The 110,383-nt window shown below is 59.8% G+C and carries 118 protein-coding genes, 3 tRNA genes and 4 pseudogenes (2 of these 125 running past the window's edge); 62 read left to right on the top strand and 63 right to left on the bottom strand.

The window, feature by feature from the left end:
* The 6 genes from AAEZ08_RS06590 to AAEZ08_RS06565 all read right to left on the bottom strand — a co-directional run.
* Positions 1-293 carry the beginning of a patatin-like phospholipase family protein gene (locus AAEZ08_RS06590; RefSeq protein ID WP_196636953.1) on the bottom strand. The gene continues 1,162 nt to the left of window position 1, outside the view, so the window shows 293 of its 1,455 coding nt (coding positions 1-293); its start codon is at positions 291-293; the stop codon falls past the left edge of the window.
* Between the two features lie 155 nt (positions 294-448).
* Positions 449-1,066 (bottom strand): DUF3313 family protein, encoded by a 618-nt coding sequence (locus tag AAEZ08_RS06585; RefSeq protein ID WP_004883071.1) that lies wholly within the window; start codon positions 1,064-1,066, stop codon positions 449-451.
* Between the two features lie 12 nt (positions 1,067-1,078).
* Positions 1,079-1,414 carry a DMT family transporter gene (locus AAEZ08_RS06580; RefSeq protein WP_004883073.1) on the bottom strand — a complete coding sequence of 112 codons (336 nt, stop codon included), beginning with the start codon at positions 1,412-1,414 and terminating at the stop codon, positions 1,079-1,081.
* A gap of 190 nt (positions 1,415-1,604) precedes the next feature.
* A complete protein-coding gene (locus tag AAEZ08_RS06575; protein ID WP_004883075.1) occupies positions 1,605-4,721 on the bottom strand; it encodes an efflux RND transporter permease subunit in 3,117 nt (1,038 codons plus the stop codon).
* Between the two features lie 22 nt (positions 4,722-4,743).
* Entirely contained in the window at positions 4,744-5,910 is a 1,167-nt protein-coding gene (locus AAEZ08_RS06570) for an efflux RND transporter periplasmic adaptor subunit (RefSeq protein ID WP_023123862.1), read from the bottom strand.
* Positions 5,910-6,545, bottom strand: a complete 636-nt coding sequence (locus AAEZ08_RS06565; RefSeq protein ID WP_022652140.1) for a TetR/AcrR family transcriptional regulator — start codon at positions 6,543-6,545, stop codon at positions 5,910-5,912. Before AAEZ08_RS06565 ends, AAEZ08_RS06570 begins: the two co-directional genes overlap by 1 nt.
* Before the next feature lie 109 nt (positions 6,546-6,654).
* Between AAEZ08_RS06565 and AAEZ08_RS06560 the strand changes: the two genes are divergently transcribed.
* The 17 genes and pseudogenes from AAEZ08_RS06560 to AAEZ08_RS06480 form a co-directional block, all read left to right on the top strand.
* Complete coding sequence (locus AAEZ08_RS06560) at positions 6,655-8,079, top strand: efflux transporter outer membrane subunit (RefSeq protein WP_028699135.1); 1,425 nt, start codon at positions 6,655-6,657, stop codon at positions 8,077-8,079.
* 74 nt (positions 8,080-8,153) lie between these two features.
* Positions 8,154-9,098 carry a LysR family transcriptional regulator gene (locus AAEZ08_RS06555; protein WP_004883081.1) on the top strand — a complete coding sequence of 315 codons (945 nt, stop codon included), beginning with the start codon at positions 8,154-8,156 and terminating at the stop codon, positions 9,096-9,098.
* On the top strand, positions 9,095-9,370 hold the full coding sequence (locus AAEZ08_RS06550) for an EexN family lipoprotein (RefSeq protein WP_004883082.1): 276 nt from the start codon (positions 9,095-9,097) through the stop codon (positions 9,368-9,370). The genes AAEZ08_RS06555 and AAEZ08_RS06550 overlap by 4 nt, the downstream gene beginning before the upstream one ends.
* 274 nt (positions 9,371-9,644) lie before the next feature.
* Entirely contained in the window at positions 9,645-11,660 is a 2,016-nt protein-coding gene (locus AAEZ08_RS06545) for a conjugal transfer protein TraG (RefSeq protein WP_004883083.1), read from the top strand.
* On the top strand, positions 11,657-12,121 hold the full coding sequence (locus AAEZ08_RS06540) for a ribbon-helix-helix protein, CopG family (RefSeq protein ID WP_004883086.1): 465 nt from the start codon (positions 11,657-11,659) through the stop codon (positions 12,119-12,121). The genes AAEZ08_RS06545 and AAEZ08_RS06540 overlap by 4 nt, the downstream gene beginning before the upstream one ends.
* On the top strand, positions 12,118-13,185 hold the full coding sequence (gene trbB, locus AAEZ08_RS06535) for a P-type conjugative transfer ATPase TrbB (RefSeq protein ID WP_004883088.1): 1,068 nt from the start codon (positions 12,118-12,120) through the stop codon (positions 13,183-13,185). Before AAEZ08_RS06540 ends, trbB begins: the two co-directional genes overlap by 4 nt.
* Positions 13,182-13,565, top strand: a complete 384-nt coding sequence (locus tag AAEZ08_RS06530) for a TrbC/VirB2 family type IV secretion system protein (protein WP_004883090.1) — start codon at positions 13,182-13,184, stop codon at positions 13,563-13,565. The genes trbB and AAEZ08_RS06530 overlap by 4 nt, the downstream gene beginning before the upstream one ends.
* Entirely contained in the window at positions 13,562-13,834 is a 273-nt protein-coding gene (locus AAEZ08_RS06525) for a VirB3 family type IV secretion system protein (protein ID WP_004883097.1), read from the top strand. The genes AAEZ08_RS06530 and AAEZ08_RS06525 overlap by 4 nt, the downstream gene beginning before the upstream one ends.
* An 11-nt stretch (positions 13,835-13,845) precedes the next feature.
* Complete coding sequence (trbE, locus tag AAEZ08_RS06520) at positions 13,846-16,296, top strand: conjugal transfer protein TrbE (RefSeq protein ID WP_004883099.1); 2,451 nt, start codon at positions 13,846-13,848, stop codon at positions 16,294-16,296.
* Positions 16,293-17,030: a P-type conjugative transfer protein TrbJ gene (gene trbJ, locus AAEZ08_RS06515; protein WP_004883101.1), complete on the top strand. Its 738-nt coding sequence runs from the start codon at positions 16,293-16,295 to the stop codon at positions 17,028-17,030. The genes trbE and trbJ overlap by 4 nt, the downstream gene beginning before the upstream one ends.
* A gap of 12 nt (positions 17,031-17,042) precedes the next feature.
* The gene (locus AAEZ08_RS06510) at positions 17,043-17,369 is read left to right on the top strand and encodes a hypothetical protein (RefSeq protein WP_004883103.1); all 327 of its coding nucleotides are present in this window, start codon (positions 17,043-17,045) and stop codon (positions 17,367-17,369) included.
* Positions 17,366-18,730, top strand: coding sequence for a P-type conjugative transfer protein TrbL (gene trbL, locus AAEZ08_RS06505; RefSeq protein ID WP_004883106.1), 1,365 nt, complete (start codon positions 17,366-17,368; stop codon positions 18,728-18,730). The genes AAEZ08_RS06510 and trbL overlap by 4 nt, the downstream gene beginning before the upstream one ends.
* 29 nt (positions 18,731-18,759) lie before the next feature.
* Complete coding sequence (gene trbF, locus AAEZ08_RS06500) at positions 18,760-19,464, top strand: conjugal transfer protein TrbF (RefSeq protein ID WP_004883108.1); 705 nt, start codon at positions 18,760-18,762, stop codon at positions 19,462-19,464.
* Positions 19,461-20,453: a P-type conjugative transfer protein TrbG gene (trbG, locus tag AAEZ08_RS06495; protein ID WP_004883112.1), complete on the top strand. Its 993-nt coding sequence runs from the start codon at positions 19,461-19,463 to the stop codon at positions 20,451-20,453. The genes trbF and trbG overlap by 4 nt, the downstream gene beginning before the upstream one ends.
* A 2-nt stretch (positions 20,454-20,455) precedes the next feature.
* Entirely contained in the window at positions 20,456-21,736 is a 1,281-nt protein-coding gene (locus AAEZ08_RS06490) for a TraB/TrbI/VirB10 family type IV secretion system protein (protein ID WP_004883119.1), read from the top strand.
* Positions 21,733-21,975, top strand: a complete 243-nt coding sequence (locus tag AAEZ08_RS06485) for a DUF2274 domain-containing protein (protein WP_004883121.1) — start codon at positions 21,733-21,735, stop codon at positions 21,973-21,975. The genes AAEZ08_RS06490 and AAEZ08_RS06485 overlap by 4 nt, the downstream gene beginning before the upstream one ends.
* Before the next feature lie 287 nt (positions 21,976-22,262).
* A pseudogene (locus AAEZ08_RS06480) lies at positions 22,263-22,670 on the top strand (DUF4010 domain-containing protein); the annotation flags it as partial.
* Between the two features lie 6 nt (positions 22,671-22,676).
* On the opposite strand, the gene AAEZ08_RS06475 reads toward AAEZ08_RS06480, so the two are convergent.
* Together AAEZ08_RS06475 and AAEZ08_RS06470 are read right to left on the bottom strand one after the other, a co-directional pair.
* Positions 22,677-24,149, bottom strand: coding sequence for a DNA recombination protein RmuC (locus AAEZ08_RS06475; protein ID WP_500123935.1), 1,473 nt, complete (start codon positions 24,147-24,149; stop codon positions 22,677-22,679).
* A 63-nt stretch (positions 24,150-24,212) separates the two neighbouring features.
* Positions 24,213-24,560, bottom strand: a complete 348-nt coding sequence (locus AAEZ08_RS06470) for a tetratricopeptide repeat protein (RefSeq protein ID WP_500123974.1) — start codon at positions 24,558-24,560, stop codon at positions 24,213-24,215.
* 547 nt (positions 24,561-25,107) lie between these two features.
* On the opposite strand from AAEZ08_RS06470, the gene AAEZ08_RS06465 reads away from it, so the two are divergent.
* The 3 genes from AAEZ08_RS06465 to AAEZ08_RS06455 are packed head-to-tail and all read left to right on the top strand — an operon-like array spanning position 25,108 to position 28,254.
* A complete protein-coding gene (locus tag AAEZ08_RS06465) occupies positions 25,108-27,672 on the top strand; it encodes an intermembrane phospholipid transport YdbH family protein (RefSeq protein WP_500123934.1) in 2,565 nt (854 codons plus the stop codon).
* Positions 27,673-27,709: 37 nt separating this feature from the next.
* Positions 27,710-27,901 carry a YnbE family lipoprotein gene (locus AAEZ08_RS06460; RefSeq protein ID WP_003282484.1) on the top strand — a complete coding sequence of 64 codons (192 nt, stop codon included), beginning with the start codon at positions 27,710-27,712 and terminating at the stop codon, positions 27,899-27,901.
* Between the two features lie 8 nt (positions 27,902-27,909).
* On the top strand, positions 27,910-28,254 hold the full coding sequence (locus AAEZ08_RS06455) for a YdbL family probable chaperone protein (RefSeq protein ID WP_500123933.1): 345 nt from the start codon (positions 27,910-27,912) through the stop codon (positions 28,252-28,254).
* A 48-nt stretch (positions 28,255-28,302) separates the two neighbouring features.
* Here AAEZ08_RS06455 and AAEZ08_RS06450 read toward each other — a convergent pair whose 3' ends face one another.
* The 12 genes from AAEZ08_RS06450 to AAEZ08_RS06395 all read right to left on the bottom strand — a co-directional run bounded on the left by AAEZ08_RS06450 (position 28,303) and on the right by AAEZ08_RS06395 (position 40,622).
* Positions 28,303-28,611 carry a hypothetical protein gene (locus AAEZ08_RS06450; RefSeq protein ID WP_046618772.1) on the bottom strand — a complete coding sequence of 103 codons (309 nt, stop codon included), beginning with the start codon at positions 28,609-28,611 and terminating at the stop codon, positions 28,303-28,305.
* Between the two features lie 72 nt (positions 28,612-28,683).
* Entirely contained in the window at positions 28,684-31,047 is a 2,364-nt protein-coding gene (locus AAEZ08_RS06445) for a DNA polymerase II (RefSeq protein ID WP_500123932.1), read from the bottom strand.
* Between the two features lie 1,043 nt (positions 31,048-32,090).
* Positions 32,091-32,699, bottom strand: a complete 609-nt coding sequence (locus tag AAEZ08_RS06440) for an NADPH-dependent FMN reductase (protein ID WP_500123931.1) — start codon at positions 32,697-32,699, stop codon at positions 32,091-32,093.
* A gap of 63 nt (positions 32,700-32,762) precedes the next feature.
* A complete protein-coding gene (locus AAEZ08_RS06435) occupies positions 32,763-33,674 on the bottom strand; it encodes a 2OG-Fe(II) oxygenase family protein (RefSeq protein WP_313552538.1) in 912 nt (303 codons plus the stop codon).
* 18 nt (positions 33,675-33,692) lie between these two features.
* Positions 33,693-34,838, bottom strand: coding sequence for an MFS transporter (locus AAEZ08_RS06430; RefSeq protein WP_313552536.1), 1,146 nt, complete (start codon positions 34,836-34,838; stop codon positions 33,693-33,695).
* Between the two features lie 16 nt (positions 34,839-34,854).
* The gene (locus AAEZ08_RS06425; RefSeq protein WP_313552534.1) at positions 34,855-35,247 is read right to left on the bottom strand and encodes a VOC family protein; all 393 of its coding nucleotides are present in this window, start codon (positions 35,245-35,247) and stop codon (positions 34,855-34,857) included.
* A gap of 189 nt (positions 35,248-35,436) precedes the next feature.
* Positions 35,437-37,194: a WD40 repeat domain-containing protein gene (locus AAEZ08_RS06420; protein WP_313552532.1), complete on the bottom strand. Its 1,758-nt coding sequence runs from the start codon at positions 37,192-37,194 to the stop codon at positions 35,437-35,439.
* 21 nt (positions 37,195-37,215) lie between these two features.
* Positions 37,216-38,232 (bottom strand): methyltransferase, encoded by a 1,017-nt coding sequence (locus AAEZ08_RS06415; RefSeq protein WP_313552530.1) that lies wholly within the window; start codon positions 38,230-38,232, stop codon positions 37,216-37,218.
* Positions 38,233-38,258: 26 nt separating this feature from the next.
* A complete protein-coding gene (ribA, locus tag AAEZ08_RS06410) occupies positions 38,259-38,909 on the bottom strand; it encodes a GTP cyclohydrolase II RibA (RefSeq protein WP_500123930.1) in 651 nt (216 codons plus the stop codon).
* A gap of 30 nt (positions 38,910-38,939) precedes the next feature.
* On the bottom strand, positions 38,940-39,917 hold the full coding sequence (locus AAEZ08_RS06405; RefSeq protein WP_500123973.1) for a DUF6687 family protein: 978 nt from the start codon (positions 39,915-39,917) through the stop codon (positions 38,940-38,942).
* 6 nt (positions 39,918-39,923) lie between these two features.
* Entirely contained in the window at positions 39,924-40,211 is a 288-nt protein-coding gene (locus AAEZ08_RS06400) for a hypothetical protein (protein WP_313552525.1), read from the bottom strand.
* 3 nt (positions 40,212-40,214) lie between these two features.
* Positions 40,215-40,622, bottom strand: a complete 408-nt coding sequence (locus tag AAEZ08_RS06395; RefSeq protein WP_313552523.1) for a VOC family protein — start codon at positions 40,620-40,622, stop codon at positions 40,215-40,217.
* A 523-nt stretch (positions 40,623-41,145) separates the two neighbouring features.
* On the opposite strand from AAEZ08_RS06395, the pseudogene AAEZ08_RS06390 reads away from it, so the two are divergent.
* The 4 genes and pseudogenes from AAEZ08_RS06390 to AAEZ08_RS06375 form a co-directional block, all read left to right on the top strand.
* Positions 41,146-41,370, top strand: a pseudogene (locus tag AAEZ08_RS06390) (transposase); the annotation flags it as partial.
* Positions 41,371-41,427 (top strand): annotated as a pseudogene (locus AAEZ08_RS06385) (hypothetical protein); the annotation flags it as partial.
* A gap of 14 nt (positions 41,428-41,441) precedes the next feature.
* Positions 41,442-42,656, top strand: a complete 1,215-nt coding sequence (locus AAEZ08_RS06380) for an Arm DNA-binding domain-containing protein (protein WP_500123929.1) — start codon at positions 41,442-41,444, stop codon at positions 42,654-42,656.
* Positions 42,657-42,729: 73 nt separating this feature from the next.
* Positions 42,730-42,831: transfer RNA gene (locus AAEZ08_RS06375), tRNA-Gln, on the top strand.
* Here AAEZ08_RS06375 and AAEZ08_RS06370 read toward each other — a convergent pair.
* The 4 genes from AAEZ08_RS06370 to dapA form a co-directional block, all read right to left on the bottom strand.
* Positions 42,757-42,846 (bottom strand) — tRNA-Ser (locus tag AAEZ08_RS06370). The genes AAEZ08_RS06375 and AAEZ08_RS06370 overlap by 75 nt on opposite strands.
* A 110-nt stretch (positions 42,847-42,956) precedes the next feature.
* Positions 42,957-43,826 (bottom strand): phosphoribosylaminoimidazolesuccinocarboxamide synthase, encoded by an 870-nt coding sequence (locus tag AAEZ08_RS06365; RefSeq protein ID WP_500123928.1) that lies wholly within the window; start codon positions 43,824-43,826, stop codon positions 42,957-42,959.
* A gap of 93 nt (positions 43,827-43,919) precedes the next feature.
* The gene (gene bamC, locus AAEZ08_RS06360) at positions 43,920-45,020 is read right to left on the bottom strand and encodes an NlpB/DapX family lipoprotein (RefSeq protein WP_500123927.1); all 1,101 of its coding nucleotides are present in this window, start codon (positions 45,018-45,020) and stop codon (positions 43,920-43,922) included.
* A 16-nt stretch (positions 45,021-45,036) separates the two neighbouring features.
* Positions 45,037-45,915 carry a 4-hydroxy-tetrahydrodipicolinate synthase gene (dapA, locus tag AAEZ08_RS06355; RefSeq protein ID WP_500123926.1) on the bottom strand — a complete coding sequence of 293 codons (879 nt, stop codon included), beginning with the start codon at positions 45,913-45,915 and terminating at the stop codon, positions 45,037-45,039.
* A 226-nt stretch (positions 45,916-46,141) separates the two neighbouring features.
* On the opposite strand from dapA, the gene AAEZ08_RS06350 reads away from it, so the two are divergent.
* Both AAEZ08_RS06350 and AAEZ08_RS06345 read left to right on the top strand, forming a co-directional pair.
* Complete coding sequence (locus AAEZ08_RS06350) at positions 46,142-46,702, top strand: glycine cleavage system transcriptional repressor (protein WP_041014606.1); 561 nt, start codon at positions 46,142-46,144, stop codon at positions 46,700-46,702.
* Between the two features lie 20 nt (positions 46,703-46,722).
* Positions 46,723-47,196: a peroxiredoxin gene (locus tag AAEZ08_RS06345; protein WP_181066061.1), complete on the top strand. Its 474-nt coding sequence runs from the start codon at positions 46,723-46,725 to the stop codon at positions 47,194-47,196.
* A 31-nt stretch (positions 47,197-47,227) separates the two neighbouring features.
* Here the strand turns inward: AAEZ08_RS06345 and AAEZ08_RS06340 are convergent, their stop codons facing one another.
* Both AAEZ08_RS06340 and AAEZ08_RS06335 read right to left on the bottom strand, forming a co-directional pair.
* Positions 47,228-48,304: an AI-2E family transporter gene (locus AAEZ08_RS06340; protein ID WP_003280327.1), complete on the bottom strand. Its 1,077-nt coding sequence runs from the start codon at positions 48,302-48,304 to the stop codon at positions 47,228-47,230.
* A gap of 22 nt (positions 48,305-48,326) precedes the next feature.
* A complete protein-coding gene (locus AAEZ08_RS06335) occupies positions 48,327-48,578 on the bottom strand; it encodes a sulfurtransferase TusA family protein (RefSeq protein ID WP_003280326.1) in 252 nt (83 codons plus the stop codon).
* Positions 48,579-48,688: 110 nt separating this feature from the next.
* Between AAEZ08_RS06335 and AAEZ08_RS06330 the strand changes: the two genes are divergently transcribed.
* Positions 48,689-50,119 (top strand): M48 family metalloprotease, encoded by a 1,431-nt coding sequence (locus tag AAEZ08_RS06330; RefSeq protein ID WP_003280324.1) that lies wholly within the window; start codon positions 48,689-48,691, stop codon positions 50,117-50,119.
* Positions 50,120-50,158: 39 nt separating this feature from the next.
* On the opposite strand, the gene nadA is transcribed toward AAEZ08_RS06330, so the two are convergent.
* From nadA to aspS, 17 genes are all read right to left on the bottom strand, one after another.
* Positions 50,159-51,217 carry a quinolinate synthase NadA gene (gene nadA, locus AAEZ08_RS06325; protein ID WP_003280323.1) on the bottom strand — a complete coding sequence of 353 codons (1,059 nt, stop codon included), beginning with the start codon at positions 51,215-51,217 and terminating at the stop codon, positions 50,159-50,161.
* Between the two features lie 239 nt (positions 51,218-51,456).
* The gene (gene scpC / locus AAEZ08_RS06320) at positions 51,457-52,953 is read right to left on the bottom strand and encodes a succinyl-CoA:acetate CoA-transferase ScpC (protein WP_003280321.1); all 1,497 of its coding nucleotides are present in this window, start codon (positions 52,951-52,953) and stop codon (positions 51,457-51,459) included.
* A gap of 203 nt (positions 52,954-53,156) precedes the next feature.
* Positions 53,157-53,232: transfer RNA gene (locus AAEZ08_RS06315), tRNA-Lys, on the bottom strand.
* A 106-nt stretch (positions 53,233-53,338) separates the two neighbouring features.
* Positions 53,339-54,013, bottom strand: coding sequence for a 7-cyano-7-deazaguanine synthase QueC (gene queC / locus AAEZ08_RS06310; RefSeq protein ID WP_500123925.1), 675 nt, complete (start codon positions 54,011-54,013; stop codon positions 53,339-53,341).
* Positions 54,014-54,070: 57 nt separating this feature from the next.
* Positions 54,071-54,712 (bottom strand): 7-carboxy-7-deazaguanine synthase QueE, encoded by a 642-nt coding sequence (queE, locus tag AAEZ08_RS06305; RefSeq protein ID WP_036990868.1) that lies wholly within the window; start codon positions 54,710-54,712, stop codon positions 54,071-54,073.
* Between the two features lie 121 nt (positions 54,713-54,833).
* Entirely contained in the window at positions 54,834-55,646 is an 813-nt protein-coding gene (gene ybgF / locus AAEZ08_RS06300) for a tol-pal system protein YbgF (protein ID WP_482695825.1), read from the bottom strand.
* A 6-nt stretch (positions 55,647-55,652) separates the two neighbouring features.
* Positions 55,653-56,156, bottom strand: a complete 504-nt coding sequence (gene pal / locus AAEZ08_RS06295; RefSeq protein WP_003280313.1) for a peptidoglycan-associated lipoprotein Pal — start codon at positions 56,154-56,156, stop codon at positions 55,653-55,655.
* A gap of 48 nt (positions 56,157-56,204) precedes the next feature.
* Positions 56,205-57,506, bottom strand: a complete 1,302-nt coding sequence (tolB, locus tag AAEZ08_RS06290; RefSeq protein WP_003280309.1) for a Tol-Pal system beta propeller repeat protein TolB — start codon at positions 57,504-57,506, stop codon at positions 56,205-56,207.
* Entirely contained in the window at positions 57,503-58,501 is a 999-nt protein-coding gene (gene tolA / locus AAEZ08_RS06285; protein ID WP_003280308.1) for a cell envelope integrity protein TolA, read from the bottom strand. The genes tolB and tolA overlap by 4 nt, the downstream gene beginning before the upstream one ends.
* Positions 58,501-58,941: a protein TolR gene (gene tolR / locus AAEZ08_RS06280; protein WP_003280307.1), complete on the bottom strand. Its 441-nt coding sequence runs from the start codon at positions 58,939-58,941 to the stop codon at positions 58,501-58,503. Before tolR ends, tolA begins: the two co-directional genes overlap by 1 nt.
* Positions 58,942-58,952: 11 nt before the next feature.
* Entirely contained in the window at positions 58,953-59,645 is a 693-nt protein-coding gene (gene tolQ / locus AAEZ08_RS06275; protein WP_003280305.1) for a protein TolQ, read from the bottom strand.
* Positions 59,646-59,647: 2 nt separating this feature from the next.
* Positions 59,648-60,091 carry a tol-pal system-associated acyl-CoA thioesterase gene (gene ybgC, locus AAEZ08_RS06270; protein ID WP_003280304.1) on the bottom strand — a complete coding sequence of 148 codons (444 nt, stop codon included), beginning with the start codon at positions 60,089-60,091 and terminating at the stop codon, positions 59,648-59,650.
* A 51-nt stretch (positions 60,092-60,142) separates the two neighbouring features.
* On the bottom strand, positions 60,143-61,195 hold the full coding sequence (gene ruvB / locus AAEZ08_RS06265; protein ID WP_500123924.1) for a Holliday junction branch migration DNA helicase RuvB: 1,053 nt from the start codon (positions 61,193-61,195) through the stop codon (positions 60,143-60,145).
* A gap of 3 nt (positions 61,196-61,198) precedes the next feature.
* Positions 61,199-61,804 (bottom strand): Holliday junction branch migration protein RuvA, encoded by a 606-nt coding sequence (ruvA, locus tag AAEZ08_RS06260; protein ID WP_003280300.1) that lies wholly within the window; start codon positions 61,802-61,804, stop codon positions 61,199-61,201.
* A gap of 74 nt (positions 61,805-61,878) precedes the next feature.
* Positions 61,879-62,403, bottom strand: coding sequence for a crossover junction endodeoxyribonuclease RuvC (gene ruvC / locus AAEZ08_RS06255; RefSeq protein ID WP_102821489.1), 525 nt, complete (start codon positions 62,401-62,403; stop codon positions 61,879-61,881).
* A 164-nt stretch (positions 62,404-62,567) separates the two neighbouring features.
* A complete protein-coding gene (locus tag AAEZ08_RS06250; RefSeq protein WP_003280297.1) occupies positions 62,568-63,317 on the bottom strand; it encodes a YebC/PmpR family DNA-binding transcriptional regulator in 750 nt (249 codons plus the stop codon).
* A 152-nt stretch (positions 63,318-63,469) separates the two neighbouring features.
* Positions 63,470-65,245: an aspartate--tRNA ligase gene (aspS, locus tag AAEZ08_RS06245; RefSeq protein WP_058064049.1), complete on the bottom strand. Its 1,776-nt coding sequence runs from the start codon at positions 65,243-65,245 to the stop codon at positions 63,470-63,472.
* Positions 65,246-65,594: 349 nt separating this feature from the next.
* On the opposite strand from aspS, the gene AAEZ08_RS06240 reads away from it, so the two are divergent.
* The 3 genes and pseudogenes from AAEZ08_RS06240 to AAEZ08_RS06230 all read left to right on the top strand — a co-directional run bounded on the left by AAEZ08_RS06240 (position 65,595) and on the right by AAEZ08_RS06230 (position 66,950).
* Entirely contained in the window at positions 65,595-66,065 is a 471-nt protein-coding gene (locus tag AAEZ08_RS06240; protein ID WP_003280294.1) for a Dps family protein, read from the top strand.
* Between the two features lie 276 nt (positions 66,066-66,341).
* Positions 66,342-66,656: pseudogene (locus AAEZ08_RS06235) on the top strand (cold shock domain-containing protein membrane protein); the annotation flags it as partial.
* Between the two features lie 99 nt (positions 66,657-66,755).
* The gene (locus tag AAEZ08_RS06230; protein WP_177333350.1) at positions 66,756-66,950 is read left to right on the top strand and encodes a cold-shock protein; all 195 of its coding nucleotides are present in this window, start codon (positions 66,756-66,758) and stop codon (positions 66,948-66,950) included.
* Positions 66,951-67,006: 56 nt separating this feature from the next.
* Here the strand turns inward: AAEZ08_RS06230 and AAEZ08_RS06225 are convergent, their stop codons facing one another.
* Positions 67,007-67,213, bottom strand: a complete 207-nt coding sequence (locus AAEZ08_RS06225; protein WP_003280291.1) for a SlyX family protein — start codon at positions 67,211-67,213, stop codon at positions 67,007-67,009.
* 2 nt (positions 67,214-67,215) lie between these two features.
* A complete protein-coding gene (locus AAEZ08_RS06220) occupies positions 67,216-67,638 on the bottom strand; it encodes an HIT family protein (protein WP_003280289.1) in 423 nt (140 codons plus the stop codon).
* A gap of 424 nt (positions 67,639-68,062) precedes the next feature.
* Here AAEZ08_RS06220 and AAEZ08_RS06215 point away from each other — a divergent pair, with 424 nt between their 5' ends.
* The 4 genes from AAEZ08_RS06215 to AAEZ08_RS06200 all read left to right on the top strand — a co-directional run bounded on the left by AAEZ08_RS06215 (position 68,063) and on the right by AAEZ08_RS06200 (position 72,704).
* The gene (locus tag AAEZ08_RS06215; protein ID WP_500123923.1) at positions 68,063-69,304 is read left to right on the top strand and encodes an OprD family porin; all 1,242 of its coding nucleotides are present in this window, start codon (positions 68,063-68,065) and stop codon (positions 69,302-69,304) included.
* A gap of 160 nt (positions 69,305-69,464) precedes the next feature.
* Positions 69,465-71,180 carry a proline--tRNA ligase gene (locus tag AAEZ08_RS06210; RefSeq protein ID WP_102821492.1) on the top strand — a complete coding sequence of 572 codons (1,716 nt, stop codon included), beginning with the start codon at positions 69,465-69,467 and terminating at the stop codon, positions 71,178-71,180.
* A gap of 9 nt (positions 71,181-71,189) precedes the next feature.
* The gene (locus AAEZ08_RS06205; protein ID WP_003280283.1) at positions 71,190-72,125 is read left to right on the top strand and encodes a hypothetical protein; all 936 of its coding nucleotides are present in this window, start codon (positions 71,190-71,192) and stop codon (positions 72,123-72,125) included.
* A 6-nt stretch (positions 72,126-72,131) separates the two neighbouring features.
* On the top strand, positions 72,132-72,704 hold the full coding sequence (locus tag AAEZ08_RS06200) for a transglycosylase SLT domain-containing protein (RefSeq protein ID WP_003280281.1): 573 nt from the start codon (positions 72,132-72,134) through the stop codon (positions 72,702-72,704).
* A gap of 19 nt (positions 72,705-72,723) precedes the next feature.
* Here the strand turns inward: AAEZ08_RS06200 and AAEZ08_RS06195 are convergent, their stop codons facing one another.
* Complete coding sequence (locus AAEZ08_RS06195) at positions 72,724-73,182, bottom strand: TlpA family protein disulfide reductase (protein ID WP_003280279.1); 459 nt, start codon at positions 73,180-73,182, stop codon at positions 72,724-72,726.
* Positions 73,183-73,407: 225 nt separating this feature from the next.
* Between AAEZ08_RS06195 and AAEZ08_RS06190 the strand changes: the two genes are divergently transcribed.
* A complete protein-coding gene (locus tag AAEZ08_RS06190) occupies positions 73,408-73,800 on the top strand; it encodes a hypothetical protein (protein WP_500123922.1) in 393 nt (130 codons plus the stop codon).
* Between the two features lies 1 nt (position 73,801).
* Here the strand turns inward: AAEZ08_RS06190 and AAEZ08_RS06185 are convergent, their stop codons facing one another.
* Both AAEZ08_RS06185 and AAEZ08_RS06180 read right to left on the bottom strand, forming a co-directional pair.
* Positions 73,802-73,999, bottom strand: a complete 198-nt coding sequence (locus AAEZ08_RS06185) for a hypothetical protein (protein WP_500123972.1) — start codon at positions 73,997-73,999, stop codon at positions 73,802-73,804.
* 147 nt (positions 74,000-74,146) lie between these two features.
* Positions 74,147-75,379, bottom strand: coding sequence for a virulence factor BrkB family protein (locus AAEZ08_RS06180; protein ID WP_003280273.1), 1,233 nt, complete (start codon positions 75,377-75,379; stop codon positions 74,147-74,149).
* A gap of 166 nt (positions 75,380-75,545) precedes the next feature.
* Here AAEZ08_RS06180 and arsC point away from each other — a divergent pair, with 166 nt between their 5' ends.
* From arsC to AAEZ08_RS06165, 3 genes are read left to right on the top strand one after another with little or no spacing between them, the layout of a single operon-like run.
* Entirely contained in the window at positions 75,546-75,899 is a 354-nt protein-coding gene (gene arsC, locus AAEZ08_RS06175; RefSeq protein ID WP_181066248.1) for an arsenate reductase (glutaredoxin), read from the top strand.
* On the top strand, positions 75,896-76,501 hold the full coding sequence (gene wrbA, locus AAEZ08_RS06170) for an NAD(P)H:quinone oxidoreductase (RefSeq protein ID WP_058064043.1): 606 nt from the start codon (positions 75,896-75,898) through the stop codon (positions 76,499-76,501). Before arsC ends, wrbA begins: the two co-directional genes overlap by 4 nt.
* On the top strand, positions 76,494-76,904 hold the full coding sequence (locus AAEZ08_RS06165) for a DUF2069 domain-containing protein (RefSeq protein ID WP_102821494.1): 411 nt from the start codon (positions 76,494-76,496) through the stop codon (positions 76,902-76,904). The genes wrbA and AAEZ08_RS06165 overlap by 8 nt, the downstream gene beginning before the upstream one ends.
* Positions 76,905-76,936: 32 nt before the next feature.
* Here the strand turns inward: AAEZ08_RS06165 and hda are convergent, their stop codons facing one another.
* The 3 genes from hda to AAEZ08_RS06150 form a co-directional block, all read right to left on the bottom strand.
* Positions 76,937-77,641 (bottom strand): DnaA regulatory inactivator Hda, encoded by a 705-nt coding sequence (gene hda / locus AAEZ08_RS06160; protein ID WP_003280268.1) that lies wholly within the window; start codon positions 77,639-77,641, stop codon positions 76,937-76,939.
* Entirely contained in the window at positions 77,638-78,735 is a 1,098-nt protein-coding gene (locus AAEZ08_RS06155; RefSeq protein WP_500123921.1) for an AI-2E family transporter, read from the bottom strand. Before AAEZ08_RS06155 ends, hda begins: the two co-directional genes overlap by 4 nt.
* Before the next feature lie 62 nt (positions 78,736-78,797).
* On the bottom strand, positions 78,798-79,856 hold the full coding sequence (locus tag AAEZ08_RS06150; RefSeq protein WP_500123920.1) for a DUF2066 domain-containing protein: 1,059 nt from the start codon (positions 79,854-79,856) through the stop codon (positions 78,798-78,800).
* Between the two features lie 384 nt (positions 79,857-80,240).
* On the opposite strand from AAEZ08_RS06150, the gene purM reads away from it, so the two are divergent.
* From purM to dapC, 5 genes are read left to right on the top strand one after another with little or no spacing between them, the layout of a single operon-like run.
* Complete coding sequence (purM, locus tag AAEZ08_RS06145; RefSeq protein WP_003280263.1) at positions 80,241-81,299, top strand: phosphoribosylformylglycinamidine cyclo-ligase; 1,059 nt, start codon at positions 80,241-80,243, stop codon at positions 81,297-81,299.
* Positions 81,299-81,943 carry a phosphoribosylglycinamide formyltransferase gene (gene purN, locus AAEZ08_RS06140; protein WP_500123919.1) on the top strand — a complete coding sequence of 215 codons (645 nt, stop codon included), beginning with the start codon at positions 81,299-81,301 and terminating at the stop codon, positions 81,941-81,943. The genes purM and purN overlap by 1 nt, the downstream gene beginning before the upstream one ends.
* 8 nt (positions 81,944-81,951) lie before the next feature.
* Entirely contained in the window at positions 81,952-82,662 is a 711-nt protein-coding gene (locus tag AAEZ08_RS06135) for a DUF3108 domain-containing protein (protein WP_003280258.1), read from the top strand.
* Between the two features lie 55 nt (positions 82,663-82,717).
* Complete coding sequence (locus tag AAEZ08_RS06130; protein WP_102821496.1) at positions 82,718-83,383, top strand: COG3650 family protein; 666 nt, start codon at positions 82,718-82,720, stop codon at positions 83,381-83,383.
* A 50-nt stretch (positions 83,384-83,433) separates the two neighbouring features.
* A complete protein-coding gene (gene dapC / locus AAEZ08_RS06125; protein ID WP_500123918.1) occupies positions 83,434-84,630 on the top strand; it encodes a succinyldiaminopimelate transaminase in 1,197 nt (398 codons plus the stop codon).
* A gap of 39 nt (positions 84,631-84,669) precedes the next feature.
* Here the strand turns inward: dapC and AAEZ08_RS06120 are convergent, their stop codons facing one another.
* Complete coding sequence (locus AAEZ08_RS06120; RefSeq protein WP_003280254.1) at positions 84,670-84,831, bottom strand: hypothetical protein; 162 nt, start codon at positions 84,829-84,831, stop codon at positions 84,670-84,672.
* A 13-nt stretch (positions 84,832-84,844) separates the two neighbouring features.
* A complete protein-coding gene (locus tag AAEZ08_RS06115) occupies positions 84,845-85,090 on the bottom strand; it encodes a hypothetical protein (RefSeq protein WP_003280253.1) in 246 nt (81 codons plus the stop codon).
* A 129-nt stretch (positions 85,091-85,219) separates the two neighbouring features.
* On the opposite strand from AAEZ08_RS06115, the gene AAEZ08_RS06110 reads away from it, so the two are divergent.
* From AAEZ08_RS06110 to AAEZ08_RS06090, 5 genes are all read left to right on the top strand, one after another.
* Positions 85,220-85,549 carry a thioredoxin family protein gene (locus AAEZ08_RS06110; protein ID WP_058064038.1) on the top strand — a complete coding sequence of 110 codons (330 nt, stop codon included), beginning with the start codon at positions 85,220-85,222 and terminating at the stop codon, positions 85,547-85,549.
* A 126-nt stretch (positions 85,550-85,675) separates the two neighbouring features.
* A complete protein-coding gene (locus AAEZ08_RS06105; RefSeq protein ID WP_193384583.1) occupies positions 85,676-86,032 on the top strand; it encodes an ArsC family reductase in 357 nt (118 codons plus the stop codon).
* 42 nt (positions 86,033-86,074) lie between these two features.
* The gene (gene dapD, locus AAEZ08_RS06100) at positions 86,075-87,109 is read left to right on the top strand and encodes a 2,3,4,5-tetrahydropyridine-2,6-dicarboxylate N-succinyltransferase (RefSeq protein WP_014821069.1); all 1,035 of its coding nucleotides are present in this window, start codon (positions 86,075-86,077) and stop codon (positions 87,107-87,109) included.
* A gap of 74 nt (positions 87,110-87,183) precedes the next feature.
* On the top strand, positions 87,184-88,389 hold the full coding sequence (locus tag AAEZ08_RS06095) for an aminotransferase class V-fold PLP-dependent enzyme (protein WP_500123917.1): 1,206 nt from the start codon (positions 87,184-87,186) through the stop codon (positions 88,387-88,389).
* On the top strand, positions 88,386-88,793 hold the full coding sequence (locus AAEZ08_RS06090; protein WP_102821501.1) for a SufE family protein: 408 nt from the start codon (positions 88,386-88,388) through the stop codon (positions 88,791-88,793). The genes AAEZ08_RS06095 and AAEZ08_RS06090 overlap by 4 nt, the downstream gene beginning before the upstream one ends.
* Before the next feature lie 74 nt (positions 88,794-88,867).
* Here the strand turns inward: AAEZ08_RS06090 and AAEZ08_RS06085 are convergent, their stop codons facing one another.
* From AAEZ08_RS06085 to AAEZ08_RS06075, 3 genes are all read right to left on the bottom strand, one after another.
* Positions 88,868-89,989: a beta-ketoacyl-ACP synthase III gene (locus AAEZ08_RS06085; RefSeq protein WP_102821502.1), complete on the bottom strand. Its 1,122-nt coding sequence runs from the start codon at positions 89,987-89,989 to the stop codon at positions 88,868-88,870.
* Positions 89,990-90,255: 266 nt separating this feature from the next.
* Positions 90,256-91,179: a c-type cytochrome gene (locus AAEZ08_RS06080; protein ID WP_102821503.1), complete on the bottom strand. Its 924-nt coding sequence runs from the start codon at positions 91,177-91,179 to the stop codon at positions 90,256-90,258.
* Positions 91,176-91,826 carry a c-type cytochrome gene (locus AAEZ08_RS06075; protein WP_003280240.1) on the bottom strand — a complete coding sequence of 217 codons (651 nt, stop codon included), beginning with the start codon at positions 91,824-91,826 and terminating at the stop codon, positions 91,176-91,178. The genes AAEZ08_RS06080 and AAEZ08_RS06075 overlap by 4 nt, the downstream gene beginning before the upstream one ends.
* Positions 91,827-92,063: 237 nt before the next feature.
* Between AAEZ08_RS06075 and AAEZ08_RS06070 the strand changes: the two genes are divergently transcribed.
* Positions 92,064-92,597, top strand: a complete 534-nt coding sequence (locus AAEZ08_RS06070) for a hypothetical protein (protein WP_003280239.1) — start codon at positions 92,064-92,066, stop codon at positions 92,595-92,597.
* 19 nt (positions 92,598-92,616) lie between these two features.
* On the opposite strand, the gene AAEZ08_RS06065 is transcribed toward AAEZ08_RS06070, so the two are convergent.
* On the bottom strand, positions 92,617-92,844 hold the full coding sequence (locus AAEZ08_RS06065; protein WP_003280237.1) for a DUF3820 family protein: 228 nt from the start codon (positions 92,842-92,844) through the stop codon (positions 92,617-92,619).
* 246 nt (positions 92,845-93,090) lie between these two features.
* Here AAEZ08_RS06065 and AAEZ08_RS06060 point away from each other — a divergent pair, with 246 nt between their 5' ends.
* Positions 93,091-93,615, top strand: a complete 525-nt coding sequence (locus AAEZ08_RS06060) for an ankyrin repeat domain-containing protein (RefSeq protein ID WP_003280234.1) — start codon at positions 93,091-93,093, stop codon at positions 93,613-93,615.
* A 117-nt stretch (positions 93,616-93,732) separates the two neighbouring features.
* Here AAEZ08_RS06060 and AAEZ08_RS06055 read toward each other — a convergent pair whose 3' ends face one another.
* Positions 93,733-94,791 carry a diguanylate cyclase gene (locus AAEZ08_RS06055; protein ID WP_003280233.1) on the bottom strand — a complete coding sequence of 353 codons (1,059 nt, stop codon included), beginning with the start codon at positions 94,789-94,791 and terminating at the stop codon, positions 93,733-93,735.
* Positions 94,792-94,918: 127 nt separating this feature from the next.
* Complete coding sequence (ybaK, locus tag AAEZ08_RS06050; protein WP_102821507.1) at positions 94,919-95,389, bottom strand: Cys-tRNA(Pro) deacylase; 471 nt, start codon at positions 95,387-95,389, stop codon at positions 94,919-94,921.
* A gap of 72 nt (positions 95,390-95,461) precedes the next feature.
* Here ybaK and glpD point away from each other — a divergent pair, with 72 nt between their 5' ends.
* Positions 95,462-97,006, top strand: a complete 1,545-nt coding sequence (glpD, locus tag AAEZ08_RS06045) for a glycerol-3-phosphate dehydrogenase (RefSeq protein ID WP_500123916.1) — start codon at positions 95,462-95,464, stop codon at positions 97,004-97,006.
* Positions 97,007-97,054: 48 nt separating this feature from the next.
* On the opposite strand, the gene metE is transcribed toward glpD, so the two are convergent.
* Positions 97,055-99,364 carry a 5-methyltetrahydropteroyltriglutamate--homocysteine S-methyltransferase gene (metE, locus tag AAEZ08_RS06040; RefSeq protein ID WP_500123915.1) on the bottom strand — a complete coding sequence of 770 codons (2,310 nt, stop codon included), beginning with the start codon at positions 99,362-99,364 and terminating at the stop codon, positions 97,055-97,057.
* 160 nt (positions 99,365-99,524) lie between these two features.
* Here metE and AAEZ08_RS06035 point away from each other — a divergent pair, with 160 nt between their 5' ends.
* Complete coding sequence (locus tag AAEZ08_RS06035; protein WP_058064026.1) at positions 99,525-100,115, top strand: exopolysaccharide biosynthesis protein; 591 nt, start codon at positions 99,525-99,527, stop codon at positions 100,113-100,115.
* Between the two features lie 156 nt (positions 100,116-100,271).
* Positions 100,272-101,198, top strand: a complete 927-nt coding sequence (gene metR, locus AAEZ08_RS06030; protein ID WP_106158079.1) for a transcriptional regulator MetR — start codon at positions 100,272-100,274, stop codon at positions 101,196-101,198.
* Between the two features lie 7 nt (positions 101,199-101,205).
* Here metR and AAEZ08_RS06025 read toward each other — a convergent pair whose 3' ends face one another.
* The 3 genes from AAEZ08_RS06025 to AAEZ08_RS06015 form a co-directional block, all read right to left on the bottom strand.
* Entirely contained in the window at positions 101,206-102,180 is a 975-nt protein-coding gene (locus AAEZ08_RS06025; RefSeq protein WP_500123914.1) for an SDR family oxidoreductase, read from the bottom strand.
* A gap of 80 nt (positions 102,181-102,260) precedes the next feature.
* On the bottom strand, positions 102,261-102,716 hold the full coding sequence (locus AAEZ08_RS06020) for a VOC family protein (protein WP_102821511.1): 456 nt from the start codon (positions 102,714-102,716) through the stop codon (positions 102,261-102,263).
* A 75-nt stretch (positions 102,717-102,791) separates the two neighbouring features.
* On the bottom strand, positions 102,792-103,427 hold the full coding sequence (locus AAEZ08_RS06015; RefSeq protein WP_003280220.1) for a LysE family translocator: 636 nt from the start codon (positions 103,425-103,427) through the stop codon (positions 102,792-102,794).
* 246 nt (positions 103,428-103,673) lie between these two features.
* Between AAEZ08_RS06015 and AAEZ08_RS06010 the strand changes: the two genes are divergently transcribed.
* The 9 genes from AAEZ08_RS06010 to AAEZ08_RS05970 all read left to right on the top strand — a co-directional run.
* Positions 103,674-104,324, top strand: a complete 651-nt coding sequence (locus tag AAEZ08_RS06010; protein WP_003280218.1) for a helix-turn-helix transcriptional regulator — start codon at positions 103,674-103,676, stop codon at positions 104,322-104,324.
* On the top strand, positions 104,321-104,704 hold the full coding sequence (gene csgE, locus AAEZ08_RS06005; RefSeq protein WP_058064023.1) for a curli production assembly/transport protein CsgE: 384 nt from the start codon (positions 104,321-104,323) through the stop codon (positions 104,702-104,704). The genes AAEZ08_RS06010 and csgE overlap by 4 nt, the downstream gene beginning before the upstream one ends.
* Complete coding sequence (locus AAEZ08_RS06000) at positions 104,701-105,117, top strand: curli assembly protein CsgF (RefSeq protein ID WP_003280214.1); 417 nt, start codon at positions 104,701-104,703, stop codon at positions 105,115-105,117. The genes csgE and AAEZ08_RS06000 overlap by 4 nt, the downstream gene beginning before the upstream one ends.
* Before the next feature lie 20 nt (positions 105,118-105,137).
* Positions 105,138-105,968, top strand: coding sequence for a CsgG/HfaB family protein (locus AAEZ08_RS05995; RefSeq protein ID WP_036990855.1), 831 nt, complete (start codon positions 105,138-105,140; stop codon positions 105,966-105,968).
* 265 nt (positions 105,969-106,233) lie between these two features.
* Positions 106,234-106,725: a curli production assembly protein CsgB gene (locus AAEZ08_RS05990; RefSeq protein WP_003280211.1), complete on the top strand. Its 492-nt coding sequence runs from the start codon at positions 106,234-106,236 to the stop codon at positions 106,723-106,725.
* Between the two features lie 47 nt (positions 106,726-106,772).
* Positions 106,773-108,059 carry a hypothetical protein gene (locus AAEZ08_RS05985; RefSeq protein ID WP_058064021.1) on the top strand — a complete coding sequence of 429 codons (1,287 nt, stop codon included), beginning with the start codon at positions 106,773-106,775 and terminating at the stop codon, positions 108,057-108,059.
* 389 nt (positions 108,060-108,448) lie between these two features.
* On the top strand, positions 108,449-109,264 hold the full coding sequence (locus tag AAEZ08_RS05980) for an outer membrane protein OmpK (protein ID WP_003280206.1): 816 nt from the start codon (positions 108,449-108,451) through the stop codon (positions 109,262-109,264).
* Positions 109,265-109,516: 252 nt separating this feature from the next.
* Positions 109,517-110,191: a TetR/AcrR family transcriptional regulator gene (locus AAEZ08_RS05975; RefSeq protein ID WP_003280204.1), complete on the top strand. Its 675-nt coding sequence runs from the start codon at positions 109,517-109,519 to the stop codon at positions 110,189-110,191.
* Positions 110,192-110,197: 6 nt separating this feature from the next.
* Positions 110,198-110,383 carry the 5' end (the start) of a LysR family transcriptional regulator gene (locus AAEZ08_RS05970; protein WP_058064020.1) on the top strand. It continues 771 nt past the right edge of the window, so the window shows 186 of its 957 coding nt (coding positions 1-186); its start codon is at positions 110,198-110,200; the stop codon falls past the right edge of the window.

Below are 110,383 nucleotides of genomic sequence, written 5' to 3'. Positions count from 1 at the left end.
AGCGCGAAGCGTGTGGCCTTGAGTTCGCGCAGCACGCCCAGGCCGAAGGCCGCCGCCCGAGCGCCCCCGCCTGACAGTGTCACCGCTACAACCACCGGTTGGTTGACCTCCGACGGCCTGATGCGTTGGTCGTTCTCGGCGAGAGACATTAAGGCGGCGTCGGAAAGTGTCGGGTTGATCCAAGGACGGTAAGTGGAACACCCTGTCAGAACTACCGTTGCCAGCACACCGGCCAAACTCCATCGTGTGAATTTACACACCTCCAGGCGCTTTACCTCTGCAAGCAGCACCACGCAGCGTTTCGAATAGACAAGAACGAGAAACGCCGGCAATTTTGCGACGAAGCAGAGCCACTCCAGAATGCTGCAGACGTTACAAGAACGGCACCCTACGAATCCCCTTGATGAGGCTCCTCGCGATCCGCGCGAAGTTATGGAATAGCAGCTATTCACGAGCCAGCACTTCTCCAAGCGCTATTGATCCGTTCAAGGCAGGTGGTGATTGCAGACTTTGCATGCCCGAGCAGTGTGTAGGAGCCTTTGAAATCCGCGAGAGCGTTGCCGTGCTCGAAGCAGCTAGCAGCAGCCACCCGACGATCTGTTTGTTCATCTACTGCCTCAAACTCCAAACTAGCTCCCCCAGTTGTCACTGGTCCAACAAGCAACGTCGTTAGGGTGTTGACTGCTCTATTGGGCGTCTCAATGGTCGTAATTGCCACACGCACACGTATGCGGCCTGACGATGCGGGAGCTTCGGACTTAGTTTGGAGATGTCGCAGTTCACTGTTGACGTGATCGAGAAGCTCTCGCACTTGCTCAGCTTCAAGCCCACCTATGCGTCCAGTTGCCGTCACTACCTGAGCATCCTCGACTAATATTTCCCGGTAACGACTGGGTTCAAAGCCTGGCGCCTTGAAGAGCAGAACATTTTCGTACTTCGTTTTTCCCAATACATCGTAATCACCAAGAAACCCTGATCGAGTCATTCCGTTTGAAGCACAGCCAGATAAGGTTGCCGTGAGGCCTGCCAGCAGCACAAAATGGATTAATGAAATAGGGCGTTTCATATATATTTTCATTTATCCCATTTTCAGACAGACGATGCCAGCAACAACCAGCGCAATTCCAACCCAACGTATCAAGGAGGCGGTATCGCCGAACACATACACGCCCACGAAAAACGCGCCCAGCGAACCGATGCCGGTCCAGACCGCATAAGCTGTTCCTATGGGGATCTGTTTAAGAGATAACCATAGGAAAAAGCCGCTGGCTGCCATACAGGCAACTGCAATCGCCGGCCCCACGTAGCGCATCGCTGCATTGGCCGCACCCATCTTGAGGCCTAGTGGCCAACCGATTTCGAACAGGCCGGCAATCAGTAGAACCAACCATGGATTCCATGACAACGGGTTCATATATTTCTCCAAATCTATTCAGTGAAAATTGATTATCAAAGCATCAAAGCATCAAAGAATAGGCAGTAGGCGGTCAATTCGCTCTGCTTCTGATTTCTTCTTAAACTCTCTGATGGCGAGAATCTGTCTCCCCGATCTCTCCGGCCACGAGAGAGATCGGGGGAAGCGTGTGGACAGTTACGCTGAGGGATCAGACCGGTTGCACTGGTTGTTGTACCGCCTCGTGACTCCGTTTGCTGCCCGGCCACTTCATTCCGAACAGCACCTCGTAGAGCAACGGAATCAGGCCAAGCGTCACGAGCGTGCCAAGTGCGAGACCACCGATCATGCCGATGGCCATGCCCTTCCACAGCGGCCCCGCAAACAACATCAGGGGCACGAGACCCGCGATACAGGTCACCTTGGTCATCACGATTGGACGCAGCCGCTGCATCGCAGCTCCCACCAGGGCTTCATGTCGGGCGAGACCTTCCGAGAGGCCGTGTTCAATTTGTTCGAGCAGAAGAACGGCGTTGTTGACGATGATTCCGAACAGCGCAAGCACCCCGAATGTCGCCATGAAGCTGAAAGGAGTGCCTGTTGCCTTCAGTGCAATCACGACCCCAATCAACGTGAAGGGAATCGTTGCGAGAATCACGATCAGCTTGCGGAAGGAGTTGAACTGCCAGATGAATAGCAGCAACATCGCCAGAAGAGCGAACGGCATGTAGTGCGTGAGCGATGCATTCGATTCAGCCGATTCCTCAATTTCTCCACCAAGCTCTATGGCATAGCCTGCAGGTAGTTCAATTGCGGCGATCCGAGGTGCGAGGTGATCCACGATCTCTTGCGCGGTGTATGCGGTGTTCTGCCCCTGAACTGTGACTGTACGAATGAGATTGCGGCGCTGGATCACAGACGGCTCGCTAGCGAGCGTGACATCGGCCACTTGCGCCAGGGAAACCGGCTGGCCACCCGACGCTGGATAGATGGTCGTCGAACCAACGTCCGCAGTGCTGCGCCGATCATTGGACGTCCCGCGCATCACGATTGGCACGCTGGTATCGCCATCTCGGATCACAGAGATCGACTGGCCGATGTAGCGGGTGCCAAGCCAGGCAGCTATGTCGTCGGTGGTGACGCCAGCACGTCGCGCACGATCTTGATCGACCCGAACATCGAGACGGCCGACACGGGTATCCCAGTTGTTCTTGATGTTGGCCGTACCTGGCAGCTCCCGTAGCGCGGACTCAATTTTCGCCGCCGCATTCATCAGCACCTCATGATCCGGCCCACTGACCCGGTAGACGGCTGTGCCGGCTTCGGTAGTGCCTAGCGAGAACCGCTGAGGCTCTGCGCGTACATCTCCATGATGCTGCGCGAAGTAAGCCCGAGTTCGGGCAATCACGACGTCAATGTTGGTGCCTGCCTTGACCGTCACGACAAAGTACGCGATGTTCGATGCTGGCAATGGGGGATTGAGCCCAAGGATGAAGCGCGGCCCACCGTCAGCGACGTAGCCAATGTGATCCGTGATTTCGGGGTTGATTTCTTGATCACCGAGCCAGCCGCTCACTTCCTTCACTTTGGCAAGAGTGAGCCGTGAATCCGTTCCAGGGGCGAGCTGCACCGGTATTTGGAATTGAACTCGGTCGGACTTCGGCAAGAAGTCGTATGGCAGTGTCGTGAATCCGTACAGAGCTACGGCCAATGCACCCGTCATCACACCAACGTAGATCGCCTTGTGGTCAAGCACCCACTCAAGCAACTTGCGATAGCCGCGATAGAAGCGTGTGTTGTAGGTTTGCGCGTCATTCGCCGGTTGATGATGCACTTTGGTGAAGTGGTAGCACAGCAGTGGAGTGACGGTCAGACACAACAGCCAAGATCCGAGTAACGTGAGCGCGAGGACAATGACGAGAGAGCGCAGATACTCACTCGTCGCACTCTGGCCGAAGAAGAACGGGGAGAAGGCGATGACGATAACCAATGAGGACGTCAGCAGCGGCAGTGCGAGGGTACGACCCGCTTCGAGACAAGCCTGTTTGCGGTCTTCACCGGCTGCCAAGCGCCGTTCAATGTCTTCGGCAATCACGATGCCGTTGTCTACCAAGAGCCCCAAAGCGATGATGATGGCTGCCATCGAAACACTTTGCAGCTCGATGTTCAGCGCGCGCATCACGATCAGTGCCCCCAGAATGGTAAGCGGCACGATCATCCCGACGATGAATCCTGTGCGCCATCCCAGGAAAAGGACGACGACGCCGAGCACGATGACAATCGTTTCGATCATCACCTGGTTCATCTTGCCCATTTCACGTTTGACGACGTCTGCCTGGAATGTCACATAGGAGAGCTCGAAACCTGCGGGCAGAAGTTTCTCAAGCTCGGCCACACGGGATTTGAGGGCTACGCCGAATTGCTCCACGTTCTGGCCCGAGGTCATGGACACTGCCATCACTACGGCAGGCTGGCCCTTATAGACTGCAGCAGACTCGGGAGGATCTGCAGGTTGTACCTGCACGCGCGCAAGCTCTCCCAGTGAGATTGAAGGAGCAGGCGAAGCACCGCGCGCACCCTGAGCTTGCGCCATCATGATCGGCAACGCGCGCAGCGAGGCGGCGTCGCGAACCTCTCCACTAACAGCCAGCGAAGCGTTGATGCCACCGATGGCGATTTGCCCGCCTGAAAGCACGACGTTTTGTTTAACGAGTTGATCGATCACCCCTTGTGGGGTCAATCCAAGCTGGGCTAGTTTTGGTCGATCAAATTCGAGATAGACGCGCTCTTCCTGCAAGCCGTAGAAGCTGATGCGATCAACGCCGGGAAGCGCGTATAGGCGATCGCGCATCTCTTTCAACGACACACGCATTTCGCCCATGGAGTAGCCCGGCGCGGTCACCGCAATGGAGGCCACGGCAACACGGCCGAAGTCGTCGTTGACAAATGGCCCCAACGTACCCTGTGGAAGCAGAGGCTGAGCATCGGCAACCTTCGCGCGAACGCGCTGCCATATGGGGGCTAGGTCGGTGTACCGCTCCCAGATCGTGACCTGTATGACGGCCCCGCCCGCGCGAACGGTTGTGGTTACACGCTTGACCTCGGCCAGCTCCCGCAAACGCTCCTCGATCGGACGCGCGATCAACTGCTCAACACGTTCGGCTGGCATGCCAGGGTTCAGAACGGCAACAACCGCATCTCGAATCGTGACCGATGGCTCTTCCTGCGAAGGGAAATTGAGAAACGTGGCAATGCCGGCAACAAGAATGATGACCGCGGCAAGGTAGGTGAGTCTGCTGGCGCGCAGCGCCATTTCTGTGATCTTCATAGCGAAGTCTTCCTGTAGCGGGTCAGCGTCCGGCCAATTGGGTCGTGGCCTTGAGTGGGGTGACTTGTTGCTCGTTCGTCAGCCAACTCGCGCCAGCCGCGACTACCATCTCGCCGCGCTTCAGGCCGCCCACAACGCGAACGTTGTCGCCGCCTGGCTCGCTCTGGAATTGCACTTCCCGGCGGTGCACCTTCTTTCCGGTCACGTCATATACAAACACTGCGGCTTGTCCTGCTTTCTCACTGAGCACCAGTGCCGAATAGGGAAGCATCAGACGATCTGGTGAGGCATCCTTCGCTTCCGGTGCCTTCAGCAATACTTGAACGGCAGACCCGGGTCGAAGACTGCGCGCAAGAGTAGCATCTTGAGGAACGAGCACGACAGGTAAAAGTGAGCCATTTTCAGCACGCAAGCCGATGCGTTGTACCGAAGCACGAACGGGACTTGCTGACTCGCTCAGGCGCAGTTCGGCGACCTGCCCAATTTTGATATTTGCCGCCTGGGTCGTCGATGCAGTCGCAAGGACTTCTACGCCGCTGCGTAGTCCATCCACTTGAAGCACCGGCGCTCCGGCTGCAATATCTGTGAACGGCAGAGCGAGTTTCTCCGCGACGACGCCGTCGAATGGCGCATGAATGGCGGCCCCCCTTCGCGCACGCTCGGCAAGGCCGAATGCGGCCTTTGCATTGCGCACCTGGCCTTCAGCTGCAACCAACTGTGCTTTCACACTCTCGAATGCAGCCGGGGAGATTACGTTGCCCTCAAGCAGCCCCCTTTGCTGCGTTGTCTGCACGATTCTGTCTGCCAATGCGGCTTCCGCAGCAGCGAGTGTCGCCCGAGCCTGTTCTAGGCGGAGTTGCTCGGGCTGAACATCCAACTCAGCCAGAAGCTGTCCGCGAGAGAAGCGATCTCCCACGTCCACATGAAGCTTGCTGATACGCCCGCCAGTCTCGAACCCCAAGGTACTCCGCTCACTGGAGCGAGCTAGACCACTCAATTCAATGCGATTGGCCACAGAACCTACATCCCCCACCGTGAGCAGCTTGACCGCTCGCGGTGGATCGGAAGCAGGCTCCTTCTGACTACCACAGCCGGCAAGCGATGCGAGCAGAACAAACGCGAGGCCGACTTTCTGCATTTGCCAGGACTGGGATTTAAAGGGAGTGCAAGACACGGGAAGGCCTTTCATCAGCGTTTATCAATAGGGGTGAGTTCCAGTTCGCCGCGGGCGAGCGCCTGGAGGGTGTGCATGAGTCGAGAAAGGTCTTCGGCAGCAAACGTCGGAAAACCCATCATTTCGGCGAGGAAGACTCCGTCCAAGGCAAATAGAACGATTCCGGCGATATCGGTGCCGCGTGGAGATTTGCTCGCGTTCTCGTACTGCCTGCGGTACCAGCCGCGCACAGGCTCAAGCAGCGTGGGGTCTTCAGCCACGGCCGCCAGCAATGCAGCGCTCATCTTTTGCATCCCGCCGTCAGGCATAGCCGAGACCTGGCTGGATAGCCAAGGGTCTGGATCGCCGACGAATGGCAGCTCTCGCTCTTCCTGCCCGCCATCAAACGCCGAGACCTGGTCATCAATCATCGTGAGGAGCAGATCGCGCTTGGTCTTGAAGTGGTACAGGAACGCACCTTTGCTCATTCCTGCCCGTGCAACGACCGCGTCAAGCGTTAGGTGCCCGGCACCTCCCTCCATGACTACGTCACGCGCAGCTTGAAGGATGCGCTCCCGTGTTTGTTGCGCTTTCTTAGAGATGGAGGGGGCTTCAGCGCCGTTGTCCGCCGAATGCGACTCCTCTGGGCTTGATTTCATACGAGTTGCCATGGTGAAACTCCAAAGATGCTTGATTTTTGAACCGTCTGGACGGTATAGTACACGCCATGAACTATGCCCGTCAAGACGGCCTCCTCAATTCACAACCTAGTGGCTCAACATGTCCGATCCCTACGCCCGCCGCGGCCTTACTGCTGTTGCATTCCTATCGATCACGCTTCTCGCCGCGTGCAGCCACTCGCCTCACAGGGTGGAGACATCACGCGTTGAGGTTCCGGCCAAATTCATGAACGAAGCGGGTCTGGCTGTGCAGCAGGTGCCAGCACAAGCACTCCCGGCCGAGTGGTGGACGGCGTACGGTGATCCGCTGATTGACGCGCTGGTGCGCAACGCGCTGGAGCACAACACCGATCTCGCTATTGCAAGAGCGCGGATTGATGAAGCTGTGGCGATCACCCGACGTACACGCGCTTCAATGTTCCCTAGCTTGGCGCTCACGCCCCAAGCAACGCGCGCGCGCGACTTTTCTTTGGCACCGACCATCAGCAGCGATGCCAGGCTTCCGCTGTCGGCTTCATGGGAAGTTGATCTAGCGGGCCGCCTCTCGCATGCCGCTGATGGCGCACGGATGGACGCAGTTGCTGTCGAACAGAACTGGTTCGCGACACGTTGGCAGATCGCCTTTGAGACAGTGTCCGCTGCACTGCAGCAGCGGCAGGCGGCAGAGCTGGAAGATCTGGCAAAAGAGCGACTTCAAGTCGCCGAGCGCCTTGAGCGTCTGACAGAGCAGAAGTTCAAGGCAGGTCAAGCTACGGGCTTTGACATTGAACGCACGCGTTCCGAGGTCATCGCCCTCCGGGTGGAGCAAGAGCAGTTGCGACGCGTACGCGGCGAAGCAACGCATGCCTTGGATGTGCTCGTTGGCCGGATTCCGGGGGCGCTTGGCAGCGGTCCTGCGCTTGCCTCTCTCACCATGCCCGATTGGACTCCCAGAAGCGTGCCAGGCGAATTGCTGCAGCAGCGCCCCGACGTCAGAGCCGCGCAGGCGCGTCTTGCAGCGGCGACGGCGCGATGGAACGCAGCAGAAGGCGAGCGGTTCCCCAAACTTGTGCTCGATTTGAGTGGTGGGCGCCAACGCTTCGAGAACAACGGAACACGTGTGGCAGGGAACATTTTCTCTCTGGGCTTGGGTGTGACGCTTCCGATCTTTGACGGTGGAGCAATACAAGCGGGAATCGACGAGGGCTCAGCACGCAGTCGCGGCGCACAGGCTGACCTGGAACGCACGGTTTTGCTTGCGCTTCAGGATGTGGAGAACGCTTATCTGGGCTGGCAGACCCAGCGGACTTCTCTGCAGCATCAGGTCGATGGTCTTGTCGTCGCTGATCGACTCCTTGACCGCAGTCGACGCCTCTTTGAGGCGGGACAGGTGGATGCGACCGTTGTTGCAGAAGCGGAGCGTGGCACCTTGTCCCAGCGAGCGGCTCTGGTCCGTGCTCGCGCCGACGCAGCCGTGCAATGGGGTGTTCTCGCTAAAGCGCTTTCTGGTTCGCCAGAGCATGTGAATCTGCAATCTTCACCCTGAGTCCTTGAGTTGGAAGAACGCAGCATGGCAGCGAGTTTTAAATACTGAATAGATCGACGATTAGTAGGGGACGCATGGAAATTCGACATCTACGTTGTTTTATGGCGCTCGCCGAGGAACTTCACTTCGCTCGCGCCGCTGCGAAACTGCATATTGAGCAGTCCCCACTGTCTCGCACGATCAAAGAACTCGAAGAGGAGTTAGGAGCACAGCTCTTTATTCGGAACACGAGAAGCACGCGTTTGACACGAGCTGGGTTGATGCTCATGGAGCACGCACCTCGGGTGTTCGCATCCTTGCAACAGGCGCGGGACTGCGTGAAGGCAGCAAAAAATGGCTTTCATGGACAACTCCGCGTCGCCTTGTCAGACGGCGCAACACTACTGTGCTTACCAGCCCTATTGGCGTTGTGTCGCGAGGAGGAGCCCGAGGTTGAGATTCGCTTTTTTGAGGTGCCACTATCCCAACAAATCAAAGGATTGCACGACGACCTGTATGACGTCGGCTTTGCACAGTCCGACGACGTAGGTGATGGAATCGTCGCACTTCCCGCGTGGACTGACACGCTTATGGTGGCGCTGCCAGCTCGGCATCCGTTGCTGGCTCTTAAGCGAATTCCATTGGATGAACTGCTGCGCTACCCGCTAGTGCTATCTGATCCTCAAGTGTGCGAGGGCCACGCCAAGCACATTGAGCGAGTACTTAGCCGGGCTGAAATGCAGCCTCTAGTTGCCGAGCGGGTTACCACTTTCGACCTGATGATGGCGTTGGTATCTGCCGGTTTTGCACTCGGACTTACAGGGGCTGCACACATTGCAGCCTCCCGAGAGCCAGGAGTCGTGGCGAGGCCGCTTTCGACACGCGTACCACCTTTGACGACCTATCTACTCAGACTTGAAGGCGATCCGTTTGACGAGCTTGCGCGCTTCATTCAGCGAGTACAGGCCATCGAATTGCCAGAGTTTCTCAGGTCAACAAAAAGCCGAAATCCCGATCTTCCGGAGGAATTGATGCCATGAGACTCGCCATCACGCTCGTCGCTGCAATGCTAGTCGCATGCGGTCAATCTGATAAACCGCACAAAGCCACTAGTGCAGAAAAGAAAACCCCGACAGTAGAAGAGCTGGTGGCAGACCCGGAACAGCTCAAGAAGTTGCGCCAGCAATGCAAGACGGATCGGCCTACTTTGGGCGAACTGCTTTGCAACCGGGTAGCGGAGGCAACACGTAAGCGGTTCTACGGTGACGGAAAAACGCCATACACACCGCCCAAAGAATCCCCCAAATTCTGAAATTCAGCAATTCAGCAATTCAGCAATTCAGCAATTCAGCAATTCAGCAATTCGCTAGTCTGCCTGAATCTTCTGTTCGGCACGCTGATATTCGCCGGCGCTTACGGAGTCACTCCCTGGCTAGACACAGCGCGAATTCATTCTTTCTTATCGACCTTTCTGCCCCAAACGGTCTTTGACCGGCACTAAGCCAGCACCGATCCTGACGCCTGCGGCACATTTCTAAGCCGCGTTTCCCAAGGGAATCAGCGTAGGAGAGATTGGAGGCGGGGCTATGCAAGGTACGAATGTGCTGTTCGGTCAGATAGCCGTGGTATTCGGCATCGTGATCGCGGGTGTGTGGGGCGCCACACAATGGACGGCAGCAGCCCTTGGCTATCAGGTACGCCTTGGCTCCCCCTGGTTTGATTTCCTCGGCACACCGATCTACCTCCCGTGGAAGCTGTTTGAGTGGTGGTTCTTCTTCGATGCCTACGCGCCACGCGTTTTCGACACGGGCGGTGCCATAGCGGGTGGCAGTGGCTTGCTGGCGGTGGTGGTCGCAGTCTGCATGTCGATCTGGCGCTCTCGTCAATCACGCCTAGTCACGACCTATGGCTCGGCACGCTGGGCAAGTACGGAGGACATTCGCAAAGCCGGCCTTACGCAGCCGATCGGCGTGTTCCTCGGTCAGCACGATGGCAAGTACCTTCGGCATGAAGGCCCGGAACACATCCTCACTTTCGCGCCCACGCGCTCAGGCAAAGGCGTCGGCCTTGTGGTGCCGACGCTGCTTTCTTGGCCTGCATCCGCCGTAGTCCACGACATCAAGGGCGAGAATTGGCAGATCACCGCAGGTTGGCGCTCACGCTACTCACACTGCCTGCTGTTCAATCCGACCGATGCGAAGTCGGCGGCCTACAACCCGCTGCTAGAAGTTCGGCGCGGCGCACATGAAGTGCGTGACGTACAGAACATAGCCGACATTCTGGTCGATCCAGAAGGCGCGCTTGAGAAGCGCAACCATTGGGAGAAGACTTCGCACGCGCTGCTGGTCGGGGCCATCCTGCATGTGCTCTACGCGGGCGAGGACAAGACGCTGCGCGGCGTCGCCAATTTCCTCTCCGATCCGGCCAGCCCCTTCGAGCTGACCTTGCACCGGATGATGACCACACAGCACCTCGTGAACGTGGAAGGTGGTGGCCCGCATCCAGTCGTCGCTTCGGCGGCGCGCGAAGTGCTCAACAAGTCGGACAACGAGCGTTCCGGCGTGTTGAGCACCGCCATGTCGTTCCTGGGCCTCTACCGCGACCCCACGGTGGCCGAAGTCACCTCGCGCTGCGACTGGCGTATCGCCGACCTGATCGCGTCCGAGCATCCGGTGTCGCTTTATCTGGTAGTGCCACCTTCGGATATTTCGCGGACGAAACCGCTCATTCGCCTGATCCTCAACCAGATCGGCCGACGGCTCACCGAATCGCTCGACGGCAGCGACGGCATCGAACGCCGCCACAAGCTGCTGCTGATGCTCGATGAGTTCCCGGCGCTGGGCCGCCTGGACTTCTTCGAGACGGCGCTTGCCTTCATGGCGGGCTACGGAATCCGCAGTTTTCTTATCGCCCAATCGCTCAACCAGATCGACAAAGCCTACGGCCAGAACCATTCGATTCTGGATAACTGCCATGTCCGCGTGACGTTCGCCACCAACGATGAACGCACTGCGAAACGGATCTCCGAAACGCTTGGCACCGCTACCGAACTGCGCGCGCAGCGCAACTATGCCGGGCACAGATTGGCACCGTGGCTGGGGCACCTCATGGTGTCGCGGCAGGAGACGGCCCGCCCGCTACTGACGCCCGGTGAAGTGATGCAGCTTCCGACTGAGGAAGCTGTGGTGATGGTGTCCAGCGTGGCACCGATCAAGGCCAAGAAGCTGCGCTACTACGCCGACGCGAATTTCAAGAACCGCGTTTTACCGCCGCCTGTGCTCGCGGCCGGGCAATACGCGGACGCGCCACCGGCCCGGCCCGACGACTGGAGCGGCCTATCGATCCCAGCCGTGTCAACGGTCCGGGCTGCGGGCCTGTCCGGCGATGGCACAGGCACCGCCGATGACGGCGGCCCACGCCGACAGCCGGAGCTATCCGAAGTCAGCGAATACAGCCCCGAACCGCTGCTCGCCGGCCATGACCTGACTCTGCTCGATGACGACGACGACCTGCCGCTGCCGCTTCCCGGCCAGCTCGACCCGGCCATGCAGCGCACGGCCCGGCTGGCTTCCCTCGACCCCAACGACGGAATCGACTTATGAGCCAATACCGCCTCAATCTGTTCATTCAGCCCGAGCACGCCAAGCGTCTCGAAGAACTGGCCGCCAAGAAAGGCGTGTCCAAGTCGTCCATTGTCGCGGCGGCGCTCGCGTCGTGGCTATCGCCCGATGCTGGCGACCAGCGCGAGGCGGCCATCGCCAAGCGGCTCGATCGCCTGTCGCGGCAGGCCGAGCGCATGGAGCGCGACCAGAACATCCAGATCGAAACACTGGCGCTGTTCATCCGCTACTTCCTGACCGTCAGCACCCCGATTCCCGAAGCCCATCAGGACGCAGCTCGCGCCCAAGGCAAAGCGCGTTTCGAGCAATTCGTGGAGCGGCTCGGCCGCCACCTGCTGCGTGGCCGCAGCCTGGTGCGCGACGTTGTGGAAGAACTGCACCCAGACCCGGCGCGAATGGATGACGCGGAGGCACTGGCTGAAGCGCAGGAGCGTGCCTCATGAGCGCCATTCCGCAAACCCCGCCCGAACTCTCATCCGCCGCAACCTCTCTGGATCGCCGTATCCAGATGCTGCGCACGGCAATGGGGCCAGTCATCGCCGCTGCGCTGGCCGACCCCGACGTGGTGGAAATCATGCTCAACCCCGACCGCACCCTATGGGTGGATCGGTTGTCATCGGGCCGCATGCCGCTGGGCGTGGAGCTGTCCCAAGACGATGGCGAACGCATCATCCGGCTGGTGGCTGCGCACGTCGGCGCAGAGGTGCATCGCGGGCGGCCGCTGCTGACCGCCGAGCTGCCCGAAACCGGCGAGCGGTTCGAGGGCATCTTGCCGCCCGCAGCGCCCGGCCCAGCCTTCGCGCTGCGCAAGCGCGCCGTGAGCATCATCGGGCTGGATCGCTATGTGGCCGACGGCATCTTGACCACAGGCCAGGCCGAGTTCCTGCGCCGCGCCGTGCGTGAGCGCCAGAACATCCTGATCGCCGGGGCGACGAGCAGCGGCAAAACCACACTCGCCAATGCCTTGCTTGCGGAGATCGCCGCCACGGGCGACCGCGTGCTTGTGCTCGAAGACACCATCGAGCTGCAATGCGCAGCCCGCGACCATGTGCCGCTGCGCACCCGCGCTGGCGTCGTGTCTATGACCGAGCTGGTGCGGGCCACGATGCGCCTGCGCCCCGACCGCGTGATCGTCGGCGAGGTACGCGGCGGCGAAGCCCTGGACTTGGTTAAGGTGTGGGGCACCGGCCACCCCGGCGGCATCGCCACCATCCACGCCGGTTCCGCGCTGGGCGCGCTGCTGCGCCTCGAACAGTTGATTCTTGAAGTGGCGGTGAACCCACCGCGTGCGCTGATCGCCGAGGCGGTCAACGTCGTGATCCACATCGCCGGGCGTGGCCGCAAGCGCCGCGTCGAAAGCATCGCCCGTGTCGTCGGTTTCGACGGCACCGGCTATCGCCTGGCGGACGCGCTGGAAACACCGTTTCCCGAGCTGATGCCGGTTCCTCTCGCAGCCGATGCCGCTGCGCCTTCCTCGTCCCTTGACCTACCTGGAGAACTGCCATGACGCAGATGCACGTTCACGCTTTCCGTAATTCCGTAAATCCGGTTTCAACCATCGCACGCCTGCGGCGGCTGGCCGGCCCCGCGCACCACGGCCTGCTGCTGGCCGCAGTCATGCTGATGACGGCGGGCACGGCGAAGGCATCCGGCTCCTCGATGCCATGGGAAGGCCCGCTGCAATCCATTCTGGAGTCGATTCAGGGGCCGGTGGCACGCATCGTCGCGGTCATCATCATCATCGCCACGGGCCTCGCGCTCGCCTTCGGCGACACGTCGGGCGGCTTTCGCAAGCTGATCCAGATCGTGTTCGGTTTGAGCATCGCGTTCGCCGCGTCCTCGTTCTTCCTGTCGTTCTTCAGCTTCTCCGGCGGGGCTGTCGTATGAGTGGCCCGGATAGCTTCGCGGCCGGCTTCGAGGTGCCGCTACATCGCTCGCTGACCGAGCCGCTCTTGATGGGCGGCGCACCGCGCACGGTGGCGATTGCCAACGGCACGCTAGCCGCTGCCGTCGGGCTGGGCCTGCAACTCTGGATTCCTGGCGTAGTGCTCTGGATCGTCGGTCACTCGCTGGCCGTGTGGGGCGCGAGGGTCGATCCGCAGTTCATGCAGGTCTTCGCCCGGCACATCAAGCACAAGCCGCTGCTGGACGTGTAGGAGACGCCGCCATGCTTAACCTTGCCGAATACCGCCAGCGGCCCGCCTTGCTGGCCGACTGGCTTCCCTGGGCTGGGCTGATCGCGCCGGGCGTGGTGCTGAACAAGGATGGCTCGTTTCAGCGCACGGCGCGCTTTCGCGGGCCTGATCTGGACAGCGCCACGCAGGGCGAATTGATCGCCACGACGGCACGGCTAAACAACGCGTTGCGCCGGCTGGGTTCGGGCTGGGCGCTGTTCGTGGAAGCCGAGCGCCAGTCGGCCGCGGACTATCCGCATTCCGACTTTCCCGAACCGCTGTCCTGGCTGGTGGACGAAGAACGCCGCGCTGCCTTTGAGGAATCGGGGAACCACTACGAAAGCAGCTATCACCTGACGCTAGCCTATCTGCCGCCGGAGGAATCCCGCGCTCGTGCAGCCAAGCTGCTCTACGAGCACGCGCCGGGCGATGGTGTGGACTGGCGCGGTCGGCTTGACGCCTTCCTGGCAGAAACGGATCGGGTTTTCGACCTGCTCGATGGCGTGATGCCAGAAATCGTCTGGTTGGACGATGCCGCGACGCTGACTTATCTTCACGCCACGGTGTCCACGCGGCGCTACCGGCTGGCCGTGCCCGAGGTGCCTTTCCACCTCGACGCACTGCTGGCCGATTCCGCCCTAGTCGGCGGCCTTGCGCCCATGCTGGGTGACCAGCATCTGCGCGTGGTGTCGGTGCGGGGCTTTCCGACCTCGACCTGGCCGGGCCTGCTGGACGACCTCAATCGCCTGGGCTTTGCCTATCGCTGGAGTACCCGGTTTCTCTGCCTCGATAAAGCCGAGGCGGAAAAGGAGCTGGGCCGCCTGCGTCGCCAGTGGTTTGCGAAACGGAAGAATGTCATTGCGCTACTGCGCGAAACCATCTTCCAGCAGGAATCGCCGCTGGTGGACACGGATGCCAGCAACAAGGCGGCCGACGCGGATGCCGCCTTGCAAGAGCTTGGCAGCGATCAAGTCGCCTTCGGCTACCTCACCGCCACGGTGACGGTGTTCGATGACGACCCTGCCGTAGCCGACGAAAAGCTGCGCATGGTGGAACGTGTCATCCAAGGACGTGGCTTCGTCACCATCCCCGAAACCTTAAATGCAGTCGATGCGTGGCTGTCGTCCATACCAGGCAATGCCTATGCCAACGTGCGCCAGCCCATCGTCTCGACGCTGAATCTGGCGCACATGATGCCGGTGTCCGCCGTGTGGGCTGGGCCGGAGAAAAACGCCCATCTCGACGGCCCGCCGCTGATCGTCACGCGCACGGATGGCGCGACGCCGTTCCGGCTGGTGACGCACATCGGCGACGTGGGGCATACGCTGGTCGCGGGGCCGACGGGCATGGGAAAATCTGTCCTGCTGGCGATGCTCGCCTTGCAGTTCCGCCGCTATGGCGGCTCGCGCATCTTCGCCTTCGACATGGGGCGATCCATGCGGGCGACGGTGCTGGGCCTGGGCGGCGAACACTACGACCTCGGCGCGGACGGCGCCATTGCCTTTCAGCCCTTGGCCCGTATCGACAGCGAAGGCTATCGCACCTGGGCCGCCGAGTGGATCGAAGGCCGCCTGCTGCATGAAGGCGTGACCGTCGGCCCCGACGAGAAAGCCGCCATTTGGTCGGCGCTCGGCAGCCTCGCTGGTGCGCCGGTGGAGCAGCGCACGATGACCGGGCTTTCGGTGCTGCTGCAATCGAACGCGCTGCGGCAGGCATTGTCGCCGTATGTGCTGGGCGGCGCGCACGGCAAGCTACTGGATGCCGACCGCGACCGGCTCGGCAGCGGCGACGTGCAGGGCTTTGAGATGGAAGAGCTAATGCACAGCCCCGCCGCCGTGCAAGCGGTGCTGCGCTACTTGTTCGCCCGCTTCGATGCACGTTTCGACGGTGCTCCCACGCTGCTGATTCTCGATGAAGCCTGGCTATTCCTTGATGAACCGTCCTTCGCGGCACGCATCCGGCAATGGTTGAAAACTCTGCGCAAGAAAAACGTGTCGGTGATCTTCGCCACGCAGTCGCTTGCCGACATCAAGGATTCGACCATCGCGCCCGCGATCATCGAAAGCTGCGCGAGCCGGATTTTCTTGCCCAACCCGCAGGCGACCGAGCCGCAGATTCGCACGGTCTACGAGGGCTTTGGCCTCAACAGTCGGCAAATCGAAATCGTCGCCACCGCGCAGCCCAAGCGCGACTACTACTACCAATCGCGCCTGGGCAATCGTCTGTTCGACCTCGACCTGGGGCCAGCCGCGCTCGCCTTCTCGGGCGCATCCACACCGCAAGACCAACGCGACATTGACCGAGTGCTGACGCAGGCCGGCGCTCCCGGCTTCGCCGGTGCGTGGCTACGCCATCGCGGCCTCGATTGGGCCGCCGACCTGCTGCCGTCCTCGCCGTCGGCGGCTTCTTTCCTCGCTACTCAACCCCTGGAGATTTCGCCATGAAGACCCGTGTACTTTCCGTTTCGCTCGCCGCCGCGCTGGCCGGCTCGCTGATGCTCGCTCAGCCAGCGGCGGCGCTCACTTTCGTTGATCCCGTCAACTTGGTGCAGAACACGCTGACTGCCATCCGCACGCTGGAGCAGATCAACAACCAGATCAACCAGCTCCAGAACGAAGCGCAGATGTTGATGAACCAGGCGCGCAACCTGGCGAATCTCGACTTCAACATCGTCAACCGGCTGCGCTCGACGCTCGCCACGACTGAACGCCTGATTGCCGAGGCGCAAGGGCTGGCCTACGACGTGCAGAGCATGGATGCCACGTTCTCGCGCCTGTACCCGGAGCAGTACGCCGCCACCATCAGCGGCGACCGCATGGCACAGGACGCACGCGAACGCTGGAAGAACACGCTCGACGGCCTGCACACCGCGATGCGGATGCAGGCGCAGGTGTCGCAGAACCTGACGCAAGACGAAAGCGCGCTGGCCGACCTCGTGAGCCAAAGCCAATCGGCCACGGGTGCGCTGCAAGCGATGCAGGCAACGAACCAGCTTCTCGCCTTGCAGGCCAAGCAGTCCATCCAGGCCCAGCAGCTCCAGATCACACAAGACAGGGCGGCCTCGCTGGAGCTGGCGCGGCAGGCAGCGGCCACCGAGCGCGCCCGCGAAGTGCGGCGGCGCTTCCTGGGCACCGGCACGCCGTACACACCGCAGTCCGTCAACTTCTACAACAACTGACGGGAGGCGGCCATGCGATGCGTTCCTGTCCTGCTGGCCGTGCTGCTGACCGCATGCGGCCAGCAGCCGGCTGAAGACCTGACCGCCACCTTGGCCGCCGATCCCGTGCGGCTCAAGGCGCTGCGCGCCCAATGCGCAGCCGACCGGCAAACCGCAGGCGAAGACACCTGTCGCGCCGCTGCCGAAGCCTTCCGGCGGCGCTTCTTCACCGGCCAGACTGGGCCGGACGAATACCGGACGCTGGCAGAACTGCCGCCGATTCCGGCGAGTTTCGACACGCCAACCGACGACGCGCCGGAAGGTGATGCGTCGCTCGCCGCTGCGGAGGACACGCCATGAACGACGTAACGATCATCGACAGATTCCTCGATACCTTCTCGCGCTACATCGACTCCGGTTTCGGTCTGCTGCAAGGCGAAGTCGCGTTCCTGACGGCCACTCTCATTGTCATCGACATGACCATTGCCGGTCTGTATTGGGCCATGAGCCATGCGACCGGCCAGGGCGAGGACGTGATCGCCAAGCTGCTGCGCAAGGTGCTTTACGTCGGTGCCTTCGCCTACATCATCGGTAACTTCAATTGGCTGTCGAGCATCGTGTTCCGCTCGTTCGCCGGGCTAGGCATCACCGCCACTGGCTCGGCCATAACGATGGAGAACTTCTTGCAGCCGGGTCGGCTTGCCAAGACCGGCATCGACGCCGCTGCGCCGATCCTCGACCAGATCGGTGACATGGCCGGCTTCCCCGAAGTGTTCGTGAACCTCGACCCCATCGTGGTGCTGTTCATCGCTTGGCTGGTGGTGATCCTCTGTTTCTTCGTGCTCGCGGTTCAGCTTTTCATCACGTTGATCGAGTTCAAGCTGACCACGCTTGCCGGCTTCGTCTTGATCCCGTTTGCGCTCTGGAACAAAACCTCGTTCCTCGCGGAAAAGGTGCTCGGCAATGTGGTTTCGTCAGGCATCAAGGTCTTGGTGCTGGCGGTAATCGTCGGCATCGGCTCGGGCCTGTTCGCGGAGTTCCAGGTTCATCCCGACGAGCCTTCCATCGACCATGCGCTTGTCGTGATGCTGGCTTCGCTTGCCTTGCTGGCGCTGGGCATCTTCGGCCCCGGCATCGCCACGGGCCTTGTGTCCGGTGCGCCGCAGCTCGGCGCGGGTGCGATGGCGGGCGCTGCCGTCGGCGCGGTAGGCACGGGTGTTGCCATCGGTGCCGCCGCGACCGGCGTGGGCGGTGCCGTCATGGCGGGCGCACGCATGGCCCCGGCCGCCGCAAAGCTGGCCGGGAGCGGCGCACGCGCCGCCACGTCGGCGGCCAGCAGCGCCAAGTCCGCATTCCAGGCCGGTTCCGCCGCTGCGGGCGGCGGGGCTAAAGGCGCGGCTGCGGGCCTCGGCAATGTCGCCAAGACCGGCGCGCAAGCGGCAGGCCGCCGAGCTGCATCGGGCGCTTCCGCTGCCGGTCAGAAGGTGGCCGACTCCTTCCGGGCAGGATGGAACGGTGCGGATGTCGGCGCTGCCGGTTCCGGCCAGGCCGCCGCAGGCGAAGGCGCAGCCAGCGCGCCGAAGCAAGAGCAACCCGCCTGGGCAAAGCGGATGCACCGCCGCCAGCAGATCACCCATGCCGCAACCACCGCAGCCCACACGCTGCGCAGTGGCGACGGCGGCGGCTCAGGGCAAGGCCCAAGCCTGCGCCCCGATGCGTGACCCGATACCTGACCACCAAGGAGAACCCTATGCGATTCAAACGCCCGCAGGTGCGCTATGCCGACACGCCGCAGCCTGCCACCCCGTACCAATCCGCCGCGCAGGTGTGGGACGAGCGCATCGGCTCGGCCCGCGTCCAGGCCAAGAACTGGCGTTTTATGGCCTTCGGCTGCCTCACGCTTGCGCTGCTGATGGCCGGTGGCCTGGTGTGGCGCTCGGCGCAGTCCATCGTCACCCCTTACGTCATCGAGGTCGATCAGTCGGGGCAGGTGCGCGCCGTCGGCGAAGCCGCCACGCCGTACCGGCCCGCCGATGCGCAGATCGCGCACCACCTGGCGCGCTTCGTGACGCTGGTGCGCTCGCTGTCTATCGATCCCATCGTGGTGCGGCAAAACTGGCTGGACGCCTACGACTACACCACCGACAAAGGCGCGGCGGTGCTCAACGACTACGCCAGCAAGAACGATCCTTTCGCCCGTGTTGGCCGCGAGTCGGTGACGGTGCAGATCACCAGCGTGGTACGCGCCAGCGATGCCTCGTTCAACGTCCGTTGGACGGAGCAACGGTTCATCAACGGTGCCCCCGCCGGGACCGAGCGATGGAACGCGGTGCTTTCCACCGTCCTGCAAACCCCGCGCACCGAACAGCGCCTGCGCAAGAACCCGCTGGGTATCTACGTCAACGGCCTGTCGTGGAGCCGCGAACTGGATTCTTCTGAAGGAGCCAAGCCATGAACCTGTCTTTCCGCTTATACGCTTTCGCGCTGACCGTGGTGGCCCTGTCGGGCTGCGCTTCGCAGGGCAAGCCGCCTCCGTCCATTTCGCTCGATGAGCCGGTGCAGGCACAGCCGCTGCCGGAGCCGCCTGCTCCAGTGGAAGTCGTCGCCATGCCCGAGCCGCTGGCGCTGCCAGCGCAGTTGAAGCCGCTGCACGAGTTGGACGCGGCCCCGGCTAAGCCGGAGCCGGCCGATGAGAAGGTGCGCGTTTCCCGTGCCAATGCCGAGGCGCGCATCGCGCCCACGCGCGAGGGCTACGTCAATGCGATTCAGGTGTGGCCCTTCACCGATGGTGCGCTCTACCAAGTCTATGCCGCGCCGGGACGCGTGACCGTGGTTTCCTTGCAGCCGGGCGAGGAACTAGTGACGGTCGCAGCCGGCGATACCGTGCGCTGGATCGTCGGTGACACGTCCAGCGGCAGCGGCGACGCGATGCGCATCAATGTGCTGGTCAAGCCCATCCGCTCAGGCCTCAAGACGAATTTGGTCATCACCACCAGTCGCAGAACATACCTGCTGGAACTGACCTCGACGGAAAAGGCATGGATGGCGTCGGTGTCCTGGGACTACCCAAAAGACCGGATGTTGGCCTTGCAGCGCCAGTCGCAGGCGGCTAGCGCCGCCGCACCGGTCGATACCGGACTGTCGCTGGAGAAGATCCGCTTCCGATATTCCGTCTCAGGCAGCAATCCGCCGTGGAAGCCGCTGCGCGCCTTCGACGATGGCGAGAAGGTCTATATCCAGTTCCCGCCGGGAATCGCCCAAGGCGAGCTGCCACCGCTGTTCGTCATCGGCGCGCAGGGCGACGGACAACTGGTGAATTACCGTTTTCGCTCGCCTTACTACATCGTGGATCGGCTGTTCGGCGCGGCCGAACTGCGCCTGGGCGGCGACAAGGGTGACGTGGTGCGTATCGAACGCACGGATGGCTTGGCGCGGAGGAACTGACCATGAGCCAGGACGACACTCCCGACCTCGCCACGCCGCATGCGGGCAAGGTGGCACCCGAGGCAGTTGCGCTGCGCGCCCAACCGCGCCCGGTCACGCGCCTGAACCGGCGCACGCTGGCCATCCTCGTCGGCGGTCTCTCGGTCGCTGTGCTCGGCGCGCTGATGTGGTCGCTGCAACCGCAGCGGCGCGGTGCAGGCGAGCAGACCGAGCTTTACAACGTCGATCGCGTCTCGAAGTCCGAAGGGTTGGACGCGCTGCCGGCGGACTACTCGAAGCTGCCGCCCCCCTTGGCGGCATCCGTGCCGGAGTTGGGGCCGCCGCTGCCAGGCGATCTTGGCCCGGCCATTGTGAAGTCGCAGCAGCCGGTGACGGCCGCCTACGCGGCCCCCGGCAACGACCCCAACGACGCGTTGCGCAAGGAAGCCGAAGCAGCAGCGGCATCGGCGGTGTTCTTCCGCTCTGGTTCGCAGAAGGCCGCGCCGGTGGCGCAGACACAGGTAGCCGCTGCGCCGGGCTTCACCGCCAATGCGGCCTTCGACCCGCTGGCGGCCGGGCCTGCGTCGACGGCGGCCCAGCCCGCCGACCCGACCGCCGTGCAGAACCGGCAAGACCAGAAAGAGGCATTCCAGAAAGCCGGAACCACGGAAGCCCGTGATTCCGGCAACCTGACGCTGCCGGCGTCGCCGTATCAGGTCATGGCCGGAACGGTGGTCGCCGGGGCGCTGGTGACGGGCATCAAGTCGGACTTGCCGGGCGATGTGATCGCCACAGTGACGGAGCCGGTCTATGACACGGCTACCGGCAAGTTCCTGCTGATCCCGCAGGGGTCACGCATCCTGGGCAAATACAACAGCCAGGTCAGCTACGGGCAGAGCCGCGTGCAAGTGGTGTGGAACCGGATCATCCTGCCCGACACGTCTTCGCTCAAGCTCGACAACTTGGCCGGCACCGATCCGGCCGGCTACGCCGGCTTGGAAGATGATGTGGATTGGCATTGGGATCGCGTCTTTGCCGGTGCGGCACTGACGACGCTACTGGGCATCGGTGCCGAACTGGCTGCGCCGGAGAACCGGCAGGACGGTGATCGCGTCATCATCGCCGGCCGCGATAGCGCCCAGGACAGCATCAATCAGGTCGGTCAGGAGATGACCCGGCGCAACCTCAACATCCAGCCCACCTTGACGGAGCGCCCCGGCTTGCCGGTTCGCATCATCGTCAACCGCGATCTGGTGCTGCGGCCGTACCAGCCACTTTTCTTCAACAGGGGGACTTCGCGATGACGACGCGCAAGCTACGGCTCGGGCCGCTGCCGAAAACGGAATCCACGAAGCTGACTTTTGCTTGCCCGGCCAGCCTGAAAGCCGACCTCGACCGCTACGCTACGCTGCACGCGCAGACCTACGGCGAGGCGGTCGATGCCACGGTGCTAATTCCGCACATGCTAGAAGCCTTCATGGTCGGAGATCGGGGATTCAGGAAGGGAGGCGCGGGCAAGGCCGCGCCGCCGAAGCCAAGCTGATGATGCCGGTTTCCGCTGGCGGCCATCCCTCAAACGCGCAGCCCAAGGCTGCGCGTTCTTCATTCTGGAGGACGGCGACCGATTGGGCTATGAAGACCAAACGCGGCTACCGCCTGCAGGCAACCGCCCCCGATGCAGCACGCTCGGGCTTTCTACCGCGAAGCTCCTATGTGGCTCCCAGCCCACAACGCCACAGCCCCGCAAGGCGGCCCGAAGTAGAGCCAAACCCGCACCCCATATAGACTTCCGGCCATCAGGCTGATTTCAACAATCGCTTGACTGCGGACATTTTTTATTACCTGCTCGCCGCAAAGGCACCCAAGGACACAGCCGAACCCCTACTGAAAAATCCATTCGAGCTGGGGCCGGCGCTGCGCTTCGCCGCGTTGCTCGTGCTAATTCTGCTTCTGGTCGAAGGAGCGCGACGTTGGCTGGGCGATGCCGGCATCTATATGGTGTCGCTGGTGGCGGGCTTGACCGATGTCGACGCAATCACCCTGACGCTGGCCAGCAATGCCCGCGACGGTTTAAGTCATGAGGTGGCGACACGCGGCATCGTTTTCGCGGCGCTGAGCAACAGCCTGGTCAAGGCCATGCTGATCGCTTTCATTGGCGGCCGCGAGCTTGCGATCCGTACCCTGCCAATCATGTTCGCCGGCTTGCTGACAGGCCTTGCCGTGCTGCTGTTGCGCTAACGCGGCCTAGTCGCCTGCCTCACTGAGCTCCTCGGCGCCAGCACGCTCCAGCCAATCACCAGGCAACCGCTTGCTGGCCCGTGCGCCAAGCGACTTCAATTGCTCGGCCCGCCCAACCAGATTGCCGCGCCCGTCGCTAAGCTTGTTACGCGCCGACAGATACGCTCGATCCACCTGCTGCAACCTGCTGCCGATCTCATCCAGATCCTGGATAAAGGCGACAAACTTGTCATAAAGCCCACCGGCCTTCTCAGCGATCTCCCGGGCGTTCTGACTTTGGCGCTCCTGCCGCCACAGGCTGTCGATCACCCTCAGCGTGGCCAGCAGCGTGGTCGGACTGACGATCACGATATGCCGGCCATAGGCTTCCTGGAACAAATCGGGATCGGCCTGCAGCGCTGCCGCGAAGGCCGCCTCGATCGGAACGAAGAGCAATACGAAGTCGAGGCTTTGCAGTCCGTCCAGGCGCTGATAGTCCTTGAGCGAGAGCCCCTTCAGGTGGCTGCGCAACGATTGCACATGCTGCTTGAGCGCCACCGCCCGGCTGCCTTCATCCTCGGCGCAGGTCAGCGCCTGGTAGGCCGTCAGACTGACCTTGGCATCCACCACCACTTGCTTGTCACCCGGCAAGTGGATCAGAACATCCGGCTGAAAGCGCTCGCCATCGGCACTTTTGAGGCTGACCTGAGTATGGTACTCACGGCCTTTTTCCAACCCGGCATGCTCCAGCACCTTCTCGAGTACCAGCTCACCCCAGTTGCCTTGCGTCTTCTGGCCCTGTAGCGCGCGGGTCAGGTTGGTGGCTTCGTCACCAAGGCGCTGATTCAACTGCTGCAGCCGCTCGAGCTCGCGCGCCAGGGAAAATCGCTCGCGCGCCTCGTTCTGGTAGCTTTCCTCGACCCGCTTTTCGAATGACTGGATGCGCTCTTTCAGCGGCTCGAGCAACTGCCCCAGTCGCTCATGGCTGGATTCGCTAAAACGCTGCTCCCGCTCGTCGAATATCTTGCCGGCGAGTTCGGCGAACTGCGCCCGCAGCTCGTCACGTGCAGCCTGCAGGTCCGCCAGGCGCTGCTGATGTGCGCTGTGCTGTTCGCGTAGCTCGGCTTCGAGCGCAGCATGCATGGCGCTCAACCGACGCAACTCTCCCTGCTGAGCGTCACGTTCGGCCTGCAGGTCAGCGATGATTTCAACATCTGTGGCACGTTGTGTGCGCTGCAATTCGGTCTCGCGGCGCAGGGCCGCCAATTCGGCCTGCTGCTCGGACTTGATGCCGCTCACCTCGGCGAGCTCGATTCGGCATCCTTCCAACTGGACCGCGAGCCCCTCATGGGCCAACGCTGCCTGCCTGAGCCGTTCATCGAGCATGGCCTGCTCGGTCTGACTGGTGGACAGACGGCGCTGCAGATAAACGCTCAGCGCAGCCAATGTCAGCACGCAGAGCGCCAGACCGATCAATAAATGAAGAGGATCAAAGGACATGAAAGGCTCCGGCGAAATTGCCGGGCAGTATAGCGAGCCACGGTTAGCCGGTCAGGCTGGAGGTCAGCGTTTGACCCGCTGAAGGACGCACGCTGCTTCGTCAGAACCCTGTGCCGCGGCCTGCTCGAGCCAGAGGCGCGCTTTGACGGGCTCGGAATGGTCAGGCTGGCAATACAGACGACCGAGCTCCAGCTGCGCCTGACAGTCACCGGCACGCGCGGCCTGACGCAACAGCTCGAAGCCGATGCGGCGGTCCCGCTGACTCTCGCACTCACAGCACAGCAGACGACCCAGTCGGCTCTGTGCTTCCACTACGCCCTCACGCGCCGGCTGCTTTAGCAGACGACCGGCAATTCGCTTCACGCCCTGACGATTGCCCAGGTGCTGGCTGTCGAGCAACCACAGCGCCATGCGCAGCGGCAAACGCGCCGATGGGGTGGGAGCAGTGAAGGTGGCGGGGGCCGAGGTACGCGTTCTCATGCACATCAGGGGGCTGGATGAATAAGGTCGCGCACTCTACTCCTTTTTTCCGAGAGTTAAAGTCTTGTCAAAAGCGAAAAAATTAGATCCGAATCACACCCGGCCAGTAATCCACAGAACCTGTGGATAAGTCAGTGGACAAACAGCAAACAAGTCTTCGAATCCCAGATGGCATGGGGGCTGCGCTTAAACTGGCGGTTTTTTCGCCAATGAAAAAAAGCTTTATTTATCAATTGGTTATTAACGATCTATGAAATCCAGCAAGTTGCGATAGTTTGTCATAAGCGCTTGACAGGCCCACATCGAAAATGTGCACAAGTTCAGCGCACCGTGCTCGAGACCGCCTGCAGCAAGGGCTGCAGCGGTACCAAACTGAACTTTTATGCAATGAAGTTGTCACGTTCGCACCTCGCTGGAGCACCGTCGCGCACGTCGGTTCTGCAGCTATGCTGTAGCCCTCGTTTTTCTGGAAGCGGCTATGACAAAAGCACCCAGTGTTCTGCTCCGACTGTCTCTCGGGCTGCTTGCCTTGTTGCTGCTGGCCGGCAGCGTCGCCTGGTATCAATGGACCACGTTCAAGCGCGAGCAGGGCATTGTGCAACTCGACTGGCAAGGCATGCGCGTGTCTTCTCAGGGACTAGCGGTACGGCAACTGATGTATGAGCAAGTCACGGGAAACGGTCTCCATCTGGCTTTAAAAGCCAGCGGCATAACCTTGGACATACCTTCATTTTTGCGGGTTTTACCTCTGCAATCACTGCAAATCGGCCATATTGAAATCGACCTGAAATCCTTGCCAGAGGCCCAGGCAAACCAGACCGATCCGGTGAATCTGCAGCAGTACCAGCAATGGACTGCATGGTTGCCGCAACGATTGAACATAGTCGATCTGCACCTGGCCCTGCCTTGCGCCAAAGGACGATGCGACGAACGGGGCTCGCTGCAGCTTCAACATGCTGGTGAGTCGTTGCTCCCCCTCGAGGGCCGCCTGACCGTGCATCGTAATGACCACAAGCTTTCTCTGCTCATCAGTGCGCAGCGACTAGATACCGAAAACACGCTGATCGAAGCCGATCTATTGATCGACGAGCAGCCGCGATTGGAGGCTCGTAACCAGCTCAGCCACGATATGCAGGCACTGCAGTGGAACGGCACGATGGCCATGGGTAGCCTGCCCGAGGCGCCCTGGTTGCTGGATTGGCTAGGCGAATGGACAAGCTACGAGCCTACCCCATTGCCAGAGCTGCCGGCCGACATGCGGATTGGCGCGGGCTGGGCGCTCTCTTTGCCGAAATCGGCCAGCGACTCGCTCGACTGGCCTAATGCAGCGGGCGATCTGCGCTTATCTGGGCACCTGCCGGCACCCTGGCCAGTGATTGGTCTTGGCGAGCTGCAAGGCGACATAGACTTGGCGGCTCATGGGCAGAATGGTCTGTGGCTGCCCACTGAACTGAGGGCCGATCTCAAGCTGCGCCCTGTTCCCGCGCTGGTCGCCGACCTGCCGCAACAGCTTCGACCCACGCAGCTGAGCATTAAAATCGTGCCCATCGACACTGATTCGGCATCGGGCCAGCTGCCGGTGCAGCTGCGGCTGGATGCTCAGGGCGGCGCACCGGCCAGCCTACAGGCACGTGTGCAACTGGCGACCACGCCCCCTTACGCGCTAGCCATCGAACAGGCACGCCTGCAGCTGCGTAGCGCCAGTCTGCAGCTGGATGCGTTATCCCTGCGCGGCCTTGACGCCGGGCTGGATTTCTCCGGCCATGCAGAGCTGGAGCGAGTAGATCTACAGCTGCTTAAAACCTCGCGAGTGACCCTGGCCAATCTGGCTATCGACGAGCTCGCCGCCAGCCAACTGCAGGTCAACCTTTCCCAGCCGCTACGCCTGCGGATCGAACGCAACGACGCAGAGCCAAGCACATGGCGCGCACAGGGGCCGCTGGACCTCCGCCTGGGGCGACTGGAGCACCCACAGCTGATCGCCCAGGGCTGGCGCTGGAATAGCCAGCTGGACATAGACACAGCGCGCCTGAGCGGAACCGGGCCGTTGAGCAACGACGCCGGACTAAGCGTGGCAACCAGCCTGAACAAGCCCTGGAACGGCGCGCTGCAGGTAAGCGGCAAGCTGCAGGAGATTTTCCTGCGTGCCGGTAACCCCATTGCCCGCAGCTTCACCGCCTGGCCGGCAGCCCTTGAGCTGAACAGCGGACGCCTACTGGCTGACGGCAGGTTTTCACTGCCGACTGGTAATGGAAGGCCGTCCGCCAACTTCACGCTGGAGGCCAGGGGGCTGGCGGGCATCGCCGACCGTACCGAGATCACCGGACTCGATGCGCGGCTTGCCGCCAGCCTGCAGCGCGATCGTCTTCAGCTGGACATCACCGAGCTACGCCTGGCGCAGCTCAACCCTGGTTTCACGTTCGGCCCGCTGTTGCTGCGTGGCAAGTACAGCGCCCCCATCGATAAGCCGGAGCAAGGCCAGCTGAACTGGCAGACCGCCGAAACCCAGATATTGGGCGGCCGGTTCTGGCTGGAGCCCGCCACCCTCGATTTGGCCGCGGCGCGGCAGCAGCTCGAGGCCCAGCTACAAGGCGTGCAGCTGGGTGATGTGCTGGCAGCCTATCCCACCGAGGGGCTCACCGGCAGCGGCATCATCGATGGCAGTTTCCAGGTTCATCGCAGCCCAACGGGACTCAGCATTGACCAAGGGAAACTCGCCGCGCGCGCGCCAGGCGGCGTTCTGCGTTTCCGCTCACCCAAAATCCAGGCACTCAGCCAGGCGAACCCTGCCATGAGAATCGTCGCGGAGGCGCTGCACGATTTTCATTATGATCTGCTAAGCAGTGACGTCCGCTATGATGAGAGCGGCAAGCTGAACCTCGGGCTACGCCTCAATGGCCGCAACCCCGCTTTGGAGGGCGGTCGACCGATCAACTTCGCAATCAACCTTGAAGAGGATATTCCGGCGCTACTGACCAGCTTGCAGCTGAGCGACCGGGTGAGCGAAACCATTCAACGGCGGGTGCAGGAACGCCTTCAGTAAGGCCCTGCAACCGCAAGCCGACACAGGAGAGACCGCCATGCGGTTGCGCCAATCGCTGACCATCCTGCTGCTGGCATTGTTCGCCAGCGCCTGTACGCCGCGGGTGGAACTGGCCGTGCCGAACGAGCCGATCAACATCAACCTGAACGTGAAGATCGAACACGAGATTTACATCCGCGTAGACAAGCAGCTCGACTCGATCATCAACCAAGACAGCGGCCTGTTCTGAGGAAGACGATGAAAACCTATCTGAAATTGGCAAGCGTGCTGCTTGCACTCACCCTTGCCCTACCCGCCGCAGCCATGACGCTCAACGAAGCCATGTCCGCATTGGGCGATGCCAAGGCCAGCGGCCTGCTTGGGGAAAGGCCCGACGGTTATCTCGGCGTAGTTCGCTCGAGCCAAAACGCCGAAGCCATCGCCAGCCAGATCAATCAGGCGCGCCGAGCCGAGTACCACCGCGTCGCCAAGCAGAACGGCATCAGCGTCAGCGACGTGGAAGCCATCGCCGGCAAGAAAGCCATCGAGAAGACGCCCTCGGGCCAGATCATTCAGCTCAACGGCAACTGGGTTCGCAAGTAACCGACGATGATGGCCGGGTCCGCCGGCCATCGCTCTTCGCGGCAGCGCCTACAGCAGCGTCAGAGCGTGTGCCCGGATCACCAGGCTCTCCTGCCGAAACCGGCGCTCCAGCTCGGCGCGATAATCTGCCCACCAGTCCTTGTCTAGATCATTGGCCATGACTTCGTAGACCACCGACTCGTCATGAACCGCGTTGTCGCCCTCTTCCAGCCAATAGCCACTCGCCGGGGCTCGCGAATAGGTGGTCAGGCCACCGAAACGCTCGATGAGCTCATCACGCACAGCACGGAAAGACGACTTCGGCAGCGCCTGCTGATCGTTGTCGTAAAGCGGTAGCAGCAACTGAATCAGGTACATGTCGGAGCTCCAATGAATGTTGCTCGACATATGACCGGTGCGGCACTAGATAGATGCCGCCAGCCGACGAATTCAGAACAAGCCGAGCTGCCCATCGACGAGCGACGCGAAGTCATCGCCCACGAAGGGCAGAATTGCATCCGCCACGGGCTGCAGTTGCCGCGTTACATAGTGGTCGTAGTCGACGGCCGATGACCGTGTTTCCAGCGGCTCGGGCCCGGCGACCGTCATCAGGTAGCTGATCCAGCCACCGTTCTGATACTGCCGAGGCCGCCCCTGACGGTCGTTGTAGTCATCCGCCAAACGCGCCGCACGCACATGGGGTGGCACATTGCGCTGGTAGTCATCGAGCCTGCGGCGCAAGCGCTTGCGATAGATCAGCAGCTCATCCAGCTCACCGGCCAGCGTGCGCCGTACGTAGTCGCGCACGTACTCCCCATGCGGCTGGCGGTGGAAGATGCGCTGGTAGAGCTCCTGCTGAAAGCGCTGGGCCAATGGCGACCAGTCGGTACGCACGGTTTCCAGCCCCTTGAAGACCATACCGTCGCTGCCATCGGGCCGGGTGATCAGTCCGGCATAACGTTTCTTGCTGCCCTCCTCCGCACCACGAATGGTCGGCATCAAAAAGCGCCGGAAATGGGTTTCGTATTGCAGCTCCAGCGCACTACCCAGCCCGTACTCGGACTGCAGATACACTCGCCACCAATCATTGATGTGCTGTACCAGCTGACGGCCGATCAGCGCCGCCTCGTCATCCGAATGCGCTTTGCGCAGCCAGACGAACGTGGAATCGGTATCGCCATAGATGACGGCATGCCCCTGCGCCTCGATCAGCTCCCGTGTGCGCCGCATGATCTCGTGACCGCGCAGGGTGATGGACGAGGCCAGGCGCGTATCGAAGAAACGGCAGCCACTGGAACCGAGCACGCCGTAGAAGGCATTCATGATGATTTTCAGCGCCTGCGACAACGGCTTGTTGTGCTCGCGTTTCGCCGTTTCGCGCCCCTCCCAGACGCGCTCCACGATTGCCGGCAGACAGTGCCTAGTCCGCGAGAAGCGCGCACCGCGGAAGCCGGGAATCGACTGTTCGTCATCCGGCTGGCGCAGCCCGTCGATCAACCCCACCGGGTCGATGAGAAAGGTTCGTATGATCGACGGATAGAGGCTCTTGTAATCGAGCACCAGTACTGATTCGTAAAGCCCCGGCTGCGAACTCATCACGAAGCCACCCGGGCTGGCCTCTGGCTGCCGCTCGCCAAGATTCGGCGCGACGAAGCCCTGGCGATGCATCAGCGGCAGGTACAGATGCTCGAAGGCCGCGACCGAACCGCCACTGCGATCGGCAGCCAGCCCGGTTACCGTGGCGCGCTCGAGAAGGAAGGTCAGCAGTTCGGTGCGGGCGAAGATGCGTGTTACCAGCTCGCAATCCTTGAGGTTGTAGCGCGCCAGAGCCGGTTTGTCCTCGGCGAACATGCGATCGATTTCCGCCATGCGCTGGTAAGGATTGTCGATCGCCTTGCCTTCACCCAGAAGGGTCTGGGCGACATTCTCCAGGCTAAAGGAGGGGAAGCTCCAGGTCGCCGAGCGAAGCGCCTCGATGCCGTCGATAATCAAGCGCCCAGCGGCCGCGGCGAAATAATGATTGCCGCGACCGCCGTGCTCGCGCCACTCCATCTCCTCGCCGCCACGCCCCAGGCGCAGCGGCACCTTGAGCCGCTGCGAATGCTCGTGCAGCACGCGCAGATCGAACTGCACCAGATTCCAGCCGATGACAGCATCCGGATCGTGTTCGACGAACCAGCCGTTCAGCCGCTCCAGCAACTGCGCACGCGTTTGGCAATATTCGAGCGGAAAACCCAGTGTGTCAGATTGTCCATTTTCCGGGCCGAGCATATAGACCTGGCGCTGGCCGCAGCCCTCCAGGGCAATGGAATAGAGATCGCCACGGGCGGTCGTTTCAATATCCAGCGAGACCAGCTTCAGCGCGGGCCGGTAGTCCGGCGCCGGCTTGAGCTGGGTATCGACCGCCGCCACGCCGTCGACAGCGCCCGCGAAACACACCGGTGCAGTGATGAAGCGCTCCATCAAATAGCGCTCGGGCGGACGAATATCCGACTCATACACATCGACCCCGGCATCACGCAACAGCCTCGCGCAGTCGAGCAAGCGTCGATACGAACGACAGTACAACCCCATCACCGGCCGATGACGGAAGTCACACAACTCCAACGGCCGCAACTCAGCATCCCGCTCGCGGCGCAACACGGCCTTAGCGAGCGAGCGCTGTTCTTCGGGGATAAAAGCGACCGAGTGCTGATGCGGCACCCGTACCTGCCGGGGCCCCACATCGGTGGCCAGCCAGAAACTGACTTCCGTGCCCTCATGCGTATCCCGCCAGTGCCGGGTCAGGATAAAGCCCTGCTGTAGTTGCGACAATCACCCACCCCGCCATTCGCGCGCAGCACAACAGCCACGCGGCTCATGTTTCGATCGACTGAGCTTTAAGCTAGTTATGGTAATAAGCGGCGTAGCGCCATGGCAGATCGCCTAGTTGTAAACCGGCAACCCGACGCAGAAACCGCCCCCGACGATTCAAGCGAATCAAGGAGCCAGGTGTAATAAGGCGAGATTTTCATTGAACGCCAACTGCACGCGCCGCCTCTCCCTGCAAAGCGCGGCGCGTAAGAGCCCGCCTGCCTCGTATGGCCGACATTGTACAGCGTTGATCCGTAGCGATCCGGCACGTCAAACTGCGTAGCACCGTCTTTGAGACCGGGCGAGAATCGTGCAAAGCAGGTGTCAATATTTAGAGCCTGATAATATGACACCATTTGCAAACAATTAACCCACGTTTTTGACCCTGCCCTAGGATTCCTTATGAGCAAGAACTTTTTGTACGCAAGAGTAAGTACAACGGATCAACACACCGAAAACCAAGTACTGGAAGTTGAGAAAGCCGGATTTTCTATCAAGCCCAGCCGCGTTATCTCAATGGGGTAAGGATGCATGGATAGCTCTCTCGGATAGGGCGCGAACAGTCGAGCTAGCGCCGTCATACGCCGACAATTGAGATGGTGGCGTTGACTTCGTCGCTTGAGGGCATGCCTCCACCCGCCGAAGATTCCCCGGCGAAAAACATCCAGCCGAGTCCGGGAGAGGCAAGCCTGTGATTCGGAAAATGGTCGCAGCGATGTGTTTGCAGCCAGGAACACCGAAATGAGCGAGACGTCAGGTCGATCTTGACTCTCTGTCCGCTTCAACATTAGCGAGGGCTGAAGTTAGCCGGAAATATAAGGCTGCTTCAGATCCTCCCTTGAGGAAGCAGCTCCCCAGTGGATTTGGAAAAACTTTTTGATTAGTCCCTAAAACTCGCAGTCCACATATTGTGGATCTGTGCGCCGCCCTCAACACCGAGCAGAGCCAACGAAGCATGGTGCGGCGAAGGTTTCCCCTTCGCTCTATTATGCTAAGTCACTCATCTACATGCCGTGCTCGTATGCAGAATCAAACAGAAAACTTGCCTGCCGCATTGGCTTCAACGCTTGCGCATAGCTCAGTAGCACCTTAACCGACCAATCAATTCGCTTAGCAAAATAGCAATTACGGCCACTAGTAATTTCCTTTATAACTTCATCTACTTTTTGAATATGAATGTGGTCGGGAATATGGCATAGCTTATTGTTTTTGTAGCCAGACGTCCTTAGCTCAACTATAGGCTGCGCTCCTCCTCTTGAGGAGGAGCATGAAACTATCAAATTCGGCTTATGGCCTACCTCTGACGGCTCACACAGCAACAAGAAGTTTTTTAACGTTGGCGGCACCATCCCCCCCCACTCAGGAGTCACAATGATGAACCCATCGCTATCCTTGAGTAGGCAGGATATGGGGTGCCATATGCTCTCCCACCTAGGCGTCCTGACCCAAAAACCTTCATCCCACAGTGGAATTTTTTCCTGGTTAAGATCAATTAATTGGACACTCTCTACAGCTGGATTCTCAGCACACAAATTATTAATATAATTAGAAATCTTTAATGAAGCGGAGGCTGGCCTATCACTACCACATATAATCAAAATTCTGGTGTTCATGAGATTCGCCTCATCATAATTAGCGAACATGGAAAATTAAAAGTTAGCGTTCGACATAAACAATTAATCAAATTCGCTAACGTATTTCTTAAATCGCTCCCCCGCGGAGAAATGAAAAGCCGGATTATCCAGATCACCTAACTTCGGCGCGATCATAGTCCGATAATTAGGAGAAACAAAGTACGCAAGTGTTGCTCTATTTGTTTTGATTGGCGCACGTACTCGATGAGGGGCAGCCCTATACACCCCTCCCGTCCATGCCTGCATCATTTCTCCGACAATAACAAGAAATGCGTCACCTGTTCGAGGAGCGGACTCCCACCCCCCCACTTTACGCTGAATTTCTAGGCCTGCTACATCATCCAATAGTAGTAACGTAAAGGCACTAGAATCAGTATGCGACTTTGGTTCCATGCGCACGCCATTTTCATCTGCTGGGTAATGCAGTAGTACCAGATTTGAAAGCGGGGAGCGGAAGTAATCTAGAAAAGCATGACTATCATGTCCAGCGGATACTGCAAATAGCCGCAGAAGCTGGTTCGATACATTTTCAGTCGCGCGCCAGTAGTCGGAAATCCTTTGCTTTATCTCTGGACTTCCCAGAGGCCATAAGTTCGGTGAGAGCATGCCGTCAGAAATTTTAACTTCCGGGTCATCGGGTTGCGTTTCCGCTCCAACCACGAAACCCTCGTACATCACAGAAGGCCCATCTCGTTCATCATCAGCAAAGGCCGTTTTCTCAATATACCCTCGGTAGCGACCATGTGGACGTTGCGCGCTCATCTTTTGCTCATGAGGTAGCACGAAAAAATCCCGCAAAGCTTGTCGCGCCTCACGAAGCACTTGCAAAGGAATTCCGTGCCCTTCTAACAAGAAGACCCCATCTTGGGAGCTCGCTTCGTAGAGCGCAGTGAGAATGCAATCGAGTCCTCCCCGAGAGAGCTCGAGCCCCTGGGAAAGATTGATTCGCTTCATTGGCTTACCCTTAAATAGTTAGTGTTGACGTAGCAGCAAGTATCCTGCCGGAATTAATACAACAATTGATGCAATAAATATTGAATAACCGCTAACGCCAAAGGCATCCATCGATAGACCAAGACCAAAGCTGCCCCCGAAGCTCCCAAAACTGTGCAGCATAACGAATACGGTGTTAGCAGATGCTAATTGAGCTCCTCTATAGCGCTTGCCCAGAACAGCCAGACACAATGCGTAAAAGGCATCTAGAAGAGCACCAAGCAAGAAAAGGATGGCTAGTAGATACAATGGATGGCCGAGTGTAGCTGGAAGCACAAGAACTAGAGAAATACAGAGAAGAGAGCTGAGTATTAACGCTATCCGCGGAGAAGCATAATCGGCCAGCATCCCAATGGGAATAATGAAAAGTAGCCTACCCAGCCCAACCATGAACAGGGCTGTAGTAACCAGATCAATATTGAACCCGGCCTTGAGGATATAAGCAGGTAACAATCCAGCTGGTGCTTGGTCAGTAAAACCAGCTACTAACCCAAGTATTAATATCATGGGAAAAGCAGCAATGATTAGCCGGAACCGTGGCGGTTCTTCTGCATCTAGCTCGGGTGGATTTTCCAAGAAAAAAACTGGTGCTGTGCCCAAAATAAGAATTACAGAGCAAAGAATAAACGGCGAGAATCCTTGATACCCAAAAAAATTAATCAGCAACGGTCCAACTGAGCCACCAAGAGCCAATGAAACGATATAAAGACTAGTCGTTAGACCGCGTCTCTCGTCACTAGCAACAGTATTCAACCAGGCTTCGCTGACTACCCAGAAATGGCCAAAGGCTAAACCGAGCAAGAACTGGAACAGCATCCAGATAACGGGATTATTGGAAATAGAAAACAGCAAGATTAGGCAACCGGTGAGTACTAACCCTGATACCAATGATGGCTTAACTCCAAACTTGTAGATGATCTTTGGGTATAACGGACCACCGACTATAATTGCCAGTGACCACACACTTACTACTACCCCAATCATGGCGCTGCTCTGCCCGGCTTGCTCCATGCGGATACTCAAGACCGGCTGTAGTAGACCAAATGCCATAGCTGCAGAAAAATTGCAGAGCATAATGACTACAAGGGTAGAAATATTTTTTCTCTCACCCACCATCGCCACCATACATCACCTTTGAGATCTAGTCCTTCAAGCAGGCATTGGTTCGCGTACGAGGACTACTGACCCGAATATACGCACCATCGGGATCAATCACCCGAAAGTCAGTTTTCCCCCAAGGTTGATCAGTCAACTTTTCAAAAATTGGATATCCACTGGAGAGTGCTTGTGAGTAAATGCTCTGTATGTCTGTAGTCTCGAAGCAAAATTCAACTCCACCCGCAATACTTCTAGTGCGTTGGACTTTTAAATACTCCGGCATATCCTCCCTAGGGCAGATATGAATTTTCGCATCGTTCTTCTGCAAAACGATGAAATCATCCTGCTCCCGCACGACCTCAAGACCAATAATATCGCAGTAAAATACTTTAGATTTTAGCATGTCATCTACGTAGATTTCCCAGAAAGAGACCATCGGAGATTCCCACCCTTGGTTAATTTAAAGTATCAAATAAAAATAGCCAGATATGAAAAGGCACCCGGGCCCTCATAGAAATTTTCAGTGAGGGCCTGAACGTGCCGGGACGCGCATTTGCATCTAGCAGATGAGCCTCTCAATCCGTTTTATATGCACCTAACTGTGCAGGAACCTCTGATCCCAAGCCTAAATTCTTGTCCCCACAGGAATGCAGAGTTGTTCTTTGCCTGCCCGGCTCCAGATGCGTATGGTTCCATCCCACCCGCCACTGGCTAAGCGCTCATCATCCAGCCATGCTAGACAGGAAACGCCTGGCTTATCGTGCCCAATCGCAATGCAGGTCGATGCGTCATCATGGATAGTCACAGTACTGTCGTAGCTAGCAGTCGCATAAGCCGTACCACTAGGGTTCCAGCTTACTGATTTAATTGAACGGCTATGAGCTGTTTGCTCATCAAGCAATTCAAAGTCTCGACTCCACTTACGTACAGCCTGATCACGTCCTACGGTGATCAATTGCCGAGCCTCAGCAGACCAAGATAGGCTATTCACTAGATAAAGCCCAACTATGTGATTGGTGATACATCCGTCCCTCACACTAACGGTCAGTAAATTGCCGTCCGCACCTCCGACAACTACAAAGTCTTCACCATCTAAAAAGCTAATAGTCTTGGCGGTATCTGGACCTTGCAAGTTTACCATAATCGTATTGGTGATGCTGTCATAGACACGCACCAGACCATTGTAACTACCAACAGCAATCTTGGTCCCCGCAGGGCTAAAGGCGCAGCAAACAGTGGGAGAACCGTCACCAAAAAGCTTATCAATGATGCGATGGGTTTTAGAATCGATAATCAAAGTCTCACCACTCTGACAGCCCACACCAATCAAGCTCGTCATGTCAGATGTAGCAATAGCGTTAATCATCACTCTTAGATCAAGACTCTCTTCCAGGCGCCCTAATTCATATGTATAAACAACTCCGCTATCGCCTCCACAAATGAGTCTGCCGCAGAGGACTGCAAGAGCGTTGAGCCCATATGTTGGTGCCGCCTCGGGGGCCAGCAATTCCCCGCGTCGCATGCACCAAATTTGAGGAGCACCTCCCAGCGAACTGGAAGCTAAAATATGTTCATCTAGGGGGTTAAAAGCTAGGCTACGTGACCAACCCAATTTTCCGTAGTTGGCGATCTGGACCCGCATGGTTTCCTTCAGATCGGGAAGCGACATAATCACCATCTCGCCATCATAGGCGGTACTCACTAATTTTCGGTCTCGTGAGCTTACACACACCGCCTTGATCGCGCTCGTGTGCGGTTTGATTGTAGTCAAGTTGAATACCGGCCCAGGCAGGATAGTGAGGCGGACTAGGCTACCGTCATCCAGACCAAGGAATGCTGAGTGCTCAATTTCATCAGCCGCGCAAGTTTCAATGGCGCCATGTACATTGTCGCTCCATAGTACTTGGCCGGTTAGGTCGTAGACTTTCAGATAGCCTTGATCGTCTCCAGCAATGATCCATGAACCAATAAAGCCGATAGCATCAATGCAATCTGAAGGCGAGGAACATGTCCCTCCCGACTGTGACCACACTAGCGCACCTGTAGATTCATACAGCCAGACCTTCCCTTCTTCTCCACCCAACGCAATAAAGCCCCCGTCAGATGACAGGCTAAGCACATTCAAATCATCTTCATGACCTGTAACAATGATATTCTTAAGCGCTCCAGATTGCGTGTCCCACACACGAACTGAACGGTCTGCACTCGCTGAGAAGAGTGTATTTCCGAATACACGAATGCTATTTATTAGCTCATCATGTCTAGCAACCCATTTAGGTGTACGCAGATCAGAGTCCCAAGCCACGATGAGGCCGTCGTACCCGCCACTATATAAGTTACCGTGTTCGTCATAGGCTAGCGAGGTGATAGGAGAAGTATGCATAGGGTCTATCCTTGAGAGAGGTTATGCCCGAGTAGCAATGAGCGTGAAATCTTCGTTGTCCCATCCACAGGCTTCTAATCGAACTGAACACCCGTAATGTTCGAGGATATGAGATATCCAGGGAATGCTGTGCAACTGTCCCTTGCTGTTGTTCACCATCAAGTAAAATGAAAACAGTGCCGAGTCGTGAGGCATGTAACCGTTTGCTTTTAATATCTGGTCAATCACAATAAGCGTGCCGTTTGGCCGGAGCATTTCGACAGACTTCACAAGAATTCTTTCGGCTTGGTCAGGGTTGAAATGGTGTAGCACATGATTAATCATCACAACATCAGCAAGGGTACTGCATTGGTATAAATCAACATATAAATCGCAGACCTTGAAGCTGGCCTGGTCAGAAACGCTATGACGTTTAAAATTATGCTCTGCCTCTTGACGGGCTGACTCTAAATCCCATACTTCCCCCCGTAAGTTACGGTGCTCCTTGCACAGAGTGGCAATATGCAAGCCATGTCCCCCACCCAAATCGACAACTAACTTTGCCTGATTCCAGACTTCTAGATCAGTAAGCGCTTTGACGTTTCCATCACATACTTGGGACATGGCAGCTTGGAATAGAGCCGTAAATCCATCGTTTTCTATGCTACCGAGTAGCTGTTGACCTTCAACATGCCCGTCTTGGGACATTATTTCTGGAAGTCTTTTCCACACATCCCACTGCCGCCGTAATACCTCGACATAGCTACCAATATAATGGCTGCTACCGACTACTAATCTTTTACGAACACTTGCTGTGTCTTGGTAAAGATGCTCGCTCTTTAAAGCAAGCCCCAGTGCACACAGTGCGTTCAGCAGAACGTTAGCTTTCCTTTCTACCCAATTAAACTTACTCGCAACATCACTTGCGCTTCTCGGCGTGACAAGGTAATCAAAAAGCCCTACCCGGTGTGCAAAATGCAGAAGAGCGGCATCACGATGGATCTCTGCCATAGCGAAAATCGCATCCTCGGAAACTCCTTGATCGATTTTTCTGTCCATCCTGTTCTCACTCCAAAGAAGTTCAATTAGGTATTTTCTGCGAGCCCGACCAGTTTATGTCCACTTAAGTACTTAGTGAAGAGGTACTTTTTGTTGAATTTATTTATATGTGTTTTTGTCGAAATACGCTGAACGACGTCGATACCATGCGCGGTAAGCTGAGCAGCTTTGTCCGGGTTATTAGATAGCAGCAGAATCCGAAGGATACCCATAGCTTTAAGCATCCCTGCAGCGACGTCATACTCTCTAGCATCTTGAGGAAACCCAATACGCTGATTAGCGGCAAAAGTATCAAGCCCCTCATTTTGCTGTAAGGCGTAAGCTTCAAGCTTGTTATAAAGACCTATACCTCGCCCCTCTTGACGCAAATACAAGAGCACACCACCGAGCCTTTCAAGTGTTGAGATTGACTCATGCAATTGAGCCTGACAATCGCAAAGAAAAGAGCCGAATATATCTCCAGTCAGGCACTCGGAATGCAGTCTTACCAAGACCGGCTCATTTAGTGACGGCTCGCCAAAGGTAACTGCGAGATGTTCTTTTTTATCGACAACCCCATCAAAAGCAGTAAATAGTTTGGGCTTTTCGTCTTGGCGTATCCTCCCTATAGGATTGAATGGAATCATCGTTGTGGAGCGCACGCGCACCTCATCTGCTCTAGTACTCTCGCGTTTCATCATCGCCCTCTGATTCAGACCAAACTTGAGTTAAAGTTCCATTGGATGCCAAGCGCCTGGCGCAGCTGTTAGGTAAGCCGTTACGTCATGAATAAATTCATCCTGAGTTAGTGAACTGGTTCCACCTGATTTCACTGCCAAGACGGGGGCAACATATTGAACGCCGTCGTACTCCCAAACTGCTTGATCCTGCTCTGTCAGCCAAACGCAAAGCGGAGCGAGGTCCTGGCGTGGTCTAACATCTCGGCTCACAAATTGAATCCAACTTTCATATCTCTGTATCAAGCGATAGTGTTCACCCATCATTATTGCGACCGTGGCTCCTTTAGCGACACGGTGGATCGCGAATGCGTCAAACCCTAGATATGAGGTGTCTCCATCGAGAAGATGTGCTTTTTGACTGCGTATAATGGTCAGATCGAGTTCGGGGCGTTCAGTAACTTCCACGCTGCTATCACTGAGCAGCGCCATTGATCGTGCATAGAGTAACTCGCCATCCTGCCAGCAATCTTTGAGGCGATTGGGGTGAAGAACAATTTCACCTAAACGTGGCAGTAGATTATCGAACACAAGGGAATGGCGATCACTCATCGCAACGCCCTTGAAGTCAGTCCCCATGGGGGACCGACTTTCATCGACCCAGAACTCCAACGCCCGAGCCAGCTTCCGAACTTCGTCATTGTGTGAGGACTCAAAATCCCCTGCGAAAGCCAACTCTATCCAGAACGAGGGATTGGAAAGCACAATTTCCGGAGAGCTAAACGCATACACCGAAATCAGTGCATCTACGTCGTAGTGAGACGCCGTTACCCAGGGCGCTAGAGATAGACCTTGCGACATAGAAAGGTATTTAATAGCCATCTCTGCGGATGTATCCGCACGATACTCTGGACTGCAGTAGACTGATGGCCAGTGAGAAAGCGTTAATACTGTTCCATCCCGTGGCGCTGAGTCGACTACAATATTGGCATCGGCCCAATCTGAGTAATATGGCCTGTAAGCAGTCATCATCCGTCAGCCCTCAAACACTGATTGGTAAATAAGTTCGATTCTTCGGTCCACACCCCGTCCGACCTGCACACGGCTGAGAGCAGCGCGACGATAGTCGTGAGCATCATGTGCTACAGCACCAGCCCCACCAACCACGGTGGCCAAATCAAAAACTGCGGAAAAATCCGGGCTTTTAATTGAGATCACTCGCCCTCCAACATGTCGCCATAAATATTTTCGCAATTGCTCGATGAGGTCAGCATCGACTCGAACAGGCGATCCGTTATCAACCTTTAAATAGGTATGTTGCATTTCTTACTCCGGACTATAGATTTCAATGGTCAGACCATCAGGGTCCTGAAAGTAGACGGCAACACGATCGCTGTCAGGCTCGACATAAATCCCTGCTTCGGGATTGTTTCCTTTAATTAGAGAAATCCCGTGTCTTCGCAAATGCTCAGCCCAGGCAAAGACGTTCTCTCGAGTTGTACGCAGGCCGAAGTGCACTCGTTCGTCAATACCGCTCCAGTTTTCATCCTGCTCAATGTAGAAATCAAAACCATTGAACTCTGCAACTATTTTAGTTTCTGACAAATGGTACACATAACTAAATCCTAGAATAGTCCTATAAAACCCCCAAGATTCCTCTAAATTCTTTACAAGAATATTTAGATGGCAGATTTTTGTCTGCATGGCCATATCAGCAAAAAAAGCAGTATCCATATAATTTTCTCTGAGTTGACGAGCGCATTTCACTACCCCCAATTTTTTGGCAAGAAAACTGCGCCCACGTGATCAGAACTTCAGCTACCCCTGGAGATTGTCTGAAGTAATCCTGTATTTCCGGCCAACTTCAACCCCCGCCGATTTTAAAGCGGCGACTCGACCAAAAGCGATCAATTCATCCGCACATTTCTGCGCTTTTATCCGCCGCAATTACCTCGCAGCAGCCATTTCCTACATTACAGGCGCACCTCTCCCGTATTTGCCATTCACAAATAGTTATTTACAATTAGTCCAGGATATTTCAGTGCAACTAAAAACTATCTAGCTATAAACGACTTCGTTTACTTACGTGATCTGATTGAGTTCCATTGTTAAAGGTGGGAGCGCTATACATCAAAAGGAAAAAATGCACAGGTGTCATGAGTTTTACTCATGCATGGCCTATCGCTACTATAGAAACTCTGAAGAAGACTTCCTGATTTGGCAAAATGCCCAGACTGTCCACACGCCCGAGTTTCCGATGAAGCAGATGACCTTTGCTGACGCCGAGTACGCCGGTAAGCGCAAGCAGACCCGCAAGGAATTGTTCCTGATCGAGATGGATCGGGTTGTGCCATGGAAGGGTTTGATTGCCTTGATCGAGCCGCACTACCCAAAGGGAGAAGGCGGCCGACCAGCCTATCCGCTGATGGCGATGCTGCGTGTCCAATGGCTGGAAGGGAAGCACTGGCGAAAAGACCCGGCCAACCGAGTCGTCTACAACAGAAGGGAGATTGAGGCATGGATGGGGGGCCAGTTATAAAGCTACCGCCCGGCGTGGAGATCAACGGGAAGCAACTGCGCATCTCGTTCATGCTCCACGGCCAGCGGTGCCGGGAGCCGCTGCCAGGCGTATCGAAGATCAACAAGGCGTCGATCGCCTACGCCGACAACAAGCGCCGCACGATACTGGCCGAGATCAAGGAGGGGCGATTCGACTACGCGGCGCATTTCCCGGAATCGCCGCGAGCAGTGTTCTTCTCTGGATCGGGCGGACCCAACACTAGGCGGACGGTCAAGGAAGGGATCGACCGCTGGCTTGAGGTGATGCGGGCACGCAAGGCCGAGAGCACGGTGATCAACTACGCCAGCAAGGCCAGGCGAGTCGATGAGAAATTCGGCAAGCGCCGGATCGTGGACATCAGCAAGAGCGATCTCGAGTTGTTCCAGGCGCAGCTTCTGAAATCCGGCCTGGCACCGAAGACCGTCAATGATGTGTTCACCGTGGTTCGTGGCGTTTGGGCCGATGCGTTCGGCGACGGGATCTTGAAGGCGAACCCGCTGGACCGGATCACCAACGTCGATACGGACAGCGAGATTGAGCACGCCGACCCGTTCAGCCGCGAGGAAATCGAGCAGATCGCCAAGGCCGACCCGGAGCGGATGACCGACGTGCGGATGGTCCTATTCAACTGCTGGGCCGGGCTGAGCCTGTCAGAGATCGTGGCGCTGGCGATTGAAGACCTGGACCTTGATGCGGGAATCGTCAATGTGCGGCGCGCCCTGGTCGTGGGCGACTACAAGGTGCCGAAGGAGCGCAGCCGCACACGAACGGTCGAACTGATCGACCCGGCGCTTGAGCTGCTGCGGCAGGTACTGGAAGACGCCAAAGGATCGGAGCCGATCAAGATCGAGGTGGTCCAGCGCGACAACGTGACGAGAAGGAAGGAGACGATCACACCACTGTTTCGCAACTCAGCAAGTGGCGTCGTCTGGAATGGCAAGACCGTGAGCAAGTGGTTCACGGCGCATCTGAAGAAAGCTGGCGTCCGCCATCGTGGCGCCAATCAGTGTCGGCACACGTTTGCCAGCCAAGCCCTATCGAGCTATGTCCCGGTCGAGTGGGTAGCCCGGCAGCTTGGGCACACCGACACAACTATGGTGAAGAAGCACTACGGCCGATGGATACCGACAGACACCAAAAGCATGGCTGGCATCGTATCTGAAATGATGGGGTTCAGGACGGCGCAAAGCGGCGCTGAACGGCCTTGAATGTGCCGTTTTTGTCCTAAATTTGTCCTAAACGGAGCGCCGAAAACTGAGAAGCCCCGCTGCAGGCTTAGTGCGGCGGGGCTTCCAGTGTTTCAAATAGTGGCGGAGAGATAGGGATTTGAACCCTAGGTACCCGCGAGGGTACAACGGATTTCGAATCCGTCCCGTTCGGCCACTCCGGCATCTCTCCAGCGGCGCGCATCATAGCAGCTGGAGCAGGTTTGTCGAACCCCAACTGCGCAGATTTTTACCGTTTTTCAGCCTCTTGCAGTTTCCACTACCAGACTCCGGCAAATCTGGTCAGGCGGTCAGGCGGGTAAGTGCCTCGCGGTACTTGTCAGCGGTTTTCTGCGCGACATCTGCCGGTACGGCAGGCGCTGGAGGCTGCTTGTTCCAGCCGGTGGACTCCAGCCAATCGCGAACGAACTGCTTGTCGAAGCTCGGCGGGTTCTTGCCTTCTTCGTAGCTATCGGCCGGCCAGAAACGGCTGGAGTCGGGTGTCAGCACTTCATCCATCAGGGTCAGGGTGCCATCTTCATCGAGCCCGAATTCGAACTTGGTATCGGCGATGATGATGCCGCGGGTGGCCGCGTACTCGACCGCAGCGCTGTAGAGTGCGATGGAAACGTCTCGCACCTGGGCGGCCAGCTCGCTACCGATAATGGCTTCGCATTGCTCGAACGAGATGTTCTCGTCGTGATCGCCTACAGCGGCCTTGGTCGAGGGCGTGAAGATCGGCTGCGGCAGCTTGGCAGCTTCTTTCAGGCCGGCTGGCAACTGGATACCGCAGACGGTGCCGCTCTTCTGGTATTCCTTCCAGCCAGAGCCAACGATGTAGCCACGAACGATGGCCTCCACTGCTACGGGCTTGAGGCGCTTGGCGACCACGGCCCGCCCCTCTACGAGAGGCAACTCGGCGGCCGGCACCACGTCTTCGACCTTGTCTCCGGTGAAGTGGTTAGGGATCAGGCCGTTGAGCTTTTCGAACCAGAAGTTGGAGATGGCGGTGAGGATCTTGCCCTTCTCCGGAATCGGCTCGGCAAGAATGACGTCGAACGCCGAAAGGCGATCGGTGGCGACCATGAGCATGCGTTTGTCGTCGATCTCGTAGAGATCACGAACCTTGCCCGAATAGATCTTCTTCAGGCTGAGGGCGTTGGGAGTGGTCATACGAAACTTCCGCAGTTGGCAGGTCAGCAGAAACGAAACAGGCGAAACCATGAGGTTTCGCCTATCCGTGTCGTGTTACAGGGCAGCTTGCGCTTAACCCAGGTTGTCCTTGATCTGACTGAGCACCCGGCGTGCGACGTCCGCCGGTGCAACGCTGTCGATGCTCTTGTCGAGCGTCACCTGGACGCCATTACCGACACGTGTCAGGCGCAGCTGGTAGCGCTCGGCCCGTGCTTCGATCTCGTCCTTATCAGGCGAACCACCGAACAGGCGGCTGAAGAACCCTGGCTTGTCATCCGGGTCGTTGGCGCGCTCGCTGAGGTTCACGTAGTAAACACCGAGGCTGCGATCAAGATCGTCGACTCGCACGTCCGCTGCTTGAAGCGCACGACCGATACTGGACCAGGCGCGGTCGAAGTCGCTGTCCAGCTGCAGCAGTGGGTTGCCGCTACCGTCTTCGGTCAGGTTTACACGGCTCGGGGCATCGAAGTCCCGCTCGGCCAGCAGCGATACGGAGCCACCTTGGCGGGCGCTACGGTTCAGGCTGACCTGCAGCTCGTCGAGCAGTACCCGGTCGAGCTCCTTGTTGGCTGAGGTTTCCGGCCAGGCAACGTCGGTGCTGCTACCGGCTGGACGCTTGACGCTAACGACGAAGATCTCGCTGGTGTTGCGCTGCACGCCGGGCTCGACACGAACACGTACACGCGTTTCGCCGTCCTGAATGCCCAGGTTGCGCACCAGCGCTTCGTCCAACTGAGAAGCGGTCTGCCAGGCAGTGGCGAACTCGCCAGTCTGGCGGCGTTCGTCAGCGATGCTGAAGCCCTTGTCGGTGAAGAACTGGCGCGCGGCGATCCATACCTGCGATGGCGCGTACTGCGCTACCAGCCAGCGGGAATCCCCTGACGACTGCACGCTGAAATTGCTGACGTCCGCTGCCACCTGAAGGCGCTGGGGACGTGGCACTTCGTATTTGCCGGTGCTGGTGCTGTCGGCAACCTGGCGCGGTACCGGCAGCAGTGGGTCGAGCGGGCGGGTCTCGCCATCGATTGCCACCTGCATCGGCGCGGTCTGGCGCGCCGAAAGGTAGTCGCTACCGCGGTCGCGGAAGTATCCATCGTCGCCCCACAGCCAGCCGCAGCCACTGGTTGCAGAGATCATCAGGGCAAGGGTCGAGAGTCCGGCCAGTCGCTTCATGCGTATTCCTTTGTTATTAAGCCAGTACGCCGGTTTGGCGCATTGCCTGGCGTAGCGGTTCCTGGAAGCCCTGACTCAGCCAGGTCAGCGGCAGACGGATGCCATTGCCCATCAGGCCCATCTCGTGCAATGCCCACTTGACCGGGATTGGGTTGGCTTCCAGAAACAGAGCGCGATGCAGTGGCATCAAACGCTCGTTGATCGCACGGGCAGTGTCGGCATCACCCGCCATTGCCGCGGCGCAGAGGTCGCTCATGGCGCGCGGCGCCACGTTCGCTGTCACGGAGATATTGCCCTTGCCGCCCATCAGCATGAGTTCGACGGCGGTGGGATCATCGCCCGAATAGACGAGAAAATCCTTGCTGACGCGATCCAGGACTTCCTGGCCGCGCTTGAGATCGCCCGTGGCTTCTTTGATACCGATGATGTTGGATATCTTGGACAGGCGCTCGACGGTATCCGGCAGCATGTCGCACACCGTACGACCAGGCACGTTGTAGAGGATCTGCGGGATCGCTACTGCTTCCGCAATGTGCTTGAAGTGCAGATACAGGCCTTCCTGGGTTGGCTTGTTGTAGTACGGGGTCACGAGCAGGCAGGCGTCTGCGCCAGCGGTCTTGGCGTTCTCGGTCAGCTCGACGGCTTCGCTGGTGGAGTTGGCGCCCGTACCGGCGATGACCGGAATCCGGCCATTGACCTGGTCGACGACGCGCCGGATCACTTCGATGTGCTCGGCGACGCTAAGCGTGGCCGACTCACCGGTAGTCCCGACAGCAACGATTGCATTGGTGCCTTCCTGCAAGTGGAAGTCCACCAGTTTGCTCAGGCTGTCCCAGTCCAGACCGCCCTGCGCATCCATGGGCGTGACCAGCGCCACCATACTGCCCGCAATCATGCAACCACTCCTGCCGGAATAATAAAAAGAGGCGTAATGGTACAAGGCTCCCCAGCGCTTTGCGAGTAGCCTGAAGCACGCTGCACAAAGCCGATGGGGACCAGGCGCCGAGCCCTCGCCACGGGGGCCATTTGGCAGTGCGCATTCCCTCTGCCCTCCGTTTTCGCTACCCTTAGCCGTTTTCGGCTTGGCTGGCCGACCGATTCACCACCGCCAGGAATGCTGCATGTCCACCCCCCCTCTACCCCGCGAACAATTTCTCGTCATCAGCGCGCTCGGCGCCAACCCGATGGAGCTGACCAACGTGCTCTGCCGGGCCGCCAACGAGAATCGCTGCGCGGTTGTCAGCACGCGGCTGACCCGCCACGGCGAATGCAGTGCGCTGGTTCTGGAAGTCACTGGCAGCTGGGACGCATTGGCCCGGATGGAAACGACCCTGCCGGGGCTTGCAAAGAAGCACGCCTTCACCGCCAACGTGGTGCGCAGCGAGGCGCTGGAAAACCGCCCGCAGGCACTGCCCTACGTCGCTTATGTGAGCGCCGCCTTTCGTCCCGACATCCTCAATGAGCTGTGCCAGTTCTTCATCGACCATCGCGTCGAACTGGAGAGCCTGACCTGCGATACCTATCAGGCACCGCAGACCGGCGGGACCATGCTTAACGCCACACTGACCGTCACGCTTCCAGCCGGCACCCAGATCAGCTGGCTACGCGACCAGTTCCTCGATTTTGCTGATGCGCTCAACCTCGATGCACTGATCGAGCCTTGGCGCCCGCAGAATCCTTAAGACCAGTATCAGGAGCCAACATGGCCGTTGAAATCGACCGTCCCGTTCCTTCCTTCCAGGCCCAGGCCACGAGCGGTCAATTGATCGATCTCGAGTCGCTGGCTGGCAAACAGGTGGTGCTGTACTTCTACCCGAAGGACAACACGCCCGGCTGCACGACCGAGGGACAAGGTTTTCGCGATCAACATGGGGCGTTTCTCGCAGCGAACACGCTGGTGTTTGGCGTATCCCGCGACAGCCTTAAGACTCACGAGAACTTCCGCGCCAAACAGAGCTTCCCATTTGAGCTGATAAGCGACAAGGACGAGCAACTCTGCCAGCTTTTCGACGTCATCAAGCTGAAGAAGCTGTATGGCAAGGAGTATCTCGGCGTGGACCGAAGCACCTTCCTCATCGACCGCAATGGCGTACTGCGGCAGCAGTGGCGCTCAGTGAAAGTGCCCGGCCATGTGGACGCAGTGCTCCAAGCTGCTCAGGCGTTGAACGAAGCATAAAAAGGCTGGCACTGAGCCAGCCTTTTGCACCTCATTCGCTGGGGGGCACTACCACCGCAGCCGGCCCGCGCGGCCAAGCGTAGAGAACGGCCTTGAACAGCGTGGCCAGAGGGATTGCGAAGAAAACACCCCAGAAGCCCCAGAGGCCACCGAAAAGCAGCACCGCACAGATGATCGCAACCGGGTGCAGGTTCACCGCCTCAGAGAACAGCAACGGCACCAGCACGTTGCCGTCCAGGGTCTGGATGATCGCGTAAGCCACCATCAAATAGAAGAACTGGTCACCCAGCCCCCACTGGAATATCCCGATCAGCGCGATCGGTATGGTAACGACAGTGGCGCCGATATAGGGCACCACAACCGACACCCCCACCAGCATCGCCATCAGCGCCGCGTAGTTGAGCCCCAGAGCGGCGAAGACCACATACGACACCACCGCACAGATCAGGATCTCGATCACCTTGCCGCGGATGTAGTTAGCGATCTGCAGATTCATTTCCTGGGAGACCTGCGTGATCAGGCCCCGCTCGCGTGGCAGATAGCCCTTGATCCAGTCACTGATCTGTTGGCGGTCCTTGAGGAAGAAGAACACCAGAATGGGCACCAGTACCAGGTAGATCATCAGCCCGATCAGCAACGGGAGACTGGACAACGACGATGTCAGCACGAGTTGACCGTAACGCCCGATCTCACCACGCATGAAGTCGATGCCACGCAGCACCTGTTCGTCCGTGACCAGTTGCGGGTAGCGCTCAGGCAGCAACAACAGCAGCGATTGCCATTCAACCAGCATGCGTGGCAGCTCATTGAACAGCGTCAGCACCTGCTGCCAGAGCAGCGGCACGATGAACAGCAGGCAAATAACAAGCACACCGATGAACATCAGGAACACTAGCCAGACCGCCAGCGAATGCGGCACGCGCAGGCGCTCCAGAGCAGCTACGAGCCCCTGCATCAGGAAGGCCAGCACCAGACCGGCCAAGACCGGCGCGAGCATCTTGCCCAGCGTTAGCACGGCCGCAAATGCAAGAAACAGCAGAACCGCGAGAACGACCGCCTCCTCATCAGAGAAGTAACGCTGCATCCAACCGCGTAATACCTTGATCATGTAATTCCTCGAAGCAAAATCGTCAGGCCTTGCGCAGCCAATAGCGATAGAGACCGTTCTCGACCTCCTCATGCAACAGCGCATGGCCGGCCAGCTTGGCGAAACTGCGGAAATCCCTTTGCGAACCCGGATCGCTGGCAACGACCTTCAGTACCGCACCGCTGGCCAGCCGGTTAAGTTCCAATTTGGCCTTGAGCAAGGGCATCGGACACTCGAGCCCGACAGCATCCAGTTCGGCATCGCACTCGAGCGACTGCGGTCGTGCTTCAGTCATGGTTCGCCTCCACAGAAAAGCCTCGCAGCATACCTAGCACAGCGGGGCTCTGGCCAGCTGGCTAAGGTCAAGGCTACAGTAGCCGTTCTCACTTCAATGAGCCTGTCTGGATGAAACTGCTGCGCCCTGCTCTCCTCACGCTCACCTGCCTGCTCGTCCAACCCGTGTGGGCCAACGATCTGCCTTCCCTAGGCGATGCCAGCTCCGGCATCGTCTCGCCGGAGCAGGAACACCAACTCGGCCGCGCATGGCTCAGCCTGCTACGTGGACAGGTCAGGCAGCTTTCAGATCCGCAACTCAAGGACTACGTCGAAAGCAGCGTGTACCGCCTTGCCGAAACCAGTCAGCTGCAGGATCGCCGCCTGGAATTCGTACTGCTGGACAGTCCTCAGCTGAACGCCTTTGCCGCTCCCGGAGGAATTATCGGCGTCAATGGCGGCCTGTTCATCCATGCACAAACCGAGGCCGAATACGCCTCGGTGATGGCACACGAATTGGCGCACCTTTCGCAACGCCACTTTGCCCGAGGCCTTGAAGCGCAGCAGCGCATGCAGCTGCCGATGATGGCAGCCATGCTGGCCGGCGTCGTAGCCGCAGCGGCCGGCGCAGGGGACGCTGGAATCGCCGCCATCGTTTCTACTCAAGCAGCAGCGATTCAGGCTCAGCGCCGATTTTCCCGGCAGAACGAACAGGAAGCCGACCGTATCGGCATCGTCAACTTGGAGCGGGCCGGATTCGACCCTCGCGCAATGCCTTCAATGTTCGGCCGCCTGATGCGGCAATATCGCTACGACCAAAAGCCCCCGGAGTTTCTGCTGACGCACCCGGTCAGCGAATCGCGCATCGCCGACACAACGAACCGAGCGGAGCAATACCCACAGGGCGGCGCTCAAGACAGCTTGCGTTACCAGTTGATGCGCGCTCGCACTCAGCTGAAGTTTGAAAGCACCCCGGGCGTCGGGGCCAAGCGCTTTCGCGCGATGCTCAACGACAACCCTGAAATGGATGCGGCGCGCTATGGCCTGGCACTCGCACAGATCAAGGCAGGGCAACTCGACGACGCCAGCAGTACCCTGGCACCGCTGCTGACAAAAGCACCGGATGACCTCACCTATAACCTTGCGCAGATCGAGCTGGACATTACTTCCAATCGCCTACAGCAGGCCCAGACGCGCGTGGAGCGCCTGCTGCAGCTGTATCCAGGCAATTATCCCGTGCGCCAGATGCATATTGATCTGTTGATGGAGCGGGGGGAAACGCAGCAGGCCGAGCGCGAGCTCGACAGACTCGTAGACCAGCGCCGACGGGATCCCGATATCTGGTATCAGGTAGCCGAAGTCCGCGGGTTGAGCGGCAACATTGTCGGGCTGCATCAGGCGCGGGCTGAGTACTTCGCACTGGTAGGCGATTACGACCAGGGCATCGAGCAGCTGAACCTGGCCAAACGCCGCGCGAGCAACTTCCAGATTTCCGCACGGATCGACGCGCGCCAGAAACAGCTGATCGATGAAAAGCGCATGATCGACGAAATGCTGCGCTGACTCACCAAAGGCGGCTGAAGGCTCAGCGCAGCCGCGACCTCAGGCGTTGCCTGCCTGTTTCAGACGCGCGGCCTGGGTGAAATCGAGCATCCGCTTGAGTGGCCTGACCGCACGCGGGATGATCGCCGGATCGACAAAGATCTCGTTGCTTCCCGCACGCAGACACTCGAGCGTTCGCTCCAGGGTGTTCATCGCCATCCAGGGGCAATGCGCGCAGCTGCGGCAGCTCGCGCCTTGACCGGCGGTCGGGGCTTCGATGAAGGTCTTTTCAGGGCAAAGCTGCTGCATCTTGTAGAAGATGCCACGATCCGTCGCAACGATGAATGTCTGCTGCGGCAAGGTCTGCGCCGCCTTGATGAGCTGGCTGGTGGACCCTACGGCATCGGCAAGCTCAACCACGGCCTGTGGCGACTCCGGGTGCACGAGAATCGCTGCATCGGGATAAAGGGCTTTCATGTCCGCCAGCTGCTTGGACTTGAACTCCTCATGGACAATACAGGCTCCATCCCAGAGCAGGATGTCCGCACCTGTTTCGCGCTGCACGTAATTGCCAAGGTGTTTGTCCGGCGCCCAGATGATCTTCTCGCCGTTATCCATCAGGCTTTCGACGATCTCCAGCGCACAACTGGATGTCACCACCCAATCAGCACGCGCCTTTACCGCGGCGGAAGTGTTGGCGTAAACCACCACAGTACGCTCCGGATGCTGATCACAGAACGCCGAAAACTCTTCAACTGGGCAACCCAGATCGAGTGAACAGGTTGCTTCCAGCGTCGGCATCAGCACACGCTTTTCGGGGTTGAGAATTTTCGCTGTCTCGCCCATGAACTTGACGCCAGCCACCAGAACGGTCTGCGCCGGATGTTCATTGCCGAAGCGCGCCATCTCCAGGGAGTCGGAGACGCAGCCGCCGGTTTCCTCTGCCAACGCCTGGATTACCGGATCGGTGTAGTAATGCGCCACCAGCACTGCATTCTGGCGCTTCAACTCGGCGGCGATCTCGCCGCGCAGCTGCACTTCCTGCTCAGGCGTGAGCGGCTTGGGCTGCTTGGCCGCCAGGTGAGCCTGTACAAGGATGCGTTCGGGTATCTGCGTCATGGACGGGGCCTGCCAGCACGGGATTGCACAAAACGCCGAGTATAACGGCGTAAACCGAGAATTCGGACTAGTCGATAGAGACGAGGAGCGCAGGAGTCAGACCGGACTTCTGCCGTTCAACGGGGCAGGAATACTAGCCGAAGCGTCGATAAAAGGGAAAGCGGAGGGGGTTGCGCGACAACAGGGCATTGCACCCCTGCCAAATGAAAACCGCCGGCATCAGCCGGCGGTTGTTTAGATCACTCGCCCTTGAGCATGTGTCCACGTTCTTCCAGATTGATGTGCCACTGCATGGCCTCGCCCAGCAGGTGCGGCGTCTGACCGCCCTTCTTGCAAGCATCGTCGAAGTACTTGTTCAGCACGTCACGGTAGGACGGGTGCACACAGTTGTCGATGATCACACGCGCACGCTCGCGCGGCGCCAGACCACGCAGGTCAGCCAGACCCTGCTCGGTCACGAGGATCTCCACGTCGTGCTCGGTGTGGTCAACGTGAGCGACCATCGGTACGACGCTGGAGATGTTGCCGCCCTTGGCGATCGACTTGGTCACGAAGATGGCCATGTGGGCGTTACGTGCGAAATCGCCCGAGCCGCCGATGCCGTTCATCATCTTGGTGCCGCCCACGTGAGTGGAGTTGACGTTGCCATAGATGTCGAATTCGAGCGCAGTGTTGATACCGATGATGCCAAGACGGCGCACTAGCTCAGGATGGTTGGAGATTTCTTGAGGACGTAGGATCAGCTTGTCCTTGTACTTCTCAAGGTTGCCGAACACGCGATCATTGCAACGCTCGGACAGGGTGATGGAGCAACCGGAAGCAAAGGTCATCTTGCCCGCATCGATCAGCTCGAAAGTGCAGTCCTGCAGTACTTCGGAGTACATGACCAGGTCTTCGAACGGCGAATCGATCAGGCCGCACATGACGGCGTTGGCAATGTTGCCGATACCAACCTGCATTGGGCCCAGGTTTTTCGCCATACGACCAGCTTCGACTTCGCTCTTGAAGAACTCAACCAGATGGTTGGCGATAGCTTGGGTGTCTTCGTCCGGCGGAGTAACCGTGGAGTAGGAATCCGGCTGATCGGTGATGACGATAGCAGCGATCTTGGCGGGATCGACCGGGATCGAGGTGGCACCGAGGCGGTCATCGACCTGGGTCAGCGGAATCGGACCACGGTTCGGGCGCTCGCCTGGGAAGTAGATGTCATGCAGGCCTTCCAGGTTCAGGTTGTGCGCCAGATTCAGCTCGATGATCACCTGGTCGGCAAACATCACCAGATTGGCAGAGTTGCCTACGGAAGTGGTCGGGACGATGTGACCCTGCTCGGTAATGCACAGCGCCTCGATGATAGTGACGTCAGGGCGCTTGATCTGATGATTGCGCATCTGCTCGACGGTATGCGACAGGTGCTGGTCGATGAACATGACCTCACCCGCGTTAATCGCCTTGCGCAGTACCGGATCGGCCTGGAACGGCATGCGACGGGCCAGCAGCCCCGCAGAAGCCATCTTGCCATCGAGATCGTTGCCCAGGCTGGCGCCGGTGACCAGGCTGATCTGCAGCTTTTCATCCTTGGCGCGATCGATCAGCGCAAGGGGCACGGCCTTGGCTTCGCCCGCACGGGTGAAACCGCTCATGCCAACGGTCATGCCGTCGCGAATAAGGGAAGCGGCCTCTTGGGCGCTCATGACCTTGCTCTGCAGAGAGGACAAGCGGATGCGATCAGAATACATTTGAGCCTCGAACCAACGGACAATCAGGAAGCCCGCAGTCTATTACGTTTAAAAACTGTTGAGCCACCTACTAAGGTCGTAGATAAAAACGCGACTTATGACCGAACGTGACACCCAAGCCAGCTAACACTGAACTACGGGCATAAAAAAAGCCGGACGACCTAGGAAGGTCTCCGGCTTTTTGCACTCCCGAAGGAGCAATATGGTGGGTCGTGTAGGATTCGAACCTACGACCAATTGGTTAAAAGCCAACTGCTCTACCAACTGAGCTAACGACCCAATGCGGGGCGCATGATACTGATTTGATTGATGAAAACAAACTTTTTTTTAAAAAAGATTCGCTCGACACGACCTTGAGAAAACCCTGATCGAGCGCGAAGAAAGCTCAGAAATAGCGGGTCGGATCAGGCAAGCCGGCTTCGGCAAAGCCAGCGGCACGCAGGCGGCAACTATCGCACTTGCCACAGGCACGGCCATCCGCATCAGCCTGGTAGCATGAAACGGTCATCGCGTAATCCACACCCAGACGATCCCCCTCCTGGACGATACGCGCCTTGCTCAGCTCCTGTAGCGGAGCAAGGATGCGGAAGCCCTGCCCTTCCACACCAGCCTTGGTAGCAAGATTGGCCATGCGCTCGAATGCCGCGACGAACTCCGGCCGGCAGTCTGGGTAGCCGGAGTAATCCACCGCATTGACTCCGATAAAGATATCCCGCGCGCCGAGCACCTCCGCCCAGCCCAGCGCCAGGGAAAGGAAAACAGTGTTGCGCGCCGGAACATAGGTGACCGGAATGCCTTCGCCCGGAGTCTCGGGCACGTCAATGCTTTCATCCGTCAGGGCCGAGCCGCCAATACCATTGAGGTTGAGGCCTATCACCTTGTGCTCGATCACACCCAACTGCTTGGCGACGCGCTCGGCGGCCTGCAGCTCGGCGCGATGGCGCTGCCCATAGTCGAAACTCATGGTGTAGCAGGCGTAGCCCTGATCACGGGCCATAGCCACGACCGTAGCCGAATCAAGTCCGCCGGACAGCAGAATGACTGCTTTCTTATCGTTCATCGTGCAATTCCTTCAAAGCGGGGGTCACAGCCACAAACCAGCAACAAACCCACGAACTCAATGGCCGGGCGCGTCGTTCCAGATGATCTTGTGAAGCTGCAACTGCAAGCGCACGGGCAGATTGTCGGCAACGATCCAGTCCGAGAGCTCTCTAACATCGACCTGACCGTAACTTGGCGAAAAGAGCACTTCACCCGCACGCCTATCCAGACCATATTCGATCAGTTTGCTGACGGCCCAGTCATAGTCCTCACGGGAACATATGACGAACTTCACCTGATCGTTACGCGTGAGGCAGGCGATGTTTTCGTAGCGATTGCGTGCAACCTCGGCGGACCCCGGGGTTTTCAGGTCCACCACGCGACTGACGCGCTCATCTACCGCAGAAATGTCGAGCGCACCACTGGTCTCGAGGGAAACCTCGTACCCCGCATCACACAGTTGCTGCAGCAATGGCAGACAGTTGGGCTGCGCCAGAGGCTCTCCGCCGGTTACGCAGACATAACGGGGGTTGTAGGACGCGACACGCTCGACGATCGCGTCTAGCGTCATCAGCTCTCCACCGCTGAACGCATAGGCGGTATCGCAATATTGACAGCGCAGGGGGCAGCCGGTCAGGCGTACGAACACAGTCGGCAATCCACTGGTTCGTGTTTCCCCCTGCAGCGAGTAGAAAATCTCGGTAATTCGCAGGGTCATATCAGCCACGGGCGTGACGGCTAAACAGGCCATCCGCCTCCGTTGCGGGAAATAGGGGCGGCAATTCTAACGAAAAAACCCGCACGATGGGCGGGTTTCGTTCGTTGTCGCCAGCGTGTTTTCAGCGATTGAGCTGACGCTGAGCCAACTGTGCAGCTGAAGTATTCGGGTACTGGGCAATCACCTGGCGCAAAATGCCCTGAGCCTTGTCCCGGTTGCCCAGGCGTATTTCGACATCAGCCAGCTTATAGAGCGAATCCGGCACCTTGTTGTGCTGCGGATAAGCCTGGCTAACCCGAGCGAATGCCTGGCCGGCGCCCTGCAAATCACCCTTGGCTAGATTGACCTCGCCTAGCCAGTACTGCGCATTGCCAGCGTACTGGCTTTCAGGATACTTACGCAGGAACGCTGCGAAAGCCTGGCTAGCCTTATCGAAGTCTTTCGCCTTGATCAGGTCGAAAGCGGCATCGTAGTAGAGCTTTTCCTGTTCAGGATCGCTCGACGCGCTTGGCGACTGGCCCTGACTGGCGCGAGCAGTGCCCGTACTTCCGGCCGAAGAGGCTGCATCACCCGATGGCGCGGACTGATTGATGGAGGCGGACCCGCTCGACAGGCGTCGATCGATATCCTTGTAACGTTCCAGCCCCTCTTGTTGCAGGCGCTGGATCTGATTCTGTTGTTCCTCAAGCATGCCGCGCAATTGCGCGATCTCTTCCTGCATCTGCTGCAGCTGCATGAAGAGCATGCCCTGCGCCGAAGATGGAGCAGCAGCTCCACCTCCGGCATAGGCACCGTCACCGCTCGGCGCGGCCGTGGAATAGCCAGGGTTGCCGCTAGCGGCACCCTGTTCATAATCCACAACCGGCACTTGAGCTGCCGCCATAAGCGGCAGAGCGAGCACTGTAAAAGTCAGAGCGTGGCGGTACTTTCGCATGACGAATTACTTACGCAGTTCGACGCGACGGTTCTGAGCCCAGGACTGCTCGTCGTTACCCATGGCAACCGGACGCTCTTCGCCGTAGGAAACCAGTTCCAGCTGAGCCGGGGAAACGCCCTGCAGTACCAGGTAACGCTGAACGGCCTTGGAACGACGCTCGCCCAGAGCCATGTTGTACTCACGGGTACCACGCTCGTCGGTGTGGCCTTCCAGAACGACGCGAGCGCCATTGCCTTTCAGGTCTTTGGCGTGAACGTCCAGAGCGCGCATGGCTTCCGGCTTCAGGTCGGAGCTGTCGTACTCGAAGTAGAAAGTGGTGATGGCGCGCAGAGCGGCTTCTTCGCTCATGCTGCTATCGACGGAGCCGGAATCAGCGCCGTAACCAGCGTTCGGATCGATCGCGCCCGAACCTTCGCCCGAATCGTCGCCGCCCTTAGAGGAACAACCGACAGCAACTGCCATGGCCAGAGCCAGAGCGGTGAACTTACCGAATTTCAGCATTTCCATGTGTAACAACCCCAGGTGTGTTTTTGGTTAAAAAGCGTTGATACCGCATCAGTTCAGGTAAGGGGACCAGGACGGCTCTCGGACTTCTCCTTGAGCTGTTGGAAGCGGGAGCCTAACGCGTCCATTGATGGACACGAGCATCAAGACTCCCCGGCCCTGCTGGCGGGTGGCGTAGATTAGCATGGTGCCATTAGGCGCAACAGTGGGAGACTCATCCAGACTGGTATCTGACAGTATTCTCAAATTGCCACGCTGCAAATCCTGTGCTGCCACCTTGAAATTGGTGTACCCATCCTGCCGGTGAATCATGACCAGAGTCTTCTCGTCAGCCGACAGTTTCGGGTTAGCGTTGTAGTTACCAACGAACGTTACTCGCTCCGCCGAATTGCTACCTATCCGCTGCTTGTAAACCTGCGGCTTGCCGGCACGGTCGGAGGTGAAGTAAATGGTCTGACCGTCGGCGCCCCAGAAGGGTTCGGTGTCGATCGCATAGTGGTTGGTTAGACGCTGCAGCTGCCGCGACCCAAGATCCATCACGTAAATCTCGGGGTTGCCGTCTTTCGACAATACGAACGCCAGACGATTGCCGTCCGGCGAAAATGCGGGCGCGCCGTTCAGCCCTTCGAAGTTGGTGATCTGCTCGCGTCGACCGGTATCCACATGCTGCATGAAGATGCGCGGACGCTTCTGCTCGAACGACACGTAGGCAATTCGACGGCCGTCGGGCGAGTAACGTGGCGAAAGAATCGGTTCGCGTGACTGCAACAAGGTCACTGCACGGGCGCCGTCATAATCAGAGCGCTGCAATGTGTAACGAGTGTTCGCACCGCCGAGCCGCTCAACGGTCACGTACAGTAAACGGGTGGAAAACGCACCTTTGATGCCGGTGAGCTTCTCGAACGACTGGTCGGCAGCATGGTGAGCCATGTCACGCAGCTGATCCGGCGCACCGCCGACCGTTCCAGTCATGACTTGCTGCTCGGTGGCCACGTTGAACACTTCGTAGCGAACCTGAAGTCGACCGCCGGCCGGCTCGATGTTACCTACCATTACGTACTGGGCACCCAGCGCTTTCCAGTCACGGTAAATGATCTCGCTGCCGCGGGTTGGCATGCTGATCATGTTCTGCCGTGGTATGGGCTGGAAGGTGCCCGAGTTACGCAGGTCATTGCCGATAATTTCAGCCATGTCCTCAGGCAGCACAGTGCCACCCTGCCAGCCGAATGGCACGACGGCGATGGGGATCGCGCGATCAGCGCCGCTGGTGACGACAATATTTTTCTCCTGCGCTACTGCAATTCCTGCCAGGCAGCAAAGCAGGACAAGTAGACCTCGAAGGGAGTTGATCACAACGCAAGATCCTCAGGCGTGAATGTCATTTTGAATGACCGGTACGGTTGAAAGTCCTGCGGGCTCAATCCCTGCATTTCAGTCAACCGACCGATGTTCTTTACTGCGGCGACCGCAGAATTATCGAATGGCGCATCACCGCTCGACCTAGAAACGCTGACATTGGCGATAGTGCCATCCGGAAGCATGTTGACCTGAAGCTGAACGGTCATGTTATTGCGTGCCGAAGGTGGCCGGCTCCAACCTTCCGCTGCACGCAGCCGAATCAAATCGTCGAAGTCGCCGGCGACCTGATCGCCCTGCGTATCGGCCAGCGCCTGCTGACGCTCGGTGGTATCGGACAACAGCTCGGCCAGCGCCTGCGCCTTCTTGTCCTCTGCCGCCTTGCGAGCTGCATCTGCCGCCGCTTTCTTCTTCGCTTCTTCAGCTGCTTTTTTCTTAGCAGCCTCGGCTGCTGCCTTCTTCTTGGCCTCTTCAGCCGTCTTACGCTTGGCCTCTTCGGCGGCCTTTTTCTTGGCCTCCTCTGCAGCCTTTTTCTTGCTCAGCTCTTCAGCCGCCTTCTTCTTCGCGATTTCAGCCTGTTTCTGCTGTTCGACCTTCTTGGCCTCCTCGGCCTTTTTCGCCGCAGCAGCTTTGTCGGCTGCAGCTTTCGCCGCATCGGCCTTTCGAGCCTCTTCCGCCTTCTTTTGTTCCGCAGCCGCGGCCGCAGCCTGCTTTTGCTGCTCGACCTTACGCTGCTCCATTTGCTCGGTTTCGAACTGTTTGGCAGCCGTTTTCTTCGCCTCGCCGGCGATCTTCTGATTGGTCTGCGTGGTGGCCTGGCTCTGCGACTTCAACTGGTACAGGGTAGCCTGCACAATCGGCTTGGAAGGCGGCAGCTCGGGTGTCTTGGAAAAGCTGACGAATAACATACCGAAGACCAGAACGTGCAGGCCCACAGCGAGCACTGTCGGCCAGAAGTAGCTCTGCGAAGGTGACGGGTCACGCTGCTGCATCAAGGAGCCTCGGTGATCAGGCCAACGTTACCTACGCCAGCTTCCTGCAAGCCACCCATGGCCGCCATGACCGAGCCGTAATCCACAGCGCGATCGCCGCGGATAAACACCTGCGTATCAGGACGCTGGCGCATGATGGCGACCACCGCCTGAGTCATGTCCTCGAGCGCAACGGCCTCATTACCCTTGCTTTCAGTGTCGACCTCGCTACCCACATTCCAGTAATAGGTCTTGTCGGCCTTGATGGAGATGGTCAACACCTGCTTGTCGTTATCTTGCGGCAAAGCCTCGCTGCTGACTTTCGGCAGATCGACTTTGACGCCCTGATTGAGCATCGGCGCCGTAACCATGAAGATGACCAGCAGTACCAGCATCACGTCGATGTATGGCACCACGTTCATCTCGGCGACGGGCTTGCGTCTGTTGCGGATTCTGGCCATGGCCGGGGGCCTCAGTCTTCGGTGGTGTGAACTTTGCGATGCAGGATGGCCTGGAACTCATCAGCAAAGGTGTAGTAACGACCGATGAGCATCTCGCCACGGGCAGCGAAACGGTTGTAGGCAATTACCGCAGGGATCGCGGCGAACAGACCAATTGCCGTGGCGATCAACGCCTCGGCAATACCCGGCGCCACAGTCGCCAGCGTTGCCTGCTGCACCTGCGCCAGGCCGCGGAAGGAATTCATGATCCCCCAGACGGTACCGAACAGACCGATATAGGGGCTGGTGGAGCCGACAGTAGCGAGGAATGGCAGGCTCTGCTCTAGCTTTTCCTCCTCACGGGAAATGGCGACGCGCATAGCCCGATTGACGCCGTCCATTACCGCATCTGGATCGACACCCTGCTGCTGACGCAGGCGCGAAAATTCCTTGAAGCCAGCACGGAAGATCTGCTCCACACCAGAGTCTGGGTCAGGATTGCTGCCTGCCTGGCGATAGAGTTTGGACAGGTCTACGCCCGACCAGAAACGCTCCTCGAAGGTATCGAGCGCTCGCTTTGCGGCACGCAGCATGTTGCCGCGCTGAAAAATCAGAATCCATGAGGCTACCGAGGCGCCCACCAGGATCAGCATGACCAGCTGAACCACGAAGCTGGCATTGCTGATCAGGCTCCACATGGACATATGATCGACGTTGGCTTCCACGCTTACTCTCCTGCAGGGGATAGACCCGAACCCGCGAAAGCACTGCGCAGCGCTTCGGGAATGGCTCGGGGTTTCAAACTTTCGGCACGTACGCAGGCCACCAGCACCTGCCCCTCACACAGCAACACATCATCTACTGCACGGCGAACCTGTTGACGAAAACGCAGGCTGGCACGATTGAGCTCGATCACCTCGGCACTCACCAACAATTCGTCATCCAGGCGTGCCGGGGCGCGATAGCGTGCCTCGACCGAATGCACGACGAACAGCAAGTCTTCACCGGCCAGTTGCGACTGAGCGAATCCCAGGCTGCGCAACCGCTCGGTACGAGCTCGCTCCATGAATTTGAGGTAATTGACGTAGTAGACAATGCCGCCCGCATCGGTGTCCTCGTAATAGACTCGACAGCGGTGGGTGAAGATTTCAGCTCCGGCTTGCGCGCGCATACTAGTGCTCAGCCCTGTAAATGCCAATCGGGTTAGAGAACATTATTTTCTTCAAACTGTGTCGCCATCGAACAAGTCAGGGGTTGGTGCATCGCTCATTCGTTTGGGCAGGTTCAGACCGAAGTGAAGGTAGGCGTGGCGTGTGACCACGCGACCACGCGGCGTGCGCATGATGTAGCCCTGCTGAATCAGGTAAGGCTCGAGCACATCTTCGATGGTATGACGCTCTTCGCTGATCGCAGCAGCAAGGCTGTCGATGCCCACCGGCCCGCCGTCGAACTTCTCGATCAGCGTCAGCAATAACCGCCGGTCCTGATGATCGAAACCACGCTCATCGACATCGAGCATGTTCAGCGCCAAATCGGCAATCTGTCGCGTGATCTCACCACGACCGCGTACTTCGGCGAAATCACGCACGCGTCTTAGCAGACGATTGGCAATTCGGGGCGTGCCTCGTGCTCGCCGAGCAATCTCGAAAGCCCCCCCGGGCTCGGTTGGCAAGCCCAGGATGCCAGCCGAACGACTGACAATGGTGGCCAGATCTTCGGTGGAGTAAAACTCCAGCCGCTGGACAATGCCGAATCGATCGCGTAATGGATTGGTCAGCATGCCGGCACGGGTAGTAGCGCCGACGAGCGTGAACGGCGGCAAGTCCAGTTTGATCGAGCGAGCCGCCGGCCCCTCCCCGATCATGATGTCCAGCTGGAAATCCTCCATTGCCGGATACAGCACTTCCTCGACAATGGGCGAAAGACGGTGGATCTCATCGACGAACAGAACGTCGCCGGACTCGAGGTTGGTCAGCAAGGCGGCGAGATCACCCGGCCGCTCTAGAACAGGTCCCGATGTGCTCTTGATCGACACACCCATTTCTTCGGCGATGATGTTGGCCAGCGTGGTCTTGCCCAGGCCTGGCGGGCCGAAGATAAGCGTATGGTCCAGCGCTTCCTGGCGCCCCTTGGCTGCACGAATGAACAGATCCATCTGCTCGCGTACCACCGGCTGACCAATGTAATCCGCCAGGGTCAATGGGCGAATGGCGCGGTCCAACTGTTCATCGCGGTCGCGACTGCCAGCCGTGACGATACGATCCGCTTCGATCATGGCTTACACCATGCCCTTGAGGGCGCGACGGATCATTTCTTCACTGCTCAAATCATCTTCCTGTATGGCGGACACTGCGCGACTGGCTTCCTGCGGCTTGAATCCAAGGGAGATCAATGCGCTGACCGCATCGTTCTCGGCGCTTGTGACTGCCGTTTTGCTGCCAGGTTCAACCACGAAGGTGGCAATGGCCGGCATGCTCTCCCAGGCCTTGAAGCGATCTTTCAACTCCACGAGAAGGCGCTCAGCGGTCTTCTTGCCGACGCCCGGTATACGCACCAGCACTGAGGTGTCCTGCGCCTGCACACAACGCACCAGCTCATCGACTTCCAGCCCGGACATCAATGCCAGTGCCAGCTTGGGACCCACGCCATTGAGGCGGATAAGTTCGCGAAACAGCTCGCGCTCACGCTTCTCGGCAAAGCCATAGAGAAGCTGGGCGTCTTCGCGCACGACCAGGTGGGTGTGCAGTGTCACCGGCTCGCCAAGGGCAGGCAGGCGATAGAGTGTCGTCATCGGCACCTCGACCTCGTAGCCGATGCCGTTCACGTCGAGAATCAGATGTGGCGGTTGTTTCTCCGCCAGCGTGCCACGCAAACGTCCGATCAATCCTGCTTCCTCCGATACCACAATCTGGGCTGCGGTTTATCGCATTAACACGCTATGTAAAGAGCGCAGGCGCACTACAGCCGTAGCCGCCCGCCTCGCCGCTTGGCACCAGCCAGGCCATGAGGGATCAGGCTTTGGCGGTGATGCGCATGACAGAGCGCGATGGCCAGCGCATCTGACGCATCGATCTGCGGTTTTTCCAGGAGTTTGAGCAGGTGCATGACCATCATCTGCACCTGCTGCTTGTCCGCCCCCCCTGTTCCGGCAATGGCCTGCTTGACCTGAGTCGCGGTGTACTCCGCGATCTGCAGGCCCGCCTCTGCCCCCGCAACGATGGCAGCGCCCCGGGCCTGGCCAAGCTTGAGCGCCGAGTCGGCGTTGCGCGCCATGAACACCTGTTCGATACCCATGGTCACCGGCCCGTAGGTCTGGATGACTTCGCTGACTCCACTGAACACTGCACGCAGACGGTCAGGCAGTTCACCAGTGCCTGTGCGGATGCATCCGGACGCCACATATTCACAACCGCGGCCGGTATCGCGCACGACACCGTAGCCGGTAATTCGAGAGCCGGGATCGATACCTAAAATCAGCGTCATGCGTGCCGTCGTGCTGTCTATTTATCCAGTAGCGAGTATACGGACGCGCTGCCCGGTGCGCCACCAACAGGATTACGCGACCCCACACCAGCCATGCATCACTCATAAAAAAGCCGAGAGCCCATCTAAAGCGGCTCCCGGCTGCGCATACCGCAGAACTCGACTCAGTTCAGCTGCTGCATGATCTCGTCGGAGATCTCTGCGTTGTGGTAGACGTTTTGCACGTCGTCCAGATCTTCCAACGCATCGATCAAACGCAGTACTTTCTGCGCAGTCTCGACATCGGTGATCGGCGCCATGATCGACGGGATCATCGCCACCTCAGCCTCGTCGCCCTTGAACCCCGCCTGTGTAAGGGCTTCATTGACCGAGAGGAAATCCGCGAAGCTGGTGTACACCTCCACCGAACCATCTTCCTGGCTGGCCACGTCATCCGCGCCGGCCTCCAGCGCTGCTTCCATCAGCGCATCCTCGTCGACGCCGGGCGCGTAACTGATCTGCCCCTTGCGATCGAACATGTAGGCGACCGAACCGTCAGTGCCCAAGTTACCGCCGTTCTTACTGAAGGCATGGCGCACCTCAGCCGCAGTACGATTGCGGTTGTCAGTCATGGCCTCGATGATGATCGCCACGCCGCTTGGTGCGTATCCCTCATAGCTCAGCTCGGTCATGTTGTCCGCTTCGCTGGAGCCTGCGCCCCGCGCGATGGCGCGATCGATGACGTCTCGCGACATGTTGGCCGTCAGCGCCTTGTCTACCGCCAGGCGCAGACGCGGATTGTCCGCCGGCACACCGCCGCCATGCTTGGCCGCCACGGTCAGCTCACGGATCAATTTGGTGAAGATCTTGCCCCGCTTGGCATCTTGGCGCTCTTTGCGGTGCTTGATGTTGGCCCATTTGGAATGACCAGCCATAACTCACTCCATTCTTCGACTGAATCAGAAATCTCGATAACCGGTTGCGCCTGTCATCACTCGATCAAGACAGCTGCCGGCTATCGCCGTAACGTCTTGCGGCCAGAGCCGCAAGACGAAGAAGCCTGGCAGAACCAGGCTTCAGGTAGCGCTTACTCTGCCTTTGGTTGCTCACGCAGGCGGATATGCAGGTCGCGCAGCGCCTTGCTGTCCACCGCCCCCGGCGCCTGGGTCATGACGTCCGCAGCGCTTTGGGTTTTCGGGAAGGCGATGACTTCGCGAATCGACTGCGCTCCGGTCATCAGCATCACCAGGCGATCGAGGCCGAAGGCCAGACCGCCGTGTGGCGGAGCACCGAACTTCAGCGCATCAAGAAGGAAGCCGAACTTCTCTTCCTGCTCGGCCTCATCAATTCCGAGAATGCGGAACACGGTCTGCTGCATTTCCTTACGGTGGATACGGATCGAGCCACCGCCCAGCTCGGTGCCGTTGAGCACCATGTCGTAGGCACGGGACAGGGCCCCGGCGGGGTTGGCCTCCAGCTCCTGCGGCGAGCACTTCGGCGCAGTGAACGGATGGTGCAGCGCGCTCAGCGAACCGTCGTCGTTCTCCTCGAACATCGGGAAGTCGACCACCCACAGCGGAGCCCAGTCACAGGTCAGCAGCTTGAGGTCGTGACCGATCTTGATGCGCAGGGCACCCAGCGCCTCGGAAACGATCTTCGCCTTGTCGGCGCCGAAGAATACGATGTCACCATCGACCGCACCGACGCGATCGAGGATCACATTGAGGTTGTCTTCGGGGATGAACTTGACGATCGGCGACTGCAGGCCTTCGACGCCCTTGGCGCGCTCGTTGACCTTGATATAGGCCAGGCCCTTGGCGCCATAAATGCCAACGAACTTGGTGTAATCGTCGATCTGGCTGCGCGGCATGCTTGCGGCACCCGGAACACGCAGAGCAGCGACACGACCTTTAGGATCGTTGGCCGGACCGGAGAACACCTTGAACTCGACGGCATTGAGCTGATCGGCAACATCTACCAGCTCCAGCGGAATGCGCAGGTCGGGCTTGTCCGAGCCATAACGACGCATGGCCTCTTCGAAAGGCATATGCGGGAAGTCACCGAATTCCAGATCCAGCACTTCCTTGAACAGCTTGCGGATCATGCCTTCGGTGATACCGATGATGTCCGCTTCGTCGAGGAAGCTGGTCTCGATATCGATCTGGGTGAATTCGGGCTGGCGGTCGGCGCGCAGGTCTTCGTCGCGGAAGCACTTGGCGATCTGGTAGTAGCGGTCGAAACCGGCAACCATCAACAGTTGCTTGAACAGCTGCGGTGATTGCGGCAGAGCAAAGAAATTACCGGCATGGGTACGGCTCGGCACCAGATAGTCACGGGCGCCTTCAGGAGTCGGGCGACCCAGAATCGGGGTTTCGACATCGAGGAAGCCGTTTTCATCCAGGTAGCGCCGAATGCTGGCAGTGATACGCGAGCGGAGCTTGAGCTTTTCTGCCATTTCCGGGCGACGCAGATCGATGAAGCGGTAACGCAGTCGCGTCTCCTCGCCCACGTCGCTGTATTCGTTGAGCGGGAATGGCGGAGTTTCCGCATCGTTCAGCACTTCCAACTCGTATCCCAGCACTTCGATGGCACCGGAAGCAATGTTCGAATTCACCGCACCCGCCGGACGCAGGCGCACCTTGCCGGTGATCTTTACCACGTACTCACTGCGCACCTTGTCGGCCGTCGCGAAGGTTTCCGCGCGATCCGGATCGAAGACCACCTGGGCCAGGCCTTCACGATCGCGGACGTCGAGGAAGATCACCCCGCCGTGGTCACGACGGCGATGTACCCAGCCGCAAAGAGTGATTTCCTGGCCGTCCAGGCTTTCGTTCAGTTGGCCGCAATAGTGGCTGCGCATCATGGTGGAGTTCGCTTCTCGTATCTTGAATTCGATGGGGCGCTAGAGCCAGGACAGGCTGACAGCACCGTGGCTGCTCTGCGCAAGCGGCATGTGCCGCGCGCGATACCGCATATGACGCCAGGCGCTGCAGCTTGCGCAGTGGCCGCCGGGCATAAGCGCGGGATTATATCTACATAATCACCGTGGCGCAGCCGTTGGCCCCTGGCGATTGGAAATCAGGCGTGGCGATGGAACCCCTCCCCGAGCAAAGCCTTCCAACGATGAGTATCCGACCAGAAACGCATCGCTTCACAACGCCGCGCATTTTTCTGGCATAACTAATGGCTGAATCATCCACCAGGAGAAAATCATGGAAATCAACATTGGTATCGCTGAACAGGATCGGGCAGCCATCGCCGAGGGTCTGTCTCGCCTGCTCGCCGACACCTATACGCTGTACCTGAAGACCCACAACTTCCACTGGAACGTTACTGGCCCGATGTTCAACACGCTGCACACCATGTTCGAGACGCAGTACACCGAACTCGCCATCGCAGTGGACGACATCGCCGAGCGTATCCGGACCCTGGGCTTCCCGGCGCCAGGTACCTACGCTGCCTATGCTCGCCTAAGCTCGATCAAGGAGGAAGAAGGCGTGCCTTCTGCCGACGAGATGATCAAGCTATTGGTCGAAGGCCAGGAAGCCGTCGTTCGTACGGCTCGCGGCATTTTCCCGCTGCTGGACAAAGTCAGCGACGAGCCTACCGCCGACCTGCTGACTCAGCGCATGCAGATCCACGAAAAAACTGCCTGGATGCTGCGCAGTCTGCTTTCGGCCTGAGGCTTTCTCCTGAACCGGGCGCCCTTGTGCGCCCTGGTTCAACATCAACAATCCGCACACAGCAGAGCCGGCCACCACTCTTTCTTACTGCTCCGAGCCGGTGGAGCGGAACACGCCCATTTGAGCGCCCCACTCCTTTCCTGTTAAATACGCCGCGCTGCAGCCCAGACCCACGCGGTTCTTCGAACAGTGTTCAGCCCTGACCGACGAACGTTTTCCACGGGCACCCTGGCCTGCGCTTTTCCTGTCGTGTTATCAACCGTGAGTCATACAACAATGCTTAAGATTGTCCATGTCTTGGCGGGCATCGTTGCCCTGCTGCTGTCATTTGTTCCCAGCCTGCAAGGTGCAGTACCGCTCCTGTTGCAGCCCGAAGCCTTGTGCCTGCTGATGCTCGGCCTCCTTAGTGTTCAGTTCGCCCCTTCCGCCCAATTGATCGACAGCCGGACTCGTCCAGTGATCATAGGGGCATCCGCATTGCTCCTGGTTGCCATCGCGTTGCAGGCTATCGTTCTGCTTGCAGCGGTGCCGCAGATCGCCGGCCAACCAGCTACGCTGGCCAGCCTGCTGCTTGCCTTTATTGCCGTGCTGCTTCACCTGGCAACTCCCCGGAGCCGCAGCAAACAGCCAAAAGCCGCCCGCACGAATACCACTACCACACCACCCGCCGCGGGCCGCGAAGCAGGCACAGTGAAGTGGTTCAATACATCCAAGGGGTTTGGCTTCATCTCCAGGGACAGTGGCGATGATGTGTTCGTACACTTCCGCGCCATCCGGGGCGAGGGGCATCGCATTCTGGTCGAAGGCCAGCGCGTGGAGTTCACCATCATGATGCGCGACAAGGGTCTGCAGGCAGAAGACGTAGTACCGACCGACGGGCGATAAGCCAATCGCTATCGAAGCGAGCCAGGACCGAACTGCCCTGACCCGCTTCGAACACATCAATAATGCGGCGGCGGCCCCTCTTCCTCGCCGGCATCGAAGGTGACCTGCATTTCCTCCTGTCGCCTTGCCAGAGCCCCTACCTGAAGCTGCAACCGATCCATGATCCGCTGTTGCTCAACGAGCACATCGTTCAAAGCCTGAATCGTGTCATCCTGAAATGCCAGGCGCGCTTCCAGATCCATCACTCGCGACTCCAGATCCATAGTCATTCTCCAAAACGAAAGTGATCGGTCAGCACCAACCTGAGCTTGTCCCTGATGGCGGCTACCTGCTCCTGGCTATAGGGCTTCGCTGGATGTTTGCCCCATACCGGCGCCGGCCATGCAGCGTCGTCACGACGCCTTGCGATGACATGCATGTGCAACTGCCCAACCATATTGCCGAGCGTAGCGATGTTCATCTTGTCCGCGCCAAAAGTGTCCTTCACTGTCTCGGCGAGCGAGGTAGCTTCCTGCCATAGAGCCTGCTGATCTGCAGCATCTAGCTGAAACAACTCGCTCACCTCCTCGCGCCGCGGCACCAGGATGAACCAGGGGTACTGCGCGTCATTCATCAATAGCAGCCGACAGAGAGAGAAGTCGCCAAGCAGCAACGTATCCTGCGCCAGACGTGAATCGAGAGCGAACATGAAACTTCCCCTTTAGAACAGTTCAGCGCTGGTTGCGCAAAAGAAAAGGATACCCCAAGCAGCAACAGCAGCAAGGCGCTGAGAGGCGCACAAGGATGGTGCCCGAACGCGACGCAACCGCAATATTTCAGTGCACGGATTCCCCTCAAACAGCTAACGGCAGCCAGGAACGGTCACTTGGTCAATTTGAGTACGATTCTTGCTATTCCGGATTAGGGATCGCGGCCAGTGGCTTCAAAACGCCGCAATCGGCGTTGTGCTGCTTGCTCTAGCGCCGGACTAGAGCCAAACAGTAAATTCTCTGGATGGCTTTTCGCGAGAGCGGCCATAATTGGCTAAAGCCTGATGCGGGACTAAGAAGTTGCACCCTTTCCGCCCACTGCGGACAGGTAAGCACCGTTTTTAAACCAAAGGAGCAATCACAATGAAAGTGATGAAGTGGAGCGTAATCGCCCTAGCCGTATCGGCGGGCACCTCCCAGATGGCGCTGGCCAGCCAGCAATCGGAGTCCAAGGGCTTCATCGAGGACGCGAGCCTTGATCTGCTGCTGCGTAACACGTATTTCAATCGTGACTACAAAGACGGCGCCGGCGACGTGCGGAGCTGGGGCCAAGGCTTCATCACTACCTTCGAGTCCGGCTTCACCCAGGGCACCATCGGAGTAGGCGTCGACGCCTATGGCCTGCTGGGTGTCCGTCTCGATGGCGGTCAGGGCTATAGCTACACCGCCATGTTCGAGCGCGACTCCAACAACGAGCCGGAGCGCGACCTCTCCCAGGCCGGCGCAGCTATCAAAGCCCGGTTCTCCAACACCGTGATCAAGTACGGCAACCAGATGCCGATGATGCCGGTACTCGCATATGACGATTCTCGCCTGCTGCCAGAGTCATTTACCGGCACCTTGATCACCAGTAATGAGATCGAAGGCCTTGAGCTGAATGCCGGCCGCTTCACCGCAGATAGCTCCATGGCATCGTCCAGCCGCGATGACGTAGGCTTGAAGAGCATTGATGTTGTCGGCGGCACCTATGCGTTCAACGAGAACCTGAGCACGTCGCTCTACTACGCTGACAACGAAGACGTGGCCAAGAAGAAGTACGCTAACGTTAACTACGTCATGCCGTTCGGCGGCGACCAGTCGCTCGCGTTCGACTTCAACATCTACGACAACAAGTACGATAAAGAAACGTTCGGCGAAACCGAAGACACAACCATCTGGAGTCTCGCAGCCAAGTACTCGACTGGCGCGCATGCCTTTATCCTCGCCCACCAGCGCGTTACCGGTGACGGTGACTACCGCTACGACATCGGCGACGGCGGCAGCTCCATCTGGGTAGCCAACTCCTACTACTCCGACTTTAACTCCAAGGACGAGCGCTCGTGGCAGGCAAGCTATGAGCTGGACTTTAGCGGCTATGGCGTTCCAGGCCTGTTCTGGAAAACCGCTTATGTGTACGGCGACAACGTAGACACCCCCACCGGCGAAGGCAAAGAGCGCGAGTTCTTTAACCAGGTCCAGTACGTCGTTCAGAGCGGCCCGGCAAAAGATCTGTCGCTAAAGCTGCGTAACTCGATCTACCGCTCAAACAACGACATGCGCGACTACTACAGCCCGGATCTGAACGAGATCCGCGCATTCGTCGAATACCCGCTGAGCATCCTGTAACCCAGATACTCGGAACATTCGATGCAAAAAGGAGCCCGGCGAAAGCCGGGCTCTTCGTTTGTGATCCCTGCCAAGCGGCGTTGTCGATCCTATACGCCGCACCACGCGCACCGTACAATGCGTGGCCAAATTCCAGCCTCTGCAAGGACATAACGGCCACATGCGCACCAGTCAGTTCCTGCTCTCGACCCTCAAAGAAACCCCATCCGACGCGGTTGTCATCAGCCACCAGTTGATGCTGCGCGCCGGGATGATCCGCAAGCTGGCGTCCGGTCTGTACACCTGGCTACCGATGGGGCTACGTGCGCTACGCAAAGCCGAGGCCATCGTTCGCGAGGAAATGAACAAGGCTGGCGCCCTGGAAGTGCTGATGCCAGCGATCCAGCCGGCAGAGTTGTGGCAGGAATCCGGCCGCTGGGAGCAGTATGGCCCTGAGCTGCTGCGCCTGAAGGACCGCCATAACCGCGAATTCTGCGTTGGGCCCACCCACGAAGAGGTCATCACCGACTTGGCGCGCAATGAGCTTCACAGCTACAAGCAGCTGCCGATCAGCTTCTACCAGATTCAGACCAAATTCCGCGACGAGATCCGCCCGCGCTTCGGCCTTATGCGGGGCCGCGAATTCCTGATGAAGGACGCTTACTCCTTCCACCTGTCCCAGGAATCGTTGCAAGAAACCTACGACCGTATGCATGAGGCGTACTGCAACGTCTTCACGCGTCTTGGCCTAGACTTCCGACCCGTGCAAGCGGACACCGGCTCCATCGGCGGTACCGGTTCCCACGAGTTTCACGTACTGGCCGAGTCCGGTGAAGACGACATCGCTTTCAGCGACACCTCTGACTACGCCGCCAACATCGAGAAGGCAGAAGCCATTCCACGGGAAACCGAGCGTGCAGCGGCGAGCGAAGAGCTGCGCCTGGTGGATACGCCCGACGCCAAGACCATCATCGAGCTCGTCGAGCAGTTCGGACTGGCCATCGAAAAAACGGTGAAAACACTGGTGGTACATGGCGTTGAAAAGGGCCAATTGATAGCTCTGATCGTGCGCGGCGACCACGAACTCAACGAAATCAAGGCCGCCAACCTCGAGCAGGTCGCCAGCCCGCTGGTATTTGCCTCGGAAGCGGAAATCCGCGCGGCAATCGGTGCCGGCCCTGGCTCGCTAGGCCCGCTGAACTTGTCGCTCCCCTGCGTGATAGATCGCTCGGTGGCGCTGATGAGCGATTTCGGTGCCGGCGCGAATATCGATGACAAGCATTACTTCGGTTTGAACTGGGAGCGTGACCTGCCGCTGCCGCAGGTGGCTGATCTGCGCAACGTAGTGGCTGGTGATCCGAGCCCGGACGGTCAGGGCAACCTGGTAATCAAGCGCGGCATAGAGGTCGGCCACATTTTCCAGCTGGGCACCAAGTACAGCGAGGCCATGAATTGCCAGGTAATGGGCGAGAACGGTAAGCCAGCCACGCTCATCATGGGCTGCTATGGCATCGGTGTATCACGTGTGGTTGCCGCCGCGATCGAGCAGAACTACGACGACCGCGGCATTCTCTGGCCGGACGCCCTCGCGCCCTTCCAGATTGCCTTGGTACCGATGAAGTACGAAAACGAAGCGGTTCGCGAGGCGACTGACCGACTGTATGCCGAGCTCACCGCAGCCGGATACGAAGTGCTGCTCGACGACCGTGACAAAAAGACCAGTCCAGGCGTCAAATTCGCCGACATGGAGCTGGTCGGCATTCCGCATCGGGTCGTTATCAGCGACCGCGGGCTGGCCGATGGCACCTTGGAATACAAGCACCGCCGCGACGCTCAAGCTCAGCCGATCGCAGCCGCTGAAATTCTCTCCTTCATCAACTCGCGCGCTCATCGCTGATCGGAAAACATGCTCAACCGACATATTGTCGTTTCAACCAGCGCTGCACTTTGTGCGGCGCTGCTTCTGGGTGGCTGCGCCAACCACTTGCCGCAACGCAGCGAGCATGAGGCGCGCACCGAACGCAAACTGCTTGACCACAGCCTGCGCATCGAGCTCGGCGAACCTCAGGTGCTCGAGCTGCCACAGCGCCGCATCCGCGTGCAGGAGCAGAAGACGTTCGAGGTCACCGACTTCGAAGTCACGCGTCGTTATGACCGTTACACGCCCTATCAGCCCTGGCGCGAGCTTTACGAGATCCCCATGGGTGTCGTGGCAGTGGTGGCCGGTGTCGGCGCCAACGTGCTCAACGTGGTGATGCTCGGCAATATTCCCGAAAGTGCAACTCGCGGCTGGATCAGCTATGGCTTCGCGGGCATCAATCCATTCATGAACGTCGAATCCAATGGGCGCTCGCAACAGAATCTGGCCAGCCTCAACGAGCAACGCCGCGATGCGCGACTCGAGTACACCAGCCTGCCCTGGGCCGAGCGTCCGGTGATGGTCGTTGCCGGTCCGCATACACACGAGCTGTCCACGGACCGTCATGGCGTACTTCGGCTGAATCTCCTGGACGGCCCCTTCGCGGATCAGGACATCGCCCAAGTGGGCAAGCTGCAGCTGTCGGTCGAAGATACTCAGGACGGCACTCGCGCCGACGCCACGCTGCTGGTCAGCCACAAGCTGCGCGGCAAGCTACAGGAAGCCCATGACCTGATCTTTGACGACCTAGAGGGTGACGAGGTGGCGCAATGGGTGCATCGCGTTCGACGCCTATCCGAACTGGGCCTGGAAGAAGAAGCCAGCGAGCTCGAGCAAAGCCTGATAGAGCTGACGCGCAACGACCCTGAGTTACAGCAGGAGTTCTTGCAGAGCCTGATCGACAGCAGCGGCGACGGCAACTGACGTCCGATGAAGGCGCGTTATCTTCTTTTCGCGATGCTGCTGGTCAGCATACTTCCAGCAGCAGCCAATATCCGTCAGGCACCCGAACCAGAACTACGCGATTTGATGCAGCGCACCGTTGCCGAAGCGGACAGCTTTCATGACCGCTTCGATGCAGAAGTGTGGCTAGTCGACATGTCCGCACGACTCAAGCGCTACATTCCCGACGCAGGGGAAAGACTATCGCTGCTCAGGTTGGTGCATCGCGAGGCCACTAAGGCCGGCCTGAAGCCAGAGCTGGTATTGGCACTGATCCACGCCGAAAGCCACTTCGACCGCTTTGCCATTTCCAGTGTTGGTGCGCAGGGCATGATGCAGGTGATGCCGTTCTGGAAAGCCGAACTGGGCCGGCCGCAGGACAACCTCACCGATAATGCCACCAATCTCCGCTATGGCTGCACCATCCTCAGCTATTACCTGAAGAAGGAAAAAGGTGACATTAACCGGGCACTGGCGCGCTATAACGGCAGCCTGGGCAAAAACCGGTACCCAGCCAAGGTGATCGGCTTCTGGCAGGACTTCTGGTACGTCAGACCTTAAGGCCGGTTAGCACCCAGCCCTATTCGCCTCTTAACCGGGAGAGATGAGCGAGTATTCCCTCGGCGGTCTGCTCACCGACCAATCGCTCCCGCACAGCGCCCTTCTCGTCCACCAGATAGGTAACCGGCAGCACCTCGCTACGCGGCAACTGCAGGCGCTCGGCAGGGTCATCGGTAAGCACGCGAAAGCGAATCCCAAGCGCTTCTGACGCCTGGACGAGATCCTCGCCGCGCAATTCGTCGAAGTTCACACCAAGCACTTCCAGCCCCTCCTCCGCGTCAGCCAGCGCATTGAGCTCCGGTATTTCGGTCCGACAGGGGCCACACCATTCGGCCCAATAGTTGATCAGTAACCACCGCCCCTGCAGGTGGTCGGTAGTGATTTCGCGCCCATGCTGATCCACGCCCCAGTCCTTTTCACAGCCGGAAAGGAAAAGACAGGCGAAAACAAATAGTGATGATGCGAGCGATTTAACCATGGTCGTTGATCCCCTACACATGGGCAGGAGCATACCGCGTCCATTTCACGAGGGCACGAACGGCAACAGCTGTATCCTGACGAAGTTGCCGCCGGCGCCAAGTAACTGTCGCGTTTTTACCGTTCTGCGAGTCCGGTCACGCGGTGCGGCGTTCAAGTGCACAGTTTTGCCGTAGCGGCACTGCCTATAATTCCGCACCAACCAACGCAAACCAGTAGCGAAGCCATGTCCCAACTCCACGACAAACTGATCGGTATCGTACCCGCGCGCATCGTCGAGCAAGCAGCCATCGCACTCACGACCTATGACGGCCGCGTCGCTGAATTCAACGTTGCAAGTTGGTTGCAGCTGCAGGGGCGCGCTGGCTTATCGGTGTCGCTCGTCGCCAAGTACCGCGATGGCCAACAACAGCGGGAAGCAGCTATTGATCACGGGCGAACCGACGGTGCAGGCAAGATTCTGCTATCAGGGGTCGCTCGGCTGCCGGTCCGCCACAAGATCGAAGATCTTCAGGTGCACTTGCGTGCCACTGCGGCAGTGACAGCAATTACGGTCGAAGAACTGTTCGTACATCCGGTCGAGCCTGTGGTCACAGAGAAGCAAACCGCGCAGGCCTGAGTCAGCCGCCCACCTTCATCGATTTTACCGGCACGCTCTCCAAAACGACTCGCGGGGCATCCCCCGGCGCTTCCGATCGGTCCACCAGCGATTCAGGCCACTGGGCGAACTGCAGACCTGTAAGCCGATTCAATGCCTCAAGCGCAGCATCTGGCGCTCGCTGGTGCAGATATAGAATGGTGCTGCGCTTACCGTTCATCACGCCGTCCTTCTCAACCAACCAAGCTATAGCCAGAAGCGTGCCATTGCCGGATAACGGATGGCACGCCCGCCTACGCTCGTCCTCAGCCATTAGCACGATCGAGCGACCGTCGAAAGCACGGCCACGAGCAGCGCAATCTCTCCCTTACTGACCTTTTTTGTCACCACTTACCTGCAGCCAGTCCGCCAGGCTGCCACCAAACAGATTGGCCTGCTCCTGCTGCAACAACTCCAGGGAACGACGCAGCGTCGGATACCAGGGCTCATCGAGCTGCTCAGGCAGCGCCACCCGCGCTGACAGCGGCCAGGGATTGCAGCGCAGCAGCTGGTCCAGGCTGTAGTGATTGAGGTCACGACAAAGCACCCACCCCCCGCCGCCGGTTCGACAGACCAATTGCTCCTGCTCGAAAAAGCCGAGGATGTCATCCCATTCATCTTCCGGCAGACGCAGACCTACCTTATGCAGATCACGCAGATGCAGCTCGCGGCCCTCCTGCTGACGCTGGTGCAGGTTGCGCAACAGCATCAGCATGACCACCAGACGCGGCAGCGGACGACGGCGCCATTGCTGCGACGATGACAGGCCGCAAACCAGTTCGGCACCGAACAGCACGATCATCCACGACAGATAGACCCACAATAGAAACAGCGGAACCGCTGCAAATGCGCCGTAAATCAGCTGATAGCTTGGGAAATAACTGACATACAGGCCGAACAGTTGCTTCGCCGCCTCGAACAACACGGCGGTGAATACCCCTCCAACTACGGCGTGGCGTAGCGGAACGCGCGTGTTGGGCACCGCTGCGTATATGAGCGTGAAAGCCGCCACGCTCAATAACAGCGGCATGAGCTTTATCAGCGTGCCGACACCAATGAGCGCATATGGCCCCGAAATCAGGGAAAGCGAGGCGATGTAGGTGCTGGTGGCGAAACCTGCGCCAAGCAACAGTGGGCCCAAGCTGAGAATCGCCCAATACAGCAGAAAGCTGGACACGCCCCTTCGCGGCTGTCGTACGCGCCAGATGGTGTTGAAGGCCTTCTCTATGGTCAGCAGCATCATCAATGCCGTGGCCATCAGAAAGCCGACACCGAACCAGGTGAGCTGCCGTGCTTGGGTAGTAAAGGCGAGCAGATACTCCTGGATGGTCGCGCCAGTGGAAGGAATGAAATTGTTGAAGATATAAAACTGAATCTGCTCACCGACCCCCTTGAACGCAGGGATCGCCGAAAGCATGGCGAACGTGACGGTCATCATCGGCACCACGGCGAACAGCGTGGTATAGGTCAAGGCTGCCGCACTGTGAGGCCCCCGATCGGTCAGGAAACGCCTGACCAGGAAACGGCCGAACTCCAACATGTTGTCGATGCGCTGATGCATCCCTTCTCCTTTAAGGGCCGTCGTAAAAATCTGGCGCGACTGCCTTGGCACTCATACGACCTGGCCCAGGCAGCTATACCTGCACCCGATCACCCAAGCAGCACATTCGGCAGGCGCCTCGTTGAGGGTTAGAATGGCCACCTCAACCGGCGAGACGCAACTACAAATGACCGAACTCACGCTGTACCACAATCCTCGCTGCTCCAAATCGCGCGGTGCGCTGGAGCTGCTGGAGGCCCAAGGCCTTACGCCTGAAATCGTGCACTACCTGGAAACGCCGCCCACCGCAGCCGAACTCTGCGCATTGCTGGACAAACTGGAACTCGCTCCCCGGCAACTGCTGCGCACCGGCGAGGACGAGTACAAAGCCCTCAACCTGGCCAATCCAGAGCTGAGCGATGCTGCACTCATCGATGCAATGGTCGAGCACCCGCGCCTCATCGAGCGCCCGATTCTTGTCTCGGGCCACAAAGCAGTGATTGGTCGTCCACCGGAAAAGATCCTGGAGATTCTGCCGTGAGCGCGCCTTATATCCTTGTGCTTTATTACAGCCGCCATGGCGCCACTGCAGAGATGGCCAGGCAAATCGCCCGCGGTGTGGAAATGACCGGCATGGAGGCGCGCCTGCGCACCGTACCCGCCGTTTCCACCGAATGCGAAGCGGTCGCTCCGTCCATTCCCGACTCCGGCGCCTTATATGCGACCCTCGACGACCTGAAGAATTGCACCGGCCTCGCCCTTGGCAGCCCGACGCGCTTCGGCAATATGGCGGCGCCACTGAAGTACTTCCTCGACGGCACCAGCAGCCTGTGGCTCACCGGTGAGCTGGTTGGCAAGCCCGCAGGCGTATTCACCTCGACGTCCAGTCTGCATGGCGGCCAAGAAAGCACGCTGTTATCGATGCTGCTACCGCTGCTGCATCACGGAATGCTGGTGCTCGGCCTGCCCTACAGCGAGAACGCCTTGCTGGAAACCCGTGGCGGCGGCACTCCTTACGGCCCCAGCCATCATGCAGGTGCGGATGGCAAGCGTTCCCTGGACGAGCACGAAATAGCCCTCTGTCGCGCGCTTGGGCAACGCCTGGCTGGCACTGCGCAGCAGCTGGAGAATCACCGTGGCTAAGAAGCGGAAACCGCTGCCCTCCCTGGAATGGCTAGAACCCCGAGTCAAGCTCAGCCGTGCGATCAGCCTCGCCAGCTTCTTCGGCCTGGCCGTGCTATTGGCCGTCTGGAATCTGGTATTTGCCGATTTGCACGGTGCACGCATCTGGGTCGTGCTCAGTATCCAGCTTGTTCCGCTGCTGTTGGTCGCACCGGGCATTGTCACTGGCAGCCCGCGGGCGCACGCCTGGACGTGCTTCATCGTCAACCTGTACTTCATTCAGGGTGTGCTAGCGGCCATCGACCCTGCACGGATGATCTATGGGCTGATGGAGGCGGCGATCAGTCTGACGCTTTTCGTCGCGGCGCTGCTCTATACCCGCTGGTGCTATCAGTACGAACGCAAGACAGCAGGCGAAAGCTAAAGGGAACGCACCGGGCTGGGTGACAATCGGCACTACCAGCCCAGGGTTTCCTTGAGGAAGGGAATGGTCAGCTTGCGCTGCGCCTGCAGAGAAGCCTGATCCAACTGGTCGAGCAGCTCGAAGAGCGCATTCATGCTGCGTGCGCCGCGCGTCAGGATGAAACGACCGACATCGTCCGGTAGATTCAAACCACGGCGCGAAGCACGCAGCTGCAGGGCACGTAACTTGTCCTCGTCGGACAGCTGCTGCAGCTGGAATACCAGCGCCAGACTCAAGCGCGACTTGAGATCGGGGAGCTCAATGGCCAGCTCCCGCGGCGAGGCGTCCGCCGCCAGCAGCAACCGCCGCCCGGCATCGCGCAAACGATTGAACAAATGGAACAGTGCTTCTTCCCAGACTGCGTCACCGGCGATGGCGTCGAGGTCGTCCAGGCACACCAGTTCGCTTTGCTCGAGGTTGTCCAGCAACGCCGGGCCATATTCAGCGACCTCGGCCAGCGGCAGATAGACCGCCAGCTCCCCGCGCTCTTCTACTCGCAGGCAAGCGGCCTGCAGCAGATGACTACGCCCGACGCCGGCCTGCCCCCATAAATAGATAAGCTCGTCGGACCAGCCAGCGGCAGGCGAACACAGTCGCTCAACATAGCCGAGCGCCGCGGCGTTTGCGCCCGGGTAGAAGTTGGCGAAGGTGGCGTCGTCGCGCAGACGGACGCCAAGGGGAAGCTGGATGGGTTTCATGGCTGGCTGGGTGGTTCGGCCGGTGCACCGGCGGGCTCGGCGTAAAGGTCCGAGAGTTTATAGAGATCGTGCGCATGACGCAGCAGAACCATGATCACCGCCGCCACCGGCAGTGCCAGCAGCACGCCAGTAAAGCCAAACAACTGACCGCCCGCGAGCACCGCGAAAATCACCGCTACCGGATGCAGGCCGATACGATCGCCCACCAGCAGCGGCGTCAGCAGCATGCCCTCGAGCATCTGCCCTACCGTGAAGACGGCTGCCACACCCAGCAGCGGATAGGGCGCCAGCCCGAACTGGAAGAACGCAGCTACCACTGCAGCGCCAATACCGACCACGAAGCCCATGTAGGGCACGATGCTGGCGAGGCCGGCCAGCACGCCGATTAACAGGCCCAACTCGAGCCCCACTAAGGTCAGCCCGGAAGCATAGATGATCGCCAACGCCAGCATGACCAGCAACTGGCCACGCAGGAACGCGCCGATCACCTCATGGCATTCGTTCATCAGGCGCACCACCATGCCTTCACGCCGACGCGGCAGCAGGCTGCGCAACTTGAGCATGATCAAATCCCAGTCACGCATCAGATAGAAGCTCACCACAGGTATCAGCAGCAAGTTGCCGAGCCACACCAGCAACGCAAGACCGGAAGCCGTGGCGCGGCTCAGTAACATCCCGAGAACATCGGTCGTGCTACCCAGGTGTGCCGTGAACGCACCCTTGAGCTGATCAAGACGCCAGAAATTATCCTCAAGACCAAACTGAGCCTGCACCCATGGCAGTGCCTGATGCTGCAACCAGTCCAGCGCCAGCGGCGCGAGTTGGTAAAGCCGCACCAGCTGCTTGCCCAGCATTGGCACCAGGACCACAAACATCACTAATAGCAGCAGACTGAACAGCGTGAATACCGCGACCACACCCCAGGTACGCGAAAGCCCCCAGCGCTCCAGCCGATCAACAAACGGATCGCCCAAGTACGCCAGCAGAATTCCGATCAGAAAAGGCGTGAGTATCGGCGTCAGTAGGTACACCAGCCAGGCACACAACAGCAGCCCTGCCAGCCAGAGCCAGCGGTTCGAATTATTCATGGTCATATTGATGCCTTCCTTGCAGGGCAGTCGCCGGAGGAACTAGATAAGAAACTGCAGTGGCGCCATCACCAGCCGTAACGCAGCACCGTGCCGGTCTCGGGCGTTGCGGGAGCATCGGCAGGTTCATCTGCCGTCCCGTCTTGGGACAAAGGCTGCCGGGCATCCAGCGGCTGCTCATCCTCGCTGACTTCGTGCAATCGCGCCAGCGACAGCTGCGCACGCAGCTGCTCAGGACTGGCGTTAACGCGATAGACGAGACGATCACTTTCAACGCGCAGCAGACTACCGCCAAATGGTTCGAGCAGTCGGTCCAGCTCGGCAAAGCGCGCAAAGTCGGCACCGATGATTTCCAGCGTTATGTCCGAAGCAGCACCAGGGGCAACCACATAGCGCGGTGCCAGGTACTGACTGACTGCCAGCATGACCGCATCAGCCAACGCCTCGGAAGTGTCGGCTTTGACCTTGCCGTCGTGCTGACCGTCCTCAAGCCAGACCTTCCATTGCGCCTGCCAACTGGAATCGGCTTCGCTCGCATGCACCGCCAACAGCACGTCCGCGTCGTAGCGCTCGGATGCGTCGCTCAAGACTTGTCGATCGCTCGCGGCGAACGCCTCCGGCGTCGCCAACAGCTGTTCAGAGAGGTCAGCCAGCGGTAGGCGCAGTGGCAGTCCGCGATGCTGAGCGGCGGCCCGCAACGGCGCCGCACTGTCCTGGCCGTCGCCCACCAGTTGCGTACCCTCTACCCGCTCGCTCAACCACCAACCCAGCACCGTCGGCCTGTTCGCCCCCCATAGCGAAACACCAGCGCCGCGCAGGCTGCGCTCAGTAGTACCGGGGTCGAATTCGACCACGATGTGGTCGCCCTCATAGCCGTACTTGCTGATCAGCTGCTGCGGATCCTCGCGCAGTGCAACCACGGCCTTGCTTTTACCTACTTCCGCATCGCCAGTCAGACGCAGGAGCAGCGTGTCGAACGCGCGCTGCAATGCGCCGGCTCGCTCCTCGGCTTGCTGGCCGGAAACAGGCTCGCGCACCTGATACAGGCTCCGGAAAAGCTCTGCCTGACTGGGCAAGGTCACACCCAGTGCGAGGCACAGAACAAGTAAGCGGTAGATAGAGCGCATGATCGATTCTCGCAGGCCACCTGTAACCGGGGCATGAAGTGTGGGGAAATGGTCGCTACACCTTAAACAGCCGGCCAGGGCGCAGCAACTGCCTGTCTCACAGTTGACACGACCGAAGCTGACGTTCGCCGTCGTGCATCACTGCGCTCGGGATGGCCGCTATGCGGCAAGCCTGATAAAATCGCGCGCTTTCCGCAGACCGGTTCCGGCGCTTGTCCGAGCCCGGCATTCAAAACCTAGGCAAAAGCGACGCAGGCGCTGCAACCCCGGCGTTTCGCAAGCGATACCGGTGTTACTACCACCCGCTGGTGATCGTTTTTCACAGGCCCTGAATGCAGCACCTTACCGGTCGACAACCGCACTCCTTTCACAGGTCCGGATTCTATGAGCAAGCAACCCTCCCTCAGCTACAAGGACGCAGGTGTCGACATTGATGCAGGCGAAGCGCTGGTCGAACGCATCAAAAGCGTGGCCAAGCGCACCGCACGACCTGAGGTAATGGGCGGGCTGGGCGGCTTCGGCGCCCTGTGCGAAATCCCTGCTGGCTACAAGCAGCCGGTACTGGTTTCCGGCACTGACGGCGTCGGCACCAAGCTGCGCCTGGCGCTGAATCTGAACAAACATGACAGCATTGGCCAGGATCTGGTCGCCATGTGCGTCAACGACCTGGTGGTCTGCGGCGCCGAGCCCCTGTTCTTCCTCGACTATTACGCCACTGGCAAGCTCAACGTCGACGTAGCCGCTACCGTGGTCACCGGCATTGGCGCTGGTTGCGAACTGGCTGGCTGCTCCCTGGTCGGTGGTGAAACCGCCGAGATGCCGGGCATGTACGAGGGCGAAGACTACGACCTGGCCGGCTTCTGCGTTGGCGTAGTGGAAAAGGCCGAGATCATTGATGGCTCCAAGGTCGCCGCTGGTGACGCACTGATTGCGCTGCCATCCTCCGGCCCGCACTCCAATGGCTACTCGCTGATTCGCAAGATTCTCGAAGTGTCCGGCACCGACATCGAGAACACCCAGCTGGACGGCCAACCGCTAGCCGATCTGCTGATGGCGCCGACACGCATCTACGTCAAACCACTGCTCAAGCTGATCAAGGACACCGGGGCGGTCAAGGCCATGGCCCACATCACTGGCGGCGGCCTACTCGACAATATCCCACGAGTGCTCCCGGACAACGCCCAGGCCGTGATCGACGTCGCCAGCTGGCAGCGCCCGGTGGTGTTCGACTTCCTGCAGGAAAAAGGTAACGTCGACGAACACGAAATGCACCGCGTGCTCAACTGTGGCGTCGGCATGGTCATCTGCATCGCACAGGATCAAGTGGAATCGGTGCTGGCCAGCCTGCGCACGTCTGGTGAAGAGCCCTGGGTGATCGGCGAGATCTCCAGCGCAGCGGAAGGCGCCGAACGAGTCGTGCTGAACAACCTGAAGCAGCACTGATGACCGCGACCTGCAATGTAGTGGTGCTGATTTCAGGCTCCGGCAGCAATCTGCAGGCGCTGATCGACAGTCAGATTGGCAAGGGGGCACGTATTTGCGCCGTAATTGCCAACCGCGCCGATGCGTTCGGACTAATCCGGGCGCAGAACGCAGGCATTCCCACCGCCGTACTCGACCACAAGGCATTCGACGGGCGCGAGTCATTCGACGCCGCGCTGATGGAAGTGGTCGATGGCTATGCGCCGGATCTGGTGATTCTGGCTGGTTTCATGCGCATCCTCACACCAGGTTTCGTACGCCATTACCAAGGCCGCCTGCTGAACATTCACCCGTCGCTCCTGCCCAAGCACAAGGGGCTCGATACCCATCGAAGGGCACTCGAGGCGGGCGATAGCGAACACGGCTGCAGCGTGCATTTCGTGACCGAAGAGCTGGACGGCGGCCCTGTGGTGATCCAGGCCGCACTGCTGGTTGCCCCGGACGATAACCTCGAGTCGCTGACGCGTCGGGTCCATGCCGCAGAGCACCAGATTTATCCGCTGGCCATGCACTGGTTTGCCGAAGGACGCTTGCGCCTCACCGAACAAGGCGCGATGCTGGATGGCGCCACCCTGCCGGCCTCCGGCTATCAGATCAGAATCTAGGAGATAACATGCGTCGCGCCTTGCTGCTCGCTCTAGCCGTGCTGGCCCTGCCGGTCCATGCGCTGGAGCTCAAGCCTTTCTCCGCACGCTACACCGCCGATTGGAAACAGGTGCCGGTCAGCGGTACCGCCCAGCGCAGCCTTGAACAGCTGGACGATGCCAACTGGCGTCTGGATTTCGAGGCATCCATGCTGGTCGCCAGTCTCAACGAGCGCAGCACCTTCCGCACCGAAGGTGACACCTTCCTGCCGCAGAGCTATCGCCTCAAGCGTAGCGGTCTGGGCAAGGGCAAGCGTGTCGAGCATCGCTTCGACTGGGACAACAAGCAGGTCGAGGGCTCTGACCGCGGCGATCCGGTGAAACTGCCGCTGCATCGCGGCCTGCTGGACAAGTCGACCTACCAGCTGGCACTGCAGCACGAAGTAGCGGCCGGCAAGAAGAGCATGAGCTACCAAGTCGTCGACGGCGACGAGATCGAAACCTACGATTTCCGCGTGCTGGGTGAAGAGAAAGTCAGCACCAAGGCCGGCCAAGTAGACGCGATCAAGGTGGAGCGCGTGCGTGATCCGACTCAAAGCAAGCGCGAGACCATCCTCTGGTTCGCCAAGGACTGGGACTACCTGCTGGTCCGCCTGCACCAGATAGAAACCGACGGCAAGGAGTACCAGATCATGCTCGAAGAGGGCAGCGTCGGCGGCAAGACGGTCAAAGGCAACTGAGTCATAGCGGCAGCCGCTGAGGCTGCCGCCTCTCCTCCACCCTCCGAGTTCACCGATGGCCCCTTCACGCCCCCTCCTGATTGCGCTGCTCCTGTCCCTGGCGGGCTGCCAGACACTCTTCGGCGATCGCACCCCGCCCCAAGCGGCAACCGAACGCCTTCAGGGCGAGATTCAGCAAGTCGATGGACAGATGCAGTTTAAGAGCTGCCACGGCCAGCGGACACTGCAATTGCTGAGTAAGGACACTGGGCTGGAGGACGACGCGCAAGCGCTGATGGCCCACGACCAGGACCGTTTGTTCGCCGATCTGCGCGGCACGCTCAGCCAAGCGGGGCCCGAGAGCATTGGCCAGTTTGCGCTGACCCGCGTATACCGCCTGCAACGTGAGGGCCACAGCTGCGACGAGGAGAACTTCAAACACTTGATTCTCCGTGCGAGCGGTCAAGAGCCAGGCTGGATGTTGACCGTGACCACCCGCGGCATGCTGCTCGTACGCCCCGGGCAGTCCCCCGTCGCCCTGCCCTATCTCGAAGAGCAGCTTCCTGGCGGCCAGCTCAGCTTCACCAGCGAAGCTAACGAACAGCGCCTTGACCTCTGGGTGGCGCCCCAGCGTTGCGTCGACAGTGCCAGCGGCACGATCAATCACCTGAGCGCCGAACTGCGCCTCGATGGCCAGACCTTACGCGGCTGCGCCTACTACGGTGGCGCGCGCGACGACTGATCTCACGAATGCGGGGCGTTTGCCGCGCTCATCCTGAAAGAACTGCATCCATGAACAACGCCCTGAATCTGCTGAACCCATATCCCTTCGAAAAATTGCGTGGTCTGCTCGCTGGCGCACAGCCTCCGGCTGACAAGCGCGCCATCGCGCTGTCGATCGGCGAGCCAAAGCACCGCTCGCCGGACTTCGTCGCCCAGGCACTGGCCGACAACCTCGATCAGCTGGCGGTATATCCAACCACGCTTGGGATTCCTGCCCTGCGCGAAGCCATTGCGCGCTGGTGTGAGCAGCGCTTTGGTCTTGCCGCAGAGGCACTGGACCCGGCGCAGCATGTGTTGCCGGTCAACGGTACGCGCGAAGCACTGTTCGCCTTCACCCAGGCCGTGGTGGATCGCGAAGCGAATGGCCTGGTGGTCAGCCCCAACCCGTTCTACCAGATCTACGAAGGCGCCGCCCTGCTCGCCGGCGCGACACCACACTACCTGCCATGCCTCGAGCAGAATGGCTTCAACCCCGACTTCGATGCCGTAACGGCGGACGTCTGGCAGCGCTGCCAGATCCTCTTCCTCTGCTCACCGGGCAACCCGACCGGCGCGCTGGTACCGCTGGAGACGCTGAAAAAGCTGATCGCGCTGGCCGACCAGTATGACTTCGTCATAGCCGCCGACGAATGCTACAGCGAGCTGTACTTCGACGAAGCAAATCCGCCTGCAGGCCTGCTCACCGCATGTGCCGCACTGGGCCGCAACGATTACAAGCGCTGCGTGGTGTTCCATAGCCTGTCGAAGCGCTCGAACCTGCCGGGGCTACGCTCTGGCTTCGTCGCTGGCGATGCCGATATCCTCAAAGCCTTCCTGCTCTACCGCACCTACCACGGCTGCGCCATGCCCGTGCAGACTCAGTTGGCGAGCATTGCCGCATGGAACGACGAAATCCACGTGCGCGCCAACCGCGAGCTATATCGCGCCAAGTTCGATGCAACGCTGGAAATACTTGCCCCAGTTATGGACGTGCAACGCCCGGACGGTGGTTTTTATCTGTGGCCTAAAACGCCGCTGGATGATCAGAAATTTACCCGACAACTGTTCGCCCGCGAGCACGTAACCGTGGTGCCGGGGTCCTACCTGTCACGTGAGATCGACGGTGTTTCGCCTGGCGCCGGCCGCGTTCGCATGGCGCTGGTCGCACCGCTGGCAGAATGCGTCGAAGCAGCGCAGCGCATTCGTCACTTCATCGAAACGCTCTGATAGCTCGCCAGGCAGTCTCGCTGCCCGGCGTGCTCTGCCTCAGGCGACACCGGGCGGGATCGAGTCCTTGCCGTAATCGCGCAGTTTTTCCAGATTCTCAGGCTTCATGTGCTCCGGCAGATCCGGCCTTGGGTGTTCGTCCAGAGGAGCTTTATGCTCCCTGGCATGTGCGTCCTCGCTACGCTTGACGTCATCGCTCATAGCTGCCTCCTGTTCAGATGGCATGTTCTTCCCAGATCAGCTGCCCTTCGTCGCTGACCTCCATAACCTTAGTCAATGCCGCTTCGGCAATCGCGTCGGCTTCCGACGCCAAGTCATAACGACGGCCATCGGCAATCTTGAACACGTGTACGTGCTCATCACTGTCGCGTCGCTTGATGGCGATCACCGCCTCGAACGCATCGTCGGCAGGCACCGCCGAAGAAATCGCCTCGAAATTCTCAAAATGCTTACGTGCCATTAGTCGTCACCTCACCGTTGCGATTGTCATCAATGGACAACACCATCGGCGTAAAAGGTCGAAGTCCCTAGCTGAACCGAGGGTACGGCGGCAGGCTCGAACGTTGAACAGCACTAGGAGAATCCCGCCATGCATATGACCGAGCAGTACACGCAGAACGAACCCAGCCGTGCCGCAGTCGACGCTCTGCAGGGGCCGGTTTTGCTGGAGTTCGGCACAGCCTGGTGCGGCCACTGCCAGGCTGCCCAGGCATTTATCGCCAAGGCGCTGGCCGACCGAACGGGCATCAGTCACTTGAAGATCGAGGACGGCCCGGGCCGCCCGCTGGGGCGCTCCTTCCGCGTCAAGCTTTGGCCGACCCTGATCCTGCTGGAAAACGGCGAAGAGCTGGCGCGGGTGGTGCGCCCGGAGAACGCCCACGCAATCGAGCAGGCATTGGGACAGAAGGGAAAAGGCTGACGACCGGCCAGTCACCAACTACTGCATCAGCGGCATGCTCGGCCTCCATCGTCCGGCGAGGCGTGGCATAATCCGCCGTCCAGTTTTGCAGGAGTCTTGGAGAGTCGTTCTATGTCCGAATCAGATCTGCGGTTGTGCCTATACGGAATCAAAGCCTGCGACACGATGAAAAAGGCCCGTACCTGGCTCGACCAGCACGGACTGAGCTACGACTTCCACGATTACAAGAGCGTCGGCATAGACCGCGCGCACCTGGAAGCCTGGTGCAAAGAACACGGCTGGCAGACCGTTCTCAACCGTGCAGGCACCACCTTCCGCAAGCTGGACGACGCTGCAAAGGCCGATCTTGACCAGGCCCGGGCCATCGAGCTGATGTTGGCCCAACCGTCGATGATCAAACGCCCTGTACTCGACCTGGGCGATAGAACCCTGATCGGCTTCAAGCCTGATCTTTACGCTGCCGCAGTGGCAGCGCCGAACTGATAGCCGCCCAACCGACGGCGCGGCCAACAAAAGGATGATCCTATGTCTGCAACCCTATTCAGCCTCGCCTTTGGCGTAGGCACCCAGAACCGCCAAGGCGACTGGCTGGAAGTCTTCTACGCGCAACCCCTGCTGCAACCTGCCGGCGAGCTGGTAGCTGCCGTCGCCCCGCTGCTCGGCTATGCCGGCGGCAATCAGGCAATCAGCATCACCACCACACAAGCGGCTCAACTGGCCGATGCCCTCAAGCCGCTCGATGCTACTCAGTACGCCCTGCTGACCCGCCTGGCCGAAAGCCAGCGGCCGCTGGTCGCTACGCTGCTCGCCGAAGACGCGCCACTGACCTCGACCCCCGAGGCCTACCTCAAGCTGCACCTGCTCTCCCACCGTCTGGCCAAACCGCATGGTCTGAACCTGACCGGCATCTTCCCACTGCTGCCGAACGTCGCCTGGACCAACCAGGGCGCCGTGGACCTGAGCGAACTGGCCGAGCGTCAGCTGGAAGCGCGCCTGAAGGGCGATCTGCTGGAAGTCTTCTCGGTGGACAAGTTCCCGAAGATGACCGATTACGTGGTTCCGGCCGGCGTACGCATCGCTGACAGCGCGCGCATCCGCCTCGGTGCCTATGTGGGTGAAGGCACCACCGTAATGCACGAGGGCTTCATCAACTTCAACGCCGGTACCGCTGGCCCGGGCATGATCGAAGGCCGCGTCTCCGCCGGCGTATTCGTCGGCAAGGGTTCGGACCTCGGCGGCGGCTGCTCCACCATGGGCACCCTGTCCGGTGGCGGCAACATCGTCATCTCCGTCGGCGAAGGCTGCCTGATCGGCGCGAATGCCGGCATCGGCATCCCGCTGGGCGACCGCAACACCGTGGAGTCGGGCCTGTACATCACGGCCGGAACCAAGGTCAGCCTGCTCGACGACGGCGATCAACTGGTCAAAGTGGTCAAGGCGCGCGAGCTGGCCGGCCAGAGCGACCTGCTGTTCCGCCGCAACTCGCAGACCGGCGCGGTGGAGTGCAAGACCCACAAGTCGGCTATCGAGCTGAACGAGGCGCTGCACGCGCATAACTGAGCAGGAGCAGCGGCAAGCTGCGAGCCATGAGCGCCTGCCTTGCCGCATCCCCTGCAGCTGGAGGTTTGCCGCTTATGGCCCTGTTTTCTCCCTGGCGCGCTGACTTCCCTGCCCTGGCGGTGCTCGAAGCGCAAGGCCAGACCTATCTCGACAGCGCCGCCACGGCTCAGAAGCCGCAGGCGCTGATCGATGCCCTCAGCGGCTACTACACCTGCGGCGCCGCCAATGTGCACCGTGCCCAGCACCAACCTGCCGAACGCGCGACTCGCGCTTACGAAGACTCGCGCATCAAGGTAGCGAAGTGGCTGAATGCGGCTTCGCCCACTGAAATCGTCTTCACTCGTGGTGCGACGGAAGCTTTGAATCTGCTCGCCTACGGGTTGGAACATCTGATCAAGGCCGGTGACGAGATCGTCATCAGCGCCCTTGAGCATCACGCCAACCTGCTGCCCTGGCAGCAGCTGGCCAAACGGCGCAACGCCAGACTGCAGGTGCTACCCATCGATGCCGCCGGCCGCATCGACCTGGCCGCGGCAGCCGCGTTGATCGGGCCGCGAACCCGGCTGCTGGCGGTGAGTCAGCTGTCCAACGTGCTGGGTAGCTGGCAACCGCTGGATGACCTGCTGCACCTGGCCAAGACCCAAGGGGCACTGACCATCGTCGATGGCGCGCAGGGTGTGGTGCACGGTCGTCACGACATGACTACGCTGGGTTGCGATTTCTACGTGCTGTCCAGCCATAAGCTCTACGGGCCGGATGGCGTCGGCGCACTGTACGGCCGCGGCGAATCGCTGCTGCAGCTGCGCCACTGGCAGTTCGGCGGCGAGATGGTACGCATCGCCGACTACCAAAATGCCGAATTCCATGCCGCGCCCCTGGGCTTCGAGGCGGGCACACCGCCGATCTCCGGCGCGATCGGCCTCGGCGCCACGCTGGACTATCTGGCTGGACTCGATGCTGCCGCGGTCGACCGCCACGAACAGACACTGCACGCTCAGCTGCTCGCCGGGCTTGCCGCGAGGAACGGCGTCCGCCTGCTCGGCTCACCGCAGGTTGCGCTGGCCAGCTTCGTTGTCGAAGGCATACATCATTCCGACCTGGGGCACCTTCTCACCGAGCAGGGCATCGCGGTGCGCAGCGGCACTCACTGCGCCATGCCGCTGATGAAGCACCTCGGTCTGGATGGCGCGACACGCGTCTCGCTCGGACTGTACAACGACAGTGCCGACCTCGAGCGCTTCTTCAGCGCCCTGGATCAGGCCCTGGAGTTGCTGCGATGAGCGACTTGCCGCAAGCCGCTTGCGAAGCGCTGGAGGCATTCACTCAGGCATCCGGCTGGGAGCAGCGCGCGCGCCTGCTGATGCTGTGGGGTGAGCGACTGGAACCGTTGGATGAAGATGAACGCAGCGAAACGAATCAGGTATCGGGCTGCGAAAGTCGCGTGTGGCTGGTTGGCGAACGACAAGACGGCTGCTGGCATTTTCGTGCCGCCAGTGATGCCCGACTCATCCGCGGCCTGCTGGCGGTGCTGCTGGCGAGAGTCAATGGCCTGGACGCGGATAAGCTGGCACAGGTGGATATGGCCGACTGGTTCGCCAGCCTGGGGCTGTCACGACAACTGTCACCATCGCGCAGCAACGGCATGAATGCCGTGCTGCAACGAATGTGTGAACTGACCGGCTGATCAGGCCCGCTGCCCGCGGCCGTCATGGTGGGCTGAAGCCCACCCCACGAGCAGCCTACGGCCAGCGCGGACGATCAGCGCTTGCGCAGGATCACGCTTCCGATCGAGTAGCCCGCACCGAAAGAGCTGAGTACACCGAGGGTGCCACTGGGCAAATCGTCCTGGTGCTTGTGGAAGGCGATCACCGAGCCGGCCGAACTGGTATTGGCGTAGGTATCGAGGATCACCGGCGCTTCTTCCTCGGTGGCATCGCGACCCAGCAGGCGACGCACGATCAGGTGGTTCATGTTCAGGTTGGCCTGATGCAGCCAGAAACGCTTCACCGATTCCACAGCGATGTCGTTCTCAGCCAGGTGCTCACCGATCAGCTCCGCCACCATCGGGCAGACTTCCTTGAACACCTTGCGCCCTTCCTGGATGAACAGCTTGTCCGGATCGTTCATGTGCTCTTCGGCGGCACGGTTGAGGAAGCCGAAGTTGTTGCGGATGTTGTTGGAAAATTCGGTCACCAGCTTGGTGCTGATGACGTCCCACTGCTGCGCCGAGGTCGCCAGGTCTTCGCGCTCGATGATTACCGCGGTGCAGGCGTCGCCAAAGATGAAATGGCTGTCACGGTCGCGGAAGTTCATATGCCCGGTACAGATCTCCGGGTTGACCATCAGGATCGCGCGCGCCTGGCCCAGCTTGATGCTGTTGACCGCGTTCTGGATGCCGAAAGTGGCCGACGAGCACGCTACGTTCATATCGAAGCCGAAGCCTTTGATCCCCAGCGCTGCCTGCACTTCGATGGCAACTGCGGGATAGGCGCGCTGCAGGTTGGAACAGGCGACGATCACACCGTCGATGTCCGCAGCAGTCTTGCCGGCACGGGCAAGCGCTTCTTCGGCGGCCTTGACCGACATCTCGCAGAGAATCGACCACTCGTCATTGCTGCGCTCGGGAATGCGCGGAACCATGCGCTCGGGATCGAGGATGCCGGCCTTGTCGGTGACATAGCGGCTTTTGATCCCGGAAGCTTTCTCGATGAAGGCGGAACTGGACTCCGGCAGCGGCTGGATCTCGCCGGCCTCGATGGCAGCGGCATTCTCGCTGTTGTAGCGATGAACGTAGGTATTGAAGGACTCCACCAGTTCATCGTTGGTGATACTGCTGGCAGGGGTGTAAAGGCCGGTACCGCTGATGACGACGTTATACACGGTCGTTCCTCTCAAATATGGCTCAAATATGGCTTGATCGTTCTGACGATGGGACGGTGCAGCAACAGGACTCGGCCAGTCACGATCATTCCAGCGCCTTCTTATGGCCGCTATTGTGCATGAAAAGCTGAAAGAATCCGTAACATTGCTCTTATTACAAGCCTGTAATTAAGCCGTTGGACCCTACAAATCGTGACTAATTGGTCGGAATATGAAGAGGGCGCCGAATGGCGCCCTCTTCTGTCCGCAATGTTATTGGCGAGTCCTTATTTGATGCCTTGACCAAGCACCACACCATCTACCTTTTGCCCGTATAGGTTCACGCCATCGTTGGCGTGGTATTTCACCCGTGTTTTTTCCACCGAACCCTCGACCAGCCGTGGGTCCTGCGGCCGCTCGTGGCTGTTCATGTAAGCCGCAACGTGCCAGGCGTCTTCATCACTAAGCGAACCTCCCTTGCCTAGCGGCATGCTTTCCTTGATGAAGGCCGCGGCGGTATTGATCCGGTGCATACCGGCGCCCCAGTTGAACGAGTCCCTGCCCCATAACGGCGGGAAGACGTAACCATCACCCGCCTTCTGCCCCTGGCCGTTGTCGCCATGGCAGATCGCGCATTGCTCGACATAGACCAGCTTGCCCTTGGCGAGGTCGAAACCCGCCTTGGGCTGGGGCACTTCGGGATAGGCCCGTCCTGGCAATTCCTGAGCAGTTGGAGCACCAGTAGACAGCCAATAGGAATAGGCCGTCAGTGCGTTGATGACATGGCTATCAGCTGCCGGTGGCTTACCATTCATGCTGAACTGGAAGCACCCCTGCACTCGCTCGGCGTAGCTGTTGACCTTGTCGTTCTTCTTTCGATAGGCCGGATACATCGGATATGCGCCCCATAGCGGCGCGGAATTAGCCTTGCGTCCCTGTTCGATGTGGCAATTGGTGCAATTCATGCCATTGCCGACGTATTCGGCTGCGTACCTCTGGGTGTCGACGAAAATCGCCCGTCCCTGCTGCACGAGCTCGCCATAGGCATTGGCGGGCAGATCGCTCTCCTTGGGTGGCTGAAAATACTGATCGCCAGCGTCCTTTGACGCCTGCTGAGTCAGCTGCGACTGGTCATCCATCTTGATCTCGGCGGCATATACCGGGCTGCCGACAGCCATGGCCAGCAGGCCGAGCATCAGGTGCGCTCTCATTGGCTGGTCTCCTTGAATCCCAAGCTGGCGAAGTATTCCGATACCGCCTGAACCTCGGCATCGGTCATGGAGCGGGCGATATGCCCCATCAGGTCATTCGGATCATTTTTGCGCGTCCCCTGACGCCAGGCGTTGAGCTGCGCGCTGAGATACTGCGCCGACTGCCCAGCCAGCGGCGGGAAGCTCTCGCCGACGCCCACGCCGCCTGGCCCATGACAAGCCACGCACTCAGGAATGTTGCGCCCCCACGCACCACGTAGTGCCAGCGTGGCGCCGACGCTATCGGCTTTTTCCGCGCGGCTGATCATGGCGTAGGACGGTGTGGCCATTTTTTCCAGGGCGGCGGAAACGGCCTGGGTTTCTTCATCACTCAGTGCAGCAGCAATCGGCTGCATGATCGGGTTCGCTCTGGTACCAGAACGGAAGTCGGCAAGTTGCTTGCGCATATATCCGGCGTCAATTCCGGCCAGGCGCGGAAAGCCTGCTGCCGCCATCCCCATGCCATCCGCCCCGTGGCAGGTTCCGCAAGCCATTGCTGCAGGGTTGGCGCCGCCCTGCGTATAGATCGTTTGCCCATCGGCAGCCTGTACCTGCGTCGTCAGCAACAACGCAGCCAAACCGGCCAGAGGCCAGCGAGTTGGTTTCATGAAGGGCCTCATCAGCTGTTGTAGTTATGCTTTCGCCACGGGTCGGTACGACCTTACTAATCGACGAAGTTGCGACAGCTCGTCGCATCAGAACGCTACCACATCGGCGATGAGGCCTCTAGAAACAGAATAAGCTTAGAACTTAATTGCATATGCCTAATTAACGGCGTACTTGATGGGACAAGCACGGGGCCGCTGCCTTGGTTATCCTTTCACGCCCACCACCCAGGACTGCCCATGAAAGACCAACTTGCCGAACTGATCACTCTCATCAGCTCGGGCTGCATGACTGACGAGGAAATTCATCGGGTAGCCGATGAGGCTGCGCAAGCGTATGCCGACCCGCAGGCCTTCCTGCTGGCCAACCCGGACATCAATTACGATGACAGCTTTCCCATCCCGCTTGGCGAATGGGTGGTGATTGGCAGCCTGCCCGAGACAGTGCTGTTTCAGGCGGACGATTACCAGACGCTGTTCAGCGAAATCGTTGCATCTTTCGGCGACAGCGTGACCTTCATCCTCAAGCCCAAACAGCTCGCCAAGACCGAGCCGCTGACTGCACTGAACCGTATTCAGGTGCAGCTGAGCAGCCTGTATCCGGAAAAAGGCGGCTATGTGCTGGTGGACTTCAGCGAGCCGCTGGACGATGAGCTGCAGGCGGTGCTGGTCTACACCTGCGATGTGCCGCGGCTGATGGAGCTGGCGGTGGAGGTAGGCCTCTACGCCGCGCCAGCACTGGACGCGCTGCGCGAGCAAACCGAGCAGCCGTGACGGCCGGCTTCGTCGGCGATCAGCCCCGCGAGGCGTTGCGCCGACGCAATGGTTCAAGCAAAGCCGAAAGCCCGTTGTGGTCGATCTCGTGCATCAGCTCCAGCAGCTGGCCGAGGCTGCCGGGAGGAAATCCCACGCGGGCGAACCAATTGAGGTAATTACCGGGCAGGTCGGCTATCAACCGGCCCTTGTACTTACCGTAGGGCATCGTCTGAGTCACCAGGCGTTCGAGATCTTCGGGCTTCATCGCTATGGTCGTCGGCATATCGGGCTGTCGAATACTGCCACAACCGCCTGGATCGTTGCGCGCAAAGGGGGCGGCCACGATCTGCACACCGCCGCAGAAGATGATTGGCGCCTCGTACGTGCCTCCGCGCCGCATACAAGGCCACTATCCGCGGCATAGAAAGCCTTGTTTGGCTTCTCGTTACGCCGGCCAACACAATGAACTTGATACGGCGAATAGCCAGCCACCTGCCTACGGAGAAACGCGATGCACGCGCCCAATCAATCACAGGAACTGGATGAAGCCACCCTGGCCTTTGCCGAGCAGGTCTTCGACAGCGCACGCAGCGGCGACAGTGCTCGTCTTGCCGAGTTACTGGGCCAAGGCATGCCCGCGAACCTGCGCAACCACGCCGGCGATAGCCTGCTGATGCTCGCCAGCTACCACGGTCACCTGGAGGCCAGCCTCCTGCTGTTGCAGCACGGTGCCGATCCGCAGCTGCGTAATCGCCGCGGCCATACACCGCTTGCCGGTGCAGCCTTCAAAGGCGATCTGGCGATGATCAGACTGCTGCTCGAGCAAGGTGCCGATGTCGAAAGCCCATGCGAGGATGGCAAGACCGCGCTGATGATGGCCGCAATGTTCAACCGCACCGCCGTCGTCGAGTACCTAATGGCTCAGGGCGCCGATCCGCTGGCTCAGGATGCCGGCGGTGCTACGGCGTTGACTGCCGCACGCATGATGGGTGCGGCCGACACCGAGGCGTTGCTACAGCACAGCATCACTGCGTGATGGGCAGCAGTGAACGACCCAGCAACCGATTCAACCTGACAGAAACCCGCTGAGCATCAGCTGTTGGCATTGCGCAGGTCACTGGCCGGACCAGGTAAACTACCCGCAACGCTGATTTCAGCGCCCACTAAGCGGCTCGGCCAGTGCGATCCGGTTGCGGCCGAGGCGCTTGGCTTCGTATAGAGCCTGATCGGCCACATGCAGCCAGGCGAGCACGCTATCCATCCGCGGGCTGGATTCAGCGATGCCGATGCTCAGGCTTGCCCTCAGTCTGGGCGCCAATGGGAAATCAAGCTCGGCAATCTCAGCCCGCAGCCGCTCCAGCACCTCCCACGCGTCCTTGGCGCGAGCGCCGGGCAGCACGACGCAGAACTCGTCGCCACCATAACGTCCAGCCATGTCCCCGGCGCGCAGGTTGCGGTGAATGCAACGGCCCACCTGGCGGAGCAGTTCGTCACCCACAGCGCGCCCATGCCGATCATTGGCGAGCTTGAAGTTGTCCAGATCGATCAATGCCAGGCTGGCGACGCCGCCAGTAGCTTTGCAATGGGAAAACTCGAGCTGTAACAGCTCGTTCCAATACCCGCGGTTGAACAGGCCAGTCAGGCTGTCGGTGCGGCTAAGGCTACGCAAAGCACGTTTGTTCTCGCCGAGCTGATCGGCCAGACGATAGAGCACCATACCAGTAGTAACCGGATGGACGACGAGCATTGGCAGGCATGCGTAGAGTTGTAACTCGCTGGTCTCTGGCGCAAAGCCGAAACCCAGGAGCAGCACTGAAATGCCCCCACCCAGGAGCTGGACCAGCAGGCCCTTGAGGACTAGACGCGATCCGCCAGTAGCGCTGTTGTTCAACGCCAGCATTGAAAACAGCACCGCCGAGGGCAGCACATTGAACGCCATGGTGGCGATCCAGAACCCGCCCATCAGCGAATCGAAAAGTACGTGCCGCCTCTCGCTGAGAGCGGCAGAGCGCGCACGTCGGGACACACTCAACGCAATCAGCGGCCATACGAAACAGAAACCGACCAACAACCCCCACACCCAAGGCGGTGTGTCGCGTCCCCACAGCACGGCCGCCACACAGAAGAAACCCACCGCCAGCCCGATTGCGCGCGGATAGAACGCACGCAGCGCAAATGAGCCTGGCTTGGCAACAACCGCGGAAGGAATCAAGAGCGATCTCGCTTGGCGACCGGGACAACGTTGAATATAGCCCGTCGCCATCACAGCTAGCGAAGAAATCTACTCGTCGCCGATCCGGCCACGCTAACCATCCCCCTGCAAAGTCCGTGTGGTTCCCTCAACCACGTCCGATTGCCGCGAATAGCGCCTTGGCGTGCTCCGCCAGGACCGCCGGCGCTAGTTCCACTTCCAGCCCGCGACGCCCAGCACTCACATAGATGCTCGCCTGCGCCTGCGCGGAACTGTCGATAAAGGTACGCAGACGCTTCTTCTGCCCCAGGGGACTGATACCTCCGACCAGATAGCCGGTGGCCCGCTGGGCAGCCATCGGATCGGCCATCTCCACCTTCTTCACGCCGGCCGCCTGGGCCAGCGCCTTGAGATCGAGGGTGCCGGCGACGGGCACCACGGCGACGAGTAGCTCGCTCTTCTCGCTACAGGCGAGCAGCGTCTTGAATACCCGCGCGGGCTCCAGCCCAAGCTTTTCCGCCGCCTCCAGACCATAGGACGCAGACTTGGGATCGTGCTCGTAGCTGTGTACGGAGTGTTCGGCTCGGGCTTTTTTCAACAGGTCGATGGCAGGTGTCATGGCTTTGTAGTGCTAATGATTGATGAATGGCGGTAACGTAACGCAACAGAGAATCGGTAGTTATAAGCGCCCATGAATCATCCTCTTCTTGCACCGCTCGCGGAAGTCTACGACCTGGCCGTGGTGGGCGGCGGCATCAATGGCGCGGGTATCGCCGCCGATGCGGCCGGGCGCGGCCTGTCGGTGTTCCTCTGCGAACAGGGCGACCTGGCCGGCCATACGTCCTCCGCCAGCAGCAAGCTGGTGCATGGTGGGCTGCGCTACCTCGAGCATTACGAACTGCGCCTGGTCCGCGAGGCCTTGGCCGAGCGCGAAGTGCTGCTGGCCAAGGCGCCGCACATCATCACCCCGCTACGCTTCGTGCTGCCCTACCGCCCGCACCTGCGGCCGTCGTGGATGATCCGTATCGGCCTGTTTCTTTACGATCACCTCGGCAAGCGCGAGAAGCTCGGCGGTTCGCGCAGTCTGCGTTTCGGTGCCGACAGCCCGCTCAAGGACGAAATCACCCATGGTTTCGAGTACGCCGATTGCTGGGTCGATGACGCCCGGCTGGTGGTTCTCAATGCCATGGCGGCACGCGAGCTGGGGGCCCATATCCACACCCGCACTCGCTGCGTCAGTGCGCGCAGCAGCAAAGCGCTCTGGCACCTGCATCTGGAACGTGAGGATGGCAGCCGCTTTTCGATCCGCGCCCGCGCGCTGGTCAACGCCACCGGACCGTGGGTAGCCTCGTTCATCCAGGAGCAGCTCCGGCAGACTTCGCCTCACGGCATGCGCCTGATTCAGGGCAGCCACATCGTCGTGCCGAAACTCTATGAGGGCGATCACGCCTACATCCTGCAGAACGAGGACCGGCGCATCGTGTTCATCACGCCGTACCTCGGCCAGTTCAGCCTGATCGGCACCACCGATCACGAGTACCACGGCGACCCGGCGCAAGTGCAGATCACCGACGCGGAGATCGACTACCTGCTAGCCATCGTCAACACGCACTTCAAGCAGCAGCTGCACCGCGCCGACATCCGTTACAGCTATGCCGGGGTCAGACCGCTGTGCGATGACGAGTCCGACCAGCCCTCGGCGATCACCCGCGACTACACGCTCACACTCAGCGATAGCGCCGGTGAGGGACCGTTGCTCTCGGTGTTCGGCGGCAAGCTGACCACCTATCGCAAGCTCGCCGAAGCGGCACTGGCACAGCTGGCGCCGCTGTTTCCCGAAATGAAACAGCCCTGGACGCATGACGCCGCCCTGCCTGGCGGTGAGCATCTGGACGAGCCATCGGCGTTGGCCCACGCGCTCTGCGCCAGCTATCCATGGTTGCCCGGTCCGATTGCGCGGCGCTGGGCGCGCACCTACGGCAGCCGCAGCTGGCTGCTGCTCAAGGGTACCGATGCGCTGCAGGACCTTGGCGAATGCTTCGGCGCCGGCCTGCATGCGCGCGAGGTGGACTACCTGATGGTCGAGGAATGGGCGCAGACGACAGAAGACATCCTCTGGCGCCGCACCAAGCTCGGCCTGTTCATGCAGCCCGCGGAAGTCGCACTGCTGCAGCGTTATCTGGACAGCCGGACAGCCGAGCGCCTGACCCACTTCGACCACGTCGCCCAGGGCTGACGCACCACGGCGCAGCGCCCGCACTGGAGCGCTGCGCCCGCGTCGACCTCAGGCGACCTTGGCGTTGCGCGAGGCGCGCAGCTGACGGGCCGCAGCCACCATGTTCACCAGCGCTGCCTCGGTCTCCGGCCAGGCGCGGGTCTTCAGCCCGCAATCCGGATTGACCCAGAGCCGCTCGGCCGGGATGCGCTCGGCGGCCTTCTCCAGCAGCTGCACCATTTCGGCAGTATCCGGAACGCGTGGCGAGTGGATGTCGTAGACCCCCGGGCCGATGTCATTGGGATAGTCGAAGGCGCGGAAGGCTTCGAGCAGCTCCATCTGCGAGCGCGAGGTCTCAATGGTGATGACATCGGCATCCATCGCCGCGATGGACTCGATGACGTCGTTGAACTCGCTGTAGCACATGTGCGTGTGGATCTGCGTCTCGTCGCGCACGCCGCTGGCACACAGACGGAACGCCTCGACCGCCCAGTCCAGATAGTGCTGCCACTGCGCGCGACGCAACGGCAACCCCTCGCGGAACGCCGCCTCATCGATCTGGATGATGCGGATGCCGGTGGCTTCCAGATCGCAGACCTCGTCACGGATCGCCAGCGCCAGCTGCCGTGCCTGCACCTCACGCGATACATCCTCACGAGCGAACGACCACATCAGCATGGTCACCGGCCCGGTGAGCATGCCCTTCATCACCCGGTCGGTCTGCTGCTGTGCATAGCGAATCCAGTCGACGGTCATCGGCTGCGGGCGGCTGAGGTCGCCGTAGATCACCGCCGGCTTCACGCAACGCGATCCATAGCTCTGCACCCAGCCGAAACGGGTGAACGCATAGCCATCGAGCTGCTCGGCGAAGTACTCGACCATGTCGTTGCGCTCCGCTTCGCCGTGTACCAGCACGTCCAAGCCGATCTGCTCCTGCACCGCCACCGCATGGCGGATCTCGGCCTGCATCGCCTCGGTGTAATCGCCGAGCGACAACCGGCCCTGCTTATAGGCCTGCCGCGCCAGGCGGATGGCCGGCGTCTGCGGGAACGAGCCGATGGTCGTGGTCGGGAACGCTGGCAGGTCGAGCCGCGCGCGCTGCTGTTCGATGCGCGCAGCGAACACCGAGGTACGCTGGCTGTCTTGTGGCTGGATGGCATTCAGGCGTGCCTGGACCTGCGGCTTGTGGATGCGTGGCGAGTGCTGACGTGCCGCCTGCACCGCACGGCTGCGCGCCAGCTCGACGTCGACATCCTCGTTCGTCGGCTCGTTGATGGCTCGGGCCAGGGTCGCCACTTCGGCGCATTTCTGCACGGCAAAGGCCAACCAGCCTTTCAGCTCATGATCGAGCCGGTCCTCGCGCTCAAGGTCCACCGGGCTGTGCAGCAGGGAGCAGGACGGCGCCAGCCAGAGACGATCACCCAGCCGCTCGGCGGCATGCCGCGCCACCTCCAGAGCCTTCTCCAGGTCGCAGCGCCAGACGTTGCGCCCATTGACCAACCCCAACGACAGCACCTTGTAGGTCGGCAACCAATCGAGAATCAGCGGGTACTGCTCCGGCGCACGCACCAGATCGATGTGCAGGCCGTCCACCGGCAGCGCCGCCGCCAGGCTGAGGTTGTCCTCCAGTCCGCCAAAGTAGGTGGCGACCAGCTTCTTCAGCGGGGCGCGCTGCAGCAGGTTGTAGGCGCGCTCGAAGGCGTTCTTCCAGTCCTGCGGCAGGTCGAGGGCGAGGATCGGCTCGTCGATCTGCACCCACTCCACGCCCTGCGCCGCCAGCCGGTCGAGCACCTCGCCGTAGACCGGCAAGAGTCGTTCGAGCAGCTCGAGCTTGTCGAAACGCTCGGCAGCCTCGCCCTTGAGCTTGCCCAGCCAGAGATAGGTCAGCGGGCCGATCAGCACCGGCTTGACCGCATGGCCGAGCGCCAGCGCTTCTTCGACTTCCTCGAACAGTTGCGACCAGGACAGCTGGAACTGCTGATCGGCGCTGAACTCCGGCACCAGGTAGTGATAGTTGGTATCGAACCACTTGGTCATCTCCTGGGCCTGGGCGCCACCGCAGCAGCTGTTCGTCACGCCACGGGCCATGGCGAACAGCGTGTCCAGCGTCGGTTGGCCATCGGCCGGGCGGAAGCGCTGCGGCACCACGCCGAACATTAGCGAGTGCGTAAGAACCTGGTCGTACCAGGCGAAGTCGCCCACCGGCAGCAGCTGGATACCGGCATCGGCCTGGGCTTGCCAGTGTTGTGCACGCAGCTGACGACCAACCAGGCGCAACCCCTGCTGGTCCAGCTCGCCCTTCCAATATGCCTCCAGGGCTTTCTTCAGCTCGCGGTCCGCACCAATGCGTGGAAAACCGAGGTTGTGCGCTACAGCCATTTCTCACTCCAAATGTCGTTCTGCATGAATGGGCTGATTGTCCGCGCCATGACTGCGTGAAACAAACTCACGTAATTACATTTGAAATATAGAAATATTCATATAGGAGCATTTCGACGCCTCAGGGCTCTAAAAGAAACCTCCCCTACCAGGCGTATTCATGAACCCGGATCAGCCACCGCAGAATCTCGAAAGCCTGCTGCAGCGTCTCGAACAGGCCGGCGAAGCCGACCAGCCGGTAACCATCGAGTGCATGCTGCAAGCCACCGATGAGCGCAGCTTCGGTGCCCTGTTGCTGGTGCCAGGCTTGCTGGTGTTCTCGCCGCTGTCGGGAATTCCCGGATTGCCCAGCGTGTTCGCGGTGATGGTTTCGTTGATCGCGATTCAGCTGCTGATCGGCCGGAAGCACTTCTGGCTGCCCAAATGGCTGCTGCGGCGTAGCGCCTCGCGCAGCAAGTACGACAAGGCCATAGCCTTCCTGCATCGCATCGCCGGCTTCGTCGACCGGCTGCTCAAGCGGCGGCTGACCTTCCTTACCAACGGCCTGGCGAATCGGCTGAATGCCGTGCTGTGCCTGGCAATCGCGGCCACCATGCCGCCGCTGGAGCTGATCCCGTTCGGCAACTCCACTGCCGGCGCGGCGTTGAGCGTGCTGGGGCTGGGCATGATGGCCCGCGACGGCGCGATGATCCTTGCCGCGCTGCTGTTCTTCTTTGGTCTGGCCTACATGGTTTCGCGGCTCTGGTTCTGATGGTGCGCAGCCCCAACGCATAGCGGCGACTCGACAGCATCCGAATGCTAAGAGACACTTGCGGCGGATGAGCATCGCTCATTTGCATATCCATTTCCGGGACGCCGCGCCTGCCTTTCAGCGGCACCATGCTCCCGCTTCGCAAGGTAGTTCGACATGCTGGAAATTCGTCACCTGAAGACGCTTCATGCACTTCGGGAAACCGACAGTCTCGTCGAAGCCGCCGAGCGCCTGCACCTGACGCAGTCGGCGCTTTCCCATCAGTTCAAGGAACTGGAAGAGCGCCTCGGCCTGCAGCTGTTCGTGCGCAAGACCCGTCCGGTGCGTTTCACCAGTGCCGGCCTGCGCCTGCTGCAACTGGCGGATCTGATGCTGCCGCAACTGCGCAGTGCCGAGCGTGACCTCGCCCGTCTGGCCGGCGGCACCGCCGGCCGCCTGCACATGGCCATCGAATGTCACAGCTGTTTCCAGTGGCTGATGCCGACCATCGACCAGTTCCGCGATGCCTGGCCCGAAGTCGAGCTGGATCTGGCCTCGGGCTTCTCCTTCGCCCCGCTGCCGGCCCTGGCGCGTGGCGATCTGGATCTGGTGGTCACCTCCGATCCGCTGGAGCTGCCCGGCATTACCTACGTGCCACTGTTCACCTACGAGGCGCTACTGGCGGTGGCGAACCAGCATGCACTCGCCGCGCGGCCGTACATCCGGCCGGAAGACCTGGCCAGCGAAACGCTGATCACCTACCCCGTCGAACGTGATCGCCTGGATATCTTCACCCGCTTCCTCGAACCGGCCGACATCGAACCGGCGCAGGTCCGCACCTCGGAACTCACGGTGATGATGATGCAGCTGGTGGCCTCGGGACGCGGTGTCTGTTCGCTGCCGAACTGGGCGCTGCACGAGTACAGCTCGCGGGGCTACGTCACCGCCAAACGACTGGGCGACAAGGGGCTGTTCGCCACGCTTTATGCGGGCATCCGCGCCGACATGCTCGATTCACCCTTCATGCGCGACTTCCTGCTTACCGCCAAGGACACCTCCTTCGCCACGCTCGAAGGCGTCAGCGCCGCGCCGAAGGTGCGCTGACAGCCGCTCAGCGCCGCCGCGCCAGGCACATACCAAGGCCGATCAATCCGGCAGCCACTCCACCGATCAACAGCCAGCGCTTGTCATCATCCGGCGACGAGCGCCAGCCGCCATCGATGCGCCGCTGGCCCAGCGGCGGATGAAAGAGGTTGCCTGACGAAGGCGCCACTCGCTGCGCGCGGCCAAGTGCGAAACCGGTCAGCAGTCCATTGATACGATCGAAGCCCGGGGTGAGGAAGTGCGCCAGGCGCAGCACTGAGGCAGTCGCCCCGACCGACGTGGTGTGACGCGGATGCAGGGCCAGACTGACCATGGCGTCGGCCACCTGACGCGGATCGAGCAGCGGTGGTGGCGGCTGCAACGAGCGCCCGGCGTAGTTGCCGCCGTCGCGAAAGCCGGGGGTATCGACGATGCCGGGATACACATCGCAGATATGAATCCCCGGCCAGGCGCCCAGTTCGCCGCGCAGCGCCTGGGACAGGCCGCGCAGGCCGAACTTGCTGGCCGAATAGGCCGCCGCAAACGGCTGCGCTACCCAGCTGCCGACCGACAGCGTATTGATCAGCACACCACTCTGCTGCTGCTTGAAGTACGGCAGCACCACATGGGCACCGCGCAGATAGCCGAGCAGGTCGGTCTGCACCACCTGTTCATGGGCATCCAGTGGCGTCTCGTCGAACGCGCCCACGGCGCCGATACCGGCATTGTTGATCCACACATCGATACGCCCCTGACCAAACTCCGCCGCGGCGCTGGCCAGCGCTTCGACCTCGTCGCTATGGGTGACGTCGGTGGCTACTACCAGAACTTCGCCACCGAGCGCCCGGCACTCATCGGCGGTTTCCGTCAGAGCCTCGACGTCGCGCGCGGCAAGCACCAGTCGCGCGCCCTGGCGGGCAAACGCCTGGGCAGCGGCGCGACCGATGCCGCTGGACGCACCGGTGAGCACCACCAGGGCGCCGTAGAGTTTTCCATAGGCCATCGCCGTTCCTCCGCAGTCTGCTGTCGTAGTTAAGGTGACAGCGACAACGGCGAGATCATTCCCCCCGATGGTCGGCGCGCTCAGGCCTGAGCGACCGTCCCGGCGGCCTCGTCGGCCCAGGGGTCGTAGGTGCCGAAGCTCCACAGATGCCCTTCGAGGTCCCGGCAGGTGAAGCCGCGACCGCCGTAGTCCTCATCCTTAAGTTCGACGACGATCTGCGCACCGGCCGCCTTGGCCTGGGCGTAGAGCGCATCGGCGCTGTTGACGATTACGTAGATGCCCTGGGTCGATGCGCCGCCAATCTCGTCGGGCTGGCGCAGCTGCTGGCCGTACTCGGAATCCACCACCGGCCCGACCATGAGCATGCCGTTGCCGAAAGCCAGTTGTGCGTGGGTGATGCCGGTCTGCTCATCGCGGTACTGACGCTGGCATTCGAAGCCGAAAGCGCGACACAGCCAGTCGATGGCGGTGGTCAGATTGCGATAGCGCAGACAGGGAATCAGGCTGGCCGAGGTGTTCTTGCTCTGTTGAGACATACACAGCTCCCATCATGGGCTGCCGAAGGGCTGCCCTTCTCTCATGAGAGCCGCACAGGGGCGATCAATTCCCTTTCAGAGGCGTTCGCTCAAGCCCAGGCGAATACCCAGCGCGATGAGCATCGAGCCCAGCGCCCGGTCCAGCCACTGGCTTATGGCCGGATTGGCGCGCAGCGCCTGGGTGGCGCGAGCAGCCAGCAGCACCACAATGCACTCGATGATGATCGCCACCACGACCACCAGCACGCCGAGAACCAGCAGCTGCAACGGCACGGCGCCATGCTCGGGGCGAACGAACTGAGGCAGGAATGCCATGAAGAAGATCGCCGCCTTGGGATTCAGCAGATCGACCAGCACGCCCTGGCGGTAGGCCTTCCACGCGGACGCTCGCGGCGCCGCCTTGAGGGCCAGCACGGTTCCGCTACCGGCCGAGCGCAGTGCCTGATAGCCGAGATACAGCAGATAGGCGGCACCGACGTACTTGACCACCGTAAACGCGAGCGCCGAAGTGGCGAGGATGGCCGAGATACCCAGCGCGGCGAACGCCACGTGCACCAGCGCACCGCTGCATACGCCACAGGCGGAAATGATGCCGATGCGACGGCCGCCACTCAGGGTACGCGAAATCACGTAGAGCAGATCCGGTCCGGGCGACAGGTTCAGCGCCAGCGCCGCCGAGAAAAACACCAGCCAGAAAAGCGGATCAGCCATGACCATCTCCTTCCACATTGGCCGCCGTCACGACCGTCCATTCGAGAAGCCAGACTCTAGAAGCAAATGGCGAAGCTCTGCCAGCAGATTCTCCCGCGGCTCTTCGTCGGGAAGCTGACACTTATTTTTAGTTTTGACTTTTTTTTGTCGCATAGCTGAACTATTTTCAATTGCGCACCGTAACGTGGCATCAGACGAGTACAAGAAATCCAGGACTCTCATCCCCATTCAGCAAAGGACATGCGAATGAAAGATCAAGCTGTGTCGGCCTATCAGCCAGCCCAACCCCGCGTAATGCTGCTCTCTGCCAGCAAGCTGCTCCACAGCACGCTGCGCCAGCATCTCCACGATGGCCCCGACTGCACCCTCGTCCACATGATCGCACCGCGACCCGAGCAGGCCGACGCGGCATTGATCCTGCTCGATGTAGCCAGTTTCGACCGTGACGCCTGCGTGCATCTGCTTCGACAGTTCGGCGATGCACCCATGGCGCTGATCAACGCGCAACCGGATCAGGCCCGGCGGCTGGTCGAAACGCATCCGTGGATCCGCGGCGTTTTCTACCGCGCGACCCCACGCAACATCTTCGTGCGTGGGGTACAGGCCATGCTCGCCGGCGGTGACTGGCTGCCCAGGCAGCTAATGGAAACGCTGCTATGCCGTTACCGCCAGCTCAGCAACGCGCATCAGGTCATCGACGAACTGACGCTGCGCGAAAAACAGATTCTTGCCCTCGCCGGCCAGGGCCTGTCGAACGCAGCCATCGGTGAAAGGCTGCACCTGAGCATCCACACCATAAAGAGCCATGTGCACAACGCCCTGCGCAAGCTCGGCGCCAGCAATCGCGCGCAGGGCGCATCGCTGGTGCTGGCTCACGTTGGCGAGGCGGTGTCGTGACACGCACCGCCGCACTGCTTCTGCTGCTGTTGGGCCTGACTGCTCACGCCGACGAAGCCGAGCTGCAGGGGTTCATTACCAACAACACCATCTCCCGCTCCGGACACGAATTCTACGTGCGCTTCTGCGAGCGCCTGAACGACATCAGCGGCCTGGACTTCAACCTCGCCATCAAGGAAAGGCCATCAGCCCGCTGGGGCGTCTTGGTCTGGGTGGAGCACGAGAACCAGACACTGTATCGCCGGTTCCTGCAGCCCAACGTGGCAGACATGAAGGAGCCGGCCTACGAGGCCGCCGATTTCGTGGTGCAGGAAATCAACCGGCGCAAGATCGAAGCGCTGTTCGAAGACAACATTGACATGGCCAAGGACGAGTTATGAAACAGCACATTCCTAGAACGATTGGCACGCTGCTAGGCAGCCTGCTGCTCAGCGTTGGCGCCCATGCCACTGAGCTGGTGTACACCCCAGTCAACCCATCCTTCGGCGGCAGCCCCCTCAACGGTGCATGGTTGCTGGGCAACGCCCAGGCGCAGAACAAGAAGAAGGACCCGGATGCACTGGATCGCTCATCGCTGCTGGGCAATCAATCCGCGCTGGATCGCTTCACCAGTCAGCTGGAGTCCCGCGTGCTCGGCGACCTGCTCAACGGTGTGAAGGACGGCAAGACCGGCATGGTTACCACCGACGACTTCGTCGTGCGCGTCTACAACGGCGATGCCGGCATGCTGATCGTGGAAATTAAAGACCGCCTCACCGGCGAAATATCCGAAATCATCGTCGGACAGAACTGACCCCAGGAGAAACAAAGGCCATGAGAAGCCTATTCGTAGCCATAGGGATGATGGCTGTACTTCAGGGTTGCGCCGTACGCGAGCCCATGTCTGCCGACCAACACCCGCCAACCCTGACCCCACGTACTTCGACCTATCAGGATCTGCTCGCCCTGCCGCGCCCGAAAGGCCCGCTAGTGGCTGCCGTGTACGGCTTCCGCGACCAAACCGGCCAGTACAAGCCGACACCAGCCAGCTCGTTCTCCACCGCGGTGACCCAGGGCGCAGCGAGTATGCTGGTCGATGCCATGCAGGCCAGCGGCTGGTTCGTGGTGCTCGAGCGCGAAGGTCTGCAGAACGTACTGACCGAACGCAAAATCATCCGCGCATCGCAGGCCAAGCCGGATGTGGCACCTAACATCCAGTCCGAGCTGCCATCACTGCTGGCAGCGAACATCATCATGGAAGGCGCCATCGTCGCCTACGAGACCAACGTGCGCAGCGGCGGCCAGGGTGCGCGCTATTTGGGCATCGGACTGTCGCAGGAATACCGCGTTGATCAGGTCACGGTGAACCTGCGGGCCATCGACGTGCGCAGCGGCAGGGTGCTGTCGAACGTGATGACCACCAAGACGATCTTCTCCGTCGGCCGCAGCGCCAACGTCTACAAGTTCATCGAGTTCAAGGAACTGCTCGAAGCCGAGGCGGGTTACACCACCAACGAGCCGGCGCAGCTCTGCGTGCTTTCCGCGATTGAGGCCGCCGTCGCGCACCTGATCGCCCAAGGTGTCGATCGACGCCTATGGCAGACCGCCGAGGGCCACGGCAGCGAGCATCCGGAACTGAGCAAGTATTTGAGCAAACTGAACTGAGGCGCCTCGTCGGCGCAATGCCGACGAGGGTTTACCTTCTACGAAAACCCGTCTCGATGACCTGTTTGCGGCACGCCTCGTGGCAATGCCGTAGGCGGGTCCATGCACGCAAATGCGGCAACGATGTTCTGCAGATCACCGACGAACAACGCCTGTCACTACCCATCACGCACCAGATCACCGCACTTTCAATCATTGGATGGATGGTCGCCGACCCGATTCAGGGCAAATATGGCGTCATCTGAGCCCATCAGGACAGGACGCCATGACCCGCTCGCAACGGATTGCGCATGATCTGCTTTTACCCGCTGTTCTGCTGCTGGCTACCTACAGCCACGCAGATCTGGCCATCGCGGCCGATCTTGCGCCCAGCGAACTTTCCTTCGCCAGCGGCGGTTCCCCCAGCCTCCCCCATTCCGGCGCCCAAGGCGCGCTCGCGGTCGTTCAGCAATCCGGCCAGGACATGGCCGGGCGCATCGTACAAACCGGTGCGGAACTCGAGGCGTACATCATCCAGAGCGGCTACGCCAACAGCGCCTCTATCGAGCAGATTGGTCAGGGCAACACCGCGCTGATCAGCCAGAACGGCTTTGGCAACGACGCGCTTATCGAACAGAACGGCTCGGACAACCGCGCCGCCATCGCACAGCAGGGCGCGAGCAATCGCGCCCTCATCGAACAGACCGGCAGCGGGCATAACAGCAATGTCAGCCAGAGCGGCCAAGGTCTGACGGTAGTGGTTCGCCAGTACCGCTAATCCCAGGGAAATACCGCTGTACTTAAAACATCCATGGAGTGACAAAAATGTTTAAGTTCAAACCTCTTGTAGCAGCCATTCTGACCGTCGCCACTGCCCAGGCTTTTGCCGCCGAAAACACCTCGGAGCAAAACCAGCACGGCATCAACAATGTCGCAGAAGTGCTGCAAAGCGGCGGTTCGGGCAACCTGGCCACCCAGGGCCAGAGCGGCTTCGGCAACAACGCGATGATCGAACAGAACAGCGCCTACGAAACAACTGCCAAGCAGAGCCAGGCTGGCAATTTCAACGTTGCCGAGGCCCAGCAGAACGCTACCTCGATGACCGGCTCGACGCAGAACCAGCGCGGCTGGGGCAACGATGCGCTGGTCGAGCAGACCGGCACCTACAAGACCGGCACCACGCAAAACCAGAACGGTATCAAAAACGTCGCCGAAACCTTCCAGACCGCAGCGACGATGACCAACGCCACCACCGACCAGACTGGCAAGGACAACTACGGTCTTGTCACCCAATCGGCCAGCTACGCCAGCCAGGCCACGCTTACGCAGAATGGCGATCTGAATAACGGCAGCATCACCCAGGCGGCCAGCATGGTCGACCGCGCGACAATCGATCAGCAGGGCACCGACAACGACGCGCATGTCACGCAACTCGCCAGCAGCGGTTCCATTGCCGAGGTCGAGCAGATCGGCTGGCGCAACGACGCCATGGTTTCGCAGACCGGCGTGCAGCACGAGGCGTACGTTCTGTCCGACGGCAGCAACAACGCCGTCGATGTGAGTCAGAACGGCAACGCGCAGAACGCATTCGTACTGCAGAACGGCACCGGTAACGACTCCAGCATCGTGCAGACCAATGGCTGGTTCGGCGGCAACAACACCGCCACCACCGAGCAGTTCGGGACTGGCAACGAAGCCGATGTCTATCAGAACGGCCGCAACCAGACCGCCAAGACCATCCAGGAAGGCAGCTACAACGTTGCGTCCGTCGACCAGCAAGGCCGCGGCAACGATCTGCACTTCCACCAGGACGGCGTTGGCAACGAGTTGAATGCCGTGCAAAACGGCACCGATAACGAAATAGTCGGTGTCAGCTATGGTTGGGCTAACAGCAGCGATATCGAACAGAACGGTCGCGACAACGTGGCTACGGTCCGCCAGGAAGGCTCGCTGAACGACGTCATGCTGAGCCAGAGTGGCGCTGACCACCTGATCAAGGTGACCCAGCATGGCTTCGGCAACGAGGCCATCGCCAGCCAGGCCGGCTATGGCAACGCCGCTTACATCACCCAGAACGGCACGAACAACAGCGCCCTCGTCACTCAGCACTAACTCGATCCACGCCCCTAAGACTGCCGGCCTCGTGCCGGCAGTCGCGCTTATCCGCCCGCCTTGCCGCTGCCCCGCTCCCATCCCCCCTCACGGCTTCACGACCCGCGCACCGTTTCGGTGGCGAGCCTGGCAATCGGCCACCCTCCGCGCCCCAAACTGAAGCAAGCTGACGCATCGGTCAGATCAGGCAGGCGCATCTGTTCGCCCATACCGGCGCTCGATTTGCCATAAGTCGAACCGGCAGGAATAAATAACCCTTTATTAATCAAATAATTAACTGAACGTTACAGCGGCATCCTGGTGTTGGCGCGGCGCTTGCTTTGGGACCAAAGCCTGACCGCTTGGACAACTTACAAGCTCACTCAAATGCCAACACGGAGTACACATCAATGAAGCGCAGCCTGACCACCGCAGCCCTCGCGGCCGGGTTCATCCTCAGCAGCCAAGCCATGGCCAGCCCAATGCTCTGGCAGAACAACAGCCTGACCTACCTGTACGGCAAGGATTACAAGGTGGATGCCGGCGACATCCAGCAGACCATCACCTTCGAACACGCCAGCGGCTGGACGTGGGGCGACGTGTTCCTGTTCGTCGACAACAAGTGGTACAACGGCATCTCCGGCAGCGACGGTCACACCTACTACGGTGAGTTCAGCCCGCGCCTTTCGCTGGGCAAGATCACGGGTACCGACCTGTCCTTCGGTCCGATCAAGGACGTGCTCATCTCGGCAACCTACGAGCGCGGAGAAAGCCAGGACGACGGTACGCCCAACCAGAACTACCTGCTCGGCCCGGCAGTCGATCTCGCCATTCCCGGTTTCGACCGCTTCTCGCTGAACACTTACTACCGTAAGCCCGACGGCACCACCGGCAAGCCGGGCGGTCAGTGGCAGATTACTCCGACCTGGGCCATGACCTTCCCGGTGGGCAAATCGGATATTCTCTTCGACGGCTATATCGACTGGGTCGTCAACGACAAGAAGAACAGCAACACCGAGCTGAAGAAGAACTTCCACTTCAACCCGCAGATCAAGTACGACCTCGGCAAGGCGCTGGACTACACGCCCGGCAAGCTCTATGTCGGTATCGAATACGACTACTGGTCGAACAAGTACGGCATCGAAGACGGTGGCTTCGTCAGCGAGAACTTCGTTGGCCCAACCGACCAGAACACCTTCAGCGCCATCGTCAAAGCGCATTTCTGACGCGCTCGCCGCCCGAATGCCCGGGCGGCGCTTGCCTGCAAGGGCGACTGTTGATCCTGACAAGCGCAACGGCTGCTCATGCAACAAAACTCGTGCAGAATCCGCCTGACTCGGTTCACCGCCTCTTACTCTGGGGTTCGTGGCCTGAACCGTAGGGTGGGCTTCAGCCCACCGAAACCGATGACGGCCTCCAATGCCGGGCTAACGCTCATAACTGAAGGCCGGCCGCCAGCGCGCTCACGGACAGGGACCATGGACAAGAACAACGCACCGCAGCCGCTCTACACCGCCCACGGCAAACCCGCAGGTCGTATTCGCCAGAAGAACGAGGAGTCGATTCTCGCAGCCGCCGCCGAAGAGTTCGCCCGCTATGGCTTCAAGGGCACCAGCATGAACGCCATCGCCACCCGTGCCGGGTTGCCCAAGGCGAACGTGCACTACTACTTCAACAGCAAGCTGGGGCTGTACGTCGAAGTCATGCGGCATATTCTCGAGCTCTGGGACACTGCCTTCGACGACCTCACCGTCGACGATGACCCGGCCACCGCCCTGGCCGAATACATCCGCATCAAGATGGAGTTCTCGCGGCGCCATCCCGAGGCCTCGAAGATCTTCGCCATGGAAGTCATCAGCGGCTGTGAATGCCTGTCCGAACATTTCAACAAGGACTACCGCAACTGGTTTCGTGGCCGTGCCGCCGTATTCGACGCATGGATCGCTGCCGGCAAGATGGACCCAGTGGACCCGATGCACCTGATCTTCATGATCTGGAGCAGCACTCAGCACTACGCCGACTTTTCCGATCAGATCCGTCGCATCAACGGCAAGCGCATGACCCGCGCAGACTTCGCTCGCGCCAGCGACAACCTGATCGCCGTCATCCTCAAAGGCTGCGGGCTTACGCCGCCGCCAACACCGGAGCGCTGACAGAGCGTGGCGCGCAAGCTGCGCATCCACTCGCCGGCCATCCATTACTTCGACATGGTGCGGCGCTGCCAGTCGATTCGCGAAGCCTCGCGGCGGCTGAACGTGGCCTCATCGGCGGTAAACCGACAGATCCTCAAACTTGAAGACGAGATCGGCACACCGCTATTCGAACGCCTGCCCGGCGGACTGCGA

Source organism: Pseudomonas sp. E45-MNA-CIBAN-0222, from assembly GCF_040310405.1.
GTDB lineage: Bacteria > Pseudomonadota > Gammaproteobacteria > Pseudomonadales > Pseudomonadaceae > Stutzerimonas > Stutzerimonas stutzeri_AC.
The sequence above is the reverse complement of the archived record's forward strand: the minus strand, read 5'-3'. Positions and strand labels throughout refer to the sequence as shown.

What these genes read in the sequence shown, in the direction of transcription:
- AAEZ08_RS06155 (WP_500123921.1), bottom strand. Translation starts at nt 78,735, where the DNA reads ATGACCATGAATAATTCGAACCGCTGGCTCTGGCTGGCAGGGCTGCTG.
- AAEZ08_RS06000 (WP_003280214.1), top strand. Translation starts at nt 104,701, where the DNA reads ATGAAACAGCACATTCCTAGAACGATTGGCACGCTGCTAGGCAGCCTG.
- bamC (WP_500123927.1), bottom strand. Translation starts at nt 45,020, where the DNA reads ATGAAGCGACTGGCCGGACTCTCGACCCTTGCCCTGATGATCTCTGCA.
- AAEZ08_RS06570 (WP_023123862.1), bottom strand. Translation starts at nt 5,910, where the DNA reads ATGAAAGGCCTTCCCGTGTCTTGCACTCCCTTTAAATCCCAGTCCTGG.
- AAEZ08_RS06440 (WP_500123931.1), bottom strand. Translation starts at nt 32,699, where the DNA reads ATGAACACCAGAATTTTGATTATATGTGGTAGTGATAGGCCAGCCTCC.
- AAEZ08_RS06090 (WP_102821501.1), top strand. Translation starts at nt 88,386, where the DNA reads ATGAGCGACTTGCCGCAAGCCGCTTGCGAAGCGCTGGAGGCATTCACT.
- trbF (WP_004883108.1), top strand. Translation starts at nt 18,760, where the DNA reads ATGCGATTCAAACGCCCGCAGGTGCGCTATGCCGACACGCCGCAGCCT.
- dapA (WP_500123926.1), bottom strand. Translation starts at nt 45,915, where the DNA reads ATGATTGCGGGCAGTATGGTGGCGCTGGTCACGCCCATGGATGCGCAG.
- pal (WP_003280313.1), bottom strand. Translation starts at nt 56,156, where the DNA reads ATGGAAATGCTGAAATTCGGTAAGTTCACCGCTCTGGCTCTGGCCATG.
- tolR (WP_003280307.1), bottom strand. Translation starts at nt 58,941, where the DNA reads ATGGCCAGAATCCGCAACAGACGCAAGCCCGTCGCCGAGATGAACGTG.
- AAEZ08_RS06210 (WP_102821492.1), top strand. Translation starts at nt 69,465, where the DNA reads ATGCGCACCAGTCAGTTCCTGCTCTCGACCCTCAAAGAAACCCCATCC.
- AAEZ08_RS06425 (WP_313552534.1), bottom strand. Translation starts at nt 35,247, where the DNA reads ATGGTCTCTTTCTGGGAAATCTACGTAGATGACATGCTAAAATCTAAA.
- AAEZ08_RS06420 (WP_313552532.1), bottom strand. Translation starts at nt 37,194, where the DNA reads ATGCATACTTCTCCTATCACCTCGCTAGCCTATGACGAACACGGTAAC.
- dapC (WP_500123918.1), top strand. Translation starts at nt 83,434, where the DNA reads ATGAACAACGCCCTGAATCTGCTGAACCCATATCCCTTCGAAAAATTG.
- AAEZ08_RS06530 (WP_004883090.1), top strand. Translation starts at nt 13,182, where the DNA reads ATGACGCAGATGCACGTTCACGCTTTCCGTAATTCCGTAAATCCGGTT.
- AAEZ08_RS06205 (WP_003280283.1), top strand. Translation starts at nt 71,190, where the DNA reads ATGCTCAACCGACATATTGTCGTTTCAACCAGCGCTGCACTTTGTGCG.
- AAEZ08_RS06560 (WP_028699135.1), top strand. Translation starts at nt 6,655, where the DNA reads ATGTCCGATCCCTACGCCCGCCGCGGCCTTACTGCTGTTGCATTCCTA.
- AAEZ08_RS06430 (WP_313552536.1), bottom strand. Translation starts at nt 34,838, where the DNA reads ATGGTGGCGATGGTGGGTGAGAGAAAAAATATTTCTACCCTTGTAGTC.
- trbJ (WP_004883101.1), top strand. Translation starts at nt 16,293, where the DNA reads ATGAAGACCCGTGTACTTTCCGTTTCGCTCGCCGCCGCGCTGGCCGGC.
- queE (WP_036990868.1), bottom strand. Translation starts at nt 54,712, where the DNA reads ATGACCCTGCGAATTACCGAGATTTTCTACTCGCTGCAGGGGGAAACA.
- AAEZ08_RS06405 (WP_500123973.1), bottom strand. Translation starts at nt 39,917, where the DNA reads ATGACTGCTTACAGGCCATATTACTCAGATTGGGCCGATGCCAATATT.
- AAEZ08_RS06455 (WP_500123933.1), top strand. Translation starts at nt 27,910, where the DNA reads ATGAAAACCTATCTGAAATTGGCAAGCGTGCTGCTTGCACTCACCCTT.
- ybaK (WP_102821507.1), bottom strand. Translation starts at nt 95,389, where the DNA reads ATGACACCTGCCATCGACCTGTTGAAAAAAGCCCGAGCCGAACACTCC.
- trbL (WP_004883106.1), top strand. Translation starts at nt 17,366, where the DNA reads ATGAACGACGTAACGATCATCGACAGATTCCTCGATACCTTCTCGCGC.
- AAEZ08_RS06130 (WP_102821496.1), top strand. Translation starts at nt 82,718, where the DNA reads ATGGCCCCTTCACGCCCCCTCCTGATTGCGCTGCTCCTGTCCCTGGCG.
- AAEZ08_RS05990 (WP_003280211.1), top strand. Translation starts at nt 106,234, where the DNA reads ATGACCCGCTCGCAACGGATTGCGCATGATCTGCTTTTACCCGCTGTT.
- ruvC (WP_102821489.1), bottom strand. Translation starts at nt 62,403, where the DNA reads ATGACGCTGATTTTAGGTATCGATCCCGGCTCTCGAATTACCGGCTAC.
- AAEZ08_RS06190 (WP_500123922.1), top strand. Translation starts at nt 73,408, where the DNA reads ATGTCCCAACTCCACGACAAACTGATCGGTATCGTACCCGCGCGCATC.
- AAEZ08_RS05995 (WP_036990855.1), top strand. Translation starts at nt 105,138, where the DNA reads ATGAGAAGCCTATTCGTAGCCATAGGGATGATGGCTGTACTTCAGGGT.
- AAEZ08_RS06180 (WP_003280273.1), bottom strand. Translation starts at nt 75,379, where the DNA reads ATGCATCAGCGCATCGACAACATGTTGGAGTTCGGCCGTTTCCTGGTC.
- ybgF (WP_482695825.1), bottom strand. Translation starts at nt 55,646, where the DNA reads ATGCGAAAGTACCGCCACGCTCTGACTTTTACAGTGCTCGCTCTGCCG.
- AAEZ08_RS05975 (WP_003280204.1), top strand. Translation starts at nt 109,517, where the DNA reads ATGGACAAGAACAACGCACCGCAGCCGCTCTACACCGCCCACGGCAAA.
- AAEZ08_RS05985 (WP_058064021.1), top strand. Translation starts at nt 106,773, where the DNA reads ATGTTTAAGTTCAAACCTCTTGTAGCAGCCATTCTGACCGTCGCCACT.
- AAEZ08_RS06025 (WP_500123914.1), bottom strand. Translation starts at nt 102,180, where the DNA reads ATGGCCTATGGAAAACTCTACGGCGCCCTGGTGGTGCTCACCGGTGCG.
- AAEZ08_RS06070 (WP_003280239.1), top strand. Translation starts at nt 92,064, where the DNA reads ATGAAAGACCAACTTGCCGAACTGATCACTCTCATCAGCTCGGGCTGC.
- ruvB (WP_500123924.1), bottom strand. Translation starts at nt 61,195, where the DNA reads ATGATCGAAGCGGATCGTATCGTCACGGCTGGCAGTCGCGACCGCGAT.
- ribA (WP_500123930.1), bottom strand. Translation starts at nt 38,909, where the DNA reads ATGAAACGCGAGAGTACTAGAGCAGATGAGGTGCGCGTGCGCTCCACA.
- AAEZ08_RS06020 (WP_102821511.1), bottom strand. Translation starts at nt 102,716, where the DNA reads ATGTCTCAACAGAGCAAGAACACCTCGGCCAGCCTGATTCCCTGTCTG.
- AAEZ08_RS06470 (WP_500123974.1), bottom strand. Translation starts at nt 24,560, where the DNA reads ATGGCGCTGTGGTTGCTCGACAGCCAGCACCTGGGCAATCGTCAGGGC.
- AAEZ08_RS06510 (WP_004883103.1), top strand. Translation starts at nt 17,043, where the DNA reads ATGCGATGCGTTCCTGTCCTGCTGGCCGTGCTGCTGACCGCATGCGGC.
- trbE (WP_004883099.1), top strand. Translation starts at nt 13,846, where the DNA reads ATGCTTAACCTTGCCGAATACCGCCAGCGGCCCGCCTTGCTGGCCGAC.
- ybgC (WP_003280304.1), bottom strand. Translation starts at nt 60,091, where the DNA reads ATGCGCGCGCAAGCCGGAGCTGAAATCTTCACCCACCGCTGTCGAGTC.
- AAEZ08_RS06580 (WP_004883073.1), bottom strand. Translation starts at nt 1,414, where the DNA reads ATGAACCCGTTGTCATGGAATCCATGGTTGGTTCTACTGATTGCCGGC.
- AAEZ08_RS06345 (WP_181066061.1), top strand. Translation starts at nt 46,723, where the DNA reads ATGGCCGTTGAAATCGACCGTCCCGTTCCTTCCTTCCAGGCCCAGGCC.
- AAEZ08_RS06485 (WP_004883121.1), top strand. Translation starts at nt 21,733, where the DNA reads ATGACGACGCGCAAGCTACGGCTCGGGCCGCTGCCGAAAACGGAATCC.
- AAEZ08_RS06095 (WP_500123917.1), top strand. Translation starts at nt 87,184, where the DNA reads ATGGCCCTGTTTTCTCCCTGGCGCGCTGACTTCCCTGCCCTGGCGGTG.
- dapD (WP_014821069.1), top strand. Translation starts at nt 86,075, where the DNA reads ATGTCTGCAACCCTATTCAGCCTCGCCTTTGGCGTAGGCACCCAGAAC.
- AAEZ08_RS06150 (WP_500123920.1), bottom strand. Translation starts at nt 79,856, where the DNA reads ATGCGCTCTATCTACCGCTTACTTGTTCTGTGCCTCGCACTGGGTGTG.
- metR (WP_106158079.1), top strand. Translation starts at nt 100,272, where the DNA reads ATGCTGGAAATTCGTCACCTGAAGACGCTTCATGCACTTCGGGAAACC.
- AAEZ08_RS06460 (WP_003282484.1), top strand. Translation starts at nt 27,710, where the DNA reads ATGCGGTTGCGCCAATCGCTGACCATCCTGCTGCTGGCATTGTTCGCC.
- glpD (WP_500123916.1), top strand. Translation starts at nt 95,462, where the DNA reads ATGAATCATCCTCTTCTTGCACCGCTCGCGGAAGTCTACGACCTGGCC.
- AAEZ08_RS06035 (WP_058064026.1), top strand. Translation starts at nt 99,525, where the DNA reads ATGAACCCGGATCAGCCACCGCAGAATCTCGAAAGCCTGCTGCAGCGT.
- hda (WP_003280268.1), bottom strand. Translation starts at nt 77,641, where the DNA reads ATGAAACCCATCCAGCTTCCCCTTGGCGTCCGTCTGCGCGACGACGCC.
- AAEZ08_RS06015 (WP_003280220.1), bottom strand. Translation starts at nt 103,427, where the DNA reads ATGGCTGATCCGCTTTTCTGGCTGGTGTTTTTCTCGGCGGCGCTGGCG.
- trbB (WP_004883088.1), top strand. Translation starts at nt 12,118, where the DNA reads ATGAGCGCCATTCCGCAAACCCCGCCCGAACTCTCATCCGCCGCAACC.
- AAEZ08_RS06450 (WP_046618772.1), bottom strand. Translation starts at nt 28,611, where the DNA reads ATGTACCTGATTCAGTTGCTGCTACCGCTTTACGACAACGATCAGCAG.
- AAEZ08_RS06575 (WP_004883075.1), bottom strand. Translation starts at nt 4,721, where the DNA reads ATGAAGATCACAGAAATGGCGCTGCGCGCCAGCAGACTCACCTACCTT.
- AAEZ08_RS06110 (WP_058064038.1), top strand. Translation starts at nt 85,220, where the DNA reads ATGCATATGACCGAGCAGTACACGCAGAACGAACCCAGCCGTGCCGCA.
- purM (WP_003280263.1), top strand. Translation starts at nt 80,241, where the DNA reads ATGAGCAAGCAACCCTCCCTCAGCTACAAGGACGCAGGTGTCGACATT.
- AAEZ08_RS06010 (WP_003280218.1), top strand. Translation starts at nt 103,674, where the DNA reads ATGAAAGATCAAGCTGTGTCGGCCTATCAGCCAGCCCAACCCCGCGTA.
- AAEZ08_RS06525 (WP_004883097.1), top strand. Translation starts at nt 13,562, where the DNA reads ATGAGTGGCCCGGATAGCTTCGCGGCCGGCTTCGAGGTGCCGCTACAT.
- AAEZ08_RS06335 (WP_003280326.1), bottom strand. Translation starts at nt 48,578, where the DNA reads ATGACTGAAGCACGACCGCAGTCGCTCGAGTGCGATGCCGAACTGGAT.
- AAEZ08_RS06565 (WP_022652140.1), bottom strand. Translation starts at nt 6,545, where the DNA reads ATGGCAACTCGTATGAAATCAAGCCCAGAGGAGTCGCATTCGGCGGAC.
- AAEZ08_RS06435 (WP_313552538.1), bottom strand. Translation starts at nt 33,674, where the DNA reads ATGAAGCGAATCAATCTTTCCCAGGGGCTCGAGCTCTCTCGGGGAGGA.
- AAEZ08_RS05980 (WP_003280206.1), top strand. Translation starts at nt 108,449, where the DNA reads ATGAAGCGCAGCCTGACCACCGCAGCCCTCGCGGCCGGGTTCATCCTC.
- tolA (WP_003280308.1), bottom strand. Translation starts at nt 58,501, where the DNA reads ATGCAGCAGCGTGACCCGTCACCTTCGCAGAGCTACTTCTGGCCGACA.
- purN (WP_500123919.1), top strand. Translation starts at nt 81,299, where the DNA reads ATGACCGCGACCTGCAATGTAGTGGTGCTGATTTCAGGCTCCGGCAGC.
- queC (WP_500123925.1), bottom strand. Translation starts at nt 54,013, where the DNA reads ATGAACGATAAGAAAGCAGTCATTCTGCTGTCCGGCGGACTTGATTCG.
- AAEZ08_RS06215 (WP_500123923.1), top strand. Translation starts at nt 68,063, where the DNA reads ATGAAAGTGATGAAGTGGAGCGTAATCGCCCTAGCCGTATCGGCGGGC.
- AAEZ08_RS06555 (WP_004883081.1), top strand. Translation starts at nt 8,154, where the DNA reads ATGGAAATTCGACATCTACGTTGTTTTATGGCGCTCGCCGAGGAACTT.
- AAEZ08_RS06135 (WP_003280258.1), top strand. Translation starts at nt 81,952, where the DNA reads ATGCGTCGCGCCTTGCTGCTCGCTCTAGCCGTGCTGGCCCTGCCGGTC.
- AAEZ08_RS06465 (WP_500123934.1), top strand. Translation starts at nt 25,108, where the DNA reads ATGACAAAAGCACCCAGTGTTCTGCTCCGACTGTCTCTCGGGCTGCTT.
- arsC (WP_181066248.1), top strand. Translation starts at nt 75,546, where the DNA reads ATGACCGAACTCACGCTGTACCACAATCCTCGCTGCTCCAAATCGCGC.
- AAEZ08_RS06415 (WP_313552530.1), bottom strand. Translation starts at nt 38,232, where the DNA reads ATGGACAGAAAAATCGATCAAGGAGTTTCCGAGGATGCGATTTTCGCT.
- aspS (WP_058064049.1), bottom strand. Translation starts at nt 65,245, where the DNA reads ATGATGCGCAGCCACTATTGCGGCCAACTGAACGAAAGCCTGGACGGC.
- AAEZ08_RS06330 (WP_003280324.1), top strand. Translation starts at nt 48,689, where the DNA reads ATGAAACTGCTGCGCCCTGCTCTCCTCACGCTCACCTGCCTGCTCGTC.
- scpC (WP_003280321.1), bottom strand. Translation starts at nt 52,953, where the DNA reads ATGTATTCTGATCGCATCCGCTTGTCCTCTCTGCAGAGCAAGGTCATG.
- AAEZ08_RS06250 (WP_003280297.1), bottom strand. Translation starts at nt 63,317, where the DNA reads ATGGCTGGTCATTCCAAATGGGCCAACATCAAGCACCGCAAAGAGCGC.
- AAEZ08_RS06395 (WP_313552523.1), bottom strand. Translation starts at nt 40,622, where the DNA reads ATGGATACTGCTTTTTTTGCTGATATGGCCATGCAGACAAAAATCTGC.
- AAEZ08_RS06240 (WP_003280294.1), top strand. Translation starts at nt 65,595, where the DNA reads ATGGAAATCAACATTGGTATCGCTGAACAGGATCGGGCAGCCATCGCC.
- AAEZ08_RS06350 (WP_041014606.1), top strand. Translation starts at nt 46,142, where the DNA reads ATGTCCACCCCCCCTCTACCCCGCGAACAATTTCTCGTCATCAGCGCG.
- AAEZ08_RS06120 (WP_003280254.1), bottom strand. Translation starts at nt 84,831, where the DNA reads ATGAGCGATGACGTCAAGCGTAGCGAGGACGCACATGCCAGGGAGCAT.
- AAEZ08_RS06540 (WP_004883086.1), top strand. Translation starts at nt 11,657, where the DNA reads ATGAGCCAATACCGCCTCAATCTGTTCATTCAGCCCGAGCACGCCAAG.
- AAEZ08_RS06200 (WP_003280281.1), top strand. Translation starts at nt 72,132, where the DNA reads ATGAAGGCGCGTTATCTTCTTTTCGCGATGCTGCTGGTCAGCATACTT.
- trbG (WP_004883112.1), top strand. Translation starts at nt 19,461, where the DNA reads ATGAACCTGTCTTTCCGCTTATACGCTTTCGCGCTGACCGTGGTGGCC.
- AAEZ08_RS06220 (WP_003280289.1), bottom strand. Translation starts at nt 67,638, where the DNA reads ATGTTCGCTCTCGATTCACGTCTGGCGCAGGATACGTTGCTGCTTGGC.
- AAEZ08_RS06545 (WP_004883083.1), top strand. Translation starts at nt 9,645, where the DNA reads ATGCAAGGTACGAATGTGCTGTTCGGTCAGATAGCCGTGGTATTCGGC.
- AAEZ08_RS06060 (WP_003280234.1), top strand. Translation starts at nt 93,091, where the DNA reads ATGCACGCGCCCAATCAATCACAGGAACTGGATGAAGCCACCCTGGCC.
- AAEZ08_RS06585 (WP_004883071.1), bottom strand. Translation starts at nt 1,066, where the DNA reads ATGAAACGCCCTATTTCATTAATCCATTTTGTGCTGCTGGCAGGCCTC.
- AAEZ08_RS06475 (WP_500123935.1), bottom strand. Translation starts at nt 24,149, where the DNA reads ATGTCCTTTGATCCTCTTCATTTATTGATCGGTCTGGCGCTCTGCGTG.
- AAEZ08_RS06075 (WP_003280240.1), bottom strand. Translation starts at nt 91,826, where the DNA reads ATGAAACCAACTCGCTGGCCTCTGGCCGGTTTGGCTGCGTTGTTGCTG.
- AAEZ08_RS06065 (WP_003280237.1), bottom strand. Translation starts at nt 92,844, where the DNA reads ATGAAGCCCGAAGATCTCGAACGCCTGGTGACTCAGACGATGCCCTAC.
- AAEZ08_RS06195 (WP_003280279.1), bottom strand. Translation starts at nt 73,182, where the DNA reads ATGGTTAAATCGCTCGCATCATCACTATTTGTTTTCGCCTGTCTTTTC.
- AAEZ08_RS06550 (WP_004883082.1), top strand. Translation starts at nt 9,095, where the DNA reads ATGAGACTCGCCATCACGCTCGTCGCTGCAATGCTAGTCGCATGCGGT.
- AAEZ08_RS06340 (WP_003280327.1), bottom strand. Translation starts at nt 48,304, where the DNA reads ATGATCAAGGTATTACGCGGTTGGATGCAGCGTTACTTCTCTGATGAG.
- AAEZ08_RS06225 (WP_003280291.1), bottom strand. Translation starts at nt 67,213, where the DNA reads ATGGATCTGGAGTCGCGAGTGATGGATCTGGAAGCGCGCCTGGCATTT.
- AAEZ08_RS06115 (WP_003280253.1), bottom strand. Translation starts at nt 85,090, where the DNA reads ATGGCACGTAAGCATTTTGAGAATTTCGAGGCGATTTCTTCGGCGGTG.
- AAEZ08_RS06365 (WP_500123928.1), bottom strand. Translation starts at nt 43,826, where the DNA reads ATGACCACTCCCAACGCCCTCAGCCTGAAGAAGATCTATTCGGGCAAG.
- AAEZ08_RS06490 (WP_004883119.1), top strand. Translation starts at nt 20,456, where the DNA reads ATGAGCCAGGACGACACTCCCGACCTCGCCACGCCGCATGCGGGCAAG.
- metE (WP_500123915.1), bottom strand. Translation starts at nt 99,364, where the DNA reads ATGGCTGTAGCGCACAACCTCGGTTTTCCACGCATTGGTGCGGACCGC.
- AAEZ08_RS06185 (WP_500123972.1), bottom strand. Translation starts at nt 73,999, where the DNA reads ATGAACGGTAAGCGCAGCACCATTCTATATCTGCACCAGCGAGCGCCA.
- nadA (WP_003280323.1), bottom strand. Translation starts at nt 51,217, where the DNA reads ATGACGCAGATACCCGAACGCATCCTTGTACAGGCTCACCTGGCGGCC.
- AAEZ08_RS06400 (WP_313552525.1), bottom strand. Translation starts at nt 40,211, where the DNA reads ATGCAACATACCTATTTAAAGGTTGATAACGGATCGCCTGTTCGAGTC.
- AAEZ08_RS06080 (WP_102821503.1), bottom strand. Translation starts at nt 91,179, where the DNA reads ATGAGAGCGCACCTGATGCTCGGCCTGCTGGCCATGGCTGTCGGCAGC.